The sequence below is a fragment of the Dactylosporangium sp. NPDC000244 genome, assembly GCF_040300725.1.
In the GTDB taxonomy this organism is placed as follows: Bacteria; Actinomycetota; Actinomycetes; order Mycobacteriales; family Micromonosporaceae; genus Dactylosporangium.
Map to the genome: position 1 here is coordinate 1 of NZ_JBEPEH010000016.1, position 114,308 is coordinate 114,308.

General features: G+C 72.9%; 102 protein-coding genes, 3 pseudogenes and 1 riboswitch (1 of these 106 running past the window's edge). Of the genes and pseudogenes, 32 read left to right on the top strand and 73 right to left on the bottom strand.

The features are described from left to right. On the top strand, positions 1 to 332 hold a 332-nt coding region (locus ABT369_RS23070; protein ID WP_350614782.1), incomplete at its 5' end, for a transposase. A 103-nt stretch (positions 333 to 435) separates the two neighbouring features. Here ABT369_RS23070 and hisB read toward each other — a convergent pair. From hisB to ABT369_RS23090, 4 genes are all read right to left on the bottom strand, one after another. Beyond that, positions 436 to 1,050, bottom strand: a complete 615-nt coding sequence (gene hisB, locus ABT369_RS23075; RefSeq protein WP_350614784.1) for an imidazoleglycerol-phosphate dehydratase HisB — start codon at positions 1,048 to 1,050, stop codon at positions 436 to 438. Between the two features lie 86 nt (positions 1,051 to 1,136). Further along, a complete protein-coding gene (locus ABT369_RS23080; RefSeq protein ID WP_350614786.1) occupies positions 1,137 to 2,213 on the bottom strand; it encodes a histidinol-phosphate transaminase in 1,077 nt (358 codons plus the stop codon). After that, positions 2,210 to 3,511, bottom strand: coding sequence for a histidinol dehydrogenase (gene hisD / locus ABT369_RS23085; RefSeq protein WP_350614788.1), 1,302 nt, complete (start codon positions 3,509 to 3,511; stop codon positions 2,210 to 2,212). Before hisD ends, ABT369_RS23080 begins: the two co-directional genes overlap by 4 nt. Positions 3,512 to 3,541: 30 nt before the next feature. Then, a complete protein-coding gene (locus ABT369_RS23090) occupies positions 3,542 to 4,183 on the bottom strand; it encodes a TetR/AcrR family transcriptional regulator (RefSeq protein ID WP_350614789.1) in 642 nt (213 codons plus the stop codon). A gap of 93 nt (positions 4,184 to 4,276) precedes the next feature. Between ABT369_RS23090 and ABT369_RS23095 the strand changes: the two genes are divergently transcribed. Further along, positions 4,277 to 4,975 carry an LON peptidase substrate-binding domain-containing protein gene (locus tag ABT369_RS23095; protein WP_350614790.1) on the top strand — a complete coding sequence of 233 codons (699 nt, stop codon included), beginning with the start codon at positions 4,277 to 4,279 and terminating at the stop codon, positions 4,973 to 4,975. 273 nt (positions 4,976 to 5,248) lie between these two features. Here the strand turns inward: ABT369_RS23095 and ABT369_RS23100 are convergent, their stop codons facing one another. Continuing rightward, complete coding sequence (locus ABT369_RS23100) at positions 5,249 to 6,352, bottom strand: hypothetical protein (protein WP_350614792.1); 1,104 nt, start codon at positions 6,350 to 6,352, stop codon at positions 5,249 to 5,251. A gap of 437 nt (positions 6,353 to 6,789) precedes the next feature. Continuing rightward, positions 6,790 to 10,032: pseudogene (dnaE, locus tag ABT369_RS23105) on the bottom strand (DNA polymerase III subunit alpha); the annotation flags it as partial. Between the two features lie 88 nt (positions 10,033 to 10,120). Here dnaE and ABT369_RS23110 point away from each other — a divergent pair. After that, the gene (locus tag ABT369_RS23110; protein ID WP_350614794.1) at positions 10,121 to 11,485 is read left to right on the top strand and encodes a transaminase; all 1,365 of its coding nucleotides are present in this window, start codon (positions 10,121 to 10,123) and stop codon (positions 11,483 to 11,485) included. On the opposite strand, the pseudogene ABT369_RS23115 reads toward ABT369_RS23110, so the two are convergent. Then, positions 11,460 to 12,221: pseudogene (locus ABT369_RS23115) on the bottom strand (MinD/ParA family ATP-binding protein); the annotation flags it as partial. The gene ABT369_RS23110 and the pseudogene ABT369_RS23115 overlap by 26 nt on opposite strands. A 434-nt stretch (positions 12,222 to 12,655) precedes the next feature. After that, positions 12,656 to 13,465, bottom strand: coding sequence for a hypothetical protein (locus ABT369_RS23120; RefSeq protein ID WP_350614796.1), 810 nt, complete (start codon positions 13,463 to 13,465; stop codon positions 12,656 to 12,658). A gap of 112 nt (positions 13,466 to 13,577) precedes the next feature. On the opposite strand from ABT369_RS23120, the gene ABT369_RS23125 reads away from it, so the two are divergent. Next, positions 13,578 to 15,104 (top strand): carbohydrate binding domain-containing protein, encoded by a 1,527-nt coding sequence (locus tag ABT369_RS23125; protein ID WP_350614797.1) that lies wholly within the window; start codon positions 13,578 to 13,580, stop codon positions 15,102 to 15,104. 24 nt (positions 15,105 to 15,128) lie between these two features. On the opposite strand, the gene ABT369_RS23130 is transcribed toward ABT369_RS23125, so the two are convergent. The 22 genes and pseudogenes from ABT369_RS23130 to mraZ form a co-directional block, all read right to left on the bottom strand. Then, a complete protein-coding gene (locus ABT369_RS23130) occupies positions 15,129 to 16,058 on the bottom strand; it encodes an RluA family pseudouridine synthase (RefSeq protein WP_350614799.1) in 930 nt (309 codons plus the stop codon). Next, a complete protein-coding gene (gene lspA, locus ABT369_RS23135; RefSeq protein ID WP_350614800.1) occupies positions 16,051 to 16,539 on the bottom strand; it encodes a signal peptidase II in 489 nt (162 codons plus the stop codon). Before lspA ends, ABT369_RS23130 begins: the two co-directional genes overlap by 8 nt. Positions 16,540 to 16,634: 95 nt before the next feature. Next, entirely contained in the window at positions 16,635 to 17,066 is a 432-nt protein-coding gene (locus tag ABT369_RS23140) for a TraR/DksA family transcriptional regulator (RefSeq protein WP_350614802.1), read from the bottom strand. A 442-nt stretch (positions 17,067 to 17,508) separates the two neighbouring features. Next, positions 17,509 to 19,026, bottom strand: a complete 1,518-nt coding sequence (locus tag ABT369_RS23145) for a potassium/proton antiporter (protein WP_350614803.1) — start codon at positions 19,024 to 19,026, stop codon at positions 17,509 to 17,511. Then, the gene (locus ABT369_RS23150) at positions 19,023 to 19,322 is read right to left on the bottom strand and encodes a DUF167 domain-containing protein (RefSeq protein ID WP_350614804.1); all 300 of its coding nucleotides are present in this window, start codon (positions 19,320 to 19,322) and stop codon (positions 19,023 to 19,025) included. The genes ABT369_RS23145 and ABT369_RS23150 overlap by 4 nt, the downstream gene beginning before the upstream one ends. 112 nt (positions 19,323 to 19,434) lie before the next feature. Further along, positions 19,435 to 20,232 carry a hypothetical protein gene (locus ABT369_RS23155; RefSeq protein ID WP_502891809.1) on the bottom strand — a complete coding sequence of 266 codons (798 nt, stop codon included), beginning with the start codon at positions 20,230 to 20,232 and terminating at the stop codon, positions 19,435 to 19,437. 262 nt (positions 20,233 to 20,494) lie between these two features. Beyond that, the gene (locus ABT369_RS23160; protein ID WP_350614805.1) at positions 20,495 to 21,292 is read right to left on the bottom strand and encodes a DivIVA domain-containing protein; all 798 of its coding nucleotides are present in this window, start codon (positions 21,290 to 21,292) and stop codon (positions 20,495 to 20,497) included. Between the two features lie 49 nt (positions 21,293 to 21,341). After that, a complete protein-coding gene (locus ABT369_RS23165; protein WP_344612605.1) occupies positions 21,342 to 21,647 on the bottom strand; it encodes a YggT family protein in 306 nt (101 codons plus the stop codon). Between the two features lie 17 nt (positions 21,648 to 21,664). Continuing rightward, positions 21,665 to 22,348 (bottom strand): cell division protein SepF, encoded by a 684-nt coding sequence (locus ABT369_RS23170; protein ID WP_350614807.1) that lies wholly within the window; start codon positions 22,346 to 22,348, stop codon positions 21,665 to 21,667. Positions 22,349 to 22,474: 126 nt separating this feature from the next. Continuing rightward, positions 22,475 to 23,182, bottom strand: coding sequence for a YggS family pyridoxal phosphate-dependent enzyme (locus tag ABT369_RS23175; RefSeq protein ID WP_350614809.1), 708 nt, complete (start codon positions 23,180 to 23,182; stop codon positions 22,475 to 22,477). 79 nt (positions 23,183 to 23,261) lie between these two features. Then, positions 23,262 to 24,374 (bottom strand): cell division protein FtsZ, encoded by a 1,113-nt coding sequence (ftsZ, locus tag ABT369_RS23180; protein ID WP_350614811.1) that lies wholly within the window; start codon positions 24,372 to 24,374, stop codon positions 23,262 to 23,264. A 335-nt stretch (positions 24,375 to 24,709) separates the two neighbouring features. Beyond that, entirely contained in the window at positions 24,710 to 25,471 is a 762-nt protein-coding gene (locus ABT369_RS23185; RefSeq protein ID WP_350614813.1) for a cell division protein FtsQ/DivIB, read from the bottom strand. Between the two features lie 19 nt (positions 25,472 to 25,490). Then, a complete protein-coding gene (gene murC / locus ABT369_RS23190) occupies positions 25,491 to 26,933 on the bottom strand; it encodes a UDP-N-acetylmuramate--L-alanine ligase (protein ID WP_350614814.1) in 1,443 nt (480 codons plus the stop codon). Between the two features lie 136 nt (positions 26,934 to 27,069). Beyond that, positions 27,070 to 28,176 carry an undecaprenyldiphospho-muramoylpentapeptide beta-N-acetylglucosaminyltransferase gene (gene murG / locus ABT369_RS23195; RefSeq protein ID WP_350614815.1) on the bottom strand — a complete coding sequence of 369 codons (1,107 nt, stop codon included), beginning with the start codon at positions 28,174 to 28,176 and terminating at the stop codon, positions 27,070 to 27,072. Further along, complete coding sequence (locus ABT369_RS23200; RefSeq protein WP_350614817.1) at positions 28,176 to 29,573, bottom strand: FtsW/RodA/SpoVE family cell cycle protein; 1,398 nt, start codon at positions 29,571 to 29,573, stop codon at positions 28,176 to 28,178. Before ABT369_RS23200 ends, murG begins: the two co-directional genes overlap by 1 nt. A 61-nt stretch (positions 29,574 to 29,634) precedes the next feature. Further along, a complete protein-coding gene (gene mraY, locus ABT369_RS23205; protein ID WP_350614819.1) occupies positions 29,635 to 30,756 on the bottom strand; it encodes a phospho-N-acetylmuramoyl-pentapeptide-transferase in 1,122 nt (373 codons plus the stop codon). Then, complete coding sequence (locus ABT369_RS23210; protein WP_350614821.1) at positions 30,753 to 32,153, bottom strand: UDP-N-acetylmuramoyl-tripeptide--D-alanyl-D-alanine ligase; 1,401 nt, start codon at positions 32,151 to 32,153, stop codon at positions 30,753 to 30,755. The genes mraY and ABT369_RS23210 overlap by 4 nt, the downstream gene beginning before the upstream one ends. Beyond that, on the bottom strand, positions 32,150 to 33,622 hold the full coding sequence (locus ABT369_RS23215) for a UDP-N-acetylmuramoyl-L-alanyl-D-glutamate--2,6-diaminopimelate ligase (protein ID WP_350614822.1): 1,473 nt from the start codon (positions 33,620 to 33,622) through the stop codon (positions 32,150 to 32,152). Before ABT369_RS23215 ends, ABT369_RS23210 begins: the two co-directional genes overlap by 4 nt. A gap of 45 nt (positions 33,623 to 33,667) precedes the next feature. Next, positions 33,668 to 35,800: a peptidoglycan D,D-transpeptidase FtsI family protein gene (locus ABT369_RS23220; protein WP_350614823.1), complete on the bottom strand. Its 2,133-nt coding sequence runs from the start codon at positions 35,798 to 35,800 to the stop codon at positions 33,668 to 33,670. A gap of 261 nt (positions 35,801 to 36,061) precedes the next feature. Then, positions 36,062 to 36,382 (bottom strand): cell division protein FtsL, encoded by a 321-nt coding sequence (gene ftsL / locus ABT369_RS23225; protein WP_350614825.1) that lies wholly within the window; start codon positions 36,380 to 36,382, stop codon positions 36,062 to 36,064. Positions 36,383 to 36,675: 293 nt separating this feature from the next. Further along, positions 36,676 to 37,605: pseudogene (gene rsmH / locus ABT369_RS23230) on the bottom strand (16S rRNA (cytosine(1402)-N(4))-methyltransferase RsmH); the annotation flags it as partial. Between the two features lie 203 nt (positions 37,606 to 37,808). Then, the gene (mraZ, locus tag ABT369_RS23235; RefSeq protein ID WP_350615145.1) at positions 37,809 to 38,240 is read right to left on the bottom strand and encodes a division/cell wall cluster transcriptional repressor MraZ; all 432 of its coding nucleotides are present in this window, start codon (positions 38,238 to 38,240) and stop codon (positions 37,809 to 37,811) included. A gap of 413 nt (positions 38,241 to 38,653) precedes the next feature. Between mraZ and ABT369_RS23240 the strand changes: the two genes are divergently transcribed. Together ABT369_RS23240 and ABT369_RS23245 are read left to right on the top strand one after the other, a co-directional pair. Next, positions 38,654 to 39,898: a Mur ligase family protein gene (locus tag ABT369_RS23240; RefSeq protein ID WP_350614827.1), complete on the top strand. Its 1,245-nt coding sequence runs from the start codon at positions 38,654 to 38,656 to the stop codon at positions 39,896 to 39,898. Then, positions 39,888 to 40,598, top strand: coding sequence for a type 1 glutamine amidotransferase (locus ABT369_RS23245; protein ID WP_350614829.1), 711 nt, complete (start codon positions 39,888 to 39,890; stop codon positions 40,596 to 40,598). Before ABT369_RS23240 ends, ABT369_RS23245 begins: the two co-directional genes overlap by 11 nt. 42 nt (positions 40,599 to 40,640) lie before the next feature. Here the strand turns inward: ABT369_RS23245 and leuS are convergent, their stop codons facing one another. Together leuS and ABT369_RS23255 are read right to left on the bottom strand one after the other, a co-directional pair. Continuing rightward, entirely contained in the window at positions 40,641 to 43,508 is a 2,868-nt protein-coding gene (gene leuS, locus ABT369_RS23250; protein WP_350614830.1) for a leucine--tRNA ligase, read from the bottom strand. A gap of 206 nt (positions 43,509 to 43,714) precedes the next feature. Then, complete coding sequence (locus tag ABT369_RS23255) at positions 43,715 to 45,067, bottom strand: serine/threonine-protein kinase (protein WP_350614832.1); 1,353 nt, start codon at positions 45,065 to 45,067, stop codon at positions 43,715 to 43,717. Positions 45,068 to 45,350: 283 nt separating this feature from the next. On the opposite strand from ABT369_RS23255, the gene ABT369_RS23260 reads away from it, so the two are divergent. The 3 genes from ABT369_RS23260 to ABT369_RS23270 are packed head-to-tail and all read left to right on the top strand — an operon-like array spanning position 45,351 to position 50,181. Then, positions 45,351 to 46,394 carry an AAA family ATPase gene (locus ABT369_RS23260; protein ID WP_350614834.1) on the top strand — a complete coding sequence of 348 codons (1,044 nt, stop codon included), beginning with the start codon at positions 45,351 to 45,353 and terminating at the stop codon, positions 46,392 to 46,394. Between the two features lie 2 nt (positions 46,395 to 46,396). Then, positions 46,397 to 47,695: a DUF58 domain-containing protein gene (locus ABT369_RS23265; protein ID WP_350614835.1), complete on the top strand. Its 1,299-nt coding sequence runs from the start codon at positions 46,397 to 46,399 to the stop codon at positions 47,693 to 47,695. Further along, a complete protein-coding gene (locus ABT369_RS23270) occupies positions 47,692 to 50,181 on the top strand; it encodes a transglutaminase TgpA family protein (RefSeq protein ID WP_350614837.1) in 2,490 nt (829 codons plus the stop codon). The genes ABT369_RS23265 and ABT369_RS23270 overlap by 4 nt, the downstream gene beginning before the upstream one ends. A gap of 1,012 nt (positions 50,182 to 51,193) precedes the next feature. On the opposite strand, the gene ABT369_RS23275 is transcribed toward ABT369_RS23270, so the two are convergent. Both ABT369_RS23275 and ABT369_RS23280 read right to left on the bottom strand, forming a co-directional pair. Next, positions 51,194 to 51,577: an SCO2097 family morphological protein gene (locus ABT369_RS23275; RefSeq protein ID WP_350614839.1), complete on the bottom strand. Its 384-nt coding sequence runs from the start codon at positions 51,575 to 51,577 to the stop codon at positions 51,194 to 51,196. A 163-nt stretch (positions 51,578 to 51,740) separates the two neighbouring features. After that, the gene (locus ABT369_RS23280) at positions 51,741 to 53,048 is read right to left on the bottom strand and encodes a DNA polymerase IV (protein ID WP_350614841.1); all 1,308 of its coding nucleotides are present in this window, start codon (positions 53,046 to 53,048) and stop codon (positions 51,741 to 51,743) included. 67 nt (positions 53,049 to 53,115) lie between these two features. Between ABT369_RS23280 and ABT369_RS23285 the strand changes: the two genes are divergently transcribed. Further along, the gene (locus tag ABT369_RS23285) at positions 53,116 to 53,574 is read left to right on the top strand and encodes a hypothetical protein (protein ID WP_350614843.1); all 459 of its coding nucleotides are present in this window, start codon (positions 53,116 to 53,118) and stop codon (positions 53,572 to 53,574) included. A gap of 525 nt (positions 53,575 to 54,099) precedes the next feature. On the opposite strand, the gene ABT369_RS23290 is transcribed toward ABT369_RS23285, so the two are convergent. The 9 genes from ABT369_RS23290 to thiE form a co-directional block, all read right to left on the bottom strand. After that, complete coding sequence (locus ABT369_RS23290) at positions 54,100 to 55,254, bottom strand: alkaline phosphatase family protein (RefSeq protein WP_350614844.1); 1,155 nt, start codon at positions 55,252 to 55,254, stop codon at positions 54,100 to 54,102. After that, positions 55,251 to 55,967, bottom strand: coding sequence for a class I SAM-dependent methyltransferase (locus ABT369_RS23295; protein WP_350614845.1), 717 nt, complete (start codon positions 55,965 to 55,967; stop codon positions 55,251 to 55,253). Before ABT369_RS23295 ends, ABT369_RS23290 begins: the two co-directional genes overlap by 4 nt. A 10-nt stretch (positions 55,968 to 55,977) precedes the next feature. Continuing rightward, positions 55,978 to 57,486 carry a phosphomethylpyrimidine synthase ThiC gene (thiC, locus tag ABT369_RS23300; RefSeq protein ID WP_350614847.1) on the bottom strand — a complete coding sequence of 503 codons (1,509 nt, stop codon included), beginning with the start codon at positions 57,484 to 57,486 and terminating at the stop codon, positions 55,978 to 55,980. A gap of 70 nt (positions 57,487 to 57,556) precedes the next feature. Then, on the bottom strand, positions 57,557 to 58,345 hold the full coding sequence (gene thiD / locus ABT369_RS23305; protein ID WP_350614849.1) for a bifunctional hydroxymethylpyrimidine kinase/phosphomethylpyrimidine kinase: 789 nt from the start codon (positions 58,343 to 58,345) through the stop codon (positions 57,557 to 57,559). Beyond that, the gene (locus ABT369_RS23310) at positions 58,342 to 58,857 is read right to left on the bottom strand and encodes a thiamine phosphate synthase (protein WP_350614851.1); all 516 of its coding nucleotides are present in this window, start codon (positions 58,855 to 58,857) and stop codon (positions 58,342 to 58,344) included. Before ABT369_RS23310 ends, thiD begins: the two co-directional genes overlap by 4 nt. Beyond that, positions 58,851 to 59,615 carry a thiazole synthase gene (locus tag ABT369_RS23315; RefSeq protein WP_350614853.1) on the bottom strand — a complete coding sequence of 255 codons (765 nt, stop codon included), beginning with the start codon at positions 59,613 to 59,615 and terminating at the stop codon, positions 58,851 to 58,853. Before ABT369_RS23315 ends, ABT369_RS23310 begins: the two co-directional genes overlap by 7 nt. Beyond that, complete coding sequence (gene thiS, locus ABT369_RS23320) at positions 59,608 to 59,811, bottom strand: sulfur carrier protein ThiS (protein ID WP_350615147.1); 204 nt, start codon at positions 59,809 to 59,811, stop codon at positions 59,608 to 59,610. The genes ABT369_RS23315 and thiS overlap by 8 nt, the downstream gene beginning before the upstream one ends. Further along, positions 59,811 to 59,921, bottom strand: a riboswitch (TPP riboswitch). Its footprint overlaps the gene before it by 1 nt. A 25-nt stretch (positions 59,922 to 59,946) precedes the next feature. Continuing rightward, on the bottom strand, positions 59,947 to 60,996 hold the full coding sequence (gene thiO / locus ABT369_RS23325) for a glycine oxidase ThiO (RefSeq protein ID WP_350614855.1): 1,050 nt from the start codon (positions 60,994 to 60,996) through the stop codon (positions 59,947 to 59,949). Continuing rightward, entirely contained in the window at positions 60,993 to 61,610 is a 618-nt protein-coding gene (gene thiE, locus ABT369_RS23330) for a thiamine phosphate synthase (RefSeq protein ID WP_350614857.1), read from the bottom strand. The genes thiO and thiE overlap by 4 nt, the downstream gene beginning before the upstream one ends. An 18-nt stretch (positions 61,611 to 61,628) precedes the next feature. On the opposite strand from thiE, the gene ABT369_RS23335 reads away from it, so the two are divergent. Beyond that, a complete protein-coding gene (locus tag ABT369_RS23335) occupies positions 61,629 to 62,609 on the top strand; it encodes an aldo/keto reductase (RefSeq protein ID WP_350614859.1) in 981 nt (326 codons plus the stop codon). A 92-nt stretch (positions 62,610 to 62,701) separates the two neighbouring features. Here the strand turns inward: ABT369_RS23335 and ABT369_RS23340 are convergent, their stop codons facing one another. After that, positions 62,702 to 63,121, bottom strand: coding sequence for a hypothetical protein (locus ABT369_RS23340; protein ID WP_350614861.1), 420 nt, complete (start codon positions 63,119 to 63,121; stop codon positions 62,702 to 62,704). Positions 63,122 to 63,336: 215 nt separating this feature from the next. Here ABT369_RS23340 and ABT369_RS23345 point away from each other — a divergent pair, with 215 nt between their 5' ends. From ABT369_RS23345 to ABT369_RS23355, 3 genes are read left to right on the top strand one after another with little or no spacing between them, the layout of a single operon-like run. Continuing rightward, entirely contained in the window at positions 63,337 to 63,699 is a 363-nt protein-coding gene (locus ABT369_RS23345) for a hypothetical protein (RefSeq protein WP_350614863.1), read from the top strand. Beyond that, positions 63,692 to 64,147: a hypothetical protein gene (locus ABT369_RS23350; RefSeq protein ID WP_350614864.1), complete on the top strand. Its 456-nt coding sequence runs from the start codon at positions 63,692 to 63,694 to the stop codon at positions 64,145 to 64,147. The genes ABT369_RS23345 and ABT369_RS23350 overlap by 8 nt, the downstream gene beginning before the upstream one ends. A gap of 19 nt (positions 64,148 to 64,166) precedes the next feature. Then, on the top strand, positions 64,167 to 64,973 hold the full coding sequence (locus ABT369_RS23355) for a hypothetical protein (RefSeq protein ID WP_350614866.1): 807 nt from the start codon (positions 64,167 to 64,169) through the stop codon (positions 64,971 to 64,973). A gap of 16 nt (positions 64,974 to 64,989) precedes the next feature. On the opposite strand, the gene ABT369_RS23360 is transcribed toward ABT369_RS23355, so the two are convergent. The 6 genes from ABT369_RS23360 to ABT369_RS23385 form a co-directional block, all read right to left on the bottom strand. Further along, positions 64,990 to 68,301 carry an error-prone DNA polymerase gene (locus ABT369_RS23360; protein WP_350614868.1) on the bottom strand — a complete coding sequence of 1,104 codons (3,312 nt, stop codon included), beginning with the start codon at positions 68,299 to 68,301 and terminating at the stop codon, positions 64,990 to 64,992. Continuing rightward, positions 68,301 to 69,824: a DNA polymerase Y family protein gene (locus ABT369_RS23365; protein WP_350614869.1), complete on the bottom strand. Its 1,524-nt coding sequence runs from the start codon at positions 69,822 to 69,824 to the stop codon at positions 68,301 to 68,303. The genes ABT369_RS23360 and ABT369_RS23365 overlap by 1 nt, the downstream gene beginning before the upstream one ends. 8 nt (positions 69,825 to 69,832) lie before the next feature. Continuing rightward, positions 69,833 to 70,543 carry a DnaE2-dependent mutagenesis accessory factor ImuA' gene (gene imuA' / locus ABT369_RS23370; RefSeq protein ID WP_350614871.1) on the bottom strand — a complete coding sequence of 237 codons (711 nt, stop codon included), beginning with the start codon at positions 70,541 to 70,543 and terminating at the stop codon, positions 69,833 to 69,835. A 659-nt stretch (positions 70,544 to 71,202) separates the two neighbouring features. Continuing rightward, the gene (locus ABT369_RS23375; protein ID WP_350614872.1) at positions 71,203 to 71,742 is read right to left on the bottom strand and encodes a hypothetical protein; all 540 of its coding nucleotides are present in this window, start codon (positions 71,740 to 71,742) and stop codon (positions 71,203 to 71,205) included. 578 nt (positions 71,743 to 72,320) lie between these two features. Further along, positions 72,321 to 72,845 (bottom strand): SAV_6107 family HEPN domain-containing protein, encoded by a 525-nt coding sequence (locus ABT369_RS23380; RefSeq protein WP_350614873.1) that lies wholly within the window; start codon positions 72,843 to 72,845, stop codon positions 72,321 to 72,323. Positions 72,846 to 73,551: 706 nt separating this feature from the next. Further along, on the bottom strand, positions 73,552 to 74,592 hold the full coding sequence (locus ABT369_RS23385; protein ID WP_350614875.1) for a winged helix DNA-binding domain-containing protein: 1,041 nt from the start codon (positions 74,590 to 74,592) through the stop codon (positions 73,552 to 73,554). A 183-nt stretch (positions 74,593 to 74,775) separates the two neighbouring features. Between ABT369_RS23385 and ABT369_RS23390 the strand changes: the two genes are divergently transcribed. The 6 genes from ABT369_RS23390 to ABT369_RS23415 are packed head-to-tail and all read left to right on the top strand — an operon-like array spanning position 74,776 to position 79,756. Continuing rightward, a complete protein-coding gene (locus tag ABT369_RS23390; RefSeq protein ID WP_350614877.1) occupies positions 74,776 to 75,264 on the top strand; it encodes a YbaK/EbsC family protein in 489 nt (162 codons plus the stop codon). A gap of 59 nt (positions 75,265 to 75,323) precedes the next feature. Then, the gene (locus ABT369_RS23395; RefSeq protein WP_350614879.1) at positions 75,324 to 75,980 is read left to right on the top strand and encodes a monooxygenase; all 657 of its coding nucleotides are present in this window, start codon (positions 75,324 to 75,326) and stop codon (positions 75,978 to 75,980) included. Next, complete coding sequence (locus tag ABT369_RS23400) at positions 75,977 to 76,513, top strand: GNAT family N-acetyltransferase (RefSeq protein WP_350614881.1); 537 nt, start codon at positions 75,977 to 75,979, stop codon at positions 76,511 to 76,513. Before ABT369_RS23395 ends, ABT369_RS23400 begins: the two co-directional genes overlap by 4 nt. Then, a complete protein-coding gene (locus ABT369_RS23405) occupies positions 76,510 to 77,241 on the top strand; it encodes a carotenoid biosynthesis protein (RefSeq protein WP_350614883.1) in 732 nt (243 codons plus the stop codon). The genes ABT369_RS23400 and ABT369_RS23405 overlap by 4 nt, the downstream gene beginning before the upstream one ends. After that, entirely contained in the window at positions 77,229 to 78,323 is a 1,095-nt protein-coding gene (locus tag ABT369_RS23410) for a glycosyltransferase family 2 protein (protein ID WP_502891810.1), read from the top strand. Before ABT369_RS23405 ends, ABT369_RS23410 begins: the two co-directional genes overlap by 13 nt. Beyond that, positions 78,311 to 79,756, top strand: coding sequence for a phytoene desaturase family protein (locus tag ABT369_RS23415; RefSeq protein ID WP_350614884.1), 1,446 nt, complete (start codon positions 78,311 to 78,313; stop codon positions 79,754 to 79,756). Before ABT369_RS23410 ends, ABT369_RS23415 begins: the two co-directional genes overlap by 13 nt. On the opposite strand, the gene ABT369_RS23420 is transcribed toward ABT369_RS23415, so the two are convergent. Then, a complete protein-coding gene (locus ABT369_RS23420; protein WP_350614886.1) occupies positions 79,743 to 80,102 on the bottom strand; it encodes a hemerythrin domain-containing protein in 360 nt (119 codons plus the stop codon). The genes ABT369_RS23415 and ABT369_RS23420 overlap by 14 nt on opposite strands. Before the next feature lie 67 nt (positions 80,103 to 80,169). Here ABT369_RS23420 and ABT369_RS23425 point away from each other — a divergent pair, with 67 nt between their 5' ends. Beyond that, positions 80,170 to 80,619 (top strand): MarR family transcriptional regulator, encoded by a 450-nt coding sequence (locus ABT369_RS23425; RefSeq protein ID WP_350614887.1) that lies wholly within the window; start codon positions 80,170 to 80,172, stop codon positions 80,617 to 80,619. Positions 80,620 to 80,887: 268 nt separating this feature from the next. Here ABT369_RS23425 and ABT369_RS23430 read toward each other — a convergent pair whose 3' ends face one another. Together ABT369_RS23430 and metF are read right to left on the bottom strand one after the other, a co-directional pair. Then, the gene (locus tag ABT369_RS23430) at positions 80,888 to 81,550 is read right to left on the bottom strand and encodes a CDP-alcohol phosphatidyltransferase family protein (RefSeq protein WP_350614889.1); all 663 of its coding nucleotides are present in this window, start codon (positions 81,548 to 81,550) and stop codon (positions 80,888 to 80,890) included. Then, positions 81,537 to 82,454 (bottom strand): methylenetetrahydrofolate reductase [NAD(P)H], encoded by a 918-nt coding sequence (gene metF, locus ABT369_RS23435; protein ID WP_350614890.1) that lies wholly within the window; start codon positions 82,452 to 82,454, stop codon positions 81,537 to 81,539. The genes ABT369_RS23430 and metF overlap by 14 nt, the downstream gene beginning before the upstream one ends. 154 nt (positions 82,455 to 82,608) lie before the next feature. Here metF and ABT369_RS23440 point away from each other — a divergent pair, with 154 nt between their 5' ends. Both ABT369_RS23440 and ABT369_RS23445 read left to right on the top strand, forming a co-directional pair. Continuing rightward, complete coding sequence (locus ABT369_RS23440) at positions 82,609 to 84,495, top strand: NsdA family TPR-like regulatory protein (RefSeq protein ID WP_350614892.1); 1,887 nt, start codon at positions 82,609 to 82,611, stop codon at positions 84,493 to 84,495. 10 nt (positions 84,496 to 84,505) lie between these two features. Further along, complete coding sequence (locus tag ABT369_RS23445) at positions 84,506 to 85,567, top strand: polyprenyl synthetase family protein (protein ID WP_350614893.1); 1,062 nt, start codon at positions 84,506 to 84,508, stop codon at positions 85,565 to 85,567. Here the strand turns inward: ABT369_RS23445 and ABT369_RS23450 are convergent. The 3 genes from ABT369_RS23450 to ABT369_RS23460 are packed head-to-tail and all read right to left on the bottom strand — an operon-like array spanning position 85,503 to position 86,511. Further along, on the bottom strand, positions 85,503 to 85,856 hold the full coding sequence (locus ABT369_RS23450) for a lycopene cyclase domain-containing protein (protein ID WP_350614894.1): 354 nt from the start codon (positions 85,854 to 85,856) through the stop codon (positions 85,503 to 85,505). The two genes, ABT369_RS23445 and ABT369_RS23450, sit on opposite strands and share 65 nt — an antisense overlap. Further along, entirely contained in the window at positions 85,841 to 86,161 is a 321-nt protein-coding gene (locus ABT369_RS23455; protein ID WP_350614895.1) for a lycopene cyclase domain-containing protein, read from the bottom strand. The genes ABT369_RS23450 and ABT369_RS23455 overlap by 16 nt, the downstream gene beginning before the upstream one ends. 2 nt (positions 86,162 to 86,163) lie before the next feature. Continuing rightward, positions 86,164 to 86,511: an Rv2175c family DNA-binding protein gene (locus tag ABT369_RS23460; protein WP_350614896.1), complete on the bottom strand. Its 348-nt coding sequence runs from the start codon at positions 86,509 to 86,511 to the stop codon at positions 86,164 to 86,166. Between the two features lie 44 nt (positions 86,512 to 86,555). Between ABT369_RS23460 and ABT369_RS23465 the strand changes: the two genes are divergently transcribed. The 4 genes from ABT369_RS23465 to ABT369_RS23480 all read left to right on the top strand — a co-directional run bounded on the left by ABT369_RS23465 (position 86,556) and on the right by ABT369_RS23480 (position 91,713). Next, on the top strand, positions 86,556 to 87,170 hold the full coding sequence (locus ABT369_RS23465; RefSeq protein ID WP_350614898.1) for a hypothetical protein: 615 nt from the start codon (positions 86,556 to 86,558) through the stop codon (positions 87,168 to 87,170). A 34-nt stretch (positions 87,171 to 87,204) separates the two neighbouring features. Beyond that, entirely contained in the window at positions 87,205 to 89,205 is a 2,001-nt protein-coding gene (locus ABT369_RS23470) for a Stk1 family PASTA domain-containing Ser/Thr kinase (RefSeq protein ID WP_350614899.1), read from the top strand. Then, a complete protein-coding gene (locus ABT369_RS23475; protein ID WP_350614901.1) occupies positions 89,206 to 90,078 on the top strand; it encodes a deoxyribonuclease IV in 873 nt (290 codons plus the stop codon). Between the two features lie 477 nt (positions 90,079 to 90,555). Beyond that, complete coding sequence (locus ABT369_RS23480; RefSeq protein ID WP_350614902.1) at positions 90,556 to 91,713, top strand: MFS transporter; 1,158 nt, start codon at positions 90,556 to 90,558, stop codon at positions 91,711 to 91,713. A gap of 210 nt (positions 91,714 to 91,923) precedes the next feature. Here ABT369_RS23480 and ABT369_RS23485 read toward each other — a convergent pair whose 3' ends face one another. The 4 genes from ABT369_RS23485 to ABT369_RS23500 all read right to left on the bottom strand — a co-directional run bounded on the left by ABT369_RS23485 (position 91,924) and on the right by ABT369_RS23500 (position 96,772). Next, positions 91,924 to 92,952, bottom strand: a complete 1,029-nt coding sequence (locus tag ABT369_RS23485) for a threonine aldolase family protein (RefSeq protein ID WP_350614904.1) — start codon at positions 92,950 to 92,952, stop codon at positions 91,924 to 91,926. Beyond that, the gene (locus ABT369_RS23490) at positions 92,945 to 94,339 is read right to left on the bottom strand and encodes a class II 3-deoxy-7-phosphoheptulonate synthase (RefSeq protein ID WP_350614905.1); all 1,395 of its coding nucleotides are present in this window, start codon (positions 94,337 to 94,339) and stop codon (positions 92,945 to 92,947) included. The genes ABT369_RS23485 and ABT369_RS23490 overlap by 8 nt, the downstream gene beginning before the upstream one ends. A gap of 88 nt (positions 94,340 to 94,427) precedes the next feature. Next, the gene (gene lpdA / locus ABT369_RS23495; protein WP_350614907.1) at positions 94,428 to 95,807 is read right to left on the bottom strand and encodes a dihydrolipoyl dehydrogenase; all 1,380 of its coding nucleotides are present in this window, start codon (positions 95,805 to 95,807) and stop codon (positions 94,428 to 94,430) included. Then, a complete protein-coding gene (locus ABT369_RS23500; RefSeq protein ID WP_350614909.1) occupies positions 95,804 to 96,772 on the bottom strand; it encodes a magnesium transporter CorA family protein in 969 nt (322 codons plus the stop codon). The genes lpdA and ABT369_RS23500 overlap by 4 nt, the downstream gene beginning before the upstream one ends. Before the next feature lie 29 nt (positions 96,773 to 96,801). Between ABT369_RS23500 and ABT369_RS23505 the strand changes: the two genes are divergently transcribed. After that, positions 96,802 to 97,554, top strand: a complete 753-nt coding sequence (locus ABT369_RS23505; RefSeq protein ID WP_350614910.1) for a thioesterase family protein — start codon at positions 96,802 to 96,804, stop codon at positions 97,552 to 97,554. Here the strand turns inward: ABT369_RS23505 and ABT369_RS23510 are convergent. Continuing rightward, complete coding sequence (locus tag ABT369_RS23510) at positions 97,539 to 97,802, bottom strand: hypothetical protein (protein WP_350614911.1); 264 nt, start codon at positions 97,800 to 97,802, stop codon at positions 97,539 to 97,541. The two genes, ABT369_RS23505 and ABT369_RS23510, sit on opposite strands and share 16 nt — an antisense overlap. 92 nt (positions 97,803 to 97,894) lie before the next feature. On the opposite strand from ABT369_RS23510, the gene ABT369_RS23515 reads away from it, so the two are divergent. From ABT369_RS23515 to ABT369_RS23530, 4 genes are all read left to right on the top strand, one after another. After that, positions 97,895 to 98,284: a hypothetical protein gene (locus tag ABT369_RS23515; protein ID WP_350614912.1), complete on the top strand. Its 390-nt coding sequence runs from the start codon at positions 97,895 to 97,897 to the stop codon at positions 98,282 to 98,284. A gap of 374 nt (positions 98,285 to 98,658) precedes the next feature. After that, the gene (locus ABT369_RS23520; protein WP_350614914.1) at positions 98,659 to 99,279 is read left to right on the top strand and encodes a winged helix-turn-helix domain-containing protein; all 621 of its coding nucleotides are present in this window, start codon (positions 98,659 to 98,661) and stop codon (positions 99,277 to 99,279) included. After that, positions 99,242 to 101,101 (top strand): endonuclease/exonuclease/phosphatase family protein, encoded by a 1,860-nt coding sequence (locus ABT369_RS23525; RefSeq protein WP_350614915.1) that lies wholly within the window; start codon positions 99,242 to 99,244, stop codon positions 101,099 to 101,101. The genes ABT369_RS23520 and ABT369_RS23525 overlap by 38 nt, the downstream gene beginning before the upstream one ends. Positions 101,102 to 101,202: 101 nt before the next feature. Next, entirely contained in the window at positions 101,203 to 101,502 is a 300-nt protein-coding gene (locus ABT369_RS23530) for a hypothetical protein (protein WP_350614917.1), read from the top strand. A 64-nt stretch (positions 101,503 to 101,566) separates the two neighbouring features. Here ABT369_RS23530 and ABT369_RS23535 read toward each other — a convergent pair whose 3' ends face one another. The 12 genes from ABT369_RS23535 to ABT369_RS23590 form a co-directional block, all read right to left on the bottom strand. Continuing rightward, complete coding sequence (locus tag ABT369_RS23535) at positions 101,567 to 102,856, bottom strand: AAA domain-containing protein (RefSeq protein WP_350614919.1); 1,290 nt, start codon at positions 102,854 to 102,856, stop codon at positions 101,567 to 101,569. Continuing rightward, complete coding sequence (locus tag ABT369_RS23540) at positions 102,853 to 104,328, bottom strand: hypothetical protein (RefSeq protein ID WP_350614920.1); 1,476 nt, start codon at positions 104,326 to 104,328, stop codon at positions 102,853 to 102,855. The genes ABT369_RS23535 and ABT369_RS23540 overlap by 4 nt, the downstream gene beginning before the upstream one ends. Beyond that, on the bottom strand, positions 104,325 to 105,452 hold the full coding sequence (locus ABT369_RS23545) for a hypothetical protein (RefSeq protein WP_350614922.1): 1,128 nt from the start codon (positions 105,450 to 105,452) through the stop codon (positions 104,325 to 104,327). Before ABT369_RS23545 ends, ABT369_RS23540 begins: the two co-directional genes overlap by 4 nt. A 12-nt stretch (positions 105,453 to 105,464) precedes the next feature. Further along, entirely contained in the window at positions 105,465 to 106,277 is an 813-nt protein-coding gene (locus ABT369_RS23550) for a hypothetical protein (RefSeq protein WP_350614924.1), read from the bottom strand. A 79-nt stretch (positions 106,278 to 106,356) separates the two neighbouring features. Beyond that, positions 106,357 to 107,394 carry an acyltransferase family protein gene (locus tag ABT369_RS23555; RefSeq protein ID WP_350614926.1) on the bottom strand — a complete coding sequence of 346 codons (1,038 nt, stop codon included), beginning with the start codon at positions 107,392 to 107,394 and terminating at the stop codon, positions 106,357 to 106,359. 125 nt (positions 107,395 to 107,519) lie between these two features. Further along, complete coding sequence (locus tag ABT369_RS23560) at positions 107,520 to 107,990, bottom strand: DsbA family protein (RefSeq protein ID WP_350614928.1); 471 nt, start codon at positions 107,988 to 107,990, stop codon at positions 107,520 to 107,522. 87 nt (positions 107,991 to 108,077) lie between these two features. Next, positions 108,078 to 109,265 (bottom strand): elongation factor Tu, encoded by a 1,188-nt coding sequence (gene tuf, locus ABT369_RS23565; RefSeq protein ID WP_350614930.1) that lies wholly within the window; start codon positions 109,263 to 109,265, stop codon positions 108,078 to 108,080. Positions 109,266 to 109,663: 398 nt separating this feature from the next. Further along, positions 109,664 to 110,755: an FHA domain-containing protein gene (locus tag ABT369_RS23570; RefSeq protein WP_350614932.1), complete on the bottom strand. Its 1,092-nt coding sequence runs from the start codon at positions 110,753 to 110,755 to the stop codon at positions 109,664 to 109,666. 280 nt (positions 110,756 to 111,035) lie between these two features. Beyond that, positions 111,036 to 111,536: a DUF2199 domain-containing protein gene (locus ABT369_RS23575; RefSeq protein WP_350614934.1), complete on the bottom strand. Its 501-nt coding sequence runs from the start codon at positions 111,534 to 111,536 to the stop codon at positions 111,036 to 111,038. A 450-nt stretch (positions 111,537 to 111,986) separates the two neighbouring features. Then, positions 111,987 to 112,790: a pyrroline-5-carboxylate reductase gene (gene proC, locus ABT369_RS23580; RefSeq protein WP_350614936.1), complete on the bottom strand. Its 804-nt coding sequence runs from the start codon at positions 112,788 to 112,790 to the stop codon at positions 111,987 to 111,989. An 88-nt stretch (positions 112,791 to 112,878) separates the two neighbouring features. Beyond that, positions 112,879 to 113,907 (bottom strand): 6-phosphofructokinase, encoded by a 1,029-nt coding sequence (locus ABT369_RS23585; protein ID WP_350614938.1) that lies wholly within the window; start codon positions 113,905 to 113,907, stop codon positions 112,879 to 112,881. A 120-nt stretch (positions 113,908 to 114,027) separates the two neighbouring features. Next, a protein-coding gene (locus ABT369_RS23590) for a MerR family transcriptional regulator (RefSeq protein ID WP_350614940.1) crosses the window boundary here: on the bottom strand, positions 114,028 to 114,308 show its final stretch. The gene runs 358 nt beyond the window's last position; 281 of the gene's 639 nt are visible here — the last part of the coding sequence; its start codon lies off the right edge, out of view; it ends in the stop codon at positions 114,028 to 114,030.

Genomic DNA, 114,308 nt, shown 5'->3' on the forward strand with positions numbered 1-114,308 from the left:
GCACACCCAACGCCCTGCAATGCTATGCCGGCACCGCCCCGGTCACGAGACGCTCCGGACGCAGCGAGTTCGTCATCGCCCGCCGCCTGGCCTACAACCGCTACCTCGGCAACGCCGTGCAGCAACGGGCCTTCTGCAGCCTGCAGTACTCCACCTGGGCCCGAACCTTCTACGACACCAAAACCGCGCAAGGCAAAACCCACCACGCCGTGCTGCGCGCCCTCGGCAACCGCTGGCTGGAAATCCTCTGGCACTGCCTGCGCCTCGGCGTGCGCTACGACGAAACCGTCCATACCACCCACCGCACCCAAGCCCACAAACAGGCCGCATGAGGTTGACAGAGGATGTCTCACGCCGTCGCCTCCGCAAGCTCCGGCGCCGACGCGGTCAAACTGAGCCTCTGGTGAGCGGCCCCTCCGCTCCGCTCCGGACCGCTCACAATGCGCCCTTGGTGCTCGGCACGACACCGGCGTTGCGGGGGTCGATCGCGCAGGCCTGGCGCAGGGCGCGGGCGACGGCCTTGAACTGGGCCTCGACGATGTGGTGGGCGTCGGGCTGGGCGCCGTGGCGACCGGCTCGCAGGATGCTCACGTGCAGCGTGACCTTGGCCGAGTGGCCGAAGGACTCCCAGATGTGCCGGGTGAGGCTCGTCGGGTAGTTGCCGCCGATGTGCGGGGCGATGTTCGCCGGCTCCTCGTGGACCACGTACGGACGGCCGGACAGGTCGACGACGGCGGAGGCGAGCACCTCGTCGAGCGGGACCTGGGCGTGGCCGTAGCGGGTGACGCCGGCCTTGTCCCCGAGCGCCTCCGCGAACGCGGCGCCGAGGGCGAGCGCGGTGTCCTCGACGGTGTGGTGGGCGTCGATCTCCAGGTCGCCGACGGTGTTGACCCGCAGGTCGAAGCCGCCGTGCTTGGCGATCTGGTTGAGCATGTGGTCGTAGAAGCCGACGCCGGTCGAGATCTCGCCGGCCCCGGTGCCGTCGAGATCGAGCTCGACGAGGACCTTGGTCTCCTTGGTGACCCGCTCGATCCGGGCAGTACGACGCACGTCGGCACCTCCGCTTCGCTCCGGTGACGCCGCGGCACCACCCTGAATTTCCTGGTGAGCGGCCTCTCCGCTCCGCTGCGAACCGCTCACAACAACTCCTCGAGTGCGTTCAGGAAGGCGGAGGTCTCCTCGGGCGTGCCGGCGGTGACGCGCAGCCAGCCGGGGAGCCCGACGTCGCGGATGAGCACGCCGCGGTCGAGCAGGGCCTGCCAGACCCCCTTGCTGTCGCCGCCCGGGGCGCCGAACAGCACGAAGTTGGCGTCGCTGTCGGCGACCGGCAGGTTCCAGCCCCGCAGGGTGGCCACGATGCGGTCGCGCTGCTCCTTGACCGCGTCCACGGTCGACAGCAGGGCGTCGGTGTGCGCGAGGGCGGCCCGGGCCACGGCCTGGGTCATGGCGCTGAGGTGGTACGGCAGGCGCACGAGCTGCACGGCGTCAACGACGGCGGCGTCGGCGGCCAGGTAGCCGACCCGCCCGCCGGCGAGCGCGAACGCCTTGCTCATCGTGCGCGTGACGACCAGCCGCGGGTACCGCTGGATCAGGCTCAGCGCGAAGACCGTGCCGGTGCGCGCGAACTCGGCGTAGGCCTCGTCGACGATGACCATCCCGCGGGCCGCCCCGGCCGCGGCCTCGACGACCTCGAGGGGCAGCGCGGTGCCGGTCGGGTTGTTGGGCGAGCAGAGGAACACCAGGTCCGGGTCGTACTCGCGGATCTTCGCCACCACGTGCTCGGCGTCGAGCGTGTAGTCGTCGGCGCGGCGGCCGTCGACCCACGCGGTGCCGGTGCCCGCGGCGAGCAGGGGGTGCATGGAGTACGACGGCGTGAACCCCAGCGCGGTGCGCCCGGGGCCGGCGAAGGTCTGCAGCAGCTCCTGCTGGATCTCGTTGGAGCCGTTCGCCGCCCAGACGTTGTGCGAGGTCAGGCCGTGGCCGAGGTAGGCGGCGAGGTCGGTGCGCAGGGCGACGGCGTCGCGGTCGGGATACCGGTTCAGGTCCCGCAGCACCGAGGAGAGCGCCTTCTCCATCTCCGCGACGGCCGCCTCGGGCACGGGGTAGGAGTTCTCGTTGGTGTTGAGGCGCACGGCCACGTCGAGCTGGGGCGCGCCGTACGGCGACATCCCCCGCAGCTCGTCGCGCAGTGGCAGGTCGTCCAGCGTGGTCATGCGTCGAACCTGACGGTGACGGCGGCGCCGTGGGCGGGCAGGTCCTCGGCGGTGGACAGGGCCACCACGTGCCCGGCGACCTCCCGCAGGGCGTCGCGGCTGTACTCGATCAGCTGCACGCCGCGCAGGAACGTCTGCGTCGACAGCCCGGACTGGTGGCGCGCGCAGCCGCCGGTCGGCAGCACGTGGTTGGAGCCGGCGCAGTAGTCGCCGAGCGAGACCGGCGACCACGCCCCGACGAAGATCGCCCCGGCGTTGCGCACCCGCTCCGCCACGGTGCGCGCGTCGCGGGTCTGGATCTCGAGGTGCTCGGCGCCGTACGCGTCGACGACCCGCAGCCCCTGCTCGAGGTCGTCGACGAGGACGGTCGCGGACTGCGACCCGCGCAGCGCCTCGGTGACGCGCTCGAGGTGCTTGGTCGCGGCCACCTGGCGGGCGACCTCGGCGTCGACCGTGTCGGCGAGCTCGGGGCTGGTGGTGACGAGCACGCTGGCCGCGAGCGGGTCGTGCTCGGCCTGGCTGATCAGGTCGGCGGCGACGTGGCGCGGGTCGGCGGTGTCGTCGGCGAGGATGGCGATCTCGGTCGGGCCGGCCTCGGCGTCGATGCCGACGGTGCCGCGCAGCATGCGCTTCGCGGCGGTCACCCAGATGTTGCCCGGCCCGGTGATCATGTCGACCGGGGCGCACCCGGGCTCTTCGTCGCTGAAGCCGAAGCCGAGCATGGCGATCGCCTGCGCGCCGCCGACCGCGTACACCTCGTCGACCCCGAGCAGCGCGCACGCCGCCAGGATGTTCACGTTGGGCAGGCCGGTGTCCTTCTGCGGCGGGCTCGTCACGGCGATCGAGGCCACCCCGGCGGCCTGGGCCGGCACGACGTTCATCACGACGCTGGACGGGTAGACGGCCAGGCCGCCGGGCACGTAGAGCCCGACCCGGCCGACCGGCAGCCAGCGCTGGGTGACGGTGCCGCCCTCGGCGAGGACGGTCGTGGTCTCGGCGCGGCGCTGGTCCTCGTGCACCTTGCGGGCCCGGGCGATCGACTCCAGCAGCGCGGCGCGCACGTCCGGCTCGAGCTCGGCCTCGGCCCGCTCGATCTCCTCGCGCGGCACGCGCAGCTGCTTGACGTCGACGCCGTCGAAGCGACGTGCCGCCTCGCGGATCGCCGACGCGCCATGCTCACGGACCGCTTCGACGGTCGGGCGCACCTGCTCGGTGGCGACGGATACGTCAATGGCGGCTCGGGGCAGCAGACGGCGCGGGTCCTCGGCGGAGCCGCGCAGGTCGATCCGGTTCAACACCCTTGCGAGTCTATTCGGCGTCGCCAGCGGTTATGCGCCGCCGTCCCGCCCTGCGGGCTGTCGGGATTGTGCCCAGCGCCAGTTGAGCTCGCCCGGCGCCGGGGCCGGTCCGGGGAGGTCCCCGCGCTCGCCGGCGCGCAGGCCGTCCAGGATGAGGGTGAGGTACCGCCGGCGAAGCTCCGCCGTCCGTTCCCGGTCCGGCACGCGGATCGCCGCGCACCCCTCCAGCACGAGCGTGATGTCCGTCGCCCCGGCGTCGGGGCGCAGCCACCCGCCCGCGTGGGCGCGCTCGACCAGCCCCTCGACCAGCCCGCCGGCCCGCACCGCGTCGGCGATCATCTCCGGCGTCGAGGTGAACGTCCCGGCGAGGTGCACGGTGAGCGAGTGCACGTCGGCGTCGACCACCGCGCGGAGGAAGCCGGTCAGCGCCTCCCACCCGTCCTCGAGCGCGGCGGCCGCCTCGGCCTCGGCGATGAAGCGCGTGAGCCCGTCGTGGCAGAGGGTTCGCAGCAGCGCTTCCTTGCCGTTGTACCGCCGGTAGAGCGCGCTGATGCCGACACCGGCCCGCTCGGCCACCGCGGCGATCGGCGCCTTGGGGTCCTCGATGAACACGTCCCGCGCGGCGGCGAGGATGACCCCGTCGTTGCGCTCGGCCTCACGCTGGCGTCCCATGACCCGACCTTACCGGAACGGACCATTCCGGTCTCATTCGCCGCCGCGCGTCCTGAGCGACGGTGCCGCCCGTGCTCCGCTACGCTTCGGCACGTGGAGCTGCTGCCGCTCTTTCCGCTGGGCACCGTGCTGTTTCCCGGGCTGGTGCTGCCGCTGCACGTGTTCGAGCCGCGGTACCGGACGCTCGTGCAGCATCTCACCGAGCTGCCGGCGAGCCTGCCACGCGAGTTCGGCGTGATCGCGATCCGGCGCGGCTGGGAGGTCGGCCGCCAGTCGGAGGCCGCGGACGCGTCGATCACGGCCGGGGAGTCGCTGTCGCTGTACGAGATCGGCTGCGCGGCCGAGATCCGGCAGATCACCGAGCTGCCCGACGGCCGCTTCGACCTCATGACGCTGGGCCGGCGCCGGTTCCGCCTGCTCGGGCTGGCACGCAACGACGCGCCGTACCTGACCGGCGAGGTGGAGTGGCTGCCCGAGCCGAAGGGCGAGCCGGACCGCGAGGGCGAGCTGGCCGCGGGCGTGCTGGCGGCCTACCAGGACTACCTGCGCGCGGTCCGCGCCGACGACGACGGCGAGCAGCTGCCGGACGACCCGACGGTCCTGTCGCACCTCGTCGCGGCGACGGCATCGCTGACGCTGGAGGATCGCCAGGCCCTGCTGTCCGAGCCGGACACGGCGAGCCGCCTGAAGGCCGAACGCGCCCTGCTCCGCCGCGAGACGGCCCTGCTCGGACAGGTCCGCGCGGTCCCGGTCTCCCTCGGCGACCTCGCGGTCCCCTCAAGCCCGAACTGATCCGCGCCCGCCCGCGCTCGGCAACTCGTCCACGCCGAGGGCGACCCCGCGTCCACGCCCGCGCTCGGCGACTCCGCCACCAAGACCACAGCGGACTCGTCCCCGCGAGACAGCAGGCCCACGGCACCGAGGCCACCGCGGGGCCGACCGGTCCACGCGCCCTCAAGCCCGAACCGATCCCCGCCGAGCTCGACGACTCCGGCGCCGGGCGGTCCTGGGCGAGCCGAGCCGCCGCCAACGCTGGACGGCCGCGCCGGCGGCTCGGTTCCGGCGTCAGGAGCGCGGAGGCTCCGCGTTCGGCGACTGCGGCCACAGCGGCGACTCCGACGACGGAGCCGGAGGCGGCGGCGGGGCGCCGGGGGCTGTCCAGTTCGCCGACCCGGCGGACGTTTCGGACTCGGCCGGCGTCGACGGCGAGGGGGCGCCGGGGTGCTGCGCAGCGTGGTCGAATCGCGCCGCGCCCGAACCCGCCTGAGCCGAACCCGGGGCGCTCGGGAACTGCGGTGCCTGGTCGTACGCCGCCGCGAGCGGACCGGGGGCCGCCGGGTGCGGGCCAGGTGCTGCCGGGTGCGCGCCGGGCGAAGCTGCGAACGGGCCGGGCGCTGCCGGATGCGGGCCGGGCGCTGCGGGTGCCGGTGCGCCGGGGAACTGGGCGGCCTGGCCGTACGGGGCCGGCGGGTAGGGCGACGCCGAGCCCGGGTGCGGACCCGTGGCCGGGTAAGGCGCCGGGTACGGGGCACCGGGCGGCGGGGGCGGCGGCGAGAGGTACTCGGGCGGGATGTTGTCGTAGCGCAGCGTCGGCGACACGTGGAAGCCGGCGAGGCCCGTGTAGACCGCGGCGGCGGCCAGGCTCTGGATGAGCATGGTGCCGCGCACCCAGGGGATGAAGCCGAACAGCAGCGACGAGATGCCCGTGCGCAGCTTCACCGGGCGGAAGATGTGCGTGTCGACCGGGGCGTGCTCGGCCAGGTCCAGGTAGTGCGCCCAGCCGATCTTGTTGCCGAGCCAGGCGCCGAGCACCGAGGCGCCCGCGGAGCCGATGACCAGGCCGAGGAGCATGATCGGGCCCCGGTATCGCCGCAGCAGGAACCACGCCGCGAGGGCGACCAGGATGCCCATGCCGATCGCCATGAGGACGAACCAGCCGTCGTCGGCCCAGTAGCCCTCGGGCTCCGGATCGATCGGATACGGCCCGTACTGCGTCTGCACGAGCTCCACGTGCGGCGCCAGCTTCGACCACAGCAGGCCGAAGGGCGCGCCCAGGCCCGCGACCACCACGGCGGCGAGCAGGGCGACGAGCACCTCCCGAAGGATCGGTACGCGCGCCGGACGAACGGCCTCGGCCTGCTCGGCGGGCGAAATCGGGGCGATGCTCACGATCCCATCCTGCCAGGCCGACGCCTCGACCCGGCAAGCGAGTCGACATCACCTTTCGAACCCGGCGAAACCCCCGCATCCCGCCCCGATGCCGCCGAATCCCCCGAAGTTGCCGGCTCAGCCGCGGTCGAGAAGGGGTCGTGCAGGTGGGCGGCCCGCGACCGTGAGGAGTCCGGGAGACCGCCGTCCGGACGAGCGCCCGGCGAGCGTCCGGCCTCCGAGAAGGGGTCGCGGGAGACAGGAGGCCGCGAGCGGGACGAGTCCGGCTGAGAGCCGTGGGTGGAGTCGGACCGAGCGCGCGAAGCGTCCGAGAACGGGTCGTGCGAGACAGGAGGACGCGAGCTGCCGGGTTGCGGGAAAGAGTCGTGCGAGGAAGGGCCGCGCGAGGAGGCGGTGGCCGGCGAAGCGGTGGCGGGCGTTGACGTGGGCCAGGGTGGGAGGGGCGTCGAGGGGGGCGGGGTGGTCAGGTCCGGCAGGGTCAGGTCCATGGCCATCAGGCGCGGGGCCTCCTCCCGGCGGTCCACGCGGCCCTTGACCGCCACGACCGCATCCTCGGCCACCCACTGGTCGACCAGCTCGTAGGTGTCCGGGAAGAACATGACCTCGATGCTGCCGTCCAGGTCCTCCAGCACCGCCTGGGCCCACGGGCGGCCCTGGCGTGTCACGCGGCGCTGCACGCCCGACAGGATGCCGGCCAGGCGGACCACGGCGCCGTCGGCGACGGTGCCCTCCTCGGCCAGGGCGGCGATCGGGCGGTCGGCGGCGGCGCGCAGGACGTGCTCCAGGCCGCGCAAAGGGTGGTCGGAGACGTAGAGGCCGAGCATCTCGCGCTCGAAGGCGAGGCGCTCGGGCTTGTCCCACTCCATCGCGGGGACGGGCGGGGCGCTCAGCAGCGGGGCGCCGAAGAGGTCGAACTGGCCCATGGCCTCGTTGCGCTTGACGCTCGAGACGGCGTCAAGGGCGTCGGCGTGCACGCTGAGCAGGCCGCGGCGGGAGTGGCCCAGGGAGTCGAAGGCGCCGGCCTTGATGAGCGACTCGATGGTCTTGCGGTTGCACACGACCTGGTCGACCTTGGCCAGGAAGTCGTAGAAGTCCTCGAACGCGCCCCGCTCGCGGCGGGCCCGCAGGATGGCCTCGACGGCGGTGGCGCCGACGTTGCGCACGGCGCCGAGGCCGAAGCGGATGTCGGTGCCGGCGGCGGCGAAGCGGCCCTGGGAGGCGTTGACGTCGGGCGGCAGGACGCGGATGCCCATGTGCCGGCACTCGGCGAGGTAGAGGGCGGAGCGGTCCTTGTCGCCGCCGATGGAGGTGAGCAGGGCGGCCATGTATTCGGCGGGGAAGTTGGCCTTCAGGTAGGCCGTCCAGTAGGCGACGAGCCCGTAGGCCACGCTGTGCGCCTTGTTGAACGCGTAGTCGGAGAACGGGACCAGGATGTCCCACAGCGTGCGGATCGCGGCCTCGGAGTAGCCGCGCTCGCGCATCGCCGGGGCGAACAGCGTGAACTCCTCGTCGAGGATCTCCTTCTTCTTCTTGCCCATGGCCCGGCGGAGCCGGTCGGCGGCGCCGAGGGTGTAGCCGGCGACGCGCTGGGCGATCGCCATCACCTGCTCCTGGTAGACGATCAGCCCGTAGGTGTCGCCGAGGATGTCCGCGAGCGGCGCGGCGAGCTCCGGGTGGATCGGCGTGACCGGGCGGCGGCCGTTCTTGCGGTCGGCGTATTCGTTGTGGGCGTTGGCCGCGATCGGCCCGGGCCGGTAGAGCGCCCCGACGGCGGAGACGTCGGCGAAGCCGTCGGGGGCCATCGAGCGCAGCAGCTGGCGGACCGGCGTCGCCTCGAACTGGAACACGCCGAGGGTGTCGCCGCGCGACAGCAGCGCGTAGGTCGGCCCGTCGTCGAGCGGGGCGTCCTCGATGACCACGTCGATGCCGCGGTTGTGCCGGATGGCGTCGAGAGCGTCGTCGATGATGGTGAGGTTGCGCAGGCCGAGGAAGTCCATCTTGAGCAGGCCCATGGCCTCGCAGGCGCCCATGTCCCACTGGGTGATGATCGCGCCGTCCTGCTCGCGCTTCTGGATCGGCAGCACGTCGATGAGCGGCTCCCGGGACAGGATGACGCCGGCGGCGTGCACGCCCCACTGCCGCTTGAGGCCCTCCAGGCCGCGGGCGGTGTCGACGACGGTGCGCACCTCCGGCTCCGTCTCGTAGAGCCGGCGCAGCTCGCCGCCCTCCTTGTAGCGGGGGTGGGCCTGGTCGAAGACGCCGTGCAGGGGCATGTCGCGGCCGAGCACCGGCGGCGGCACCGCCTTGCTGATCCGCTCGCCGAGGGAGAACGGGAAGCCCAGCACCCGGGCGGCGTCCTTGATCGCGGCCTTGGCCTTGATGGTGCCGTAGGTGATGATCTGCGACACCCGGTCCTCGCCGTATTGCTCCGTGGCGTAGCGGATCATCTCGCCGCGCCGGCGCTCGTCGAAGTCCATGTCGATGTCGGGCATGCTGGGCCGCTCGGGGTTGAGGAAGCGCTCGAAGAGCAGCCCGTGCGCGAGCGGGTCGAGCTCGGTGATGCCCAGCGCGTAGGCGACCAGCGAGCCGGCGGCGGAGCCGCGGCCGGGGCCGACGCGGATGCCCTCCCGGTGGGCGTGGGCGACGAGGTCGGCAACGACGAGGAAGTAGCCGGCGAGGTCGGCCCCGGCGATCACGCCGAGCTCGTAGCCGGCCTGCTCGGTGTGCGGCTGCGGGACGCCGCCGGGGAAGCGGCGGGCCAGGCCGCGGTCGACGGCGGCCCGCAGCTGGGCCTCCTCGGTGGTGCCGGGCGGGACGGGGAAGGCGGGCATCAGGCTGCGGTGGGCGAAAACCTCCGCGTAGTCGCCGACGCGCTCGGCCACGGCGAGGGTGTTGTCGCACGCGCCGGGGACCTCGGCGTCCCAGATGCGGCGCATCTCGGCGGCGGACTTGAGGTAGAAGTCGCGGGCGTCGAACTTGAAGCGCTTCGGGTCGGCCAGGGTGGTCGCGGACTGCACGGCCAGCAGCGCCTCGTGGGCATCGGCGTCGCCGGCGAAGGTGTAGTGCAGGTCGTTGGTCGCGACCGGCGGCAGGCCGAGGCGGCGGCCGAGGCGCAGCAGGTCGGCGCGGACCCGCTGCTCGATGCCCAGGCCGTGGTCCATCAGCTCCAGGTAGAGGTTGCCGGGGCCGAAGATGTCGCGCAGCTCGGCGGCGGCCGTGCAGGCCCGCTCGAAGTCGCCGATGCGCAGCCAGGTCTGGATCTCCCCGGACGGGCAGCCGGTGGTGGCGATGACGCCGGGGGCGTATTCGGCGAGCAGCTCCCGGTCGGCGCGGGGCTTGTAGAAATACCCCTCCGTGCTGGCCCGCGACGAGAGGCGGAACAGGTTGCGCAGGCCGGTCGCGGTCTCGGCCAGCAGCGTGAGGTGGGTGTAGGCGCCGCCGCCGGAGACGTCGTTCTCGCCGCCGTCGGCCCAGCGCACGCGGGTGCGGTCGCCGCGGCGGGTGCCGGGGGTCAGGTAGGCCTCGACGCCGATGATCGGCTTGATCCCGGCCTTCGCGGCCGAGTGGTAGAAGTCGTGGGCGCCGAACATGTTGCCGTGGTCGGTCATGGCCAGGGCGGGCTGGCCGAGCCGGGCCGCCTCGGCGAAGAGCGGCCCGAGGCGCGCTGCCCCGTCGAGCATCGAATACTCGGTGTGCACGTGCAGATGGACGAAACCCACGGCCTGAACCTATCGCGGGGGTACGACATTTTCGGCGACACTGCTCGGCATGATCGACCGTGACCGGCTCGGCGCGCTGCTGCGCCGCGAGCGAGCCGCCTTCGCCGACCGCAACCCCCGCTCGGCGGCCGAGTACGCGCGGGCCGGGAACCTGTTCGGCCGGGTCCCGATGACGTGGATGAACAAGACCGCGGCCGGATTTCCGCTGTACCTGGCCGAGGCCCGCGGCGCCACGGTCACCGATATCGACGGGCACGAGTACATCGACTTCTGCCTCGGCGACACCGCCGCGATGGCCGGGCACTCCCCCGCGCCCGTGGTGGCCGCGGTCCGGGAGCGCTTCGAGACCCTCGGCGGGGCGTGCGCGATGCTGCCGACGGCGGACGCGGCGTGGGTCGGGGCCGAGCTGACCCGCCGGTTCGGGGTCACCCGGTGGAGCTTCGCGCTGACCGCCACCGACGCGAACCGGTGGGCGATCCGGCTGCTGCGCGCGGTCACGGGCCGGCCGAAGATCCTGTTCAACAGCTACTGCTACCACGGCTCGGTCGACGAGTCGCTGATCGTGAACACCCCGGACGGGCCGCGCCCCCGGGCCGGGAACGTGGGCGCGCCGGTCGACGTGACCGTGACCAGCCGCGTCGCCGAGTACAACGACCTGGCCGCCCTGGAGCGGGAGCTGGCCCACGGTGACGTGGCCGCGGTGGTGATGGAGCCGGCGCTGACCAACATCGGCATCGTCCTGCCCGAGCCGGGCTACCTGGCCGGGGTGCGCGCGCTGACCCGGCGGTACGGCACCTACCTGGTCAACGACGAGACGCACACGTTCTCGGCGGGCCCGGGCGGGGCGACGGGCCTGTGGGGCCTGGAGCCGGACGTGGTGACGATCGGCAAGGCGATCGGCGGGGGCATCCCGGCCGCGGCCTACGGGCTGTCGGACGAGATCGCCGAACGCCTCGGCCGGATGCGCGATCTCGACCTGGTCGACATGGGCGGCGTCGGCGGCACCCTGGCCGGCAACGCCCTGTCGATCGCCGCGACCAGGGCCACGCTGGAACAAGTGCTGACAGACGCCGCACATGCCGAAATGTCCGAAAAATCGGAAACGTTCGCGGCGCAGACCCGGGCAACCATCGCCGAGCACCAGCTCCCGTGGTCAGTGAGCAGACTCGGAGCGCGGGTCGAGTACCGCTTCGCCGACCCGGCACCCAGGAACGGGACGGAGTCGAACGAGGCCGCGGACCCGGACCTGGAGGACTATCTCCACGTCTACCTGGCCAACCGCGGCATCCTGCTCACGCCGTTCCACAACATGGCCCTGATGAGCCCGGCCACCACCGGCGAGCAGGTCGCCGAGCACCAGAGGGTGTTCCGCGGCGCGGTCGGGGAGCTTACCGGGCGTACGGGTCCATCATGACCGCCGCCGCCCGCAGCCACGCGCGCTTGGTCGCCGGCGCCAGCATCGGGTATTCGATGTTGGAGCCGCTCTCCAGCGCCGGGTCGTAGGGCACGACCACGACGGCCCGGGTCCGGGTGCGGAAGTGCCCGGCCAGGTCGTCGATGAGCGGGGTCGGGTTGGGCGTCGGGCAGGACAGCAGCGTGACCGCGTTGGCGACCAGCTCCTCCATCCCGGCCTCGTCGAGCAGGTCGAGCATCCAGTCGGCGGTGAACGCGGCGTCCTCGCGGGGCACGCTGGTGACCACGAGCTGGTCGGCGGTTTGCAGGACCGTCTGCCAGTTGGGGCTCTCCACGTTGTTGCCGGTGTCGACGCAGATCACGTCGTGGGTGCGGCGCAGCAGCTCCAGCACCCGGCGCACGGTGTGCGGGTCGAGGCGCTGGGCGAAGCGCGGGTTCTCCTCGCCGGCGAGCACGTCGTAGGAGCCGTCGGAGGCGTGGCGCAGATAGTCGTCGAGCATGTCGTACAGGTCGTAGCCGGTCGCGTGCTCGACGCGCACGAGGTCGGCGATGAGGTGCCGGATCGTGCGCGCGTGCCGGGCGCTGCCGGCCCGCAGGCCCAGCGTGCCCCGCAGCTCGTTGTCGTCCCAGGCGATGACGCCCTTGCCGCGCACACTGCCGATCGTGGCGGCGGTCAGCACCGTCGCGGTCGTCTTGTGCACCCCGCCCTTGGGGTTGGCGAAGGCCAGCACCTTCGGGGTGGGGATGTCGCGGCGCAGGATCTGCACCATCTGCTCGTTGGGGTCGGCCGGACGGGGCTCCTGGTATTCGACCATGGGCTCACGGCGCGCGGGCCCTGCGGTGCGGAGCGGCGCGTCATCGTACGGGCGGGTGCCGTTGGTGGGAGGCATTGGTTCGTCATCGTATTGGGGCGAGCCCGGATATGGGGCCGAGGGGCTCCCGAACCTTCCGTCGTAATCCAGATCACCCGGGCTCGATCGCCCCAGCAGCGCCCGGTCCAGCAGCGAGCGCCAGCGGGGAGCCGGATCCGCCGACCTGTCCTCCACCCCGGCCCCTCCTCACACGCGCACGTGTCAACCCGACCCCCAGGCTACGGACCGAAGACTATTCGGACCACTCCTGCGAGCCCATCCCCTGCATCAACTGCACGACAGGCCGAAGGGATATCGCCTCAGGACGGACCAGGGGACGCGACGACGGTTCCGGCGCCCTCGCTGACCGGTTCCGCGACCGTAGTCTGCTCCGGCAGCGGGGGCATGAACACGGTGCGATCGAGCCGTTGCAGTTCGGTGATGGGGTCGACGACGCGGGTCTCGGGCCGGGCGGCGACGGCGCGCAGGGCGGCGGGCGGGGCGTAGACGACGGCCGCGTACACGCACGAGCAGTGCTCGCGATAGGCGGTCGCCTCCTGGTCGGCGACGATCGCGCCGGAGAGGTACAGCTGCCGGTTCTCCTCGGGGATGTCGCCGGGCCGGGCGAGCAGGTCGCGGTAGTGCCGCGCCTCCTCCGTCTTGCGCCGCGCGGTCTCGTCCATGGCCGACACCACGTCGTCGGGCAGCTTGTACGCGTCCAGGCGGACGAGCTCGGTCTGGGTGCCCGGCAGCGGTACCCGGGCGAAGACGCTCGACACCGGGGCGTCCGCGAGCACGGGTGTGAGCCGCTCGGGGGCCAGGTAGGCGGTGAACGTGACGAGCGCGTAGACCGGCGCGTCGCCCGGCAGCGCGGCCAGCTCGTCCCGGCCCGCCTGCACGTAGCCCGGGATCGAGCCCCCCTCGGCGACCCCGACACGCAGGACGTCGCCGAGGGACGGGTCGCTGCGGGGCCGCTCGCCGCGGTGCACGGCGAGCAGGGTCGCGGTCACCGCGACGATCCCGACCACGACCGTGAACGCGCGCAGCCGCTGGGCGCCCCGGAACACCCGGGCGAGGACATTGCCGACCGGTGGCAGGAGCCGCTGGTCGAGTTGCTGGAGCCGCTTCATCGCCCCACGAGGGTCGCACAGTGCCGCCTTAAGGGTGACTCATGGGGTCTTGACATCGATGCAGTGAAGGATTTCTATCAGGAAGGTTTACTAACAATCGAGGTGAGGTCTCATGCGCAGATCGACCAGAGTCCGCGGCATCGCGGCCGCCGCGGTGGCGCTCGCCGCCACCGGGGTCGTCCTCGCGGTCACGCCGTCCGCCCAGGCCGCGACCGCCATCCCCGCCCACGTGTTCGCCCCGTACTTCGAGGCGTACAACGGCGACAGCCTCAACGGGCTGTCCCAGCAGTCCGGCGACAAGTACCTGACCATGGCCTTCATCCAGACCGCGAGCCGCGGCTCGTGCACGGTGTACTGGAACGGCGACACCGGCATGCCGATCGCGAACTCGACGTTCGGCAGCGACATCGCCGCGATCCGGGCCCGCGGCGGCGACGTGATCCCCTCCTTCGGCGGCTACGCGGCCGACAACGGCGGCACCGAGATCGCCGACAGCTGCACCGACGTCAACCAGATCGCGGCGCAGTTCGAGAAGGTCATCACCACCTACGACGTCACCCGCATCGACCTCGACGTCGAGGACAACTCGCTGACCAACGCGGCCGGCATCGACCGGCGCAACAAGGCGGTCAAGCTCGTCGAGGACTGGGCCGCGGCCAACGGGCGGACCATCCAGTTCGTCTACACGCTGCCGACGACCACGAGCGGCCTGGCCGACAACGGGCTCGCGGTGCTGCGCAACGCGGTCGCGAACAACGCGCGGATCGACATCGTCAACCAGATGACCTTCGACTACTACGACAACCAGCCGCATCAGATGGCCGACGACACCAAGACGGCGTCCAACGGGCTGCACTCACAACTGCAGCAGCTGTACCCCGGCAAGACCAGCCAGCAGCTGTGGTCCATGATCGGCGTCACCGAGATGATCGGCGTCGACGACTTCGGGCCGGCGGAGACGTTCACCATCGCCGACGCGAACGCGGTCGCCTCCTGGGCCACCCAGCAGGGCATCGCCGAGCTGTCGTTCTGGGCGCTGCAACGCGACAACGGCGGCTGCCCCGGCGGCGCGGCCTCGGACACCTGCTCCGGCATCGCCCAGAGCACCTGGCAGTTCTCGCACATCTTCGCGCCGTTCACCAGCGGCGGCGGCACCCCGGGCTCGCCCAGCCCGACGCGCAGCAGCGCGTCACCCTCGACGAGCCCGAGCCCGAGCCGCAGCACGTCGCCGAGCCCGAGCCAGAGCACCGGCACCGGGCTGGCCAACGGCACCTTCGAGACCGGCTCGCTCGCGCCGTGGACCGGGAGCCTCTGCAGCGTCGTGAGCACGCCCGTGCACGGCGGGAGCAAGGCGCTCAAGGCCGCCGCGTCCGCGTCCGACAACGCCCAGTGCAGCCAGACGGTGGCCGTCCAGCCCAACCGGACGTACACGCTGACGGCCTGGGTCCAGGGCAGCTACGCGTTTCTCGGCGCCACCACGGGGGCGGGCGACGTGAGCGCGTGGTCGCCCGGGTCCGGCTCGGCCTGGACGAAGCTGACCGTCTCCGTCAGCACCGGCAGCGCCACCTCGATCAAGGTGTGGGTGCACGGCTGGTACGGCACGGGCACGATCTACGCCGACGACGTGACCCTGGCCTGAGGCCGGTGATCCCGGCCTGAGGCGTTACGCGGCGGCGCTCAGCACCTCGAGCGCCGCCGCCAGGTCGGCCGGGTACTCGCTGACGAACGAGACGTATTCGCCGTCGCGCGGGTGGATGAACCCGAGCTCGCGGGCGTGCAGCCACTGCCGCGACAGCCCGAGCCGGGCGGCCAGGGTCGGGTCGGCGCCGTAGGTCAGGTCCCCCACGCACGGGTGCCGCAGCGCCGAGAAGTGCACCCGGATCTGGTGCGTGCGCCCGGTCTCCAGCTTCACGTCGAGCAGGCTCGCGGCCGGGAACGCCTCGATCGTGTCGTAGTGCGTGACGCTCGGCCGGCCGCCGGAGACCACCGCGAACTTGTAGTCGTGGCTCGGATGCCGGTCGATGGGCGCGTCGATCGTGCCGCGCAGCGGGTCCGGGTGGCCCTGCACCACGGCGTGGTAGCGCTTCTCGACCTCGCGGGCCTTGAAGGCGCGCTTCAGGGCGCTGTACGCCGGCTCGCTCTTCGCCACGACCATGAGCCCGGTGGTGCCCACGTCCAGCCGGTGCACCACGCCCTGACGCTCGGCCGCGCCGCTGGTGGCGACCGTCTGGCCCATCGCCGCCAGCCCGCCGATCACCGTCGGGCCGGTCCAGCCCGGGCTCGGGTGCGCGGCCACGCCGACCGGCTTGTCGACCACGACGATGTCGTCGTCGCTGTAGACGATGCCGAGCCCGTCGACGGGGACCGCCTCGACCGCGACCACCCCGGCCGGGGCCGGCAGCGTCACCTCGAGCCAGGCGCCGGCGCGGACCTTGTCGGCCTTGGCCCGCACCTCGCCGTCGACCGAGACGTCCCCCGCCTCGACCAGGTCCGCGGCCGCGGTGCGGCTGAACCCGAAGAGCCGGGTGAGCGCCTGGTCGAGGCGGGTGCCGTCGAGGCCGTCGGGCACCGGCAGCGAGCGGACCTCACGCATCTTTCTTGGCCCGGGTGCCGTCCCGCCGCCGCCCCATGAACTCCAGCAGGATCGCCAGGGCCACGCCGACGGTCAGCGCCGAGTCGGCGATGTTGAACACCGGGAAGTGCCCGGCGTGGTCGTCCAGGAAGCTGAACATGTCGACCACGTGCCCGCGGAACGGCCCCGGCGCCCGGAAGAGCCGGTCGCCGAGGTTGCCCGCGGCGCCGCCCAGCACCAGCCCGAGCGCGATCGCCCAGGCGGTCGAGACCGTGCCCTTGATCATCCAGAACAGCCAGCACACGACGCCGAGCGCGATGATCGGGAAGATCCACGTGTGCTCTTGCAGCATGCTGAACGCGGCCCCGCTGTTGCGGGTGTAGATCACGTAGATCAGGCCGCCGAACAGCTTCAGCGGCTCGCCGTGGGCGATGGTCGAGGTCGTCCACTGCTTCACGGCCAGGTCGATCGCGATGATCGCGACCGCGACCAGGCCGAACACGGACCAGGCCCGAGTCCGCGACCCGGACGGCGCGGCCTCGGGGGTCGCTGTGTCCGGGGCCGGCTCGGCCCGGTCCTGGGTGGGCTCCTGAGTGGTCAGCGCCGCTCCTCCAACTGCTTGCAGGTGACGCAGAGCGTAGCGGACGGGAACGCGGCCAGGCGCTCCACGGGGATGGCGTTGCCGCACTTCTCACACCAGCCGTAGCCGCCCTCGTCGAGCCGCTCCAGCGCCCGCTCGACCTGCAGGATGCGGTCGGCCAGGTTGTTGGCGATGGTGATCTCCTGCTCGCGCTCGCCCGTCTTGGTGCCGGTGTCGGCCTGGTCGTCGCCCGCGGAGTCGGTCAGGCGGTGCTGCTGCAGCTCGTGGATCTCCAGGAGCGTCTGGTCGTGCTCGGCCTTGAGCTCGTCGCGGCGCTCGATCAGCGCCACGCGGATCTTCTCCGTCTCGGCTGCCGTGCGCGTGCCACGGGCGGGCTTCGCCCCAGCGGTCTTGGCCGCGGTGGTCTTCGGTTCTGCGGTCTTGGCCATGGTGGCTCCCTCGGCCGCACGGGCGGCGGTTGACGTGGTCGGCGCTGTCGTCGTGCTGGTGGTGCGGGCGGATCCTGCCGTCACCGACCTGCGGGCCGAGGCCCCTTCGGCCGGCACGGCCTTGCTCGCCGTGGCGGCGGGGGCGGCCTTCTTCACCGGGGTGGCGGCCGTCTTCGTCGCCCGGGACGGCGTCCCGGCTTGCCGAGAGGTGGCTTGCTGTGCTCTTGTCACAGTGGTACCTCCCGTCACATCGGCGGCATTGCCCCGCCCGGCACCGCTCGCTGACCGCCTCATCGGCACGGCATCAGCCCGCTCGGCCATGGCTCCCCCAGATGCAAAATGGGCGCGCGACGCGCGGTCGCGCACTCCAGTGGCTGGCAAGAATACGGAATGTGCACGCGTCCGACAAACACGCCACACGTATTCGGACCAATTTGATCAGTTATTGGCGCCGATCATCGCCATGTTCGGCAAACCAGCGAGCCAGTCTTCCGCGCCTGCTCACGGCCCGCAGCCGTTGCTCCGCGGCGTCGCGCACCTGCTCGGTGGTGACGATCAGGAGGCTGTCGCGGGTCTTCAGACGGGTCTCCGGCGCCGGCACGAACGCACCGCCGTCGCGCAACACCAGCGTCACGACCGCGCCGAGAGGCAATCGTAACTCGTCCACGTGCACGCCGTTGAGCTTCGAGCCGTCCGGCACCTCGACCTGCAACAGATCGGCCCGCATCCGCTCCAGCGGCGCCGCCTCGACCTCCAGGTCGGTGGGCTCGGCGGGCGCGGTGACGCCGAGGCGGCGCGCCACCGGGGGCAGCGTGACGCCCTGGGCCGCCGTGTAGATCACCACGAGCACGAAGACGACGTTGAACAGGTCCTGCGCGCCGGGCAGCCCGGCCGAGAGCGGGATCGTCGCGAGCACGACCGGCACCGCCCCGCGCAGCCCGGCCCAGGACAGGAACGCCTGGTCGCGCCAGCCCGGACCGGCGCGGGTGAGCAGGAACGGGGCGCTGCTGACCAGCACCGACAGCGGGCGGGCGAGCAGCACCAGGACCAGGCCGACGACCAGCGCGGTGACCACGGCGCCGCCCAGCTGGCTCGGCGAGGCGAGCAGGCCCAGCAGCACGAACAGGCCGATCTGGGCGAGCCAGGCCAGGCCGTCGGCGAAGCCGAGCATGGCGCGCCGGTGCGGCAGGCGGGCGTTGCCGAGCACCACGCCGGTGACGTAGACGGCCAGGAAGCCGGAGGCGTGCGCGACGGAGCCGGCCGCGTAGGCGAGCACGGTCAGGCCGATCGCGGCGAGCGGGTAGAGGCCCGCCGAGGGCAGCGCGGCCCGGCGCAGCGCCCAGGCGCCGCCGAACCCCACCAGCAGGCCGATCGCGCCGCCGGCGACGAGCTCGTAGGCGACGAGGGCCAGCTCCTGGTACCAGGACGCCTGGTTGCCGAGGGGCGTCGAGAGCAGCACGACGAGGATGACCACGGGGGCGTCGTTGATGCCCGACTCCGCCTCCAGCAGCGCGGCGAGGCGCGGCCGGACCGGGACCCGGCGCAGCGTGGAGAAGACGGCGGCGGCGTCGGTGCTGGAGAGCACGGCGCCGTACAGCAGCGCCTGCTGCCACCCGACCCCCAGCGCGAAGTGCACGACCGCCCCGACGACGGCGACGCTGACGACGACCCCGACGGTCGAGAGCACCACGGCCGGGCCGAGCACCGGGCGCAGATGGGACCAGCGCGCGGTGAGGCCGCCCTCGGCGATGATCACCACCAGCGCGCAGATGCCCAGCGTCCGGGTCAGCTCGGCGTCGGCGAAATGGATGCCGAAACCGGCCTCGCCGATCGCGACGCCGAGTAGCAGGTAGACCAGAAGGCTGGGCAGGCCGAGGCGCACCGAGAAGCGGACCGCTCCCACACACACCAGCAGGACCGCCGCGCCGACCAGGAGCGCGACGTTGAGCTCGTGACTCAACGGCGGCCCGCCAGCAGGCCGGCGACCCGGTCGGCAAGCTCCGCGGGTGACACGGTGGACGGATCGGCGAGCTCGACGAGCTTGTCCCGGCTCGCCGCCCCGGCTTTGAGGCGCAGGGCGGACGGGCGCACCCCGATCGCGGCGGCGAGGGCCTTCAGCGCGGCCTCGGTCGCCTGTCCGTCGACGGGGCGGGCGTGCACCGCGACGACCACGGCGGGACCGAACGGCCCGGGGTGGCTGCCGCCGACCGCGGTGCGAGAGGCACCGGGCCGGACGCGGATCGCGATGGTGGGCATGCCTCATTGTGAAGGTTCACCCGATCGAGGTCGATCCTCCGGCCGGGCGGTATCGAAGCCCGCAAGCAGAAGGCCGTGACGGCAGGAGCGTCACGGCCTTCTGAACGTCGTCCTACCGCCGGGCGGCGAGCATCACGTCGTTCGGCGCGCACATCGCGCACGGGGTGAACCCGAGCTCGACCGCCTCGTGGGCCGGCAGCGGCTCGTGCTCGCGGCCCAGCAGGTGCGGGCAGCTCGGCACGTGGTAGCGCGGGCGGCCGTCGATGACGAGCACGTCGTCGTGCAGCGCTGCGACGCGGGCGAGGTCGGCCGCCGTGGAGAGCTCGATCGCGGGCTCGTCCGCCGGGTCCTCGTCGTCGTAGTCGTCATCGTCGTCATCGTCGGCGGCCGCGGCGGGCTCCTGGTAGGCGCTCTCGTAGGCGCCGGCCGGCGGGTCCTGGTCGTACTGCGGCGGGTACTCGTCGTAGCGGCCGCCGCTGTCGCCCTGCTGCGGGATGGCGGACTCGGGCTCGTCCCGCAGCGGGGCCATCATCGCCGTCTCGTCCGCGACCGCGGGCCGCCCGCCCGTGGAGCTTCCGTAGGTGGTACCCGCGCGCGCCCCGGCCCCGACCGCCTGGCGCTCGACGCGCCGGCCGTACTCCCCCGCGTGCTCCTCGTCCTCGCCGCCGAGCTCGTCCGAGCCGAGGTGGGAGGCGAACGGGTCGTAGCGCTCCGAGGGCACCTGCCGCCCGGTGCGGGTGGTGCGGGCCGAGCGCGCCGCCGCGGCCTGGCGACCGCCCACGATCAGCGCTACCGCGGCCAGCAGGCTTGCCCCGATGGACGCCACCAGCAGGGCGTCCGAGCCCTGCAGCAGGCCCAGCACGAGCAGGCCGACGGCCACCACGATCAGCAGCAGGCTTCCGACGATCACGGCCCTGTCCCTCCGCACAGCGAATCCCGGGGCGAGTACCGAAAGGCCTCTCCGGGCGAGTGTCTCTCAGCCGGTACAACGAACGAGCCTGTCGGAAGTCTCCCAGAATGACCGGCGCCCCAGTCGAATTTCGACTGGGGCGCCGCGTGTCGCATTGACCGGCCGCGTGTCGGCCGCTGCCGGTCAGCCGCTCTGTGCCGTCACTTCACTCGTGTGGGTGCCGTGCTGGTTCGTGCTCGGCCACGCTCGGGGGACCAGCGGGTCAGCGACCCGCACCCTCGTAGCCGCCCGCGAGGCCGGCCGTGGCCAGGCCGCCGCCGACCGCCGGGCGCGCCGCGCCCTCGCCGCGCTGCGCCATCTCGGCCTCGAGGCTCTGCTCGCGACCGGTGAGGTCGCGCAGCTGGCTCTCCAGGTAGGCCTTGAGGCGGGTGCGGTACTCGCGCTCGAACTGCTTGAGCTCCTCGATGTGCTTCTGCAGAGCGGTGCGCTTGGCGTCCAGGCCGCCCATGGCCTCCTGGTGGCGCTGGCGGGCGTCACGCTCGAGCGCGTCGGCCTTCGCGCGCGCGTCGCGGGTGACCTCCTCGGCCTTGGTGCGGGCCTCGGACAGAAGCTTGTCGGCCTCGCGGCGCGCGTCGGACACGTGGTCGTCCGCGGTGCGCTGGGCCATCATGAGCACGCGCAGCGCCTGCTGCTCGCCGTCGCCGGTTGCACCGGCGCCGCCCGGACCGCCCTGGGCCCGGATCTGGTCGAGCTCCTGCTGCATCCCGCGGGCGGCCTGCTCCGCGGAGGACTTCTCGCGCTGGACGCGCTCGAACTGCGTCTTGAGGTCGGCGAGCTCCGCGGCCAGGCGGGGGTCGCCGCCGGCGCCGGGCGCCACGCGGGCGGGGCCACCGCCGCGCTCGAGCTGCGCGCGCAGCTCGTTGTTCTCTTCGATCAACCGGGCGAGCTCACGCTCGACCTCGTCGAGGAAGGCGTCGACCTCCTCCTCGTCGTAGCCCCGCTTGCCGATTGGGGGCTTCTTGAAGGCGACGTTGTGAACGTCGGCCGGGGTCAGCGGCATCGAAACTCCTCGGGTCAGTTGCGGCCGCGTGGCCGCCGAGCGGTGCGTGTCACGAGAACGCCGCGATCAGCCGCCCTAACACGACGTACATCAGCACGAACAGGATAACCAGCAGCACAAGCGAAGACAGGTCCACGGCCACGGTACCAATACGCAGCGGACGAATCACCCGCCTCAACGCTTTGAGCGGCGGATCGGTGACGCTCCACACCACTTCCAGCGCCGCCGCCGCGCCCCGGCCGGGTTGCCAGCGGCGTCCGAACTGCATGACGTAGCCCATCACGAAGCGTGCGAGGAGCGCCACCAGGAAGAGGTAGAGCAGCAGATGCACGATCTGCAAGGTGATGGACACCACGGTCGTTGAGTCCTCGCTCAGCTCTGGTTGAAGAACCCGCCCTCGGCGATCTTAGCTTTGTCCTCTGCGGTGACCTGGACATTTGCCGGTGAGAGCAGGAAGACTCGGTTGGTCACCCGCTCGAAGTTACCACGCAGGCCGAATACGAGTCCGGCCGCGAAGTCGACCAAACGTTTGGCGTCCGCCTCGTCCATTTCGGTGAGGTTCATGATCACCGGCACGCCGTCGCGGAAGTGCTCACCGATCGTGCGGGCCTCGTTGTAGGTGGTCGGGTGCAGCGTGGTGATCGCGTAACGGCGGTCGTCGCTGTCCTCGTCCACCTGGGCGCGCTCACGGACGGAGCTGGTCGGGGCGAGTGCGAGATTGTCGCGCGTCGGGTAGCTGACCGACGTGTTCGGGCGCGTGATCGAGCGCACGGTGCTGGTCCGGCTCGAGGAGCCGGTCTCCAGGCGCTCGGCGGCCGACAGGCGCTCCGAGGCGGACAGCCGCTCGGACGACGAGAGCCGGTCGGAGGCCGAGATGCGCTCCGAGGCCGACAGCCGCTCCGAGGTCGTGCGGGAACGCGGCGCCGGGACCTCGTCGACGTCGTCCTCGTCGTCGAGAAGGTCGTCGCCGTACCGGTAATGACGATCGTCGTACCCACGATCGTCCTCGTCCTCGACGAGACCGAGCCAGACGCCCGCCCTGCGCAGAGCACCCATCCGCGCTCCTCCGTCCACCGCCATGCGGCACTTCCCCCCGTTGTCGGTGCCACCGATCACGTTGTGCGACACCGCCCCGCCGGCGCAGAACCACACCCGTGTAGTTTTCCGTTCCCGCGGGCCAGGCTACCCCAGCGGGGTGCGTTTTCCGAGCAATGCGCTGCCGACACGAACGTGTGTCGAGCCGTGCAGAATCGCGGATTCGAGATCGTCGCTCATACCCGCCGAAATCCAGTCCGCCGCACCGTCCGGACCGGAAAAACGCTGACGAATGCGCGCCGCGATCGCCTCGAGCCGGGCGAATGCCTCGTCCGGCTCCCAGCCCAGCGGCGCGACCGCCATGACCCCGCGCAGGGCGAGGCCGGGGCTGGCCGCGATCGCCTCGGCGACCTTCTCGACCTGTCCCGTGAGCGCACCGCCGCGGTGCTCGTCGTCGTCCAGGCTGACCTGCACCAGCGCCCCCAGCGGGGTCTCCCGCCCGGCCTTGAGCACGGCGTCGGCCAGGGCGTCCACCAGGCGCAGGCTGTCCACGGAGTGCACGACATCGGCGTAGCCGGCCACCGAGCGCGCCTTGTTGCGTTGCAGCTGCCCGACGAAGTGCCAGCGCAGGCCGGGCACGGCGGCGGCCTTGGGGGCCGCCTCCTGGTCCCGATTCTCGCCGACGTCACGCACGCCCAGCTCGGCCAGCCGGGCCACGTCCTGCGCCGGGTAGGTCTTCGTGATGGCCACCAGGGTGACCGATTCCGGCTCGCGTCCGGCGGCGTGGCAGGCCGCGGCGATCCGCTCCCGCACCGAGGCGAGATTGGCCGCGATCTGCTCGGTCCGCACGTCCACGAAAACCTCCTGAAAACGGCGATTGGGCAGGCCGCTCTTGCGGCCTACCCAATTCAAGCAGAGGTTACGCCGTGATCAATCACGCACCGTTCTTCAGAAAGTCGGGCACGTCGACGTCGTCGAACAGGACCCGCCGGGGCGGCGGCGGGGCCTGGCGCTCCTGCGGGGCCGGCTCCTTGGGCTGGCTGTGCTGCGGGCCGTGCGGCGTGCGCGGGGCCCGCGCCTCGATCGGGCGGTACGCCGGGGCGCCCCCGTCGAAGCCGGCCGCGATGACCGTGACGCGCACCTCGTCGCCGAGCGCGTCGTCGATGACCGCGCCGAAGATGATGTTCGCGTCCGGGTGGGCGGCGTCGGTGACCAGCTGCGCCGCGTCGTTGATCTCGAACAGGCCCAGGTCGGAACCGCCGGCGATGGACAGCAGCACGCCGCGCGCGCCGTCCATGCTCTGCTCCAGCAGCGGGCTGGAGATGGCCGACTCGGCGGCCTCGACCGCGCGGTTGTCGCCGCGGGCGCTGCCGATGCCCATGAGCGCGCTCCCGGCTCCGCTCATGACGCTCTTGACGTCGGCGAAGTCGAGGTTGATGAGGCCGGGCGTGGTGATCAGATCGGTGATGCCCTGCACACCGGAGAGCAGCACCTGGTCGGCCTGGCGGAACGCGTCCATCATGCTGATGCCGCGGTCACCGAGCGCCAGGAGCCGGTCGTTGGGGATCACGATGAGCGTGTCGCACTGGTTGCGCAGCTCCTCGATGCCCGCCTCGGCCTGCACCTGCCGGCGCTTGCCCTCGAACGAGAACGGCCGGGTGACCACGCCGATGGTCAGCGCGCCGAGCTTCCGCGCGATGTTGGCCACGACGGGCGCGCCGCCGGTGCCAGTCCCGCCGCCCTCGCCACAGGTGACGAAGACCATGTCGGCGCCCTTGAGCACCTCTTCGATCTCGTCGCGGTGGTCTTCGGCCGCATTCTTGCCGACATCGGGATTGGCGCCCGCACCCAGCCCGCGGGTCAGTTCCCGGCCGACGTCGAGCTTGACGTCGGCGTCGCTCATCAGCAGTGCCTGGGCGTCGGTGTTGATCGCGATGAACTCGACGCCCTTGAGGCCAACCTCGATCATGCGATTGACGGCATTGACCCCGCCGCCGCCGATGCCGACGACCTTGATGACCGCGAGATAGTTGTGCGGATGTGTCATCGGACCACCTTTCCTTTCGAGGTTGGCGAGCGCCGATCCTGTCCGGTGCCGAGCGATGAATCCCGGTCCGATCCCTGAGGGACCTGTCCCGAGCCCGACCCCGTGACGGGCGGCGTCCGCCAATGCGAACGCAGCGGATGGGGGTCCCGCAAACCCTCACCCTTTACTAGAGGCTTATAGTTATGTCAACTAATGCCTTATCGCAAGGTAAGGGCCCGACTGTCGTGATCCAAGGACCGTGCCCCGGCGTGTCGGGCGATTCGCCTGCGACGCCGTCGAATTCCTAACGGCCGCGGCGAGCCCGGTGTGACGGGCAGGTGCCCACTTGTCCGGGCTCACTTCTCCAGTACGACGCCGGGCGCGCTCACGTCGAGGGTGCGCCCCGGCTCGATCGTCGTGCGCTCCAGGACCCGCACCTTGGCCGCGTTCTGGGTGGCGTCGCCCCACAGCACGACCCGATCTCCGGTCAGCTCCAGCTTGATCCGGGTCGGCGACTCGGCGACCAGCGCCGTCATCTGCGCGAGCACCGGCGGGGAGAGCGCGGCCAGCACGGTCAGGGCACTCTCGGTGGTGGCGTCGCCGGGCTCGGGCTGGGCGACACGGACCATCGGCAGGCCCGGCGGCGCGGCGTCGACCGGCAGGAACGCCACCCCCTCGGCGTCGAGCAGCGTGAAGCCGCCGACCTTGGGCACGGCCGCGACCGCGGTGCGCTCGGTCACCGCGATCGCGAGGGTGTGCGGGTAGTGCGTCTGGACCTGCACGGTGCGCACCGGCTTGAGCGCCTCGCGCACGCGGCGCTCGACCGCGCGCACGTCCACCCGCGGCATCGGGGTGCCGTCGCGCACGGCGGCGGCCGCGCGCACCGACGCCGGGTCGAGCACGCCGGCGCCGGCGACCTCGATGCGCTCGACGCCGAGGGCCGGGGTGAGGTACACCACCGCCGCCGCCCCGCCGAGCAGCGCCACGAGCCCCAGCGCCACGAGCCAGGGCAGCGCCGCGCGGAGGCGGTGCCGCCGGGCCCGGGCCGCGAAGAGCCGCACCGACGGCGGCGCATCGCGGGGGGCCAGGACGAGCCGCCATCCGCGCGTCTGGCTCACCGGCGATCAGTCCTTACCGTCAGTCGTCGGCCCGCGAGTGCCGGCCCACGTACTCGTCCGGCTCGTCCCCGCCCTTGAGCGCGGCGAGCAGCTCGTCGCCCATGAGCGAGATCGGCGGTGCGCCCATCGTGACGACCACGTCGCCCTCGCGGACGCGGGCCACCACCTCGCCGGGCACGTCCTCCCACGACGGCACGAACACCTTCTGCGCGTCGGGCAGGCTCACCGCCGCGGTCAGCGCGACGCCGCCCTCGCCGGGCTCGCGCACCTCGCCGGGGCCGAAGACCTCCATGATCACGGCCTCGTCGGCGAGCGAGAGGCCCTCCGCGATCTCGGCCTGGAAGTCGCGGGTGCGGTACACCCGGTACGGCTGGAACACCACCACGAGCCGCCCGTCGCCGGCCACCTCGCGCAGCGTGCGCAGGGCCGCCGCGATCGGCACCGGGTGGTACGCGTACTCGTCGTAGACCCGCACCCCACCCTCGGTGCCCTTGAACTCGAAGCGGCGGCGCACGCCCGGGAACGTCGCCAGGCTCTCGATCGCCGTCTCGGCCGGCACGCCCAGCCGCAGCGCGGTGAGGATCGCCCCGGCCGAGTTGAGGCCCAGGTGCGCGCCCGGCACCGGCAGGAACACCTCGCCCAGCGGCACCCCGTCGTGGTGGGCCATGTAGCGCACCCCGTGCACGGACGAGCGGACCTCGCTGATGCGCAGGTCGGCGTCGGGCGCGGTGCCGTAGGTGACGATGTCGGCGCCGGCCGCCCGGGCCCGCACCGCCATCCGCATCGCGCCCGGGTCGTCGGCGCACGTGACCACGAACCCGCCCGGCTCGACCCGGCCGCAGAACTCGACGAACGCGTCCTCGAGGCCCTGCAGGTCGCCGTACGTGTTGAGGTGGTCGGCGTCGATGTTGGTGACGAGCGCGACGTGCGGGGAGTAGAGCAGGAACGAGCGGTCGCTCTCGTCGGCCTCGGCCACGAACAGCTCGCCGCTGCCGTGGTGGGCGCTGGAGCCGATCGCGGAGATCTCCCCGCCGATCACGAACGACGGGTCGAGCCCGGCGTGCTGGAGGATCAGCGTGATCATCGAGGTGGTGGTCGTCTTGCCGTGCGTGCCGGCCACGGCCACGGCGCGCCGGCCGTTCATGGTCGCGGCCAGGGCCTCGGAGCGGTGCAGCAGGCGCAGGCCCCGCTCGCGGGCGGTGACGAGCTCGATGTGGTCCTTGGGGATGGCGGTGGAGTAGACGACCGTGTCCACGCCGTCGAGGTTGGACGGCTCGTGGGTGCGGTAGATCGTGCCGCCGAGGGCCTTGAGGGCGGCCAGGTGGGGCCACTCCTTGAGCTCGCTGCCCGAGGTCGGGATGCCGCGGGTGAGCAGCAGGCGGGCGAGCCCGCTCATGCCGACCCCGCCGACCCCGACGAGATGCACCTTGCCGAGCTCTTCCGCGGTAATCCCCGTGCTCATGCCGTCACCTCCGCAAGCTCCGGCGCCGGCCTGAGCTCCGCCCTGCGCTCCTGATGAGCGGCCACAACACCCGATCTGGCTCGATGGTGCTTCGCGACGATCGACCCAGACCGGGCGCCGCTTCGCTCCGTACCGCTCATGCTCCGACCACCTTCAGGAGGTACCGACGAAGGGCCTCGTCGCCGTCGCGGCGCCCGTATCCGGCGGCCGCGCGGCTCATCGCCTCGAGCCGGGCGCCGTCGCGCACCAGCGGGACGATCTGCTGGGCCACGTATTCGGGCGACAGGTCGCCGTCCTCGACGATCAGGCCGCCGCCGGCCTCGACCACCGGCAGGGCGTTGCGCCGCTGCTCGCCGTTGCCCCAGGGCAGCGGCACGTAGACCGCCGGGATGCCGATCGCCGCGGTCTCGGCGCAGGTGATCGCGCCGCCGCGGCAGATCGCCAGGTCACCGGCGGCGTAGCCGAGCTCCATCTCGGAGAGGAACTTGATCCGCACGTACGGCGCGGGCAGGCCGGCCGGGATGTCGAAGTCCTCGTTTCGGGCCCCGACGATGTGCAGCACCTGCACGCCGGCCGAGGTGATCGCCTTGGCCGCGCCGGCCACCGCGTTGTTGATCGAGCGGGCGCCCGAAGATGCACCGAAGACGAACAGCGTCGGAAGATTGGGGTCGAGGCCGAAATAGCGGCGGGCCTCGGCGCGGCGGGCAGCCCGGTCCAGGGTGGTGATGCTCTGCCGCAGCGGCACCCCGACCACTGGCGCGTCCGCCACGGCCGGCATCTGCCGGGCCTGGTGGGGGAAGCCGAGCACGACGTTCTTGGTGAACCGCATGGCCATCTTGTTGGCCACGCCCATCGGGACGTTGACCTCGTGGATCACGCTGGGCGTCTTGCGCCGCCAGGCGGCCAGGTAGGCCGGGACGGACACGTACCCCCCGAAGCCGACCACGGCGTCGGCGTTGACCTCGTCCAGGATCGCGCGGGCCGCCTTCGCCGCCCTCCACATCCGGTCCGGGGTGCGCACCAGGTTCATGTTCACCGAGCGCGGCAGTTGGTAGGCCGGGACGTGCCGCAGGTCGTAGCCGGCGCGCGGGATGAGGTCGTTCTCCATGCCGCTCGCCGAGCCCAGACACGTGATGCGGACGTCGGGGTCGTGCCTGCGCAGGCAGTCGGCGAAGGCCAGCAGCGGATAGATGTGCCCGCCGGTGCCTCCGCCGGCCAGCACCACCGAGCGCAGCGCTGCCATCAGGTGCTCCTTCCGCGGGGCGACCCCGCGAAGGTGGGCCGGCCCGTCGTGCGTGTCGAAGGGTCCGTGCCGTCGTCGTCCTCGCGAGCGCGCGGAAGCGGCGGCAACGGCGCCCAGAGTAGTCGCACCCATTTCCGCGGCGGACGGGCGTGCATGGCTCGCGCGCAGTCCGGCTCGGCGCGGGCCGCCGACGTGAGGATGCCGGCCGCGCCGAGCGCGACGACCAGGGCGCTGCCGCCGTCGGAGATGAACGGCAGCGGCAGGCCGGTGATCGGCATCAGGCCGACGACGCCGCCGATGTTGATGATCGCCTGGCCGACGAACCAGATCGTGATCGCCGCGGCGACCAGGCGGCGGAACGGGTCCTCGACGCGGCGGGCGATGCGCAGGCCGGTGTAGGTGAGCATGCCGAACAGCAGCAGCACGACCATGCAGCCGACCACGCCGAGCTCCTCGGCGACGATGGCGAAGATGAAGTCGTTGTGCGCGTTGGGCAGCCGGCCCCACTTGAGCTGGCCCTGGCCGAGGCCGACGCCGAACCAGCCGCCGTCGGAGACCGCCCACAGGCCGCGCAGGTACTGGTACCGCCCCGCCTTCGCGTCCGGGTCGATGCTCGGGTCGAAGAAGACCTTGAGCCGGTCCAGCCGGTAGTCCTTCTTGGCCGGCAGCAGGATGAGCGCGACCACGCCCGCGAGGAAGAACCCGCCGAGCCAGCCGAAGACCGGCAGCCGGGCCCCGGCCGCCCACAGCAGCCCGGTGAACAGCACCACCATGCAGATCATCGAGCCGAGGTCGTTGTAGCCCACGAGGAGCAGCAGCAGGATGGTCACCGGGAACAGCGGCATGGCCAGCTCGCGCCAGGTCATGATGGTGCGGCCCTTGCGCACGAGCAGGTCGGCGCCCCAGACCACGAGCGCGATCTTGGCCAGCTCGGCCGGCTGGATCTGGAAGCCGCCGACGTGCAGCCACAGGTCCTCGACCCAGATCGGCCCGAGATGGATCGCCGACGCGCTCTGCCCGTCGGGGGCGCGGCGGCCCGACAGCCAGCCCATCAGGTCCACGAAGCACATGAGCACGATCGAGGCGATCAGCATCGGGATGGCCACGGCGCGGAACGTGCGCACCGGCAGCCGCTGGCACACCCAGAACGCCAGCAGGCCGACCACGGCCGAGAGCGCCTGCTTGGCGATCGAGGTGAACGGACTGCCCGTGGTCGCGTAGCTGTTGACGCTGGTCACCGAGAACACCATGACCAGGCCGATGAACACGAGCAGGCCGACGCTGGACAGCAGCAGGTAGTAGGAGGCGAGCGGACGGTCCAGCAGACCCCGCAGCGACCCGACCAGGTTGGCGAGCCAGCCGCCCTCGTTCGGAACTTCCTCCCCGTCGCTCCTCATGCCGCCCATCATTCCGGCTGCGCCGCGGCCGGGCGGCCGCGACGCGCCGTCGGGATGTGCCTTAGGAGGCGCCGCTCATCACACGCAGGAAGTCGGCGGCGAAGAGCCCGAGGGCCGCCGCGACGCCGAGGCCGGAGATGATCCAGAACCGGACCACGATGTTGACCTCGCTCCATCCGGCCAGCTCGAAGTGGTGCTGGAGCGGGACCATCCGGAAGATGCGTTTGCCGGTGGTGCGGTACGACCCGATCTGCATGACCCAGGTCACCACGATGATCACGAAGAGCAGGCCCAGCAGCGGCAGCAGCAGGATGGTCTTCGTGGCCACCGCGAGCCCGGCGATGAGCGAGCCCAGCGCCATGGAGCCGGTGTCGCCCATGAAGATGCGGGCCGGGGACGTGTTCCACCACAGGAAACCGACGAGCGCGCCGACGGCGGCCCCGGCGATCAGGGCCATCTCCAGCGGGTCGCGCACGTCGTAGCAGTAGGGGGCCTGGTACGACGGGTCGGCGCACCAGTGCCGGTACTGCCAGAAGGCGATCGCCATGTAGCTGATCAGCACCAGGATCGACGTGCCGGTCGCGAGGCCGTCGAGGCCGTCGGTCAGGTTGACCGCGTTGGACATCGACATGACCACGAACACGAAGAAGATCACCGCGGCGATCTTGCCGATGTTCAGCCAGTCGATGTCGTGCACCCACGACAGCTTCGGGCTGGCCACGGTGGTGACGTCCTGGCGGCCGGTCTTGTCGGCGGAGACGTAGAGCGCGATCGCGCCGAAGATGGCGCCGATGAGCGCCTGGCCGATGAGCTTGCCCCGCTTGTTCAGGCCGTCGCTGTTGCGCTTGGCGACCTTGAGGTAGTCGTCGAGGAAGCCCAGCAGGCCGGTGAAGACGAACAGGCCCAGCAGCACGACGGCGGTGGCCGTCGGGCCGGCCGGGCGCAGCTGGGCGTCGGGCAGCGTGGTGAGCGCGATGTGCCCGCCGGTGTAGGCGACCAGCGTGGCGAAGATGAACACCACGCCGCCCATGGTCGGCGTGCCCTTCTTGCCGAGGTGGGTCTGCGGGCCCTCGGAGCGGATGGGCTGGTCGGCCTTCAGGCGGGTGAAGTACTTGATCGCGATCGGCGTGCCGAACAGCGAGATGAGAAACGCGACGAAGGCCGCGACGAAGACGGCCCTCACTTGCGGAAATCTTCCGTGCGCAGGGCGTCGGCGACGTCCCAGGTCCGGTAGCGCGATCCCTTGACCAGGACCACGTCGCGTGGAAGCAGCTCGGCGCGCAGCAGCGCCACGGCGGCCTCCTGATCGGTCACGAGCACCGAGTCTCCTCCCCAACTCGCCACGGCGGCCGCTCCGGTCAGGATCGGCGCGGCCTGCTCGCTGACGGCCACGAGACGGTCGACGCCGAGCTCCGCGGCGAGACGACCGACCTCCTCGTGTCCGGCTCGCTCGTACCCGCCGAGCTCCGCCATGAAGCCGAGCACGGCGATCTTGCGCCGCCCGCCGGCCACCGCGACGAGCGCGCGCAGCGCGGCCGCCATGGACGCCGGGTTGGCGTTGAACGAGTCGTCGATGACCGTGACATCGTCGGCACGGTCGAAGACATCCATCCTTCGGGTCGACAAACCCTCGAGATCGCCGAGTCCCGCCGCGATCGCGGCCGGCTCGAGGCCCGCCAGCGTCGCGACGGCCGCGGCGAGTAACGCGTTGCCGACGCTGTGGCGTCCCGCGACGCCGAGGCGGACCGGGACGGGCGCCGCGCCGGGGACGGTGAGGGTGAAGCCGAACCGGCCGCGGTCCAGGGCCACGACGTCGGTCGCGCGCACCTGCGCGTCGGCGGCCTCGCCGGCCAGCACGACGCGGCCCGTGGTGCGCCCGGCCATGGCCCGGACCCGCTCGTCGTCGGCGTTGAGCACCGCGACGCCGCCGGGGCCGAGCGCCTCGACCAGCTCGCCCTTGGCCTGCGCGATGCCGTCGACCGAGCCGAACTCGGCGATGTGCGCGACGCCCACGTTGAGCTCGACGACGACGTCCGGCGGGGCGATCTCGCAGAGGTACTTGAGGTGCCCGATCCCCCGCGCGCCCATCTCGAGCACGAGGAAGCGGGTGTGCTCGTCGGCCTTGAGCACCGTGTACGGCGTGCCGAGCTCGTTGTTCTCCGAGCCGGCGGTGGCCACGGTCGGGCCCTGCGTGGCGAGCAGCCGGGCGACGAGGTCCTTGGTGCTGGTCTTGCCCGAGGAGCCGGTGAGCGCGACGACGGTGATGTCCGCCTCGGCGTGCAGCCGGTCGAGCACCGCGCGGGCCAGCAGCCCGAGCGCGTGGCGGGGGTCGTCCACGACGACGACGGGCACCCCGGGCACGGGCCGGCTGCCGAGGACTCCGGCGGCGCCGTCGGCCATCGCCTTGGCGGCGAACTCGTGGGCGTCGACCTTCGCGCCCGCGAAGGCCACGAAGAGGCTCCCGGGACCGATCTTGCGGGAGTCGTACTCCACGCTGCCGTCGACCACCGCGTCCCCGCCGCCGCCGTGCAGCTCGCCACCGACGATCGCGGCGATCCCGGCCAGCGTCAGCGCGATCATGAGGCCGCCTCCGCCAGCGCGGCGGCCAGCTCCACCCGGTCGTCGAACGGGAGCACCTCGCCGCCCACCTCCTGGCCCGTCTCGTGCCCCTTGCCCAGCAGCGCGACCACGTCGCCGGGCTTGGCCTGCGCGACCGCGTGGGCGATGGCGTCGCGCCGCCCGCCGATCTCCACCACCTCGGCCGGGCCGCCCGCGGCCCCGGCGAGCACCTCGGCACGGATCGCGGCCGGGTCCTCGGTGCGCGGGTTGTCGTCGGTGACGATCACGAGGTCGGCCCCGTCGGCGGCGGCCCGGCCCATGAGCGGGCGCTTGCCGCGGTCCCGGTCGCCACCGGCCCCGACGACACAGAGCACCCGGCCGCCGCGCGAGGCCGCGAGGGTGCGCAGGGCCTTGAGGACCTCGACCATGGCGTCGGGCTTGTGCGCGTAGTCCACGACGCCGACGACCTCGCCGGGGGCCTCGACGCGCTCCATGCGCCCGGGCGAGCCCGGCGCCTCGGCCACGGCCCGGGCCGCGACGTCGAGGTCGACGCCGACGGCGACGAGGGAGGCGACGGCGAGCAGCGCGTTGGCCACGTTGTGCCGCCCGGGCAGCTGCACGCCCGAACGCGCCGTCCGTCCGCGCCAATGCACGTCGAACGCCTGGCCGTAGCCGGCGGTGGTCACGCCGGAGACACTGAAGTCGGCTTCGTCACCAGCAATGGAGTAGGTCCACGACCCGGGCTTGCGCAGTCGCATTACCGACACATCGTCGAAGTTGAGGATCTCCACGGCGGCGCGGCCGTCGAACAGGCGCGCCTTGGCCGCGAAGTAGGCGTCCACCGACGGGTGGAAGTCGAGGTGGTCCATGCCGAAGTTGGTGAAGCCGGCGGCGGCGAAGCGGACCCCGCCGACCCGGCCGACCTCGAGGGCGTGGCTGGAGACCTCCATGGCCACCGACTGCACGCCGCGCTCGAGCGCCGCGGCGAAGAGGGCGTGCAGGTCGGTCGCCTCGGGGGTGGTGCGGATGCTCTTGACGGTCAGGTCGCCCAGCCGGGTCTCGACGGTGCCGATGAGGCCCGTGACCTGGCCGGCGGCGCGCAGCCCGGCCTCGATGAGGTAGGTGGTCGAGGTCTTGCCCGCGGTGCCGGTGACGCCGATGGTGGTCAGCCGGCGGGTCGGCTCGCCGTACACCTTGGAGGCGACGTCGCCGAGCACGTCCCGGGGCCTGTCCACGACGATGAACGGGACCCCGGCGTCGGGGCGCACCCCGGCGGGGTCGGTGAGCACCGCGACCGCGCCGCGCTCGAGCGCCTCGGGGATGAACTGCGCCCCGTGCACCCTGGCTCCCGGCAATGCGGCATAAAGATCACCCGGCAGTACCGCGGAGCTACTGTGCGTCACCCCCGTGACCGCAACATCTTCCGAGCCGCCGCCCAGCTCACCGATGAGCGTGGGGCGGACATTCCGCGGACGGGGATAGCCGGGCACGGGGTCAGACCCTACCCGCCCGTCCGCGAAGCCCCGGAGCCGGTGTCACGGGTAGATCGTCAGCTTCGGCGGCTCGGTGCCGGTCGGGGTGACCCCGAACGTGGACAGGGTGAGCGCCATCATCTCCTTGAACGCCGGCGCGGCCACCGAGCCGCCGGCGCCGCCGGGCACGTGGGCGTTCACCGCGATCACGTAGCGCGGTGCCTCGGCCGGGGCCATGCCGATGAACGACACGACGTCGCCGGGGGCGTAGCCGCCGTTCTGGGGCAGCTTCGAGGTGCCGGTCTTGCCGGCGATGCGGTACCCCGGGATCGCCGCCTGCTTGCCGGTGGCGTCGTCGAGCGTGGTCACGCCCTCGAGCATCACCCGCAGCTCCTGCGCGACCTTGGGGTCGAGCACCCGGCGGGTCTGCTGGGCCGGCGGCTTCGTCACGGTGCCGTCGGGCCCGATGATCTTCTTCACCAGGGTCGGCTGGACGTAGAGGCCGTCGTTGGCGATCGTGCCGTACACCGCCGCCATCTGCAGGGCCGTCGTGGCCACACCGTTGCCGATCGGGATCGAGCCCGGGCTGGAGCCGGTCCACTGGTTCGGCGGCAGGAGCTGGCCGGGCGACTCGTTGGGCAGCCCGACGCCGGTGCGCTGACCGAGGCCGAACTTCTGCTGGTACTCGTACAGCTTGTCCTTGCCCAGCTGGTCCGCGACCGCGATGGTGCCGACGTTGGACGACAGCGCCAGGATGCCCGGGATGGTCATCTGCGTACCGTCGCGCTGCGGCGGGTGATCGGTGTAGGTGGTGTCGCCCTTCTTCACCTTCGAGTTCACCGTGACCGCCGTGCCCGGGGTGATGATCCCCTCCTGGAGCGCGGCGCCCATGACGATCGCCTTGTGGATCGAACCGGGGTCGAAGACCGTCGCGGTGCACTGGTCCTTGAGCAGGTTCGGGTCGCTGCGGCCCGGGTCGGCGGCGGCGAAGGACGGGTAGCTGGCCATCGCCATCACCTCCATCGTGCGCGCGTCGAGCACGACGGCCGTGGCAAAGTCGGCCTTCAGCGGCTCCATCCGCTCGGCGAGGGCGCTCTGCACCGAGAACTGCAGGTCCTGGTCGATGGTGAGCTCCACGTTGCTGCCCGGGCGGGCCGGCTTGAGCTCCTCGTAGCCGTAGGGCAGCGGCTTGTCGAGGTCGCCCTCGCCGTGCTCGTACACGTGCAGCCCGTCGACGCCGCGCAGCACCGAGTCGTACTGCTTCTCGATGCCCATCTGCCCGTTCAGGTCGGGCTTGGACGTGAAGCCGATGATGTTCGAGGCCAGGTCGTAGCCGGGGATCTCGCGGCGCTCGTCGCGGTCGACCTTGAGCGCGCCGACGTGCAGCCCCTCGATGCGGTCGCCGTCGGCCGGCTCGATCTGGTGCACGAGGTATTCGAAGCGCACGTTGGTCCGGCCGTCGGCGGCCTTGTGCGGGGTCATCTTGCGCACGAGGTCGGAGCGCAGGACGCCGTACTTGTCCAGGATCGTGAAGAGCTTGTCGGCCAGCGCCTCGGGGTCCTTCACCGCCATCGGGTCGACGGCGACGTAGCGGGTCTCGACCGAGTGCACCAGGATCTTGCCGTTGCGGTCCAGGATGGCGCCGCGCGAGGCCGGCAGCACGGCGCGCACGAGGCGGTCCTTGAGCCCCTCGGCGGCGTAGGCGCTCGCGTCCGTCAGCTGCAGCTGCACCAGGCGCACGCCGATCGCGGCGAACAGCACCAGCGCGAGCACGGTGGCCAGGCGCAGGCGGCGGCGCGGTTCGGCGAGCTTGGGCAGGCCGGGGCGGCGCTTGAGCCGGGGCACGCTCACCCGGCTCTGCTTCTTGCGCACCGGGATGCGCTTGGCGGGGGCCTTGCGCGGGTTCGCCACCCTGCGCAGCGGCGGGTTCGCGGCCTTGCGGCCGGCCGGGTTCGCGGGCTTGCGGGCGGGCGGGGTGCGCCGCTGCCGCGGCGCCGGCTCCTCCCGGTCCAGGTCGATCGGGTCGGGCTCGGGTTCGGGCGCCGCGGGGCGGCGGCTCGCGCGCCGCGGCTGCTCGCTGCGCCCGCCCTGGATCACCTCCAGGGCGGGGCGGAACGGGTCCCCGCGCCCGCCCGCGTCGACCGAGGCGTCGCGCACGGAGCGCCCGCGCGGCGTGTACCGCTTCGCCTCGGACATCGTCCCGCGCAGCGGCGGCTCGTCGGCCGCCCCGCCCGAACGGGAACGGGCGGAGGCACCGGTACCCCCCGCACCGGCGCGACCGCCCGTTCGCTGCCGGCCGGCGCCGCTCCCGCGCTCGGTGGTCTCCCGGCGCCCGGCGCCCCCGCGCCGCTCGCCGCCCCGCCGATCAGGAGTGTCGCCAGCCATGGTCCTGACTTCCGTTCGCGTCCACAGTGGATCCACAGTGGATCCCGCTCTGGACTTGGTGGAATCGCTTGGTTACTTGCTCGGCCCGGGCATCTCCAGCTTGGTGCCGTCGGGCAGCACCAGGAACGCCGGCGTGCGCGAGGGCACGAGCCCCAGCTGCTTCGCCCGCGACGCGAGCGTCACCGGCGACTCCTTGTTGGCCAGATCGCTGCGCAGCCGCTCCTCGTCGCGGTCGAGGCCCGCCTGCTTGGTCTTCAGCGCGTCGAGCTTGAACGCGTTCTCGGCGATCCGGGTGTTGAGCACCAGGATGCCCACGACGCCCGAGAGCACCAGCACCAGCACCAGCGCCACGAAGGGCGCCCGCGGCGCACTGACCGGTGCCGGTGGTGCCACCCGCAGACGGCCCTCCCGCCCCGGTCGGGCGGGCTGGGTCGACGGCTGGGCGGACCTGGTTGCGTGCTCGGTCTCGGGCTCCGGCTCGTACTGCGGCTGCAGTGCCGTCGCACCGTCGATCTGTGGGTCCCGTCGCGCCTCGAACTGCTCAGCGTCGCGCCCCGTGGTCCGGCCCCCCGACCGCGGTGCACTGCGCTGACTCCTTCCCTGCCGGTCAGCCGGCAGTGTCGTCACGTTCATCACACCTCCCCCAGTGTGTCTGCCCGAACTCCAGACGGATTCGGGCCTGGCTTGCGTTCCACCGCGCGGAGCCGAACCGACGCCGCGCGCGGGTTGGCCGCTGTTTCGGCCGCGCCGGAGAGCTCGGCCCCCCGGGTGAGCGCCCGCAGCTCCGGTTCGCTGCCGGGCGGCTCGAACGGCAGCTCGACCGGGACGGTCGAGCGGGTCCGTTCCGTGATCGCCTGTTTGACGAGGCGGTCCTCGAGTGAGTGGTACGACAGCACGACCAGCCGCCCCCCGGGCCGCAGCGCGTCGAGCGCCGCGGGGATCGCCGACTCGAGGACCGCGAGCTCGCGGTTGACCTCGATGCGCAGCGCCTGGAAGGTGCGTTTGGCCGGGTGACCGCCGGTGCGCCGGGCGGGCGCGGGGATGGCGTCACGGACGAGTTCGGCAAGGCGGGCCGAGCTCGTCAGCGGCGTCTTCTCACGCTCCCGGACGATGGACGCGGCGATGCGGGAGGCGAACTTCTCCTCCCCGTAGACGCGCAGGACCCGGGCCAGCTCGCCGTGGCTGTAGGTGTTGAGCACCTCGGCCGCGGTCGTGCCGCGCGTCTGGTCCATGCGCATGTCCAGCGGTGCGTCCTGGGCGTAGGCGAACCCCCGCCCGGCGTCGTCGAGCTGCATCGACGACACGCCCAGGTCGAACAGTCCGGCGTCGATCCGCTCGCCGCCGAGGACCTCGGGCAGCTCGTCGTAGACGGCGTGCACGAGGCGGATCCGGTCGGCGAACGGTGCCAGCCGCTTCGCCGCGAGGCCGAGGGCCTGCGGGTCGCGGTCCAGGCCCAGCAGCCGGGCCTGCGGGTGCGCGCGGAGCACGGCCTCGGCGTGGCCGCCGAGGCCGAGGGTGGCGTCGAGGTACAACGCTCCCGGCCGGGCCAGCGCGGGGGCGAGCAGCTCGAGGCAGCGCTCGAGCAGCACGGGCACGTGAACGTCCCGCTCCCCCATCGTCGCCCCCCTGCCGGCGGCGGGATTCGCGGTCCCGCCGTGGTACTCCCCAAAACGTGCTCACGTGCGCGAGCGCCGTACCGCCAGCTCCCCATCCGCCCCTCCGCCCTGGCGCCGGGGAAGTGGCGTCAGGACTTCGAGAAACTCTGAGCGGCTGGAGAGCTGCCGGTACGGCGGCCTCAAAGTCGGTTGCTGCAGGGATCTCACAGCCCTCCCGGCAGCACCCCCTCCTCGATGCCCGCGAAGTCCTCTTCGCTCTCGGCGAGGTAGGTGTCCCACGCCTGGCGGTCCCAGATCTCCACCCGGGTGCTCGCCCCGATCACCACGAGGTCGCGGTCCAGCCCGGCATACTCGCGCAGATGCTGCGGGATGGTGACCCGGCCCTGGCGGTCGGGAACCTCGTCGTGGGCGCTGGCGAAGAACACCCGGCCGTAGGCGCGGGCCGCCTTGTTCGTCATCGGTGTGGCGCGAAGCTGTTCGGCGATCCGGGCGAATTCGGCGCCGGGGAACACGTAGAGGCAGCGCTCCTGTCCCTTGGTGATCACGACACCTCCCGCCAGCTCGTCCCGAAACTTGGCCGGCAGGATCAACCGGCCCTTTTCGTCCAGGCGAGGAGTGTGGGTGCCCAGAAACACGGACAACCACCCCTTCCCACCGCGAACGGTCCCCCCGGGGCCGGCCGAGCCCCCCGGCTCCGCCATCGCGCTCCACTGTACTCCACTTCCCTCCACCGTCAACGGAAAACCGCCCGATCCAGGCGCGCGTCGTGTGAAGAAATCCCACGTCAAACGGGGTGGAGCCTGGTGGAGGAGCCCGGGCGTGCCCGATCGGGGGAGGCGGTTCCACCGACTCCAGGATTCGGACATATCGCCCTCTTGGCCGGACATCTCCACACACTCGGCGCGTCCGGGGTTTCGGGTGGAGGAAAGTGGGGGAACCCGTGGAGCGGTGTGGAGCGCGCGGGTCCGGGCGGTTCGCCGGTGGACCCGTTGGGGGTGTCGCGCGGGCCGGGTAGGGTCAGCGCATCGCCGGACACCGTGGAAGCGAGATGACGGACAACAAGCTGCCGATGCGGGCCAAGCTCGCCACCTCACTGTCGCGCGGCGCCGCCGCGCTGTCACGCGCCACCGGACGGGGCGACGGCTCGGTCATCGGCGGCCGGATCGGCCTCATGGTCGACCCGAACCTGCTCGCCGAGCTCGCCGCGGGCCGGGAGATCGCGCTGATCTCCGGCACCAACGGCAAGACGACCACCACGCGCCTGACCGCGGCCGCGATGGGCGTGCTGGGCGACGTGGCCACCAACAGCCTCGGCGCCAACATGCCGACCGGGCACACCTCGGCGCTGGCCAAGGCGGGCGCGACGCCGTATGCGGTGCTGGAGGTCGACGAGCACTACCTCAAGCAGGTGCTCGACCAGACCAAGCCGCGGGTCGTCGCGCTGCTGAACCTGAGCCGCGACCAGCTGGACCGGGCCAAGGAGGTCGCCATGATGGCGGCCCTGTGGCGCGACGCGCTGCCCGGCCGCGGGCTGCACCTCGTCGCCAACGCCGACGACCCGATGGTCGTGTGGGCCGCGGGCAAGGCCGTGGCCCAGGGCACCGCGGTGACGTGGGTCGCCGCGGGCCAGCGCTTCCACGACGACTCCTGGGTGTGCCCGGAGTGCGGCGGGTCCATCGAGCGCAACGGCGAGCAGTGGGCCTGCGCCGAGGGCAACCTGAGCCGGCCGGTCCCCCACTGGACGGTGTCCGGGGACGGCGTGGTCGACAACACCGGGACGTACCACCAGATCACGCTGCAACTGCCGGGCCGGGTGAACCGCGCGAACGCCGCGACCGCCCTGGCCGTCGCCGCGCAGTTCGGGGTGCCGCCGGCCAAGGCGGTGCCGGAGCTGGCCAAGGTCGCCTCGGTGGCCGGTCGCTACGCCACGGTGCACCGCGACGGGCGCGTCATCCGGCTGCTGCTGGCCAAGAACCCGGCCGGCTGGCTGGAGTCGTTCGACATGGCCGAGGACGTCCCCACGCTGCTCGGCATCAACGCCCGGGACCCCGACGGGGCCGACACGTCCTGGCTGTACGACGTCGACTTCTCCCCGCTGCGCGGGCGCCGGGTGCTCATCACCGGCGACCGGGCCATGGACCTGGCGGTGCGGCTGGAGGTCAACGAGGTGCCGTTCGAGCACGTGCGCTCGTTCGGGCAGGCGCTCTCGCTCGTGCCGCCGGGGCGGCTCGAGGTCATCGCCAACTACACCGCCTTCCAGGACATCCGAGCGGAGCTGGACCGTGTCAACTGAGTCGCACCTGCGCCTGATCTGGCTGTACCCGGACCTGCTGTCCACCTACGGCGACCGGGGCAACCTGCTCATCCTGGCCCGCCGCGCCGACCTGCGCGGGCTGCCGGTGGAGTGCGCCGAGGTGCGCGCGGACCAGCCGGTGCCGGCCGACGGGGACGTCTACCTCATCGGCGGCGGCGAGGACGGCCCGCAGGCCCTGGCCGCCCAGCGCCTGGCCGCCGACGGCAACCTGCACCGGGCCGTGGAGCGGGGCGCGACGGTGTTCTCGGTGTGCGCGGGCTACCAGCTCATGGGGCACTCGTTCTTCGCGAAGGGGGCGAAGTACCCGGGCCTGAGCCTGCTGGACATCGACTCCGACCGGGGCGAGACCCGCGCGGTGGGCGAGCTGGCCGGGGAGATGCACCCGGCGCTGGGCCTGCCGACGCTGACCGGCTTCGAGAACCACGGCGGGCGCACCCACCTCGGCCCGGGCGTGAAGCCGCTGGCCAAGGTGACCACCGGCATCGGCAACGACGGGCAGTCCGAGGGCGCCTGGAACGGCCGGATCCTGGGCACGTATTCGCACGGCCCGGCCCTGGCCCGCAACCCCGCGATCGCGGACCTGCTGCTGCGCTGGGCGACCGGGATGACCATGGAGCCGATCGACGACCGCTGGCCGACGGCCCTGCGCAACGAGCGCCTGGCCGCCGTCGCCAAGTAGGTCCCGCGCCGGGGCCCCGTCGCCGGGGCCCCGACCGCGTTTTCAGATCACGACCGAGACCATGCGGCCCTTGACCACGATGACCTTCTTCGGGGTCTTGCCGGCCAGCTGCTCGGCCACCGCGTCCAGGGCGGCCGCGCGGACCGTCTCCTCGTCGGCGTCCGCGGCGATGTCGACCTTGCCGCGCACCTTGCCGTTGACCTGCACCGGGATCGTCACCGACTCGGCCACCAGGTAGGCCGGGTCGGCGGCCGGGAAGTCCGCGTAGGCGACCGAGGTCTCGTTGCCCAGCCGCTGCCACAGCTCCTCGGCCAGGTGCGGGGCGAACGGCGCGATCAGGCGGACCAGCGGGTCGGCGACCTCGCGCGGGGTGCCCGCGGCGGAGACCTGGGTGACCCGGTTGGTCAGCTCGATCATCTTGGCGATGGCCGTGTTGAAGCGCATCTCCTCGATGTCGCCCCGCACGCCGTCGATGACCCGGTGCAGCAGCCGGCGCGTCTCGTCGTCCAGTGCTTCCTGGCCGGCGCCGTCGATCACGCGGGTGGCGTCGTTCTGCTCGTCCACGACCAGCCGCCAGACGCGCTGCAGGAAGCGCTGGGCGCCGACGACCGCGCGGGTCTCCCAGGGGCGGGAGACGTCCAGCGGCCCCATCGACATCTCGTACACCCGGAAGGTGTCCGCGCCGTAGCGCTCGCACATCTCGTCGGGCGTCACGACGTTCTTCAGGGACTTGCCCATCTTGCCGTACTCCCGGGTGACCTCCTGCTCACCGTAGTAGTACTTGCCGCCGGCGCCCTCCCGGACCCGCTCGGCCTCGACGTACACGCCGCGGGCGTCCTTGAACGCGTACGCCTGGATGTAGCCCTGGTTGAACAGCTTGCGGAACGGCTCCTGCGAGCTCACGTAGCCGCGGTCGAACAGCACCTTGTGCCAGAAGCGCGCGTACAGCAGGTGCAGCACCGCGTGCTCGACGCCGCCCACGTACAGGTCGGCGCCGCCGACGTCGCCGGGCTGCTGCGGGCCCATCCAGTACCGCTCGTTGGCCGGGTCGACCATCTTCGTGGCGTTGGCCGGGTCCAGGTAGCGCAGCTCGTACCAGCTCGAGCCCGCCCACTGCGGCATGACGTTGGTCTCGCGGGTGTACGTCTTCGGCCCGTCGCCCAGGTCCAGGGTCACCTCGACCCACTCCTTGGCCCGCGACAGCGGCGTCTCCGGCATGCTGTCGGCGTCGTCGATGTCGAACGTGCGCGGCGAGAAGTCCTCGACCTCGGGCAGCACGACGGGCAGCATCGAGTCGGGCAGCGCGACGGGCATCCCGTTCTCGTCCCACACGATCGGGAACGGCTCGCCCCAGTACCGCTGCCGGCTGAACAGCCAGTCGCGCAGCCGGTAGGTGATGGCGCCGACTCCGTGGCCGTTCTCCTCCAGCCAGTCGATGATCGAGGCCTTGGCCTCCGTGACGCCCATGCCGTTCAGGAACGACGAGTTGATCGCGGGGCCGTCGCCGGTGTATGCCTTGCCGTCGGCCGGGAAGTCGGCGGACGGCTGGACCGTGCGGATGATCGGCAGCCCGAAGACCTCAGCGAACTCCCAGTCGCGCTCGTCCTGCCCGGGCACCGCCATGATGGCGCCGGTGCCGTAGCCGGCCAGCACGTAGTCGGCGATGAACACCGGGACGTCCCGGCCGTCGACCGGGTTCGTCGCGTAGGCCCCGGTGAAGACGCCGGTCTTCTCCTTGGCGTCGGCCTGGCGCTCGACGTCGGACTTCGACGCGGCGAACGCGCGGTAGGCGGCGACGGCCTCGGCCGGGGTCGCGGCCCCGCCGGTCCACTTCTCGTTCACGCCCTCGGGCCAGGCCGCGGGCACCAGCTCGTCGACCATGGCGTGCTCGGGGGCCAGCACCATGTACGTCGCGCCGAACAGGGTGTCGGGGCGCGTGGTGAAGACCCGGATCGGGGTGCCCGCCGCGGTGGCGAAGTCCACGTGGGCGCCGCGCGACCGGCCGATCCAGTTGCGCTGCATGGACTTGACCTTCTCGGGCCAGTCCAGCCGGTCCAGGTCGTCCAGCAGCCGGTCGCCGTAGGCGGTGATCCGCATCATCCACTGGCGCAGGTTGCGCTTGAAGACCGGGAAGTTGCCGCGCTCGCTGCGCCCGTCCGGGGTGACCTCCTCGTTGGCCAGCACCGTGCCCAGGCCCGGGCACCAGTTGACGGGGGCCTCGGTGATGTAGGCCAGCCGATGCTCGTCGACGATCCGGCGCCGCTCGGCCACGCTCAGCGAGTCCCAGTCGCGGGCGCCCTCGTCCGAGTCGGGCACCGGCCGGGTGCCGGCCGCGAACTCCTCGATCAGCTCCTCGATCGGGCGGGCCTTGGCCTGCTCGGGGTCGAACCACGAGTTGAAGATCTGCAGGAAGATCCACTGGGTCCAGTGGTAGAACTCGGTGTCCGTGGTGGCGACGCTGCGCCGGTCGTCGTAGGCCAGACCCAGGCGGCGCAGCTGGCTGCGGTACCGCTCGATGTTCGCCTCGGTCGTGGTGCGCGGGTGGGTGCCCGTCTGCACCGCGTACTGCTCCGCGGGCAGGCCGAACGAGTCGAAGCCCATCGGGTGCAGCACGTTGTAGCCGGCCATGCGGAAGTACCGCGTGTAGCAGTCGGTGCCGATGTACCCCAGCGGGTGCCCGACGTGCAGGCCGGCGCCCGACGGATAGGGGAACATGTCCATCACGTACAGCTTCGGCGCCCCGGCCCGCGGGTGGTTCGGGTCGCTGAGCGGGCCGGTCGGGTTCGGCGCGTGGAAGGTGCCGTGCTCGGACCAGTAGTCCTGCCAGCACGCCTCGATGTCCGCCGCCATCGCCGCGGTGTACCGGTACGGCGGGATGTCGACCGCTCCGTCGGTCACTGCCTCGCTCATGACTTCGTCGCCACCTCAGGTCTCGGAATTCCCTAGCATTGTCCGGGCATGAAAAAACCCCTCACGCAGGAGGGGTCGCCGTGCCGTCGCGAGGTGTGTTCGCGTCAGCACGGCTCGCTAAGAAGCCGGACTACCCGGGTCATATCCGCAGTGTACCGCAGCTCCCAACCCGAATTCGGGCCCGCCCATCGAGCGGTCACGCTCTGTCAGTGCACGCTTGCCATCGGTGATCCGCCCTCGCAGGCCACGTCGTAGCGCAGCCGCTGCCCCTGCTTGCGGAACTCGACCCGGGCCTTCATGTGCAGGCCGAGGTCGGCCTGCACGAGCTCGACCCCGGCCGCGGGCATCACCCGCAGCACGGTGACCTTCTTCCCCGCGCACGCCGCGACCACCACACCCCCGCGGGTCGCCACGTCGATGCTCGGCACCGCCCGCTCCCCGGGCGTGGTCACGGGCAGGCCTGTCGAGGGCGGGGGCGTCTGCGGCTCCTGCGAGGGGGCGTCGGCATCGGGGGCAGAGGAATAAGGAACGGCCGGGGCCGGGCGGGCCGGGTCCGCGCTGGCGGCCGGGTCGTCGTCCGAGCCGCGCAGGGCCACGCCGGTCAGCAGCGCGGCGATCGCGACCAGGGCACCGACGCCGAGCAGCGCGCGCTGGCGCGCGCCCGCGGGCTCGACCAGCTCGGTGGGGCCGTCGAACGGGGCGACACGGGTGACCGGCTCCCGCGGTAGCGCCGAACCGCGCGGCACGATCCCGGCCGCCAGGGCCAGCCGGGTCGCGACGGCCGCGGCGTCCGGGCGCTCCCGCGGCTCCTTGGCCAGGCACTGCGCGTACAGCTCGCGCACGTCCGCGGGCAGGCCGGGCAGCTCCGGCAGCGGCGCCGGGGCGACGGTCATGTGGGCCCGCACCATCTGGGTGGTGGTCTCGAAGTCCCACGGCAGGCGGCCGGTCAGGCAGCGGAAGAGCAGCAGCCCGAACGCGTAGACGTCGCTGGCCGGCGTGATCTCCCCGCCCGTGAGCCGCTCGGGGGCCAGGTAGGCCGGGGTGCCGAGGACCTGCTCGGAGCCCTCGTCCAGGTCCGGCCCGCCGACGAACCCGACGATGCCGAAGTCGAGGATCTTGGCCGCGTCGGGCGTGAGGACGACGTTGGCCGGCTTGACGTCGCGGTGCACCAGGCCTTCGGCGTGCGCGGCGGCCAGCCCGGCCGCGACCTCGGCGCAGATGCGCAGCGCGGCGGCGGGCGGCAGCGGCCCGTCCTGGAGGCGCTGGCCGAGGGTCAGGCCGCGCAGCAGTTCCATCACGACGAAAGGCACCTGATCCGAAGTCTCGCCATAGTCGTACACATTGGTGATGTTCGGATGCGTCAGCCGTGCGGCCGCGCGCGCCTCCAGCCGGATGCGCCGGCGCCACTCCGCGTCCGGGACCAGGCGGGCATTGAGCACCTTGACCGCGACCTCGCGGTCGAGGACCTCGTCGCGGGCGCGCCACACGACGGACATGCCGCCCGCCCCCAGCCGCTCGACGAGGAGGTACCGCCCGTTGAGAAGCTGCCCGGTGTCCACGCCGTCAGTCTGCCCCCACAAGACGCACCACGGCACTCCAGCCGCCCGTTTGCCAGGGTTTTGCAGGGGTACGTCCGGGCGTCCAAAAAAGTACCGCCGACCAGGCGGGCAGGATGTCCGTTATCGACGTATTTCCGTCCGGCGACATGTCAATTCCCCGGCTAGCCTGAGGGGATAACAACGGCTCGGTTGCAATCTGATGACAACGTTTTCCTGCAACCGAGCGGTTCACCTGTGGGTCTTACACCTAACGGTGGCCACGGCACGACCATGAGGAGGCCAGTTGACCAGGCACCGCACATTCGAGGAACTCGGCGCCCCGCTACCACCGCCGGAGTTCCGTGCCGCGACTGATGCGATCGTCGCCAACATCGAGCAGGTCATCGAGGGCAAGACCGCCACGGTGCGGCTCGCCCTGGCGGTACTGCTCGCTGAGGGCCATCTCCTCATCGAAGATGTTCCCGGCGTCGGCAAGACCAAACTGGCCAAGGCGCTCGCGCGCTCGATCGACTGCTCGGTCCGGCGCATCCAGTTCACGCCCGACCTGCTGCCGAGCGACGTCACCGGCGTGAGCGTCTACAACCAGGAGACGCGCGACTTCGAGTTCAAGCCGGGTGCGGTGTTCGCGAACATCGTCGTCGGCGACGAGATCAACCGCGCCTCGCCGAAGACGCAGTCGGCGCTGCTGGAGAGCATGGAGGAGCGGCAGGTCACCGTCGACGGCGCGACCTACCCGCTGCAGGTGCCCTTCATGGTCGTCGCGACGCAGAACCCGATCGAGATGGAGGGCACCTACCCGCTGCCCGAGGCCCAGCGCGACCGGTTCACCGCCCGCATCGCGATGGGCTACCCCGACATGAACGCCGAGCTGGCCATGCTCGACGTGCACGGCCGTCACGACGCGCTCGACGACCTCGCGCCCGTCTCCGACGCGAGCATGATGCGCCGGATGATCGCCACGGTGCGCGATGTGCACGTCGCCGACGCGGTGAAGCAGTACGCGGTCAACATCGTCACCGCCACCCGCGAGTCCGGCGAGCTGCGCCTCGGCGCCTCCCCGCGCTCCACGCTGCAGCTGCTGCGCACCGCCCGGGCCGTCGCCGCCATCGAGGGCCGCGAGTTCGTGCTCCCCGACGACCTGCAGGCGCTGGCCGTGCCGGTGCTCGCCCACCGCGTGATCCCGACGGCCGAGGCCCAGCTGTCCCGGCGGACCACCGACGCGATCATCGCCGAGCTGGTGCACCGGCTGCCCCTGCCGTCCGACCGGCCGCAGCGCAATCCCTACGACACGCGGCCGCAGCGGCCCCAGCAGTACGGGGGCCGCTGAGCATGCGAGAGGCGCTGCGGGGGCTCACCACCCGGGGTCGTAGTTTCCTGGCCGCCGCCGCAGCGGCCCTCATCGCCGCGCTCATCCTCGGCGAACGCGACCTGTTGCGCGTGGCGCTGCTGCTGGCCGCGCTGCCGCTGCTGTCCGCGGCGTACGTCGGGCGGACCCGCTACCGCCTGTCGTGCAGCCGCACGCTCGACCCGCACCGCGTCCAGGTCGGCGCGAGCGCGCGGGTCATCCTGCGCCTGCAGAACCTCTCCCGGATGCCCACCGGCACGATGCTGCTGGAGGACCGGCTGCCCTACGCGCTGGGCTCCCGGCCGCGGCTGGTGCTGGAGCGGCTCGGCGCGCATCAGGCCAGCTCCGTGGCCTACACCGTGCGCGCCGACGTGCGCGGCCGCTACGAGGTCGGGCCGCTGGTGGTGCGCCTGACCGACCCGTTCGGCCTGTGCGAGCTGACCCGGGCCTTCCCATCCGTGGACCGCCTCACCGTCATCCCGCAGGTGGTGCCGCTGCCGTCGGTGCGCCTGGCCGGCGAGTTCGCCGGGTCCGGCGAGAGCCGCGCCCGGTCCGTCGCCGTGCACGGCGAGGACGACGCGGCGACGCGGGAGTACCGCTACGGCGACGACCTGCGCCGGGTGCACTGGCGCTCCACCGCCCGCACCGGCGAGCTCATGGTGCGCCGCGAGGAGCAGCCGTGGGAGAGCCGCGCCACGGTCGTGCTCGACACGCGCTCCACCGCCCACCGCGGCGAGGGCCCGACGGCGAGCTTCGAGTGGGCGGTCTCGGCGGCCGCGAGCATCGCGGTGCACCTGCGGCATGCGGGGTACAAGATGCGGCTCGTCACCGACGCCGGCGTGGACGTCGACGCGACCGAGATCGACGGCGACGGCCCGCTGCTCGACCAGCTCGCCGACGTGCGGCTGGCCCAGCGCGGCGACATCGCGGCCCTGATCGAGCGCGTCCGGCGGCGCAGCGACGGCGGCCTGATCATCGGCATCTTCGGGCTGCTGTCCTCGGCCGAGGCGGAGCTGCTGGCCTCGTTCCGCTCCAACAACGCGACCTGCGTCGCGCTGTTCATCGACTCCTCGACCTGGCTGAACCTGCCGACGACGGCGCGCGAGGAGGCCGACCGCGCACACGGCGTCGCGTCGCTCGCGCTGCTGCGCAGCGGGTGGCGGGTCGTCGAGGTGCCGCACGGGGCGAAACTGTCCGCGCTGTGGCCGCAGACCGGGCGGGGGTCGCAGGGCTTCGCCTGGCGGGCCGCGTCCGCTGAAAGCGTGGCTGGAGGAGTCCGGTGAACCAGCGCAAGCATCTGACGCTGATCGCGGCCGGCGCCGCGTTCCTCGCGTCGCTGCCGCTGATCAACGTCTTCGATCACTACACGTGGGCGATCCGCTCGTTCCTGGTGGTCGCGGTCATGTGCGGGGTCGGGCTGCTGGTGCGCAGCCTGCGGGCCCCGGCCTGGGCACCGACGGCGGCGATGGCCGTCGCCGCGCTGCTGTCGCTGACCTGGCTGTACCGCAGCCACGAGGAGTTCCTCGGGATCATCCCGTCGCCGGGCACGATCGTCCACTTCGGGCAGCTGCTGCGCACGGCGTCGGAGGAGATGAGCGAGTACGCCATCCCCGTCGGCGACCGCGAGAGCTTCCTGTTCCTGGCCACGCTCGGCGTCGCCGCGGTCGCGCTGATCGTCGACCTCTTCGCGGTGGTCCTGCGCCGGCCCGCGCTGGCCGGCCTGCCGATGCTCGCGATCTACTCGGTGCCGGTCACCGTCGACACCGAGACGACCGCGTGGTTCCCCTTCGCGCTCGGCGCCGTGGGCTTCCTCTGGCTGCTGGTCACCGACAACGTCGACCGGGTGCGTCGCTTCGGCCGCCGCTTTACCGGCGACGGGCGCGACGTGGACCTGTGGGAGCCCTCACCGCTCGCCGCGGCCGGCCAGCGCCTCGGCGCGGTCAGTGTCGCCGCCGCCCTGCTCATCCCGCTGGTGCCGTTCGCGATGCCGGCCGGGGTGCTCGACAGCCTCGGCAACGGCGCGGGCTCCGGGGGCAGCGGGATCGGCAACGGCCGCAACGGCAAGCAGGTCAGCATGTTCGCGCTGCTGTCCGGCCAGCTCAACCGCAACCAGTCCGTCGACATGGTCAAGGTGACCAACGTCGACGACGACCACCCGTTCTACCTGCGCTTCAGCGTGCTCGAGGACCTGAACTCGAAGGGCTTCGCGCTGCGCCCGATCAGCGGCGGCGCGCCGGTGAGCAACGGCTTCGGCAAGCCGGAGTGGGGCTCGTCGGTGAAGACCGAGACGCACACGGCGAAGATCGAGGTCAGCAACGAGCTCGCGATCTCGTACATGCCGATCTACACCTGGCCGACCAAGATCGACCGGCTCAGCAACCAGTGGGCCTTCGACCCGAAGACGGCCGTCGTGTACTCCGGCAAGGACACGACCGCCAAGAAGACCTACTCGGTCACGTACCAGCGCCCGGACATCACCCCGGACCAGCTGCGCCAGGCCGGGCCGATCAACGCGAACGACCCGCTGCTCAAGGACCTGATGACGGCCCCGAGCAACCCGTACGTCAAGAGCAAGGTCGACGAGACGATCAAGGGCAAGACGAACGAGTACGACAAGGTCAAGGCGCTCTTCGACTTCTTCTCGACCGCGAACGGGTTCCAGTACGACATCACGACCGGCCCGGACACCAGCGGCACCAAGATCGCGGACTTCCTGCAGAACAAGCGCGGGTACTGCGCCCAGTACGCGGCCGCCTTCGGCTGGATGCTGCGCGAGGCGAAGATCCCGTCCCGGGTCGCGTTCGGCTTCGCCCGCGGCGGCAAGACCACCGACCGGACGATGACGCTGACCAACTTCAACCTGCACGCCTGGACCGAGGTGTACTTCCCCGGCTACGGCTGGCTGCCGTTCGACGCCACGCCGTCGACGTGGATCAACGGCAGCGTCACGGCCTCGTACCTGCCCGCCCCCGGCGCCGTGACGGGCAACGACGACGTCGACCGGCCCGGCAACGACCGCGGCGGCCCGCAGGCCGACGCCTCCGCGCCGGCCGCGCAGAACGACACCCACGACAACCCGGGCGACACCAACGCCGACGCCAAGTCCACCGACGTGGCGGCCCTGGTCCGCGTGGCGAACTTCCTGACCAGCATGGCGGGCATCGTGCTCCTCGCCGTGGTCCTGCTGGCCCTGCTGCTGGCGACGCCGGCCCTGGCCCGCTCCCGCACCCGCCAGCGCCGGCTCGCCTTCGCCGCGGCGATGCCGGCCGCGACGCCGATCCCCAACGGCGACGGCCCGGCCATGACCGTCATCCCGGACGAACGCGTGCTCGGCGCGGCCCGGGAGGACGCCCACCGGGCGTGGGACGAGCTCATCGACACGATGGTCGACTACCGCGTGCCGATCGACGAGGCCGAGACGCCCCGCGCGACGGTCGACCGCCTGGTCAAGAAGGAGCGCCTGCGCGACGCGGCCGAGTCGGGGGCTCGGCTCATCTCTACCGCGGAGGAGCACGCGCGCTATGCCCGGCAGCCGCTCACCGGGCGCGAGTTGCGCTCGGCGATCACGTCGGTGGAGTCGGCCTTCGCCTCGAACGCGTCCCGCAAGGTCCGGCTCCTCGCCCGGTTCCTGCCGCCTTCGGTCCTGCGGCGGTGGCGTACTCGGTTCTCCTCCAGCACTGGCGGGGCGGCTGTCGCCGTCGGGCGTGGATGGGACGCGTTGATGCGGACCTTGAGCGTGCGGCGGATTGTGGCTCGGCGCGGGGAGTAGCCCTTGCCGTTCTTCGGGCCGCTCCCCCGTTCGCGGGGGGCGGCCCTTTTTGCTCGATGAGCTGGGCGCTGGCCGTCGTTGGCTGCCCGGACCGGGCTTACTTCGCCGGAGGCACAGCCGGAGCGGGCCGCCCAGCGAGTAAGCGTGGTTCAGCGGCGTCGTTGCTCACTGGGCATTCCTCTAGGCCGTTGTGAATGTGCCTGCTCCCGTGCGGGTCATCATTCGGTGGTCCCGGTTCCAATATGTTCGCCATTTGTGCCTCGGCGTGGTCCGGGATCATGGTTTCGATCGTATTCTGGGATAATTCTTGGCATGGGGCAGATGCAGTTGTTCAGTTCTCGGGAATTGGCTGCTATGCGGGATCGGACGAAGGCCAGGAATTGGTGGCCGGGAAAGGATGAATTCCGCCAGGAAGCGCAACGGCGGCGTGGTTGGGGCTTGGCGCGGCGGCATGCCGAGAAGCTGCGACGCATCCACGGAACTGCGGAAATCGCTCCGGAACAGCCGCCGTCCGACCCACCTCAACCCGCCGGGGAAGATCGCGCCGGCGTCTGCTCCGAGCCCCCGAAGCAACTGCCTCAAAAGCCGCAGCCGCGCAATTTCACCATCGCCGATTCAACGGCACCGCCGCTAGTGGTGGCGCGGCAGCCGCACACCTCAAGCCAACGGGACCACTGTTGCCTTGGATTTGGAAGTGTGATGTCGCGGCGTCCGGCCTTGAGCGCGGTTTCTGCGGTCGGCCGTCACGGTGGCCGCGCCGCGGAGGACGGAGCCGGCCCCGGGACGTCACGGACGGTCGGCTTGGAGCGCCGCCACGCGGTGATCGCGGCTCGCCGGGAGGAGCGGTACAGAGGCGCGGCGGAAGAACGGAGGCGCGGCGAAGCGGATCACCCTCGACACCGGGCCGCGTGCCAGGCGGTGTCAGGGCATGGTGCAGCCAGGCGGGCCATCCACGGCGGTGGTGGGCGACCGCAAGCGGTCGCCCTCAGGCCCGTGCCCGCTCAGGCGACCGTCAGAGGTCGCCCTCGGGGCGGCGGCGCCAGCGCTCCTCGAGACGGTCCACCAGCCCGCCGCGGCGCTGGCGGGTGCGGCGCGTGGCCGTCCCGCCTACCGCGTGCAGGTCCGTGGACTGGCCCCGGCGGTAGGCCTGGACGCCGAACGCCAAGGCGCACAGCATCACCAGGAAGCCGCCGACGCCGAGGAGTGGAATGGAAATGGCGACACCGTAGACAAGCAGCGCCATGCCGGCCAGCAGCAGGATCCCTGCGGCAATCATCCGGCGCTTGGCATGGAACCGCGGGTCGGTGGCGCGCACCGCCGAAGCGAACTTGGGATCCTCGGCTAGCGACCGCTCGATCTGATCGAACAGCCGCTGCTCGTGCTCCGAGAGCGGCACGGCACTCCTCCCCGGTCGCGAAGGCCGGCCCTGGGCGGGCCGGCGGTCCGGCACAGCCGGACGGCTGCGTACTGGCAAGTTTACGAGGGGGTCAACGCGTCGGAAAGCGGGACGATGGTCCGGCCGTGCCGATTTTCCGACCAACTTCCCGAAGAGGTGGCCCCTATGTCCTTCCATTGTGGCCTCCCGGGGACCCGGTTGCCCCCTCCCCGCGCGGTGCGGCTCCGTTTCCGTCGGTACGCATTCCGTCACCGCGGAGCAGGCTGGCGGGCTTGACGAGGCCCCGGCCGAAGCGCGCGGCGACCGCGTCGGCGGCGCGTTCGGCTTCTCGCCAGCCGTGGTCGCGCTCACCCAGCGTCATCTGCCGGGGCGCCCCGTCGGCGTGGACGAGGCCCTCGACGCGCACGCCGATGAGCCGGATTCGCTCGCCGGGGCGTGCGGCCTGGAACAACGCCCAGCCGAGCTCGAAGATCTCGCGGGCGACGTCGGTGGGGACGTCTACTGTGCGTGATCGGCTCAGGGTCTGGAAATCGGCGAGCCTGATCTTGACCGAGACCGTCCGGCCGGCCTGCCCGGCGTGGCGGAGGCGCTCGGCGACCTTGCCGGACAGGGCGAGCATCGCGCGTCGGATGGTCGACAGGTCGCTGACGTCGACGTCGAAGGTCGTCTCGGCGCCGATGGACTTTTCCACATGGTCGGGAATCACCCGTCGGGGGTCACGGGCCCAGGACAACTCGTGCAGATGGCGGGCCGCGGCCTCGCCGACGGCGGAGCGCAGGAGGCCGACCGGGGCGGCCGAGAGGTCGCCGATGGTCTTGAGCCCGAGCCGCTGGAGATGCTCGGCCGTGCGCTCGCCGACGCCCCACAGCGCCTCGACGGGCAGCGGGTGCAGGTATTCGAGCTCGCGCGACCGCGGGACCACCACCATCCCGTCGGGCTTGGCGCGGGTGGAGCCGAGCTTGGCCAGGAACTTGGTGCCGGCCACCCCGACGGAGCACGTGAGCCGCTGCTCCTGCGCGACCCGGCGGCGGATCAGCGCGGCGATCCCGGCCGGGCGCCCGAGCAGCTTGAGCGCCCCGGCGACGTCGAGGAACGCCTCGTCGAGGGAGAGCGGCTCGACCAGCGGCGTGACGTCGCGGAAGATCGCCATCACGGCGCGGGAGGCCTCCGTGTAGGCCGCGAAGTCCGGCGGCAGGAACACCGCGTGCGGGCACAGGCGCTGGGCCCGGCTGCCCGGCATCGCGCTGTGCACGCCGTATTTGCGCGCCTCGTAGCTCGCCGCGGACACGACCCCGCGCGGCCCCGCCCCGCCGACGACGACGGGCTTGCCGCGCAGGTCGGGCCGCCGCCGGATCTCCACCGACGCGTAGAACGCGTCCATGTCGACGTGCAGCACGGTGCAGCCCGTGTCGTCGGCGTGCGGCCCGAACTCGCCGGCGCCTCCGCGTGGTACCACCTGACTTCGCCCCACATCGCGAACCTTAGCGGCACCCTCTGACAATATTGACGAGAACTTAGGTTTGCCTTACCTTCCGGGTATGGCTCACGTCGCGATGACCTCGCCCCTGGCGCCGGTCGTCGCGGCCGTCGAGGGGCTGCGCCGCCGGCACCCGGCACTGACCGGCTGCGTCTTCCCCGGTCTGGTGATCACCCCGACGGCCGGCTGGGCAGAAGCCATGAACCAACAAGCCGCCGCCGTACTGGTCGTCGCCGGCTGGACCCGAGCCCGCCGCGTGCCGCTGCTCATCCCGGGCGAGACGTTCGTCAACCGCGCGGGGCAGCTGGGCGTGCGCCGGGCCGACGTCGCCGTGCTGGCCGGCGATCCCGCGGCGGGCGCGCCGGGCGTGATCGTCGCCGCGGACCGTGACGAGCTGCTGGCCCTGGTCGCGCGGCACACGGAGGCGCCGGGCGCGGAGCTGGCGCGGCACGTACGCCACCTGACCGCGCTACTGGCCCCAGCGGCACAATCGCCTGCTAAAAACCCCGTCGGGGTATAAATCCGAAATGTCGGGCTGAGGGACGAAGCCCGACATTTCGGCGCGGAAACCGGCTCACCCGCGCACGCCCAGCAGCGCGAGAACCAAGACTCGGCGACGCCCGACCAGCAGCGCAAGCCGCGCTCAGCGGCATTCGACAAGCATCGGAACGCCGCGCTCAACGGCGCACGTCCCGCAAGGGAGTCTCCCGGCGCGAAACCGCACTCAGCCGCGCAGGCCCAGCAGCGCAACGCCGCGCTCAACGGCCCACGTCCCGCAAGGGAGTCTCCCGGCGCGAAACCGCACTCAGCCACGCACGCCCAGCAGCGCAACGCCGCGCTCAACGGCCCACGTCCCGCAAGGGAGTCTCCCGGCGCGAAACCGCACCCAGCCACGCACGCCCAGCAGCGCACGTCCCGCGAGGGAATCTCCCCCGCGAAACCGCCCTCAGCGGCGCAGGTAGCCCGGCCGCGCCTGCCCAGACTCGCGCGGAGCGCGGCAGCGGGCCGGCGGTGTGCTGCGGTTGCGGAAGCCGGCCATCTCCGCTCAGCGGCGCACGACCAGCAGGGGGATCTCCATCTCCGCCGTCGTGTTCGCGCCGTGGAAGGCGACCATCTCCGCCAGCCGCGCCGGCTCGTGTGCGCTCGCCATCACGACCCAGCGCTCGCGGCACACCACCACCACGTCGCCGATGCGCTGCAGGTGGGACTCGGGCACGGGGCCGAACCAGCCCGACGCCACGGCCTCGTCGCGCTCGGCCACCCAGGCGCGGTCGCCCAGGACGTCGCGCCACGTGCTCAGCACGTCCGGCTGGGCGCCCGGCAGGGTGTGCAGGTATCGGACCCGCGCCTCGCCGGCCACGTGGGCCACGCCCGCGCTCAGGCGCTGATCGCGGTCGAGGTCCAGGCGGCGGTCGGCCGGGATGTCGAGCTGGCCGTGGTCCGCGGTCACGATCAGGGCCGTGTCCGGGGGCAGGCCGTCCACGAGGCGGGTGATGAGGCGGTCGGCGTCGGCGGCCGCGCGGTGCCAGTCGGGCGAGGCGATGCCCGAGTCGTGGCCGGCCTTGTCGACGTCGTTGAGGTAGCCGTAGACGAGCCGGGACTCGGCCAGCGCGGACAGCATCTCGTCGGCGATCGCGTCCGGGCGCACGCCGGGGCCGAGGCGCGCGCCGCGGTACGCCGACAGGGACAGCCCGGTGCCCTCGAACTTCGGGTCGGTCACGACGGTCGGGGCCAGGCCGGCCTCGCTCGCCCGGGTGAACGCGGTCGGCACGGGCTGCCAGGTGGCCGGGTCGGGCTCGTTCGTCCAGTGCAGGTGGTTGACGACCTGGTCGGTGCCGGGGCGGTGCAGGTTGAAGCCGACGATGCCGTGGCGGCCGGGTGCGGTGCCGGTGCCGAGGGTGACCAGGCTGACCGGGGTCGTGGACGGGAAGCCGGACGTGATGGGGCGGGCGAGGCCGAGGCGGCCCTCGGCGATGTCGGTCATGGTCGGCGCGTCGGGCGCGGCCAGGGGCAGCTGGTGCCAGCCCAGGCCGTCGAGCAGTACGACCGCGATGCGCCGCACTCCCTCCAGCGCCCCGGCGAGGTGCAGCGCGTCCGGTTCCCCCGGGACGCCGAGCGCGTGCAGGGCCGTGGGCATGACGTCGGCCAGGCTGTCGTGGCCGTAGCGCGGCTCGATCGGGTCGAGCAGGCCCGGGGTCATGTGCGGCGGGCGAGCAGGTGGAGCTGGGTCGCGATGTCGCGGTACGGCGGCGTCCCCGCCAGGGCCAGCTCGAACGCGGCGAGCGCCTCGGGCTCGCTCTCGGCCACGGTGCCCGGCACCAGGTCGGCCACGACGCGCACCCCGTGCACCTGCTCGACGGCCAGGCCGCATGCGTCCAGCAGCGCGGTGGCGCTCTGCGCGTCGTAGCGGCGGCGGAGCCGGTCGCGGGCGTCGCCCCGGCCGTCAGAGCTGGCCACGAGCAGCGAGGCGGCGGCGAGGTGGCCGCCGATCGCGCGGGCCAGCACCGCGGCGGCCCGGTTGGCGACCACGACGCTGGCCGCGCCGCCGGGGCGCAGGGTCCCGGCGAGCGCGGCGACGACCTTGTGCGGATCGTCCACGACCTCGAGCAGGCTGTGGCAGAGCACCAGGTCCACGCTCTGCGGCGCGATCAGGTCGGCCAGGCCGTCGCCGTCGCCCTGCACGGCGGTGACCCGCTCCCCCACCCCGGCCTCGGCCGCGCGGCGGGTGAGCGCGGCGAGCGAGTCGGGGCTGGCGTCGACGACGGTGACGGTGTGGCCGGCCTGCGCGAGCGGGACGGCGAAGCCGCCGGTGCCGCCGCCGACGTCGAGGGCGTTCAGCGGCCGGGCGGCCCGGGCCAGCTCGTCACGCAGCACCCGCCAGACCACGGCGGTGCGAGGCGCAGAAGACTCCACCCAGACGACCTTAGTGGAGCAGCGGCAGGTACACCTGACCGCCCGTCTCGGCGAACTCCTCGGACTTCTGCCGCATGCCCAGCTCGGCGTACTCACGCAGGTCCTGGCTGATCTTCATGGAGCAGAACTTGGGTCCGCACATGGAGCAGAAGTGCGCGGTCTTGGCCGGCTCGGCCGGGAGGGTCTCGTCGTGGTACGCGCGGGCCGTGTCCGGGTCCAGCGCCAGGTTGAACTGGTCCTCCCAGCGGAACTCGAAGCGGGCCTTGGACAGCGCGTCGTCCCACGCCTGGGCGCCGGGGTGGCCCTTGGCGAGGTCGGCGGCGTGCGCGGCGATCTTGTAGGCGATGACCCCGGCCTTGACGTCGTCGCGGTCGGGCAGCCCCAGATGCTCCTTGGGGGTGACGTAGCAGAGCATCGCGGTGCCGTACATCGCGATCATCGCCGCGCCGATCGCCGAGGTGATGTGGTCGTAGGCGGGCGCGATGTCGGTCGTCAGCGGGCCGAGCGTGTAGAAGGGCGCCTCGTGGCACCACTCCATCTGCAGGTCCACGTTCTCCTTGATCTTGTGCATGGGCACGTGGCCGGGCCCCTCGATCATGACCTGCACGTCGTGCGCCCACGCGATCTTCGTGAGCTCGCCCAGGGTCTTGAGCTCGGCGAGCTGGGCCTCGTCGTTGGCGTCGGCGATGGAGCCGGGGCGCAGCCCGTCGCCGAGGGAGAACGCGACGTCGTACCGCGCCAGGATCTCGCACAGCTCCGCGAAGTGGGTGTAGAGGAAGTTCTCCTCGTGATGGGCCAGGCACCAGGCGGCCATGATCGAGCCGCCGCGGGACACGATGCCGGTGACCCGCCGGACGGTCATGGGCACGTAGCGCAGCAGCACCCCCGCGTGCACGGTCATGTAGTCGACGCCCTGCTCGGCCTGCTCGATGACGGTGTCGCGGTACGCCTCCCACGTCAGCCGGATCGGGTCGCCGCCGACCTTCTCGAGGGCCTGGTAGATGGGCACGGTCCCGATGGGCACCGGGGAGTTGCGCACGATCGCCTCGCGGGTGGCGTGGATGTGCCGGCCCGTGGACAGGTCCATGACGGTGTCCGCGCCCCAGCGGGTGGCCCAGGTCAGCTTGGCGACCTCCTCCTCGACGCCGGAGGAGACGGCGCTGGTGCCGATGTTGGCGTTGACCTTCACGAGGAACCGGGAGCCGATGACCATCGGCTCGCTCTCGGGGTGGTTGACGTTGTTGGGCAGGATGGCCCGGCCGGCGGCGATCTCGGAGCGCACCAGCTCCGGCTCGACGCCCTCCCGGATCGCCGCGAACCGCATCTCGCGGGTGATCACGCCCTGGCGCGCGTAGTGCAGCTGCGTGCGCTCGACCGGGCCGCGCTCGGCGATCCACGCGGCGCGCAGCGGCGGGTCGCTGACCGGGCCGGAGGTGTCGTACAGCCGGACGGGCGGGTTGTCGCCGGAGAGCTGGACCTCGGCGAACGGGACTCCCTCGACGAAAACCTTGCGTTTCATGACAAACCTCCCGTAAAAGGGCATGGATGACCTGAGGAAACGGCGAACATGGCGCCTGGAAGAAGTGGTGCTAGAAGGGGCCCCAGGCCAGCGGGCCGTGGCCGGCGCCCAAGGTCCAGGACGCCGAGCGGGTGAGGGCCGAGTGGACGTAGGACTTCGCGCGCGCGAGGGCGACGGGCAGCTCGTCGCCGGCCGCGAGCCGGGCGGCGGTCGCGGCCGCGAAGGTGCAGCCGGTCCCGTGGTTGTTGGTCGTGTCGATCCAGGGGGCGCTCAGCAGCGAGGTGTGGCCGTCGTACCAGACCGCGTCCACGGCCTCGGCGCTCCCCCGCAGGTGGCCGCCCTTGACCACGACGCACCGGGGCCCGTACGCGGCCAGGTCCCCGGCGGCCTTGGCGGCGTCGTCGGCGTCGAGCACCTCGCGGCCGAGCAGCACCGAGGCCTCGCGCAGGTTCGGCGTGACCACGGCGGCGTGCGGGAAGAGCAGCTCGAGGTACGCGCGCTCGGCGTCGGCGGTGAAGAGCCGGTCGCCGGAGGAGGCCACGAGCACCGGGTCGACCACCAGGTTCGGCAGCCGCGGGGCGAGCCGGGCCACGAGCGCGACGGTGTCCGGGTTGGCCAGCATGCCGGTCTTCACCCCGGCGACGGGCAGGTCGTCGAGGACGGCCTCGAGCTGGGCCTCGACGAACCCCGGGTCGACCGCGGAGATGGCCCGCACGCCCGCCGTGTTCTGCGCGGTGAGCGCGGTGATGACGCTGGTGCCGAAGACCTCGTGCGCGGCGAAGGTCTTGAGGTCGGCCTGGATCCCGGCCCCGCCCCCGGAGTCGGAGCCGGCGATGGTGAGCGCCACGGGAGGGTTCATGCCGCCAGCAGCTCCTTGACCAGGCGGGCCGGGTCCTCGGCGCGCATGACGACACCCATCACGGCCACACCCGCGGCGCCCTCGTCGAGGCAGTCGCGGACCCGGCCGGGGGTGTCGACGCCGCCGAGCGCGAAGACCGGCACGGGCGCGGCCATCGCCATCCGGCCCAGGGCGGCCAGGCCGAGCGGCGGGCCGTAGCCGGGCTTGCTGCGCGTGGCGAAGATCGGCGAGAGGGTCACGTAGTCGGCGGGGTCGTCCGCGGCCGCCACCAGCTCCTCGAGGCCGTGGCACTTGCGCAGGGCCCCGTCCTCCTCCAGCAGCAGCCGGCCGCCGGCCTGGTCGAGGAGGCTGCGCAGGGTGGACGCGAGCTTGAGCCGGCGCCGCGGCGGGAGGTCGTGCTCGCGCAGGACCACCACCCGGGCCCCGCCGTCGACGGCGCCCGCGATCACCTCGTCCAGCGGGCGCTCGCTCTGCCGGCGGTCGGTGAAGACGATGAGGCCGGGCTCTACCACGGCATACCTCCGGTCGGGCTGGATGCGGTCGCGTGCAGGCGCCGGGGGATGCGCCCGGCCAGGTGGGCCAGCCGCCCGGCCCGCACCGCGAGGCGCATCGCCTCGGCCATGCGCGCCGGGTGCTCGGCCCGGGTGACGGCGGAGGCGAGCAGCACACCGTCGCAGCCCAGCTCCATCGCCAGGGCCGCGTCGGAGGCGGTGCCGATCCCGGCGTCGAGGATGACGGGGACGGTGACGAGCCGCCGGATGAGCGCGATGTTGTGCGGGTTGCGGATGCCCAGGCCGGAGCCGATGGGGGCGCCGAGCGGCATGACGGCCGCGCAGCCCACGTCGGCGAGGCGCTGGGCGAGGATGGGGTCGTCGCTGGTGTACGGCAGGACGGTGAACCCGTCCCCGACGAGCCGCGCGGCCGCGTCGACCAGCTCGACCCCGTCGGGCAGCAGGGTCTCCTCGTCGCCGATCACCTCGAGTTTCACCCAGGCGGTGCCGAAGGCCTCGCGGGCGAGGTGGGCGAGCTTGACCGCCTCGGTGGCCGTGTAGCAGCCGGCCGTGTTGGGCAGGACGCGCACCCCGCAGCGCTCGACGACGTCGAGCAGCGAGGGCGCGGCCGGGTCGAGCCGGCGCAGGGCGACGGTGACGAGCGCGGTCTCGCTGGCCCGGATGGCCGCCTCCAGGGCCGCGTGGCTGGTCGCCCCGCCGGTGCCCAGGATGAGCCGGGACGGCAGCTCGACGCCGTCCAGCACCAGTGCGTCAGCCACCCTGCACCGCCGTCAGCACCTCGACCTGGTCGCCCTCGGCCGGGCGGGTCTGCGCCCAGCGCGAACGGGGCACCACGTCACCGTTGAGGGCGACGGCGATCCCGCGCGGATCCTCTCCGGCGAGCATCCGCACCACGTCGGCGACGGTGATGCCCTCATCGACGGTCGATGCGACGGCGTTGACCACGAGCTGCATGGAACTCACTCCTGCCTCCCTGCGCCGGCATGATCCGGATCAGGTTCTACGGTCGGGGGCTCACAGCCCCCCTCTCAGCCCGGTCGCACCGGACTCCCGTGGGGTACGTGTCCGACGATAACGCCGCCGGAGCCGTCAGGTAAAGCGCCCGGCCCCGAAGGCTCGAACGTCGACCCCGGTCGCGCCGAGCAGCGCCAGGTCGGCGACGGCGGCGGCGGTCGCCGGGGCCAGCAGCACCCCGTTGCGGTGATGGCCGGTGGCGACGATCGCCCCGGACGCGAGCCGGTCGATGACCGGGGCGTTGTCGGGCGTGCCCGGGCGCAGGCCGGCGAGGGTCTCGGCCAGGACCAGCTCCGCGACCCCGGGCAGCAGGTCGGCGGCCGGGTGGAGCAGGTCCAGCACGCCGCCGGCGGTGACCGTGGTGTCGGCCCCGCGCTCCTCCTCGGTGGCGCCGACGACCAGCTCGCCGTCGCGGCGCGGCACGAGGTACACGTCCCGGCCCCGGGCCACGCCCCGCACGACGTGGCGCAGCAGCGGCTCGGCGCCCCGCAGCCGCAGCAGCTGGCCCTTCACCGGGCGCACCGGCAGCCCGGTCAGCGCGGCCGAAGCGGCGCCGGCCGCGACGATGATCACATCGTCCCGCAGGGTGGACGGGTCGGCGACGTCCCGCGCCTCGAACCGCACCGGCAGGGTGCGCAGGGCCCGCAGCAGCAGCCGCGGGTCGACCTGGTGATCGCCGGAGGCGAGGGCGCCGCCGCGGACCCGCGGGGCGAGCAGCGGCTCGCGCTCGCGCAGCTCGCGGCCGGTGAGCGGCTCGATCGGGGTGCCGGCGCGGCGGTAGAAGCCGATGAGCCGGTCGATCTCGGCCTGGTCGTCGGCGGTGAGCGCGACGAGGAGGGTGCCGTCGGTGCGGTACGAGATCGGCAGTCCGGTCCGCGCCTCGACCCGCTCGGCGAACGACGGCCAGCGGCGCATCGACTCGAGCATCAGCGCCTGCAGATCCTCCTCGCCGAAGACGGCCTCGGCCGTGGGCGCGAGCATCCCGGCCGCGACCAGCCCGGCGCCTCGTGCGGGGTCGCCGTCGTACACCGTGATGCCCCCGGCACCCCGCTCGACGAGCTCGAAGGCGATGCTGAGCCCGATGATCCCGCCGCCCACGATGCCGATGCTCATGCTCATGCTCATGCCGGGCACTCCAGGAACTCCCGGGCCGCCGCGTACGGGTCCGCCGCGCCGCTGACCGCGCCCACCACGGCGACGGCGTGCGCGCCGGCCGCGAACAGCTCGCCGGCCCGGGCCGCGGTCACCCCGCCGATCGCCACCACGGGCACGGGCACCGCCTCGGCCACCGCGCGCACCCCGGCCGGGCCGATCGCGTCGGGCAGCCCGCTCTTCGTGGTGGTCGCGAACGCGGGCCCGACGCCGAGGTAGGAGGCCCCGTCGGCGACCGCCCGGCGCGCCGTGTGCGGGTCGCGGGCGGTCGCGCCGAGGATCGCGTGCGGGCCGAGGATGCGCCGGGCCGCGGCCACCGGCAGGTCGTCGGCGCCGACGTGCCCGCCGTCGGCCCCGGCCGCGAGCGCGAGGTGCAGCCGGTCGTTGACCAGGCACGTGCGGCCCAGCTCGCGGCACATGGCCAGCACGCGCACGGTCAGCTCGAAGGCCTCGCGGTCGGTCAGGGCGTCCTCGGGGCGCACCTGCACCGTGTCGAAGCCGGCGCGCAGGGCCGCCGCGACGACCTCGAGCGCGTTGCGGCCGGGCCGGGTGTCGGTCACGAGATGCAGTCGTCCGAGGATGGGCACCACGATAGTTTTTCAGACATGAAGCAAGTGCGACTCGGCCGGACCGGCCTGCAGGTCTCCGAAATCTGTCTCGGCATGATGAGCTACGGCGATCCGGCCCAGCGCCCCTGGGCGCTGGGCGAGGAGGGTGCCGACCCGTTCGTGCGCCGCGCCGCCGAGGCCGGGATCACGTTCTTCGACACGGCCGACGTCTACTCCCTCGGCGCCAGCGAGGTGATCACGGGCCGGCTGCTGGCGAAGTACTTCCAGCGCCGCGACGACTACGTCCTGGCCACGAAGGTCCACGGCCGGATGAGCGACGCCCCCAACGACGGCGGCCTGTCCCGCAAGCACATCCTCGCGGGCATCGACGACTCGCTGCGCCGCCTCGGCACCGACCACGTCGACCTGTACCAGATCCACCGCTGGGACCCCGCCACCCCGATCGAGGAGACGATGCAGGCCCTGCACGACGTCGTCCGCGCCGGCAAGGCCCGCTACATCGGGGCGTCCAGCATGTACGCCTGGCAGTTCTCCAAGGCCCAGTACCTCGCCCGCGAGAACGGCTGGACCCCGTTCGTGTCGATGCAGAACCACTACAACCTGGTGTACCGCGAGGAGGAGCGCGAGATGCTCCCGCTCTGCGCGGACCAGGGCGTCGGCGTGATCCCCTGGAGCCCGCTGGCCCGCGGCCTGCTGGCCGGCAACCGGGGCCGCGGCGGCGAGCGGCGCACGACCCGGGCGAACAACGACCCGTACGGCGACCAGCTGTACTCCGAGGACGACTTCAACGTCGTGGACGCCAACGCCGCCCTGGCCGCCGGGCGCGGCGTCTCCCCGGCCCAGACGGCCCTGGCCTGGCTGCTGTCGAAGCCCGCGGTGACGGCCCCGATCGTCGGCGCAACGAAGCTGCACCACCTGGAGGACGCCATCGCGGCGACGGAGCTGTCGCTGGACGAGCGGGAGGTCGAACGCCTCGAGTCCCCGTACGTCCCCCACCGCATTCTCGGCCACGCCTGAGGGACCCCGCCGGACGCACGAATGCCCGGCCGGGGCGAGCCGGCCGGGCACTCTCTGTGCTGATGCTTGGTGCTGGGTGGTGCGGGCTGGGACTAGTTGCCCGCGACGCCGAACTGGCCCTCGCCACTGTGGAACTCCGTGCCGTCGACGAACGACTTGCCGAAGCTGTTCTCCAGCTGGTCGAGCTCGTTGAAGTTGGCCTGGTGGGCGTTCTCGCTGCCCTCGGCGGCGAAGACGTGGTCGTCCGAGGTCGCGTCGTGCGAGTAGTTCGTGAAGTCGTCCGACTCGTAGTGCACGGCCGCCGGCGCGTCGTACTCGACGTGGTGGCCCTGCGAGAAGTCCGTCGACTCGGCGGTGTGGTGGTCCTGCTCGAACACGCCGAACTGGTTGTTGTAGTCGGCCTCCGAGCCCGCCGCGTGGTGCAGCTGGTCCATCTGGCCGTGCTCCTGACCGGCCTCGAAGTGGCCGTAGTCCACGTCGTGACCAGTGTCGCCGGCGTCGAAGTCGCTCATTGTCGTTCCCCTTGGTCGTCGTGTTTCGCTGCGATGAACGGTACGGCCACGGTGGCGCGGAACAATCCCGGAAATGTGCCAGTGGCGGGTAGCCGACAGAAGTGAACCATGCTCGCGGAGCAGGGCGTGTCCTACCTCCGGCCGAGACATCCGGCCGAGACATCCGGCCGGCACCTCCAGCCAGGGCATCCGGCGCGGCCCGATACGCTTCGGCCGTGATCGGGCCGCTGGCTGTCGCCACCCACGTGCTGTCGCTCGCGCTCGCCGCCTGGGCGTTCGTGGAGTTCTTCCGGCAGCGTGAGCCGTCCCGGCCGCTGTTCGCGGGCCTCTGGCTGGTCGAGGCGCTGGTGCTCGTGCAGGTCGTGGCGCTGGTGGTGCGGCTGGCGGGCGGTGGCGAGCCGCACGGCGGGGACCTCGTCACGCTCATCGGATACCTGCTCACCGCGGTCCTGCTCCCCCCGGCCGGCATCGTGCTGGCCCGCATGGAGCCGACCCGCTGGGGATCGCTGCTCATCGGCGCGGCGGCGGTCATCGTGCCCGTGCTCATCCTGCGACTCGGACAGATCTGGAATGGCTGACACACCCAAACCCACCGGCTCGACCGGCAAACCGCTGAACCGCGGCTTCGGGCGCGTGCTCGTGTTCGTCTACGGCGTCTTCGCGCTGTCGGCGAGCGCCCGGGCCGGCGTGCAGATCGGCACCAAGTTCTCCGAGGCCCCGCTGGCCTACTCGCTGTCCGCGCTGGCCGCGCTCGTCTACATCGTGGCCACCGTCGCCCTGGCCCGCTCCAGCGCCACCTCGCGCCGGGTCGCCTGGTTCGCGGTCGGGTTCGAGCTGCTCGGGGTGCTCGCCGTGGGCACCGCGAGCCTCGTGGACGGCAAGGCGTTCCCGGACGCGACGGTCTGGTCGGACTACGGACAGGGGTACGGGTACGTCCCCCTGATCCTGCCGTTCATCGGACTCTTCTGGCTGTGGCGCACGAAGCGACACGAACCCGTCGCGGAGACGACAGCGGCGAAGGGCTGACTGTCCCACCATTCGCGGCATGACCACTCTGCGCGGGCCGGCCATCATCATGTATCTGATTGCCGTCTTCGAGTTTCTCCTCGGCGTCGCCTTCATCGTGGTCGGGAGCTTCGTGCCCGTGGTGAGGACCACGTTCCTGCTGGTCGGCGTCGCGCTCGCGGCCACCGCCGTGATCCTGTTCGTGTTCGGGATGCGCTTGCACCGGCGGTTCCGCGAGGCCCGGGCGCTGCTCGAGCGCGAGGTACCGGGCACCGGGGAGGCCCCGGCGCTGCTCGAGCGCGGGGTACGCGGCACCGCGCAGGTGCTCGGCGCGCGCCAGACCGGGGTGTACGTGAACGAGCAGCCGCAGGTCGCCCTCCAGCTGCGCATCACCGCGCCCGGGCACGGCACCTACGACACGACGGTGAAGGAGTTCGTGCCGCTCATCGCGACCGGCATGCTCGCCGCCGGCCGCCCGCTCACGGTGCTCGTGGACCCGCTGGACCCGGCCAAGGTCTTGATCGAGTGGTCCTTCGCGGCGGCGCCGGCGCCCTTGGCCGTATCCGCGTTCACGAGGGAGCAGATCCTCGCCACGGGGCTTCCCGGCACCATCCGGGTGCTCGCCGCCGAGTTCGCGGGCAGCCTGGACGAGCAGGGGCGGCCGGTGTACTCGGCCCAGCTGCACGTCGCCGTCGAGGGCCGCGCCCCCGTCGCCGGGCCGGCCGTGTTCGCGGTGCCGCTCGATCGCGTCTCGGTGATGCAGCCCGGCGGCGTGATCCCGATCAAGGCGGACCCGTCCGACCCGATGAAGTTCGCGGCCGACTGGGACCGGCTCGCGACCGGGTGAGCGGGACCCGCGGGGCTCAGCGGAAGTCGCGGCTCGGGGAGCGGATCGGCAGGCTCAGCACCGCCAGGTGATCGGCCCGCAGGTTGAGCACGCCCTCGGCCTTCTCGAGCACCCCGCGGATCACCATCGCGTTCGCCGTCCGCGCGACCTTGCGGTACCGCTGCCAGAGCCCCGGCGTGCAGGTCACGTTCAGCATCCCGGTCTCGTCCTCGAGGTTGATGAACGTGACCCCGCCCGCCGTGGCCGGGCGCTGGCGGTGGGTGACGATCCCGCCGACCGACACCCGGCGCCCGGCCGAGACCCCGTGCAGGGCCTCGACCGAGACGGCGCCGATGGTGTCGAGGTAGGGGCGGGCGAACTGGGCCGGGTGCGCGTCCGGGGCCAGGCCGGTCGCCCACACGTCGGCGACCATCCGCTCGACCGCGTCCATCCCGGGCAGCATCGGGGCGTGCTGGCCGCCGACCGTGCCGGGCAGCCGGTTCGCCGTCTCGCGGGCCGCGGCGCCGGCCGCCCACAGCGCCTCGCGCCGGGTGAGCCCGAGGCTCGCGAAGGCGTCCGCGGTCGCCAGTGCCTCCAGGTGTACCGCCGACAGGCCGGCCCGCCGCGCGACGTCGGTCAGCGAGGTGTAGGGGCCGCCTTCCGCCCGTACCGCCGCGATGCGCTCGGCCACCGCGTCGCCCAGCGTGCGCACGGACGTGAAGCCGAGCCGTACGGCGGGGCCGCCGCGGCCCCAGTCGCGCGGGGCGTCCGCGATCTCGTCGAGGTGCTCCCCCTCCAGCGTCGCCGCCGCGGCGCTCGCGTTGATGTCGGGCCGGCGCACCTCCACCCCGTGCCGGCGGGCGTCGTCGACCAGGGACTGCGGCGAGTAGAAGCCCATCGGCTGGGCGTTGAGCAGCGCGGCGCAGAACGCGGCCGGGTGGTACCGCTTGAGCCAGGCGCTCGCGTAGACCAGGTAGGCGAAGCTCATCGCGTGGCTCTCCGGGAAGCCGTAGTTGGCGAACGCGGCCAGCTTGTCGAACAGCTCCGCGGCCAGCGGGCCGGTGATGCCGTTGCGGGCCATGCCGGCGAAGAGCCGGTCGCGGATCGCGCCCATCCGCTCCATCGAGCGCTTCGAGCCCATGGCCCGGCGCAGTTCGTCGGACTCGGCGGGGGTGAACCCGGCGACGTCGATGGCCATCTGCATGAGCTGCTCCTGGAACAGCGGCACGCCGAGGGTCTTCTCCAGCGAGGGCTTGAGCAGCTCGTGCGGATACGTGATCTCCTCCTGGCCGTTCTTGCGGCGGATGTACGGGTGCACGGAGCCGCCCTGGATCGGACCCGGTCTGATCAGGGCGACCTCGACGACCAGGTCGTAGAACTCGCGGGGCTTGAGCCGCGGCAGGGTCGCCATCTGGGCCCGGCTCTCCACCTGGAACACGCCCACGGAGTCGGCGCGGCAGAGCATGTCGTACACCTCGGGGTCGTCCAGGGGCATGTGCGCGATGTCCAGCTCGGAGTCGATCATCTCGAAGGCGTACCGCAGCGCCGAGAGCATGCCCAGGCCCAGCAGGTCGAACTTGACCAGCCCGACGGCCGCGCAGTCGTCCTTGTCCCACTGCAGGACGGTCCGGTTCTCCATGCGGGCGTGCTCGACCGGGCACACCTCGATCACGGGCCGGTCGCAGATGACCATGCCGCCGGAGTGGATGCCGAGGTGCCGCGGGAAGGTCAGCAGCTCGTTGGCGAAGTCCACGACGGGCTTGGGAATCTCCTCCACCTCGCTCACGGCTATGGCACCCCAGCGCTCGACCTGTTTGCTCCACGCGTCCTGCTGGCCCGGTGAGTGGCCGAACGCCTTGGCCATGTCGCGGACGGCGGACTTCGGGCGGTACGAGATGACGTTGGCGACCTGGGCCGTGAAGGTGCGCCCGTACTTGCCGTAGACGTGCTGGATGACCTCCTCGCGCCGGTCGGACTCGATGTCGATGTCGATGTCCGGCGGCCCGTCGCGCTCCGGGGACAGGAACCGCTCGAACAGCAGCCCCCACCGCACCGCGTCGACATTGGTGATCTTGAGCGCGTAGCAGACCGCGGAGTTGGCCGCCGAGCCCCGGCCCTGGCAGTAGATGCCGTTGTCGCGGCAGAAGGTGACGATGTCGTGGACCACCAGGAAGTACCCCGGAAAATCCAGCTCCTCGATCAGCGCCAGCTCGTGTTCGAGCTGCTCGTGGGCCTTCTGGTTGCCGGGGTACCGCTCCTTCGCGCCCTGCGCCGTGAGGTGGCGCAGCCACTCCATCTCGCTCACGCCGGGCCGGGGCACCGGGTAGGCGGGCAGGTTCGGGGCCACCAGCTGCAGGTCGAAGGCGAGCTCGCGGCCGAGTCTCGCCGCGTTCGGTACGGCATCCGGGAAGGCGGCGAACCGCCGGGCCATCTCCTCGCCGGAGCGCAGGTAGGCCGAGCCGGCGGCCGGGAGCCAGCCGTCGATCTCGTCGAGGCTGCGGCGGGCCCGGACCGCGGCCAGGGCGGTGGCGAGCCTGCGCTGCCGGGGCTGGGCGTAGTGGACGTTGTTGGTGGCCATGGTCGTGAGGCCGGGGTTCAGGCCGGCCAGGGCGTCGTTGCGCTCGTCGTCCAGGGGGTCGCCGTGTGAGGTCAGCTCGACGACCACCGACTCGGGGCCGAAGAGCGCGGTGAGCCGGTCGAGCTCCTTGCGGGCCGCGGCCGGGCCGTGTTCGAGCAGGGCCGCGGGCACCAGGCCCTTGCGGCAGCCGGTGAGCAGCACGACGTGGTCGCGCAGGGCGGCGGCCGTCTGCTCCAGGTCGTACACCGGGCGGCCCTTCTCGCCGCCGCGCAGGTGCGCCTCGCTGAGCACGCGGGAGAGCCGGGCGTAGCCCTCGGGGCCGCGGGCGAGCAGCAGCAGGTGCCGGCCGAGCGGGTCGGGCTCGCCGTTCTGCGGGCCGGGCAGGCCGAGGGAGAGCTCCGCGCCGAACACCGTGCGCAGCTCGAGCGCCCGGGCGGCCTCGGCGAAGCGCACGACGCCGTAGAAGCCGTCGTGGTCGGTGATCGCGAGCGTCTCCAGCCCCAGGCGCGCGGCGGTCTCGGCCAGGTCCTCGGGGTGGCTCGCGCCGTCGAGGAAGCTGAAGTTGCTGTGGCAGTGCAGCTCGGCGTACGGGACGGTCGATTTTTGATAGTGTATGTCTGGTTTCTGATACTCCGGGCGCTTGCGGGACCACGCCGGGCCGTCGCCGCCGTCGGCCGACAGGACGTCGGGGTGGTAGTCCGGGCCGGGCGGCTCCCAGCTCATCTGCTGCTGCAGCCGCTTCCACGGGATGTCGGGATTGGTGAAGCCCATCAGTCGTACATCGCTTCCATGAACCAGGATCCGTTCCGCAGTACCGCCAGGTAGGCGCGCTCGTCCTCGAGCTGGATCTGGAAGCGGGCCGCCCGTGTGGCCTCCTCCTCGTCCCACCAGCGCTCGTCGATCGGCCAGGGGCCGGCCCAGGCCTTGATCTCGACTGCCGGCTCGTCGGCGATCTGTGCGTATCTGGGGGGACTGCCCAGTTCCAGGCGGCCGCTGACCTGGACCCTCTGGTGGTGCTCGTCGAGGACCTCGGCGGGGAGGGGCTCGGGGTAGACGGTGGCGGGGCTCGGGCCCGGGACGCGGCCCGGCCACGGGGCCTCGGTGCCCCGCGCGACCCGCTCGTCGCCCCAGGCCACGAGGCGGATGCGGCTCTTGTCGGCGCGGCCGCCGTCGAGCACGGCGGTGAGCACGGCGTCGGGGCCGAGGAGTCCCTGGACGCGGCTCATCGCCCGGTGCGCCCGGTCGCGCTCCTCGCCGGCCTCGCCCCAGAGCCCGGGTTGCAGCCCAAGGTGCTCGACCACCCCTTCGGGAACAAGTCTGATTCTTACGATTCTTTTCTCTTGTCCGTTTTGCGCGAGCCGAACCCACCCCTCCAGCTGCCAGCGCAGGCGGTCGGCGACGGCGTTCACGCTCAGCAGGCCGTCGTGGCGCCAGGTGCGGACCAGCTCCTCGCCGGTCTCCGTGGTCGCCTCGATCGCCAGGCGGGTGCAGGCCAGCCCGTGCGAGGCGAGCCGGTCGTGCAGCCGCTCGGCGAGCCCCCGGGCGGCGAACGCGGCCGCGTCGACGCGCTCGATCGGCTCGTCGAACGTCTCGCTCACGTCGAGGTCGGGCGGCGTGCGGCGCGGGGCGAGGGGCCGCTCGTCGCGCCCGCCGGCCAGCCGGTGCGCGAGCGCCGCGTCGAACCCGAACCGGTCCAGCACGTCGGCCCCCGGCAGCGCCGCGAACTCCCCGAGCGTGTGGATGCCGAGCCGCCGCAGCAGGTCGACGAGGTTGGGCCGCCCGATCGCCGCGATGCTCAGCCCCGCCAGGAAGTCCGCGGTCTCGCCGTCCGGCACCAGGACGCCCGCCCGCGCGGCCAGCCCCGCCGCGAACGTGCCCTCGGCGATGCCGGCCTGCGCCTCGACGCCGCACTGCTGCGCGATCTGCTCGACGATCCGCTCGGCCGCGGCCGCCTCGCCGCCGTAGTACCGCGCGGGCCCGCGAGCGGCCAGCGCGCACGCCCCCGGCCGCAGCGCCTCGACCCCGGCCGCGATGCCCTCGACGGCCGCGAGGACCGGCTCGAACGCGAGCATGTCGCGGCCGGGGTCGTGCTCCAGCACGATCAGGTGGGGGCAGCGCCCCTGGGCCTCGCGCTTGCGCAGCCCGCGTTTCACGCCCTCCTCCCGCGCGGCCGGGGACGCGACGAGCACCCGGTTCGCGTGCAGGACGGCGACGGGCTCCTGCGCCGGGTAGCCGTCCACGATCTCGGCCGCCACGATCGGCCAGTCGGGACACCAGATCACAATCGTCCGCACGGCCCTCGTCACCCCACCCTGCGCAGCGGGCTGTTCTGCACCGCGTCGTTCCCGGCCCCGGCCACCGCCGGCCTGCTCTCCGCCGACCCGGCCACCGCCGGCAGCACGCCCGAGACCTCGGGAAGCCGCAGCGTGACCTCGCGCGGCGCGGCGGCGGACCCGCGCCCCCGGGCCTGAATGGTGAGCTCCCGGGCCCGCAGGCGCCCACGCCCAGCCCCGAGCCCGGCCCAGGCCCGGCGAATCGGCGCGAGGACCAGATCGGCCCCCGCCCACGACCCGGCGGGCATGAGCACACTCCCCCGCTGCCGGGCCCGGGCCGCCAGCCGCGACGCCACGACGGGCGCGATCGGCCCCGGCGGCGCCGCGACGACGATGTCGAACCCGTCGAGCAGCGCGGCCACGATGGTGGTCCATTCGGTACCGGGATGCGGCACCAGCGCGAGCCGCTCGAGCGCGATCCCCATCTCGGCGGCCGCGACCGGGCTGAGCGCCGGCAGCCCGACGACCGCGCACCAGGACCCGCTCCTCGATGCCGCCGCGAGCAGGGCGAGCAGCACGGAGGAGGTGTGCACGGCCACGGTCGCTCCGCGGCGCAGCCCGCCGCCTGGGAGGAGGTCCCGCAGCCCGGCGAGCACGGGCAAGGTCTTCGCGCCGGCGAGGATCTCGGCATCGCGCTCGCCGGCCGTACGCACCACGCCGCCCAGCCCTGCGGCCTGCACGACCTGCCGCCCCGCGGCCCGCCGTCTCCCAGTGCTCTCTGCGCTCTCGGCGCTTCGGCGCTCCCCGACGATCTCCGCGCTTTCCCGGCTTGTGAGGCTCTCGGGGCTTCGGCGCTCCCCGACGGTCTCCGCGTTGCTCTGTTTTGCGGGGATTTGGGCGCTTCGGCGCTCTCCGACAGCCTCCGCGTTGCCCCGTTTTGCAGGGCTTTGGACGCTTCGGCGCTCTCCGGCGGTCTCCGCGCCGCCGCGTCTTGCCGGGCCTGCCAGTCCGGCGGACGTCGCCGCGCCGATGGCCGTGACTGTGGCCCCGCCCTTGTCCCGGCCGGCCAGCTGGCGCACGAAGGCCCGGGCCTCCCCCAGCGCCCCACCGGGTTCCGCCCGCCCGCCCCCGGACTCCGCGGCCGCCGAACGATCGAGGCGCCGGGCGGCCCGGCCCCCGACGACGCTGATCGTGGACCAGTCGTCATCCTCGGGGCGCACGTCGTCGTACGCCCCGCCCTCGAACTCGGCGCCCACCGAAGCCGATGTGCCAGCCACGGCTCCTTGCTCCCCCACATGTTGTGCTACCCGGCCTCCCGGCGAATCCCCGGAAGATAAGTCTGCATAAATACGGGCAAATCGCCCTCAGCTCGCCGCGCTACCTGGCGACGAGCGACCGCTCAGTCCTCGCGCTCGCCGCCGGCGGATTCGCCCGGCGGCGCGGTGAGGAATCCGGGCCACGCGGCCCCGGGCGGAACGAACCACACAGAGACCGAGCCCTCGGGCGGGGCCACGACCGGCGCGTACACGACGGTGGGGGCCATCGGCACAAACGCAGGAACGGACACGCCAACATCAAGCACCGAGACCCCGGCCACGGCAACACCACGCCCGCCCGCAGCGACCGACCGCACCCCGGACACGTCGGCAACGCGCTCGGCCGCGCCGACCGACCGCACCACGGATGCGTCAGCAACGCGCTCGGACGCAGCAACGTCGAACGGCCGGACCCTGGCCACCGGCTGCACTCCAGACACGGGGGCGCCGAACGGTTGCACTGCCCCGAGAATTCCGGACGCAACCACGCGATCGTCACATTCGGAGCCGGACTCGAACTCGATCGGCGGCTTGAACTCGACCGCGGGAACAGCCCGAGGCGCGACGACGGATGCTTCACCGCCCGCGACGGACTCGGACAGCGACACGAACGCGGCGAGCACCGGCACAGCCGAATGCGGCGCGACGAAGACCGGCCGCGTCGCAGCATCAGAGGCCACTGCCCCGACGGGCCGGGCCGCAAGAACGCCGCCCGCGACTCGACCGGCAGCCAAGGCGACCTGCTCCTGACCCGGCACTGCTGCAGGAGCCACGGACACGGGGGCCGGGCGCGCCGCAGGCTCGGAGGGCGAGGAGGCGATCACGCTCGGGCCCGGCACCGAGCCGGAGCGCGAGAAGACGGCCGAAACCGATCGCGCGGCCCGTCCAGACGCCGACGAGCCCGGCGCGCTCCTCGCACTTGAGCGCGGCCCGGCACTGGTCACCGAACGGCGCGGCGCCAGATCGGTGCACTCCGGCGCGACGGGCGTCGAGGATCGGGCGGACGCCGCGGAATGAGCGGGAGCCGGGGAGCTGACGGGCGTGCGGGCCGAAGAGCTTGACGCGCTCCTCGTGCCCGGGCGTGGGCCAGCGCCGGCCGCGGTGTGATCCGGGGCCGGGGCGCTGGGTGGGGCCGGGGGCTCGGGTGGCGACGAGCGCGGGCGGCTGGTGGTGGCGGGCACGGGCTTGGCGGGACGGCGGGTCAGCTGGCCAGGCCTTCGAGCCTCGGCTGGTATGAGTAGCCGAGGGCGACCTCGATGACGGCGATGAACTGCTCCGCGGAGCGCATCAGGTCGTCGGCCTCACGGGCGGTGACCACGCGCGGGATGCCGGCCTCGGCCGCGGAGCGCTTGCTCGCGGTCGAGGCGAAGAAGGCGGACCACTCGCTCAGCTCCGGGGCGACCAGGACCAGCAGGGACCAGACGCTGGTCACTCGGCTGCGGCGGCCGGGGGCGGCGGGGACGGCTCGGGCGGCCAGGACCGCGGCGGCCGCGCGCAGGGCGGCCAGGTGGGCGGTCGCGTAGCGCATGCCGTCGGCGCGGATCTCGGCGGCCTCTTCCAGGCCGTGGCGGGCCATGGTGAGCAGCTCGCGCGGGGTGCGGTGGGGAAGCGCGTGCGCGGGGATCGGGAGCTGCCGGCGGGACGCACCGCCGTCCGGCCCGGCGGTCGAGGCGGGGGCCGGGAAACGACTGATGTTGGACGAGCTGGTCGATCGGTTCGTCGGCATCGGTGCTCTCCCTCGGTGGTGCGTCGGCAGGGTCGTGCCTGCGCCTGTGGGTTGCGCGTGGTGCGCATGCCGGGCCGTCGCGGGGGGAGTCGCGACCGCCTGGCGGTGTGGATCAGTCCTCGCCGGTCGGGCGAAGCTGCGGAGCCTCGGCCGCGGGTGCGCGGGAGTCGGCCGGAGCCGTCTTCCAGTCACGCCGCGGGATCGGGATGGAGCGGTGGAGCCCGGGGAACGGATGAAGTTGTAGGTCGAGCGAGTGCCGGTCCGCGACTGCGACGGCGTGCCGGTCGGGTGTGGAGCTTCCCCACACCACACCCGACCGGCTGGGTCGCCGTTCGCCGCCCGGGGGTCGTGGACGGCGAACGGCGGCCCCGCCTGAGGCCAGACCCGCGAAAATCCGGCCTCCGCGGTGTCGCGGACCGCGCTCGGGATCAGCGCCGCGAATCGCTTTCCCGAAGCAGTTCGAACATTCGTTCGATGGATTAAGAGTACACCGCGGGGTTCGTGCGCGGCAGTGTTTGGGGCAGGTTTTTCGAACATCCGTTCGGGTGATCATCCCTGCGGCCGAGCGGCAGCACGGGAGCCGAGGTCAGAACCCGAGCGCGACGACGGCCGGACGAGGTCAGAGCCCTGGCGCGATGACGGCTGGACGAGGTCATGCAGGTCAAGGCCAAGGTCAGGGCCGGGGCGCGACGACTACTGAGCGAGGTCATGCGTCCTCCCAGGCCGGGGTCAGGCGCTCGCCCAGGAAGCGGGCCATGTCCGCGACCTCGGCCTCGATGGCGCCCCGCACCTTGCCCGGCAGGCGGCCGGCGGTGAACGGCCGGAGCACGACCCGCCGGCCCGAGCGGCGCCACACGCCGGCGACCTGGCCGTCGACCAGGAAGGTGGGGGCGATCAGGCCGCCGCCCGCGTTGACGCGGCGGACGTGTTCGGGAGGCAGGACGAAGGCGCGGTCGTGGTACCCCAGCAGGACCGCGTCGAACTGGCCCAGCAGCCGCGCGGGCGGGACAGCCGCGGCCAGGCCGGCGGGGTCCGAGCACAGGGTCAGGGCGCGCCGGGCGGTGGGCAGCGGCAGGCCTGACCAGGTGGCGAGGTCGGCCTCGTTCGCGGGGCCGTAGCCGAGCAGGTAGCGCCGGGCCAGCTCGGCCAGGGCCGCGTCGCCGGGGAAGCGGCGCGGGCCGCCCGTCGCCGGCGCGGCGCGGATCTCGCCGGCGAGGAGCACCGTCGGGCGGCCGCGCACGTCGGGGCCGCGGCAGACCAGGCCCTCGGAGGCGGCGCAGGCCACCAGGTGGGCGGGCGCCTGGCCGGACTCCTCGACGCGCACGCCGCGGCGCACCAGGCGGGTGATCAGCTCGGCGCGGTCCATCGGGCCCGCGCCGGCCAGGATGCCGGGCAGCTCGGCCAGGGCCTGCTCGACAACCTCGTCGACGACACCGAGCTCCTCGCGCCGGCGCTGCCCCGCGGCCCGGTTGAGCGGGCCGAAGAGGTCGGTCAGCCAGCCGAGGTCGGCGGCGGCGACCAGGTGCAGGGTGCCGCGCATCAGCCAGGTGCGGGCCAGCTCGCCGCGGGCCAGGGCGCCGTCGACGTCGGCGGCGGTCACGTCCCGGGTGCGGGCCCGCACGGCGAGGCGGGCCGCGGGCCAGGACTGCGCCTGCACGCCCACCAGCCGCTCGACCGCGGCCAGCGCGCCGTCCGCGGGTGGCCCGGACAGCAGCTGGGCCCGCATCCGCCGCGCCCCCACCGTCATATCCGCACCATAGCGGCGGGGTACGACAAAAATACGAGGCCGCGGTAATGGACATATCGCCCAGCGCCGTATAAATCCGATATGTCGGCCGGTTCGGCCGCGAAGCGGCCGACATATCGGCACCAAGCGAGCGACGACCAAGGCCCGGAGGCCGGCCGAAGCAGGGAAGGCAAGATAGAAGGCATGCAGCCTCATCCCAACGTCCAGGCGATCCAGGACGCGCTCGACGCGGCCGGGGCCCGCGACGAATCCGGCCGCCCGTGCCAGGTCAAGGTGCTCACCGAGCCGGTCCACACCGCCGCCGCGGCCGCCGCCGCGCTCGGCATCGAGGTGGGCCAGATCGCCAACTCGCTGATCTTCAACGCCGACGGGGAGCCGCTGCTCGTGCTCACGTCCGGCGCGCACCGGGTCGACACGGCCAAGGTCGCCGCGCTGCTCGGCATCGCCAAGCTCAAGCGCGCCGAGCCGGACTTCGTGCGCGTCAACACGGGACAGGTCATCGGCGGGGTGTCGCCGCTGGGGCACCCGAAGCCGCTGCGCACGCTGGTGGACGTGGATCTCGGGCAGTACGGCGAGGTCTGGGCCGCGGGCGGCATCCCCCAGGCGGTCTTCCCGATCACGTACGCGGAGCTGGTGCGCATCACCAGCGGTACCGCCGCCGAAGTGGCGTGACCGTCCGGCTGCACGTGTGGCGGGTGCCGAAGCGCGCGATCCCGGCGATGTTCTGGTCCATGGCGTTCGACCGGCGGCGGGTCCGGCGCACGGCCGAGTTCGCGAAGCTGCTCGGCACCGGCAGGGGCAGCGAGTTCGGGGTGGGCTCGGCCGACCTGACCCGATGGGCCGCTCTGGTGGCCGGGGACGCGGCCACGGTACCGCCGATGCGTGGCGCGATCTCGAGCTGCACCCTGACGCTGGAGCCGATCGCCGCCCGCGGGACGTGGTCCGGAAGGTCGCCGTTCACGCCAGTGCAAGCCGGAAAGCCGGTGCAAGCCGGAAAGCCGGTGCAAGCCGGAAAGCCGGTGCAAGCCGGAAAGCCGGTGCAAGCCGTTAAGGACGACGGGCCGGTCGCGGTGCTCACACGAGCGCGACTGCGGCCGCGGCTCGCGAGAGCGTTCTGGAAGTCCATCGAAGGGATCGCCGTCGACGGGGCCGAAGGGCTCCACTGCGCCTTCGGCTTCGGCGAGGCCCCCGTAGGATTCCAGGGCACGATGAGCGTCTGGCGCTCCGCGGCGGACGTCGTGCGGTTCGCGTACCGTCGGCCCGAGCACGCCGCGGTCGTGACGCGCACGGCGGAGCTGGGATGGTATGCGGAGGAGCTGTTCGCCCGCTTCCGTGTGCTCGGCATCGACGGCGACCGACAGGTGATCGGGTGGAGGGACGGCCAGTGAGGCTCGTGCGGTGGCGAGGCGAGGACCTGCTCGAGCGGCTCGATGACGTCATCGCCGTCTACGGGGAGGCGATGGGGTACTCCGTGCAGCTGCTGCAGACCCGTCGCGGCTACGTCGCCGGGCACACCCGCCGGGACTCGTTCGAGGCGGTCGCCACGCTCGACGACGACGGCAACCTGCTCGGCTTCGGCTACGGCTACCGCGGCACCAGCGGCCAGTGGTGGCACGACCAGGTGCGCAACGCGCTGCGCCGCGACGCGCGCAAGCTCTGGCTGACCGACTGCTTCGAGCTGGTCGAGCTGCACGTCCGCCCGCACGCGCAGGGCAACGGCATCGGGGCCCGCCAGCTGCACGACCTGCTCCAGCGCGCGGCGCACCAGACCGTGCTGCTGTCCACCCCGGAGGCGCCCGAGGACACCTCGCGGGCGTGGCGGCTGTACCGCCGCTTCGGCTTCGTCGACGTCCTGCGCCACTTCAACTTCCCGGGCGACGACCGCCCCTTCGCCGTGCTGGGCCGCCGGCTGCCGCTGTGAGACCGATCTGGGCGCTGTTCGGCGCCCTCGTGCTCGCGGAGATCGCGTACCCGCTGACCGGCGGCCCCGCCCGCACCGCGCTCGTGGTCGCCACCGTCGGCCTCGGGTACGTCGTGTCGGTCGCGCACGCGTGGGTGACCCGCGGCCCGCGCACCGCCGGCGCCCTGGTGCTCGTGACGACCGGCGGCGGGTTCCTCGTCGAGGCGATCGGGCGCTCGACCGGCTACCCGTTCGGCGACTACGACTACACCGGCGCGCTCGGCCCGCGACTGCTCGGCGTGCCGCTGGTCATCCCGCTGGCGTGGACGTGGATGGCGTGGCCCGCGTGGGTCGCCGCGGGGCGGTTGACCGCGCGAACCGGTGCCCGCATCGCCGTGGCCGGCGTCGGGCTCGCGGCCTGGGACCTGTTCCTCGATCCCCAGATGGTCCGGCAACGGTACTGGCTGTGGCACACGGACTCGCCCGCCCTCCCCGGCGTGGCGGGCATCCCGCTCACCAACTACCTCGGCTGGCTGGTCGTGGCCGTCGCGCTCATGGCCCTGCTGCACGCCGCGGCGGGAGCGAAGCCCGGCAACGACGCGCCCATGTACGCGATGTACCTGTGGACGTACGCCTCGAGCATCCTGGCCCATGCGGTCCTTCTCGGGCTCCCCGCGTCGGCGGCCTGGGGAGCCCTGGGCATGGGGCTCGTCGCGATCCCGCTGGCGGTGCGGCTGTGGCGCTCCTGATCGCCTGCGCGGCCCTGCTCGCGCTGCTGGTCCACACGCTCGTGAACGCCCGCCTCCTACGGCGCCCGATTTCCACAGCGGACTCCCCAGTGGACTCCGCGGCCGACTCCGTGGCGGTGCTCCTGCCGCTGCGCGACGAGGCCGGGCGGGTGGAGCCGTGCCTGCGCGCGCTGCTGGAGCTGCCGCCCGCCGTACGCCTGCTGATTCTTGACGACGGCTCGTCCGACGGCACCGCGGAGCTGGTGCGGCGCGTGGCCGGGGACCGGGTGACGCTGCTGGCCGGGCGCCCGCTGCCGCCGGGCTGGCTGGGCAAGCCGCACGCGTGCCAGCAGCTCGCCGACGCCGCCGGTGACGCGACGGTCCTGGTCTTCCTCGACGCCGACGTCGTGCTCGCCCCGGACGCCGTCGACCGCGCGACCGTCCTGCTGCGACGGTCCGATGTGGACCTGCTCAGCCCGTACCCGCGGATCGAGACCGGCACCGCGGGCGAGCGCCTCGTCCAGCCGCTGCTGCAGTGGTCCTGGCTGACGTTCCTGCCGCTGCGGGCCATGGAGCGCTCGCCCCGCCCGTCGCTGGCCGCGGCCGGCGGGCAGTTCCTCGTCGTGCGCCGGGACGCGTACGTGCGCGCGGGCGGCCACGCGGCGGTGCGGGACAAGGTGCTGGAGGACATCGAGCTCGCGCGGGCGGTCAAGCGGGCCGGCGGGAAAATCGCGCTCGCGGACGGCTCGGGGCTGGCGCGCTGCCGGATGTACGACTCCTGGAGCGAGCTCGCCGAGGGCTACTCGAAGTCGCTGTGGGCCTCGTTCGGCTCGCCCGCGGGCGCGGCGGCGGTGCTGGGGCTGCTGCTGGCGCTCTACGTCGTGGCGCCCGCGTCCGTCCTGTTCGGACAGTGGTGGGGGCTGCTGGCGTACGGCCTGGGCGTGGCTGGCCGCGTCGTGAGCGCCCGGGCGACCGGCGGCCGCGTGCTGCCCGACGCCCTCGCCCACCCGGTGTCGGTGCTGCTGTTCGCCTGGCTGGTGGTGCGCTCGTTCGCGCGCCGCGGCCGCACGACGTGGAAGGGCCGTCCGACGTGGCAACTGTAGTCGTGGTGGGGGCCGGGGTCGGCGGGCTGGCCGTCGCGGCGCGGCTGGGCGCGGCCGGGCACCGGGTGACCGTGTTCGAGCAGGCGGAGACGGTCGGCGGCAAGCTGGGGCGGCACGTGCGCGAGACCGATGCCGGGACGTTCCGCTTCGACACCGGGCCGAGCCTGTTCACGCTGCCCCAGGTCGCGGCCGAGCTCTTCGCCTCGACGGGCGGCGGCGGGCTGGACCTGGTGCCGCTCGACCCCATCGTGCGCCACCACTTCCCGGACGGCTCCACCCTCGACTCGGCCGCCGGGGACGCGTTCGCCGAGCGGATCGCCGCGGCGTTCGGGGCCGGCGCGGCGGCGGACTGGCGGCGGCTGTGGCGGCGGGCCGGGCGGGTGTGGGCGACGTCCTGGCGGCACGTGCTGACCGCGCCCGTGGATTCCCCGCTGCGGATGGCCGGCCTCGCGTGGCGCCTGCGCGACCTCGCCGCGATCGCGCCCGGGCGCACGCTGCGCGGGCTGGGCCGCACGCACCTGCGCGACCCGCGGCTGCGGATGCTGCTGGACCGCTACGCGACGTACACGGGCGCCGACCCCCGCCGCGCCCCGGCCGCGCTGCTGGCGATCCCGTTCGCGGAGCTGGAGTTCGGCGGGTGGTACCTGCGCGGCGGCCTCGGCACCCTCGCCGACGCGCTGCTCGAGCGCTGCCTGGAGCGGGGCGTGCGCGTGGTCACCGGGGCCGCGGTGCGCTCGATCGCCGTGGCCGGCTCCCGCGCGGCCGGCGTGGTCCTGGCCGACGGCACCGAGGTCCCCGCCGACGTCGTGGTGGCCAACGCCGACGCGCTGCACGTGTACCGCGACCTGCTCCCCCGCCCGCGCCTGGCCCGCCGCCTGGAGACGCGCAGCCTGGGCGGCTTCGTGCTGCTGCTCGGCCTGCGCGGGCGCACCCCGGGCCTGGCCCACCACACGGTCTTCTTCCCGCGCGACTACGACGCCGAGTTCGACGCCATCTTCGGCAGCCCGCCCCGCCCCGTCGAGGACCCGACGGTCTTCGTCACCGCCGCCGACGACCCGCTCGTGCGCCCGGACGGCCACGAGGGTTGGTTCGTGCTGGTGAACGCGGCCCCGCAGGGCGCCGTCGACTGGACCGCCGCCGGGGACGACTACGCGGAGCGGGTGCTCGGGGTGCTGGCCGCGCGGGGGTACGACGTGCGCGACCGCCTGCTCTTCCGCGACGTGCTCACCCCGGCCGACCTGGAGCGGGCGACGCGCTCCCCCGGCGGCGCGATCTACGGCACGGCGAGCCACGGCCTGGGCGGCCTCCTGCGCCCGCCGAACCGTGCCCCAGTGCCGGGCCTGTTCCTGGTGGGCGGGTCCGTGCACCCCGGCGGCGGGCTGCCCCTCGTCATGCTCTCGGCGAAGATCGTGGCCGGGCTCATAGGCGGCTGATCAGCGGTACCAACTCCGCTTCCTCGACCGCGAAGTGCTCCTCGAGCTCGGCCGCCATGCGCTCCAGCGTGTCGGTGTCCGGCTCCGCGGCGATCTGGCTCGCGATGCGCCGGTGGTCGTCGCGCAGCCGCGCGATGAGCGGGGCGGCCTGCGGGAACGCGCGCTCGATGCGCGGGAACACGGCGTCCTCGTTGCCGTGGTGCCCGCTGAGCGCGGCGCAGAACGCGAGGCAGTGCGCCCGGGGATCGCGCCGGGCCGCGGCGAGGTCCCGGCGGAGCATGTCGTGGATCGCGGCGAGCTGCTCGCGGGCGGCCCGGACCCGGTCCGGCTCCGGCTCGTCGGTCATGATGGGTTCGCCTTCGCTTTGTTGATGAATTTGCTTTGATTGCAAAGCTACTTTGAGGAGCAAGACAGTGTCAACGTCGGTCGATGACGCCGTCCGCACCCTGCTGCTGCTCATGCCGCGCATGGTCGGCCGGGCCAAGCGCACGCCGCCCCCGCCCGAGCTGGCATCGTTCAACCTGGCGCCGCGGCACTTGTCGCTGCTGTCGTACCTGCTGCTGGAGGGCGCGCTGGGCGTCGGCGAGCTGGCGGCGCGGCTCGAGGTGGCGCCGGCGACGGTGAGCCTGATGGTGGGCGACCTCAGCCGGAAGGGGGTGCTGCGGCGGCGGGAGGACGACGCGGACCGGCGGCGGACGATCGTGAGCATCGCGCCGGAGCATCATGCGGCGATCGACGGCTGGCTGGGGCGGGGCGCCGCGGCGTGGCGTGTGGCGCTGGGGCCGCTGAGCGACGAGCAGCGCGCGCTGGTCGTGTCGACGCTGCTGGCCTTCGAGCGCGCACTGGGCGCCGACGCGGACTGAGCCCGCCGCGGCTCGTCCCGCTGAGCGACGGACCGCGCGCTGGTCGCGTGGATGCCGCTGGCCGTCGAGCGTGGGCACTGACGCTCGCCCCGCTCGACGGCCGGCTGGGCGAGGACGGACCCGCCGAGCGACGAGCGGCTCGCCCTCGCCGCGTGGATGCTGCCGAGCCCTGGACGCGCTCCGATTCCGCGGAATCGGATTTATGGGCCGACGGGGTATAAGTCAGATAAGTCGCGGCACGAAGTGCCCGACTTATCGTCTCCGCACCTCACCGCAGGGCCCGGCGGACCGCTCGCAGGAGCTGTGCGAAGCCGACCACAGTGATCAGCAGCGCCGCGGCCATCGTGACCGTCGACGCCCGCGGCTCCACGAGGGTCGCCAGCAGGCCGAAGATCGTGAGCAGGACTCTCGTCGGGCGCTCGGCGACGGTCACGGTGCCGATGTCCGTCATGCCGGCGATCGAGGCGCGGGCCCGGACGTACTCGTGCAGCCACATCGCGCCGCCCGCCGCGACGGTCAGCCAGACCGGGGCGCCCAGCAGGGCGAAGGCCAGGAGCCAGGCGGCCTCCGACACGCGGTCGGCGGCGGAGTCGTAGACCTGGCCCAGACGGCTCGCGCGGCCGGCCAGCACCGCCAGCACGCCGTCGATGGTGTCGGCGAACGCGGAGAGCAGGACCAGTACGGCCGCCCAGAACGGGCCGCCGGGGAGAAAGGCGGCCACAGGCGGTACCGCGGCCGAGAGCAGCAGGCCGAGGGACGTCACGGCGTTGGGGCTGCGCACGCCCGCCCGCAGCAGGGCCGTGCCCAGGGCGTGGCTCAGCCGCAGCCAGCCCCGGACCAGGGACGGGGCCGTGCGCGGGTCGTAGCTGCCGTGGGCGGCGGACCAGCGCTCGCAGTATCCGTCCCAGTCGAGGGGTTCAGGCCCGCGCACCGACGCCGAGCTGCTGCCAGACCTCGCGGGTCGCGGTCGAGCGGTTGAAGGTGATGAAGTGGATGCCGGGCACGCCCTCGTCGAGCAGGCGCTGGCTCATCTCGGTGCAGTGGTCGATGCCCAGGCGGCGCACGGCCTCCGGGTCCTCGGCGACGCGCTCGAAGCGCTCGAACAGGGCCGCCGGGAACGGGGCGCCGGTCAGCTGCTGAGAGCGGGCGATGGTGCCGATCTTGGTGACCGGCATGATCCCGGCGACGATCGGCGTGGCGCACCCGGCCGCGGCGACCCGGTCGCGCAGCCGCAGGTAGTCGTCGACGTCGAAGAACATCTGGGTGATCGCGAAGTCGGCGCCGGCCCGGCATTTGCGCACGAAGTTGGCGGTGTCGGACTCGACGTCGGCCGAGCGGGGGTGCTTGTAGGGGAACGCGGCCACGCCGATGCTGAAGTCCCCGGCCTCGCGCACGAGCCGGACCAGGTCCTCGGCGTAGAGCACGCCCTCGGGGTGGCGCACCCACTCCGCCGTCGGGTCGCCGGGCGGGTCGCCGCGCACGAGCAGGAAGTTGCGGATGCCGGCCCCGGCGAGCTGGCCGATGACGTTGCGCAGCTCGGCGATGGAGTGGTTCACGGCGGTCAGGTGCGCCATGGGCAGCAGCGTGGTCTCGGTCGCGACCCGCTCGGTGACGGCGACCGTCGTGTCGCGGGTGGAGCCGCCGGCACCGTAGGTGATCGACACGAACGACGGCTGCAGCGACTCGAGCTCACGGATCGCCTGCCACAGCTGCCGCTCCCCCTCGGGCGTCTTCGGCGGGGAGAACTCGAACGAGAAGGTCGGGCCCTGGTTCGCGATCAGTTCACCGATCGCGGCGGGTCCGCCGGCCATGACAGAGGGAAGTCCGAGAGCCACACTCCAGACTGTAGTGCCCCGAGCCCGTCGATGAGCACTCCCGTTCTCGCGGGGAACCTGTCGTACCCCTGGGGTATAAGGAGGGTGGACATTGCTTCGGGTGGGGCCGCCGTGGTGGACGCCGGCCCGGGGCGGCGTTCCCGGGAGGTGGATCATGCCAGCTCGACCCGACCCCGTCCCGGGCGACGACGAGACGTTCGGCGCCCTGCTCACCCGCCTGCGCCTCGCGCGCGGACGCTCCCAGCTGCGGCTGGCCGAGATGCTGTGCGCGGCCGCCGACGTGCCCACGATCACACGGCACGAGGTGTCGCGGTGGGAGCGCGGCGACCGGGTGCCGGGGGCGCCGTGGCTGGCCTGGCTCGCGTTCGTGCTGCAGGCGCCGCTCGAGGACCTCGAGCGCGCGGCCGCCCTCTCGCGCCGGCGCCGGCTCGCCGGATGGGCCGATCGGGCGGCAGATACCGCCGAGCCTGAGCCTCCCGCCGCGACCGTCGCGCAAACCGGCGGGGCGACCGGACGCCCGACCGCCAGGTGGGCCGATCGGACAGCAGATACCGCCGCGACCGTCGCGCAAGGCCGCGCGGCGACCGGACGCCCGACCGCCAGGTGGGCCGATCGGGCGGCAGATACCGCCGAGCCTGAGCCTCCCGCCGCGGCCGCTGCGCGAGCCGGCGGGGCGATCGGGCGCCGGTCCGGCGCCGGGCGGGAAGGACAGGACGGGCGCGAGCCGGGGCTGGACGCGGGGCGGCTGGCCGAGCTGCGGCGGATGGACGACCTCCTCTCGGGGCCCGAGGTCGTGCGGGTCGTGCGGGACGCCTACGCGGAGGCGGCGCGGCGGGCCGGGGCCTCCGGCGGGCGGGCCGAGTTCGGGCTCGTCGCGGAGCTGGCGCAGCTCGCGGTGTGGGCCGGGGTGGACGCGGGCGCCGCGAGCGACGGGCGGGCGGTGGCCGGGCTGGGGCGCGACGGCGTCCGGGCGGCCGTGCGGGCCGGGCAGCGCGGGCTGGCCGGGCACCTGCTCGGATGCCTGGCCCAGCTGCGGGCCGAGATCGGCGACGGCGCCGGGGCGTCGCGGCTGGCCCGGGCGGCGCGGCAGATCGCGGAGCCGTCCGATGCCGGGACGCTCGCGGTCCTGTGGCTGCGGGAGGCGGCGGCCGCGGCGGCCCTCGGCGAGCGGGCCCGGTGCGATGCGGCGCTCGCCGCGGCCGAGAAGGCGCACGGGATGCGGGGTGTGCACGATCCCGCCTGGCTGTACTGGCTCGACGACGCCCACCTCGCGGCCGCGGCCGGGCGCTGTCAGGCGGTGCTCGGGCGGCACCGGCTCGCGCTGCGGCTGCTCGACGCCGCCCTGCGGCCTCCCGGCGAGGGGGCCGCGGCGGCGGGCGGCGAACCGGGCCGCGCGCGGGACGAACGGGGTCCCGGCGGCCATCCCGGGGCTGGCGGACAGGGCGGCGGGAGCAGCCGCGACGGCCGAGCCGGCCGAGCCCCGCGCGCGAGAGCCGGCGACGGGCCGGGTGGCCGGCGACGGGCGGGCGGCGGCGGGAGCCCGATCGCGCGCAACGGCAGCGGCGGCGGGGCGCGGCCCGGCGGCGGCAGTGGCGCAGTCCGCCCGGGCGGCGGCAATGGGGCAGGCAGCCCCGGCGGCGGCAGCGGCGCAAGCGCCCAAGGCGGCAGTTGGGCAGGCGGCCGGGGTGACGGCAGGGGCGCAGGCGCCCAAGGCGGCAATTGGGCAGGCGGCCGGGGCGGTGGCAGTGGGCCCGGCGGCGGTTCCGTGCGGTTGCGGGGGCTCGGGCTCGTGCAGCTCGCGCGGGCTCGGGCGCTGGTCGCGGCCGGGGAGCTCGACGCGGCCTGCTCGGCGGCGGGGCTCGGTGTCGCGGCGGGGGCGGCCTGCGGATCCGTTCGCGTCGCGCGGGAGGTGGCGGCCGTGCGGCCGGGGCTGCGGCGTGCTTGGGGATATCGCGAATTCGCCGAAATGTACGAGTCTGTGCGCTGGATCGCGCGAGACGGGCACGACACCCGCTCGTCGGGACGGCTGGTTTCGGACTAGCGTCTCTGCCGTGACACACCCCTTCCTCGACCGGGCCGGGCTTCGCGAGCGGGTCCAGGAGGCCCTCGCCGGGTTCCTCCGGCGGCGGCGCGACCGGCTCGACGAGATCGAGGCCGACGCCCTCGCGCCCGTCGCCGGCGCGATCGACGCGCTCGTGCTGGGTGGGGGGAAGCGGCTGCGGCCGGCGTTCGCGTACTGGGGGTATCGCGGGGCCGGCGGCGAGGACCGTGACGAGATCGTGGCGGCCGCCGCCTCGCTCGAGCTCGTCCAGGCCAGCGCGCTCATCCACGACGACGTCATGGACGGCTCGGAGACGCGGCGCGGGGAGCCGGCCGTGCACCGGCGGTTCGCGCGGCTGCACGCGGCCGGCGGGTGGCGGGGCGACGGCGACTGGTTCGGCACCTCGGCGGCGATCCTGCTCGGCGACCTGTGCCTGGTCTGGTCCGACGAGATGCTGCACGCCAGCGGGGTCGACCCGGCGACGCTGGCCCGCGCGCGGCCCGTGTTCGACCAGATGCGGACCGAGGTGACCATCGGGCAGTACCTCGACGTGCAGACCCAGGCCACCGGCGACACGTCCACGGCCCGGGCGAGCCTGGTGGCGCGGTACAAGTCGGCGAAGTACACCATCGAACAGCCGCTGGTGTTCGGCGCGGCACTGGCGGACGGGGGGCGGCTCGCCAAGGCGTACTCGGCGTTCGGGCTGCCGCTCGGCGAGGCGTTCCAGCTGCGCGACGACGTGCTCGGCGTGTTCGGCGACCCCGCGGTCACCGGCAAGCCGGCCGGGGACGACCTGCGCGAGGGGAAGCGGACCTACCTCGTCGCGGCCGCGATCGAGGGCGTCGGGCCGGCCGTGTTCGAGGACCACCTCGGCGACCCGTGCCTCGACGAGCGGGGCGTGGCGCTGCTGCGCAAGACGATCGTCGAGAGCGGGGCGCTGCGGCGCACCGAGGAGCGGATCGAGCAGCTGACCGCCACCGCGCTCGAGGCGCTGGCCGAGGCCGAGATCACGGACGAGGCTCGCGAGGTTCTGACGGGCCTGGCCGGGGCGGCGACGCAGCGCGCGGTCTGAAGAAGACCCACAGGGCCAGGGTGGCGAGCACGAGCGCGAAGCCGAACAGCAGGTCCTCGACTGGCGCGTAGGCCAGCCGTACGCCCATGATCGCCGACGGGTTGTAGAGGACCACCCCGCGGCCGGTCAGGATGCCGTTGGACAGCAGCTGGAAGGCGACCACGATCGGGTACGAGCACCAGAACACGCGCCCGAGCACGACTCTGGTGCGCAGCACGGCCACATCCAGTACCAATGCCGCCAGAACGCCGGCGAGGGCCGCCGCGGTGTAGGTCACCGCCGCGACCACCGCTCGAGCGTCTGGCGGGTCGCCTCGAAGCCGAGGATCGCGCACACCGGGACGACGAGGAAGAACAGCAGCTCCTCGAGCGGCAGGCCACCCGGAAGGATGACGCCGGCGATCTGGCGCGGATCGAACGTCCAGTGCCCGGCGTGGATGGCCAGCAGGTCCCAGACCACGAACACGGCGGCGACCGGCGCGATGGTGAGCACGAGCCGCCGGACCTGCCGCAGGACACCGACCTTGAGCAGCGGCTCGAGCCACAGGGCGCCGAACAGGCAGCCGGCCAGCACCAGCAGGTAGGTCCAGCGCACCGTCAGAAGCCCAGCGCCTGCGCGCGCCGCTTGACCTCGGTCGCCCGGTTGCCGCGCAGTGCCTCGGCGGGGGTGCCCGGCAGCGACTCGTCCGGCGTGTAGAGCCACCGGAGGGCCTCCGCCTCGTTGTACCCAGCGTCGTACAACAAATTGAGCACGCCCGGGAGGTGCTTGACCACCCCGTCGTCCGTGATGAAGTCCGCCGGGACGCGCAGCACGCCGCTCTCCCGGACCGCGATCAGGGACTGGTCGCGGACGAGCTGGTGCACCCGGTTGACCGGGATGCCGAGGCGCTCCGCGACGTCGGGCATGGTCAGCCACTCGGTGGGGCCGGCAAGTTGTTCGCTCACACCAAGACAGTAATCCGTGCACCGCGATCGGGAAGGAACGGGCAGTGGGGCTCTGGCTCAAGGTTCACCGAGAGGTCGCCGGTGCCTGGCGCTCCGCGTGCTACGACATGTACCGGCACGCGAACCGCCGCCGCGACGTGCGCCTGCGGATGGCGGAGACGGCCGAGTACGGCCCCCGAAACCACCGTGGCCAGCACGTCATGAAGGCCTCCAACCGGCACCGGGCCGCGGCCACGACCGGCGTCGCGCTGCTGGTCGCGGGCGGGGCCGCGGGCACGTACCTCGCGGTCGCGGGCAGCCTCGCCGCCCTGGCCCCCGAGCCCTACGAGGCCCCGGTCGCCGCGCCGGCCGCGCCCGCGACGAGCCCCGGCAGCGCGGCGAGCCAGATCCGCCCGCCGGCGCCGCAGCCGACCCAGGTCCGGCCCCAGGTGCGCCGGACCACGCCCCCGCAGGTGCTGGCGCTGCCCGACGTCACAGGCCCGGCGGTCGTACCGCCACAGCAGACGACGGATCCGGAGAGCACCCCGACGTCGTCGCCGAGCACGAGCCCCAGCCCGTCCGCAAGTCCGTCACCCTCGGTGAGCAGTCTGTCGCCCTCACCCTCCTGGACAAAGCGCTCGAAATGGGGACGTTCCGCGGATGGAAGCGAAGGGCACTGAGGATTTAGGGGTCCCAGCCGTACACTCGCAGCCAATGGATACCACGGTCGCCGATCCTCTTCTCGGTGCGCTTGTCGACGGGCGCTACCGCGTTCGCTCGCGTGTCGCCAAGGGCGGCATGGCGACGGTCTACACGGCACTCGACGAGCGGCTCGAACGCATCGTCGCGCTGAAGATCATCCATCCCGCGCAGTCCCGCGATCCGCTGTTCGTGGACCGGTTCACCGACGAGGCCAAGACGATCGCGCGGCTCACCCACCCGAACGTGGTGGCCGTCTACGACCAGGGCACCCACCAGGGGCTGCCGTATCTGATCATGGAGTACGTCCGCGGGCACACCCTGCGCGAGCTGCTCGCCGAGCGGCGCCGCCTGCAGCCGCAGGAAGCGCTCGCGATCATGGAGCAGATGCTCGCCGCGATCGCCGCCGCGCACCGCGCCGGGCTCGTGCACCGCGACGTCAAGCCCGAGAACGTGCTCGTCGCCGAGTCGCCGGGCGATCAGCACAACCTCATCGACGGCGTGGTGAAGGTGGCCGACTTCGGCCTCGCGCGCGCGGTCGAGGCGAGCGCCGACGAGACCGGCTCGCACCTCATGGCCACCGTCGCCTACGTGGCCCCCGAGCTGGTCACCGACGGGCACGCGGACCCGCGCACCGACGTGTACTCGGCCGGCATCGTGCTCTTCGAGATGCTCACCGGGCGAGTGCCGTACGAGGCCGACCGGCCCGTCGAGGTGGCCTGGCAGCACGTGGACCGCGACGTGCCCTTCCCGTCGCGCTACGTGCCGGGCCTGCCCGCCCCCGTCGACGACCTCGTGGCCCGGGCGACCCGCCGCGACCCGGGCGGCCGCCCGACCGACGCCGGCGCGATGCTCGCCGAGGTGCAGGCCGTCCGCGATGACATCGGCGCCACGCCCACCAGCCGCGGCCGGCAGATCGCCCCGCCCACGGTCATGGTGCCGCGGGTCGAGTCGGTGCCCCAGTCGCACGCCCTGACCCAGGCGCACCCGGTGACGCAGACCTATCAGGCCAGCCGCCGCCCGTCCTGGGCCCGGCTGCCCGCCTCCGCTCCCCCGCAGGCGGTCGCCCGCCGGCACCGGACCGAGGTCGCGCACCGCGACGACGAGGGCGGCGGCCTGCAGGGGCTGCTCGCGCAGATCAACGCCAACCCGCGCACCCGCCTCGCGGTGATCGCCGGGATGCTCGCCTTCGGGCTGCTCGTGGCCATCGGCGGCTACTGGTTCGGCGTCGGCCGCTACACCGACACCCCCGACCTGCGGGCCAAGACCCGCGAGCAGGCCACGCACCTGGCCACCACGGCCGGATTCAAGGTCAAGTTCGCCGACCCGAAGTTCGACGCCTCCGTGCCCAAGGACCAGGTCCTCGCCCAGGACCCGGCGGCCGGCGGGCGCATCCTCGACGGCGGGACGATCACGCTCACCCTGTCGCTCGGGCCCGAGGTCTACAAGGTGCCCGACATCGCCGGCAAGGAGTGGGAACTCGCGCAGGTCGACCTGCAGGCCATGAAGATCACCGGCAACAAGGCCGACCGGTTCGACGACGCCGTGCCCCCGGGCTACGTCGTGGACACCGACCCGAAGATCGGCACCCAGGTCAAGCCCGGCCAGACGATCACCGTGTTCGTCAGCAAGGGCCCCAACCCGGTCAAGGTGCCGCTGGTCGTGGGCAAGAACGTCGACCAGGCCAAGAACGACCTCGCCAAGGTGAAGATCGCCGTGGGCAAGGTCGAGGAGGTCGAGAGCGACAAGCCCAAGGGCCAGGTCGTCTCGCAGAGCATCGGCGACGGCAACAGCGTGACCGACGGCATGGTCATGGACCTGCAGATCTCCAAGGGCCCGGCCCAGGTCCCGATGCCCGAGGTGCGCAACATGCCGCTCGACCAGGCCAAGGCCCAGCTGGAGCAGCTCGGCCTGGTGGTCGACTCGCAGGGCTTCGGCACCGTGCGCCAGCAGAACCCGGCGCCCGGCACGCCGGTCACGCCCGGGCAGCACGTTTCTCTCTTCGCGTTCTTCTAAGTGGACGCCACCATCGCGCCGGTCGGCGGGCACGCGCCCGCCGCCGGAGGACTCGCCAAGGCCGCCATGCGCTACGTCGAGCTCACGACGGCGTCGGCGGTCCAGGTGTACGTCTCCAACCCCCGCGGCTGGGCCCTCGCGGCCGGCGACGCGAAGCAGGACGACGCGTTCCTCAGGGGCTGCGCCGACCGCGGGGTGATCGCCTACGTGCACGCGGCCCTGCTCGTGAACCTCGGTTCGCCGACCGAGGCCACCGTGGAGCGCTCGGTCGCGACGCTGGAGCACGCACTGCGGCGCGGGCAGGCGATCGGGGCGCGGGGCGTCGTCTTCCACGCCGGGTCCGCGGTGGATGCGGAGCACGCGGAAAAGGCCTTCGCGACGGTACGGCGGGTGCTCCTCCCCCTCCTCGACCAGGCCGGCCGTGAGGGCTGGCCGCCACTGCTCGTGGAGCCGAGCGCGGGGGGCGGGCGGTCGCTCGCGTCGCGGGTGGAGCACCTGGCCGAGTACCTCGACGCGGTCGACCGGCACCCACTCCTCGGCGTCTGCTTCGACACCTGCCACGCGTGGGCGGCCGGGCACGACCTGGCCACGCCGGGCGGGATGACGCAGACGCTGGACGCGCTGGTGGCCGCGGCCGGGCCGGACCGGCTCAAGCTGATCCACGCCAACGACTCGAAGGACGCGTGCGGCTCGCTGCGGGACCGGCACGAGTCGCTGGGCAAGGGGCTGATCGGCTCGCCCGCGTTTGCCGAGCTGCTCGCGCATCCGGCGGCGCGGGATGTGCCGCTCATCGTGGAGACGCCCAGCGGGGACGATCACGCCGATCACGCGGCCGACATCGCGTTGCTGCGGTCCAGCGCTCCTCGGTCCTGAGGTCGTTTGGCTCCGGATATGTCGGGCGCTTCGCGCCGCGACATATCCGACATTTCGGTTATGCGGCTTTCTGTGCGCGGTGGTTCGGCGTCGTCGTCCGGACGCCATGCGATGAGCTCGCACGGACCGCCGCTTGCCGCGGGCTCGCACGGACCGCCGCTTGCCGCGGGCTCGCACGGACCGCCGCTTGCCGCGGGCTCGCATCGCGGCGGCGGACGCCGCCGCGATGCGAAACAGGCGCCGCGCGAAACAGGCGCCGCGCGAAACAGGCGCCGCGCGAAACAGCCGCCGCGCGAAACAGGCGCCGCGCGAGGCGCGGCTCCGAACAGGCGCGGTGGCGGTGGGCGGATCGAGCGTGACGGTCTCGGTGCAGGCGGCGGGTGTGGCAGCGGGTTGCGGACGAGGCGCGACCGGGGCCGCGGCCGCTATGGTGGCCGTCGATGCGACGGGACGGGGGCCTGAACCGTGAGCGATCGAGTGGCAAGGCGCGATCTCAACCTGCTCGCCGCCGGGCTCGCGCTGTCCACCGCCGGCGACGCGGCCGCGCTCGTCGCGCTGCTGCTGCGCCTCCAGCCCCACGGGAGCGGCTGGGTGGCGGGGTTGCTGGCGGCTGAGCTGATCCCGTACGTGGTGCTGGCGCCGCTCACCGGGCGCGTCGTGGACCGCCTCGAGACGCGGTCCGTGCTGCTCGTCGCGCTGGCCGGGCAGGCGGTGCTGTGCGTGCCGCTCGCCCTCGCCGGCGCACTGTGGGCCACGGTCCTGCTCTTCGCCGGGGTCACCGCGCTCTCGGCGTTCGTGCGCCCGGCGACCTCGGCGCTGGTGCCGGCGATCACGGGCGAGGGGGGTGCGCAGCGCGGGTACTCCCGGCTGGCCACCGGCACCGGGCTGGGCTGGATCGCCGGCCCGGCCTCGGGCGGCCTGCTCACCGGCGCCTTCGGGGCGACGACGGCGATCCTGGCCGACGCGGTCACGTTCGCGCTGCTGACGCTGGCCTGCTCGGCGGTGCGGGCCCGTCGCCATCCGGCCGCCGCGACCACGGACGGCGAGACGGCCCGCGGCGGGCTGCGGCTGGTCCTCGGCGACCCGCTGCTGCGCACCGCCCTGCTCGGCAGCGCCGTCGCGGTCAGCAGCGGCGTGATCGACAACGTGGCGGCGCCGTTCCGGTTCGTCGGGCAGCTCGGCGCGAGCGACTCCGGCTACGGGCTGTACCTCACGCTGTGGGGCGTCGGCGCCCTGGCCGGGGCCCAGCTCGTCACCCGTATCCGGCTCTCCAGCGGCGCCCTGCTGGCGCTGGGCAACCTGCTCACGGGCGCCGGGATCGCGGGGATCGGGCTCGCGCCGGGGCTCGTGCTCGCGTACGTCGCGTCCACGGCCGGCGGCGTCGGCAACGGGATCGCGAACGTGTCGCAGTCGGCGCTGATCAGCACCCGTACCCCGGCCGCGCAGCACGGCCGGGCGTTCGCGGCTTCGGGTGCGGTGCTGCAGACGGCGATCGGCGTGGGCACGGCGGCCGGGGCGCCGCTGGTCGCCCTGCTGCAGGCGGACGGCGCCATGCTCTGGGCGGGCCTGCTGACCTGTGCGAGCTCGCTGGTCGCGCTCCTGCTCACCGGGCGCGCACGGCCGTCGGCGCAGTGATCGCGACGGGAGCGGTCAGAGCGATCAGAGCGATCAGAGCGAAAGCGACATAACCGATAAATCCGATATGTCGTGGCGCGCCAGCGCCCGACATATCGGCCGAGCAGCGGACGCGGAAACGGGCCGCCGGAGCTGGGCACCGGGCACGAGCTGGCGACAGGGCAGCGCCCGACAAAATCAGCCGAACGCGAGCCGGTCGGTGCAGCAGCCTCACAGCAGCGTCGGCAGCACCTTCACCGCGTGGTCGATGCCGTCAGCAGTCTGGTCGAGATGCGTCACCAGGCGAACCAGCCGCCGGCCCAGCACCGACACCAGCACCCCCTGCTCCCGCGCCGCCGCCGCGAAGGCCGGCCCGTCCACCGCCGCGCCCGTGAGGTCGAGCGGCACGATGTTGGTGCGGATGCGGGCCGGGTCCACGACGCCGTGCGGGGCGAGCGCCTCGGCCAGGCGGTGAGCCCGGGCGTGGTCCTCGGCGAGGCGCGGGATGTTGTGCCGCAGCGCGTAGAGGCCCGCCGCGGCCAGGATGCCCGCCTGGCGCATGCCGCCGCCGAGGCGCTTGCGCAGCTTGCGGGCCGCGGCGATGCGCTCGGCCGAGCCCACGATCAGCGAGCCGACCGGGGCGCCGAGGCCCTTGGAGAGGCAGACCGAGAGCGAGTCGAAGAGCCGGCCGTAGGTGTCCAGCGGCACGCCGTCGGCTACGTGGGCGTGCCAGATGCGGGCGCCGTCGCAGTGCAGGTGGACGCCGGCCTCGGTGGTGATCGCGCGCAGGGACTCCAGGACGCCGAGCGGGATCACCGCGCCGCCGAGGCGGTTGTGGGTCTGCTCGACCGCGATCGCGCGGGTCGGGACGGCCACGAAGCCGTCGGGGCGGATCATGTCCGCGACGGTGGCGGGATCGAGGTCGGCGGCCGCGGACGGCCACGTGCGGGTCGACACGCCGCCGAGGGCCGCGGCCGCGCCGATCTCGTCCGTCACCACGTGCGCGGCGGCGTCGCACAGCAGCTCCTCGCCGCGCGGGACGGCGAGCTGCAGGGCGATCTGGTTGGCCATGGTGCCGCTCGGGGCGAACAGGGCCGCCTCGTGGCCGAAGAGGGCGGCGACCTCGGCCTGCAGCTCGTGCAGGGTCGGGTCCTCGTCGAACACGTCGTCGCCGACCTCGGCCGTCGCCATCGCCTCACGCATGGCGGGCGACGGCCGGGTCAGCGTGTCCGAGCGGAAGTCGATGACGACCTCAGCCACGCAGCATCTCCGCGACGAGGAAGGCGAGCTCGAGCGACTGCTGGGTGTTGAGGCGCGGGTCGCAGGCAGTCTCGTAGCGGTCGGGCAGGTCCTCGTCCACGATCGCCTGGGCGCCGCCGAGGCACTCGGTGACGTCCTCGCCGGTGAGTTCCACGTGCAGGCCGCCGGGGTGGGTGCCGAGCTCGCGGTGGACCTCGAAGTAGCCGAGCACCTCGTCGACGATCCGGTCGAAGTGGCGCGTCTTGTAGCCGTTGGACGACTCGTGCGTGTTGCCGTGCATCGGGTCGCACTGCCACACGACGCGGCAGCCGGCCGCGGTGACCTTCTCCACGATCGGCGGGAGGGCGTCGCGGACCTTGGTGCTGCCCATGCGGGCCACGAACGTGAGCCGGCCGGGGACGTTCTGCGGGTTGAGCTTCTCGAACAGCTCGATCGCCTGCTCCGGCGTGGTGGTCGGGCCGAGCTTGACGCCGATCGGGTTGGCCAGGCGGGACATGAAGTCGACGTGGGCGCCGTCGAGCTGGCGGGTGCGCTCGCCGATCCACAGGAAGTGCCCGGACAGGCCGTAGGGCTGGCCGCCGGCGATGCGGACCAGGGGGCGCTCGTACTCCAGGGCGAGGGCCTCGTGCGAGCAGTACAGCGTGACGGTGCGCAGCGCCTCGTCGTCGTTGACGCCGCACGCCTGCATGAAGCGCAGGGCCCGGTCGATCTCGCGCGCGATGGCCTCATAGCGCTGACCGGCGGGCGAGGTCACGACAAAACCCTTGTTCCAGTCGTGTACCGCATGCAGGTCGGCCATGCCGCCCCCGAGATACGCCCGCAGCATGTTCATCGCGCTGGACGAGTTCGCGTAGGCCCGGACCATGCGCTGCGGGTCCGCGATGCGGGCCTCGGGGTCCTGGTCCAGCGAGTTGATCATGTCGCCGCGGTAGGCCGGCAGGCCCAGCGAGTCAAGCGCGGACGAGCGCGGCTTGGTGAACTGGCCGGCGACGCGGCCGATCTTGATGACCGGCAGCGAGGCACCGTAGGTCAGCACGACCGCCATCTGCAACAGCGTGCGGGCGTTGCCCAGCACGTGCGCCTCGGTGTTGTCGGCGAACGTCTCGGCACAGTCGCCGCCCTGGAGCATGAAGGCCTTGCCGTCGGCGACGAGGGCGAGGCGCTCGCGGAGCTGGTCGACCTCGTAGGGCGCGACGATCGGCGGGACGGAGGACAGCAGGCCGGCGACCTCGTCGACCGCGACCGGGTCCGGCCACGGCGGCGTCTGCGCCCGGGGCAGCGACCGCCACCGGTCGAGGCCGAACACGTCGTCGTCGGAGTTGCCCGGGACGGCGACGCGGGAGATCTCCGGGCCGGGGTACGTGAAGTGGTGCCACTCCTGGCGCATGACCAAAAGCCTACCGAGCGCGATCGGCGGGTGAAGGGCGCCACCCGCCGATCCCGCAGGCTGGACCGGGGAGATGCCCGATGTCGCACTACATGTTGATCATGTGTCCGGCCAGGCCGTGGATGGCCTCCTTGACCGCCTCGCCCAGGGTCGGGTGGGCGTGGACGTTGCGCGCGACCTCGTGCACGGTGAGGTCCCACTGCTGGGCCAGGGTCAGCTCGGGCAGCAGCTCGGTGACCTCGGGGCCGATCAGGTGGGCGCCGAGCAGCTCGCCGTACTTCCCGTCGCTGATGATCTTCACGAACCCGGTCGGGTCGCCGAGCCCGTGCGCCTTGCCGTTGGCTGTGAACGGGAACTTCGCGACCTTGACGTCGAAGCCCTTCTCCCGGGCCTGCTCCTCGGTCCAGCCGAAGCTGGCGATCTGCGGCTGGCAGTACGTCGCCCGGGGGATCATGACGTAGTCGAGCTCCATCGTCTCGGCCCCGGCGATCGTCTCGGCGGCGACGATGCCCATGGACTCGGCCGCGTGGGCGAGCATGAGCTTGGCGGTGACGTCGCCGATGGCGAAGATGTGCGGCACGTTGGTGCGCAGCCGGCCGTCGACCGCGATGGCGCCCCGCTCGGTGAGCCGCACGCCCGTCTTCTCCAGCCCGTAGCCCTCGACCCGCGGCGCGAAGCCGATGGCCTGCAGGAGCTTGCCGGCCTCGAGCGTCTGGCTCTTGCCGCCGGAGCTCACGGTGACCTTCACGCCCGAGCCGGTGTCCTCGACCGTCTCGACCCGCGTGGAGGTCAGCACCTGGATGCCGAGGCGCTTGTACCGCTTGAAGAGCTCGGCCGACACCTCGGCGTCCTCGAGCGGCACCATCCGGTCGAGGAACTCGACGATGGTGACCTTCACGCCGTAGTTGTGCAGCACGTAGGCGAACTCGACGCCGATGGCGCCCGCGCCCGCGATGATGATCGACTCGGGCAGGTCCTCGCTGAGGATCTGCTCCTCGTAGGTCACGACCCGCTCCGACAGCGAGGTGCCGGGCAGCAGCCGCGTCGTGGCACCGGTGGCGATGATGCAGTTGGCGAAGGTGATGGTCTCGTCGCCGACCCGCAGCGTGTGGTCGTCGACGAACGAGCCCTTGGCCTGGTACTGCCGGATCTCGTTCTTCTTCATCAGGTAGTGCACGCCCTTGACGCGGCCGTCGGCCACCTTGCGGCTGCGCTGGAACGCCGCGCCGTAGTCGAACGTGACCTCGCCCGAGATGCCGAACGTCTTCGCCTCGTGGTTGAAGATGTGCGCGAGCTCGGCGTTGCGCAGCAGCGCCTTCGAGGGGATGCACCCGACGTTCAGGCAGACGCCGCCCCAGTACTTGTCCTCCACGATGGCGGTGCGCAGGCCGAGCTGCGCGGACCGCACCGCGGCGGTGTACCCACCCGGGCCGGCGCCCAGGACAACGACGTCGAAGTGCTCAGTCATAGCCAATCCTTGCGTTTGAAGGTGACGTACAGCACCACGGACAGCACCACGATCAGCGCGGCCGAGGTGATGAACCCCGACAGCTTGTCAGAACCCGGATAGGGCACATTCTGCCCGTAGTAACCAGTAACCGCGGTCGGCACGGCGATGATGGCGGCCCAGCTCGTGACCTTCTTCATCACCGTGTTCTGGCGGTTGCCCTGCACCGCCAGGTTGGACTCCAGGATCGTGGCGGTGAAGTCGCGGAGGTTCTCGGTGAACTCGGTCACGCGCAGCACGTGGTCGTAGAGGTCCTGGTAGTACGGCACCATCTCGTCGTCGACGAGGTACTCGCGGGAGTGCATGAGGCTGCCGACCACCTCGCGCATGGGCAGGATGACCTTGCGGATGCGCCCGAGCGTCTTGCGGAGCCGGAAGCTGCGCTGCTGCACGTCGCGGATCGCCTGCGCGGTCTCCTGGAACAGCTGGTCCTCGAGCTCCTCGAGCTCGTCGTCGAGGGCCTGCGCCGCGTCGAACTGCCCGTCGACGATCACGTCGAGCAGGCCGTGGGCGAGGTAGGGCACCCCTTGGCCGGCCAGCTCGCCGGTGGCGTCCCAGCGCTCGACCACGGCGTCCATGTCGAAGCCGGACCCGTGCGCGGTGATGAGCGCCTGGCGGGTCAGGAACGCGGAGACCTCGTGCAGTTCGGCGCCGTCGCCGCCGTGGAAGGTGACCTGGTACGCGTTGAAGAACAGATGCCCCGGATAGTGCAGGAGCTTGGGCCGCTCGTGCGGCGACGACGCGTCCTCGATGGCCAGCCGGTGCAGCCCGAACTCCTCCTGGACCCGGTCGTAGTCGTCCTGCCCGGGGTCGGTCAGGTCGAGCCACACGACCGCGGCGGAGTCCTTGAGATGCTCGGAGATATCGTCGAGCGGAAAGTCCTCGGCTTCCAGCCGACCGCCCCGGTAGAGCCGCGTGCGCGCCATAGGCTTCATCAAAGCAGAAGGAGGCCCCGGTGGCCGGTTTCGCGGAGGCGACCGCGGTCGAGGACGGCACGGCCCGGCTGGATCCACAGTGGACTGTCGGCGGGCGGCCGAACGGCGGATATCTGCTGGCGGTGCTCGCCCGGGCCGCGGTGACGGCCGCACACCCGCATCCGCTGAGCGCGAGCGCGGTGTACATGGCCCCGCCCGAGCCCGGCCCGGCCACGGTCGCGGTGGAGCCGCTGCGCGACGGGCGCTCGGTGAGCCAGGCCCGGGTCCGGCTCACCCAGGGGGACCGGATCTGCGTGGAGGCGCTGTTCACGCTCGGGGACGTGGCCACGGCCGGCGAGGCCCGGTTCAGCGCGGCCGAGCCGCCCGACGTCAAGCCGCGCGACGAGCTGCGGCGCACGCCGGTCGAGCCGCCGGGCGCCGGGGTGCGCATCACCATGCTGGAGCAGGTCGACCAGCGGGTGGACCTGAGCCGCCCGGGCGACCTGCGCGGCTGGCTCAGCTTCGACGACGGGACCCCGTTCGACGCGTTTTCGCTGCTCTACGCCGTCGACGCGTTCCCGCCGGCCACGTTCACGCTCGGCGGCAGCGGGTGGACGCCGACGCTGGAGCTGACCGCGTACGTGCGGGGGCTGCCCGCGCCGGGGCCGCTGCGGGTGCGGCAGTACGCCCGGATGGTCACCGACGGCCAGCTCGACCAGGTGTGCGAGGTCTGGGACGCGGCCGGGCACCCGGTCGCCCAGGCCACCCAGCTCGCGATCTACCGCAGGGCCTGACTCACCACCGCGACCGCGCCCACGTGCAGCCCGATGGACTCGTCGCCCAGCACCTTGGCCGCGGCCGCGAACACGTTGATCTTCGTCTCGTACGACCACCACCGGCGCGGGTCGTCGTAGGCCTCGGCCGGCTCCGTCTCCCCGGCCAGGCCGAGCACGAGCGGCACGGCGCCGTCGCCACCCCGGGCGCGCACGTACCGCAGGAAGGCGCGCAGGGTGAGGCCCGCCGTCTCCCGCATCGTCTCCATGGCGCCCTCCGAGGCCAGACATCGGCCCGCCGGGGCGCGGGCTGAGGGGAACCGCGTGGCCACCGCGCAGCGCACGGGGTAACACTGGCCACATGGACCCGCTCATCATCGTCGACGGAGCCAACGTGGTCGGCTCGGTGCCCGACGGCTGGTGGCGCGATCGGGCGGGAGCGGCGGCCCGGCTGCGCGACGCCCTCGCGGCCCGCGACACCGCGGCCCTGCCGGGTCAGATCACGCTCGTCGTGGAGGGCGCGGCCCGCGGCGTGGCGCCGATCGACGGGGTGGCGGTCGAGGCGGCGCCGCAATCCGGCGACGACCACATTGTGGCGCTCGTGCGCGACAATGTGTCACATCGGCCCGTCGTCGTGGTGACGTCCGACCGGGGGCTGCGGCAGCGTGTGACGGAACTGGGTGCGGGTATTGTCAGCCCCGGTCGACTGCGGGCCACCATCTCATATGGTGGACGGCCGGACTATACCTAGCCGATATGATTTAGGGGAACCATCGCCACTGCATGAGTGCATGGCAATACGAGAACATCAGCCGATCTTCCACTATGTGAGAAGCGGTTGACCGCAACCGGCGACTCACGCAAAGTTATCCGGGTACCGGTGTCGTGAATTGCCGGTGAATACCTCCCCAAAACGTCAGACGAATTACTGTCGATCTATTCTGTGCGGCACGTAACACGGCTGTCGCTTCATGTGACGTACCTGGTAAGGTCGGTGCCATGTGCCCTGAGGTGCAGCTTGATCCAATGTGGATATCCCGCCGCGAGCACCATTTCGACGGCCTTTGTCGAGTGACCCCCGGTTGAAATCGGCGTTCATTCAGAAGGTTTTCGAGAGGATTGAAAATGGCCGTTTCGGTCGTGGGCGCGCCCGACGTCGCGCCCTCCGTGGTCACCATCACCGTCCACATCACGCTCAACGGCGAGGAGCTCCCACCGGAGGCCTCCCGCCTGCTGAGTGACCTCGAGGCCCTGGCCGCCAGCCAGGCCGGCCCGCAGATCCAGCGCACCGCGCCCCTGCCGCGCACCGCGTCCTCCGCTCCCGCCGCCGCTCCGGCGCGCAACCTGCGCCTGGTCGAGCAGCCGGCCCCCGAGCTCGCCGCGGCCGCCGAGCTCGACCCCAAGGTCAAGCGCATCGGCCGGGCCACGCCCGACGCGCCCTCCCTCTACCTGTGCACCGGCTCGCGCCTGGTGCTGCAGGACGGCACCCCGGTGCCGCTGACCCGCCGCGAGTACGACCTCTTCCTCTTCCTCTGCGAGCACCCGCGCCGCGTCTTCAGCCGCGCGCAGCTGCTGCGCCAGGTGTGGGGCTACGACATGGTCGGCACCGAGCGCACGGTCGACGTCCACGTCCGCCGGCTGCGCGTCAAGCTGGGCGACGCCGCCCGGATCATCGCCACCGTGCGCGGCGTCGGCTATCGTCTCGACGATGACGCCGCCGTCCAGGTCGTGGTCCGCGAAGACTGACGTCGCGACCGCCGCGGGCATCCTGCTGCTGCTCGATGTCCTGCGGGTTTGGCTCCCGTCGATCATCACGATCTTCGGGCAGGCGGCCTCGACCCCGGCCGAGCTCATGGGCGCCTTCGCGCTCGCGTGGTTCGTCGCCGGCGTCGCGGCCGCACCCCTGGCGAACCGCCTCGGCCCCCGCCGCCTCGCGCTGACCGCCGGGGTGATCCTGGCCCTGGCCCGGCTCGCGCTGGTGTTCGTCCACGGTGGACAGCCGCAGCTCTACGTCGCCTCGGCCGGCCTGCTCGCCGGCCTCGCCTTCCTGGCCGCCTCCGCCGCGGGGGGCGCCCGCGCCGCGGCCGGCGTCCCGGCCGGCCTCGCCACCGCGGCCCTGGAGCACGCCGCGCTCGGCACCGTCGACGCGACCTGGCGGGCCTGGTGGGTGGCGGTCCCGCTGAGCCTGGTGTTCGGCGTCGCGCTGGTCTACGGCACCACCGGGCTGGAGCACACCGCGGCCCGGCCCGCGGCCGGCGGCTGGTTCCTGGCCGGCCCGGTGATGCTGCTGACCGGGATGTACGCCCTCTCCCCCGCCGTCGCCGCCGTGGCCGCTTCCTACGGCACGGACGGCTTCGCCACGACGCCGCCCGCCCTGCTGCCGCCGCTGGGCATCGGGCTGGCCGTGCTCGCGTTCCTCGCCGTCGCCTTCGCGCCCCGGGTGCCCTCCGGCCGCGTCGCGTGCGTGATCGCCGCGGTGCTGCTCGTCGCCTCGGCCGCCTGCTTCGCCTACGACTTCGCCGCCCCCGCCCCGCTGTGGCTCGCGCTGCTGCTCGGCGCGCCCAGCCTCGGCCTCGCGCTGCGGCTGGCCGGCGGGCGCTCGGCCCCGCGGGCCGGCTACGCCGCGACCCTGGGCCTGCTCGTGTTCGGCGTCGCCGCGATCGCGTACTACGCCGCCTACGACATCGGCTACCCGAACCAGTGGGTGCCGGTCGCGGTCGCGCTCATCCCGGCCGGCGCGCTGCTGCGCGGGGCCGGGCCGGTGACCGTCCGGCTGCCGCGGCGCGCCCTCGCCACGGCCGGGGCCGCGTGCCTGGTCCTGCCGCTCGCCGGGCTCTGGGTCCCGCCCTCGCCCCGGGCCGGCGGGGACCCGCGGGAGATCGGCATCGCGGCGTACAACATCCGGATGGGCTTCGGGCTCGACGGCACCTTCCACCCCGACGACCTGGTGGCCGCGATCCGCGCGACCCCGGCCGACATCGTCCTGCTCTCCGAGGTCGACCGGGCCTGGCTGCTCAACGGCGGCCACGACACCCTGGCCGTGCTCGCGCGCAGGCTCGGGATGCGGTACTGGTTCGGCCCCGCCGCCGACGCGGTGTGGGGCGACGCGATCCTGACCCGCCTGCCCGTCTCCGCCGTCGAGTCCGTGCCGCTGACCGCCGTCGGCGCCCCGACGGGCGCGCAGGCCCTCGGCGCGATCGTCACGGTCGGCGGCCGCGAGCTCGCCGTGGTGGCCACGCACATCCAGCCGCCGCCCGGTGCCGAGCCGCTGCGGCAGGCGGGCGAGATCGCCGCCTTCGCCACCCGGTTCGCCGGCGACCGCCCGGTCCTCATCGCCGGCGACCTCAACATCACGCCCGGCAGCGCCCCGTTCACCGCGATCACCGCGGCCGGCTTCACCGATCCGCTCGCCCCCTTCCGCCCGGTGCGCACGTTCCCGGCCGACCACCCCGCCGAGGAGATCGACCACGTGCTCGTGCGCGGCCTGGACCTGCGCGGCCACTCGGTCGGCGCTGGGATCATCGCGTCCGACCACGCCGCCCTGCACGTCACGCTGGCTTTCGCCTGATTTCGGGGTATTCGTCACCATTCTGGGCGACGGATCGGCCTGATCGTGATTGGCCGGCGGGCCGATTGGGCATCCCCGAGACAAGAGAGAAAGGGGCAGCGATGAGCGTGACACATGCGAACGGGAGCATGACCGAGACCCGCAAGGACTTCGGCCAGGCGGTCGGTGACCTGTCCACCAAGGCCAAGGAGAGCGCGGCCGAGCTGGCCGAGCAGACCAAGGACGTGGCACGTCGTCGTCCCGTTCCGCTGGTGACCGCCGCCGCGGCCGGACTCGCCACCGTCGTCGTGGCGGTGGTGGCGGTCGTACGGCGCCGCAAGGCGAGTCAGACCCCGCAGCAGCGGGCGATGCGGGCCCTGCGAAGCACCGGCAAGAGCGTGAAGAAACGAATCAAGCGGTAACCTCCTCTCCCCTACGGCCGCGGCCCCCGCACCGATCCGACCGGTGCGGGGGCCGCGGTCGTCCCTAGGCGTCCACAGTGGACAAATGGGCGAGCATCGCCTGGTTCGCCTCCCAGCCGTCGGGGAAGCGCACGGGCACGTTGAGGTGGACGGGCTCGGCCGAGGGGTGGGTGTCGAGCAGCTCCGCGATGCCGGCCCGGGCCACGACGATGCACGCGTGCCGGTGCCGCGAGGCGAGCACGCACAGCCGCCCCGCCTCGAGGTGGAACGCGCTCGCGTCGCGGCGGCCCGAGAGCGGGTGCAGGATCACGGTCACGTCGTACTCCCGGCCCTGCAGCCGGTTCGCGGTGTCGACGGTCACGTCGGCGGCGACGGTGTCGGCGAGGGCCAGCCGGATCGCGGCCACCTGGTCGCGGTGGGCGGCCCCGACGGCGACCCGGTCCGCGGTCACCGGGCGGCCCTCGGGGGCGTGCTCGGAGTACGCGATCGGCCCCCGCCGAAGCAGGTTCACGACGAGGTCGGCGATGGCGGCGACGGCCTCGCGGTCGGTACGCACGGTGTGCCGGGGCGGCAGCTCGTGCAGGGCCCAGCCGGTGCGCCGGGCGGTCTCCAGGGACGCCTCGACGCGCGCGTCGCCGCCGATGGCCCGCACCGAGAACTCGAGGCTGCGGTCGGCGGGTCTGGTGCCGGCCTCGAACGGCGTGAACGGGTAGAACGCCGCCGAGACGACCTCCGCCGCCGACGGGGGCAGCCGCCACGACACGGGCAGGCGGTGCACGGGCAGGTCCGGGTTGTGCCGCAGGAGCACGGCGACGGCACTCTGCATCGGGTCCCAGGACAGCCCGGCCCAGCGCTCGACGGCGACGACGGAGAACGGGTCGAGCTGGCCGGGATCGCCGACGAACAGGCCCCGGGAGAACCGGCCGGCCACGCGCAGGAGCATGTCGGAGCGCATCTGGTACGCCTCGTCGACGATCGCCCGCTCCCAGGTGCCCTCGGTGACCGTGGCCCACTTCGCGGCCGTGCCGATGACGACGGCGCTGGTCTGCACGTCGGAGACGGCGCCGCTGACGGTGACCGAGCCGTGCTTGGCCACGCGCTGGGCCGGCACGTACGTGGACGCGGACAGCCGCCCGATCTCGATGGCGGGCGCGGCCGAGGCGAGCCGGTCGATGAGGTCGTCGACCTGCTCGTTGGTCTGGGCCACGACCATGAGCCGCTCCCCCGCCTCGGCCATGGTGCGGGCGGCGCGAACGACCAGTGTGGACTTTCCGGCGCCCGGCGGGGAGTCCACGACCACCCCGCGCCCGACCGCCTGGCCGAAGTCCGTGAGGATGTCGTCGATCACCGTCACGACCAGTCCTCCGCGGCGTCGATGTCGTTGGGCTGGTAGTCCGGGGGCGGGCCGCCGTGCGTCCACGGGGTGTCCTCGCGGGACGGGAACCGGCCGGGCGGCTGGTAGGCGTCGCTGACGGGGCCGTACGTGACGACCTCCCCGACCTCGGGCACCGACCCGGGCGGGGCCTGCTTGGTGGAGCGCCCCATGCCCTTCGACAGCTCCAGCACGACGTCCACGGAGGACACCGAGACGACCATCGCCTGCTGCGACAGGCGCGCGGGCGACACGAGCAGCGCGCCGGGCTCCAGCCGCACCGGGTCCTCGGTCTGCACGGTGATGTGCGGGCGCAGGGCCGCCTTCTTGCCGGACGTGTCGACGCGGTTGGGCGAGGCGGACACGACGGTGCCGGTGAACGCCTCCCCCGACAGCCGGAACTCGGCCATGACGAGCGGGTCGTCGAGCGCGCGCTGGGCCTCGTAGCGGGCCTGCTCGCGCTCCAGGCGGTCGAGGCGCCCGGCCGCGGCGACGGCGCTGTCCCGCCTCGGCTGCGGCAGCGCGGTGCCCTCGGCCAGGGACATGTGGTACACCGTGAACACGTCGCGGTCGATCGCCCACCGGGCCTCGACGGAGCCGCCCGCCGGCCGGGCCCGCAGCAGGTCCACGGCCCGCCACATGAGCCCCCAGGTCGGCTCCAGCTGCTCGCGGATCGCGCCGCCGAGCGCGGACTCGGCCCGGCTCTGCGCCTGCGGGTCGGCGGCGCGGGCGTAGGCGCTCAGGGCCGGGGCCAGGATCTCGTTGTCGAAGGTGGGGTCGGTGCTCGGCCCGGCCGGCGGCCAGCGCAGCGGATCCTCGGCCAGCTCCGCGGCGGCGGCGCCGTCGAGGCCGTCCGGCGGGTCGATCCAGCCCAGCAGCGCGGCCAGGTTGGCGTCCTCGAGGCCGCTCTGGCCGGTCGCCCAGTGCTCGCCGAGCACCTCGGTCATCGCCAGCAGCATCGCCGAGCCCGGGTGGTCGGCCCGCTCGCGCAGGAACGTGAACCACTGGCCGAGCAGCGGGACGGTGCGGTGCACCGGGTGCGGGCCGTACGTGCGCCGGAAGCGGGTCGAGCGGCCCAGCAGCCGGATGAACTCCACGCCGCCGCGGTTGGGCACGAGCACCTGGGGCGCCTCGGCGTAGCGCAGCTTCGCGGTGTGCGTGGCGTCGACGGCGCGGGAGCAGCCCTCGACGTACGTCAGGAAGATCTTCGCCAGCTGCGCGACGAACTGGAAGCGCTGGGTGCGGTCGCGGGGGTTGGCCACGGCGAGCAGCCGCCCGTCGCCGCGGTCGGTGCCGACCATGGCGGCCAGGGGCGCGGCGGCCTCGCCGGCCAGGGCCAGCGGCACGAGCACCAGCGGGCGCTCGGCGACGTGCGTGTGCCGGACCGTGGTCAGCGGCTGGGCGCGCCCGGACTCGACGGCCTCGGCCCGCGCCAGCGCGGTGAGGACGCTCACACAGCTCCTTCCAGGCACTCGCGCCGGAGCCGGTGGGCCACCCGCAGCAGCCCGGCGATCTCCTCCTGCCCCGCGCCCGGGGTGAGCGTGCCGCGGGCCAGGCCGAGCACGGTCGAGACGCTCTCGACGCCGCCGAGGTCGTCGCGGATCGAGCGGCCCAGCGCCGTGGTCGAGCCGGCCGCCTCGTCGCGGCAGAAGAACGCCATCTCGCAGGAGCCGAGGCAGTCGGGGCTGTAGCGCGCGTCGATCTCGCTGACCGCCTTGTGCAGCTCGTCCGGCGGGCGGGTGGCGTTCTGGTCGCTGTCGTAGGCGAGGTCGAAGGAGAGCCCGGACGGCAGCGCGTCGAGGATCTTGTCCAGCCGGGTGAGCCGGGACAGCTGCCGCCGCAGGACGGTGAGCTGCTTGCGCACGTCGACGAGGGTGGCCGTCGGCCGGTTGGCGAAGTTCTCCGGGCAGACCAGCACCACGTTGTGCGACACGGACTCCGGCGGGTAGCCCAGCTCGCCGAGCAGCTCGCGCATGGCCAGCACGTAGACCGCCGACTGCTTGGCCGCGGCCGCCGCCTTGCCGGGGTCGGCCTGCCCGTCGATGACCGCGAACGACTTGATCTCCACGACGTGGAAGCGCCCGCCGGCGCGGAAGGCGATGAGGTCCGGCTCGAGGTACGCGTAGTAGCCCGCGATGTCCAGCCGCAGCATCGGGTGGTCGAAGAGCGTGCCGGCGTCGTCGCGCTCGGCCGCCGCGCGGGCCAGCAGGCTGCGGGTGCGGGCGTAGCGCACCTCGCGGCTGGCGTTGCCGCCGACGTTGGACAGGTCGTCGTAGGCCACCTCGGGGATGGCCAGCCCGAGCCGCTCCCGCAGCAGCTGCAGCAGCTCCGCCGCGCCGTCGGCCTTCACCTGGGCCTCGAACGCGTTGCCGCGGGCGATCGCGAAGCGCGACTGGCCGAAGGCGGCCGGGAAGCCGAGCTGCCCGGCGACGGCGCCCTTGTTCACCCCGGCCGCGTCCATCAGCCCCCGCCGGCCGCAGCCCGGGTTGGTGGTGAGCGCGGCGATGGTGCGGGCGTTGTGGTTGCGCGGCGCCACGGTGCCGCGGATGCGGTCCAACCGGTCTACCAGTGCGTCCATGCGGGTCTCATCTCACTTCGCGGTTTTGCGCAGGCGCTGGAGACGGGCGCCGAAGAGGGCCTCGGCGCCGTCGAGGCGGTCCTGCGCGCGGGAGGCCGCCGCGGCGCGGTCCGCGGAGTCGGCCTCGAGGTGCACGTCGAGCTCGGCCTCGGCCTGCTTGGCGACCAGGCCGGGGTCGGCGCCGCCCGCGACCGAGGCCGCGCCCGGGATGCCGGCGGCGAAGCGCCACAGCAGCCGGCGCGCGTCGTGGGCGTCGTCGGGGAGCTGGGCCACGCGCTGCGCGACCTTGACGGCGGCCACGAGGAAGTCGACCCGGGCGCTGAGCGGCCCGACGACGCGGTTCGCGAGCGGCCAGGTGGAGATGGCCAGCAGGCCGCGCGCCGGGGCGAGCAGGTCGGCGGTCAGGGCGGGGCAGAGGTAGTACGGGCGGCCGTAGGGGGCCACCTTGAACGAGCGCTCCTCGTCGCGGCGCAGGCTCGTCAGGCGCGCGGCCACGAGCTCGCCCGGGAAGAAGGCGTCGTGGACGGCGATGATGAGCTTCGGCGCGGCGGGGACCGTCAGCAGCGTGAGCGCGTGATGCACCTGCTCCCGGATCGAGAGCATGGGCGGCGCGGCGGGCTGGCGCGGTACGACCGGCGCCCGCTCCTCCAGACGGGCGAGCGCCTCGTCCCACTCCTGTTCGACCCGGCGCAGCTCCGCGCGCAGGGTGCGGGCGTGGGCACGATCCCCTGTGGTGGCCGCGCGGCGCAGGTCTCCGCGCAGCCGGTCGATCCGGCGCTCGAGCAGCTCGATCCGCTCGCCCGGGGCCGAGATCGATTCGGACACGAACGGCACGGTAACCGGTTCCAGCAAGTTCCAGCAAAGACCAGTGTCGGCGTGTCGCGCTTGCTTTTTCCCGACTCTTCTACGCCGGTACGGGCTGTGGTTGCTCGACCCCTCTGGGTGCCGGCGTCCGCTTCGGCAGCGGCCACAGCTGCGGCCGGCGCTTCGCCGCGAGGTCCTCGACCCAGCCGAGGCCCAGCACGAGCGCCGCCGTCAGCACCGCGACCAGCGTCAGCTGCACGGCGCTGTGGTAGCCGCCCACCAGCGTGATGCCGAGCCACACCCCCACCATGCGCACGAAGGTGATCACGGCCTCGTGCCACAGGTAGATGGTCAGCGCACGGCGGTTGATCGCCTCGACCGCCGGCTCCGCGGCGCCGAGCGAGAGCGCGGCCGGCGCGGCGTGGAGCATGACGAGCAGGAAGGCCGTCGACCACAGGGTGTCCGCGATCGGGGCGTCGTTGAGGTCGTACCCGCGCGGGCCGGGCGTGTGGAAGAGCAGCGCGAGGCCGATGCCGCCCATCACCAGGCACGCGGGCCAGAGGATCTTCTTCGAGATGCGCTGCAGCGTGCCGTCGTGGTGTGCGAAACCGAGCATCCAGGCCGGCGCGTACATGAAGAAGTCGCGCACGATGCCGCCGGAGCCGTGGCCGGTCTCCCACAGCACCACCAGCACCGCGAACGGCACCAGGACGCTCGGGATCGGCCAGCGGCGGAACACCCACAGCAGCACCGGCGAGGCGATGATGAACCAGAGGTACGAGCGCACGTACCAGATCTGGCTGAACCAGAGCCCGCCGTTCTCGGTGGTCGGCGGGTCGTTGAGCGGAAGGAACCACAGCAGCGTCCGCCAGCTGTGCCCCATGCCGCCCCACAGCGACATGAGCGTGACGGCGAACACACCGAGGACCCAGAACGGGATGATGATGCGGCGCATCCGCCGTCCTATCGCCTTCGCGCCCGAACGATCGAGCGAGGCGGCCATGAGCGAGCCGCCGAGCGCGAACATCAGGCCCATGGCAGGGAAGACGACGGTCAGCCACGCGAATCCGAGGGTGTGGTACGTGACCACGCGGATGATCGCGACGGCTCGCAGGAGGTCTACGTACCGGTTCCGCATCCCCTACAGGTTGCCCTGTGCCCCTTAGGGGCAACCTTCTTTCAGCTCAAAATTGGCTGTGTTTCTTCTCAAAGATCCTAGAGTGCCGGTCCCGTAACCGATTGGGCAATCGAACCAGTTCACCCTCATGTCACCCCGAGTGCCCCGGTGAGCGTGGGGAAGTCGTTCGGCCCCGCGTGCATCGTCCCGTTCACGAAGAACGCCGGGCAGTCGCGCACGCCCCGCTCGCGGCCGCCGGCCATGTCCCGCAACACCCGTTCGTGGTGCTCCCGCGTGCCACCCGCGTCGGGCAGGCCGAACCGTTCGGCGTAGCGGGCCAGGTCCTCGTCCTCGAGAGCGTCCTGGTGGGTGAGCAGCAGCGCGTGCATGCCCCAGAACGCGTCGGCGTCCGCGGCCGCCTCGGCCAGCAGCGCCGCGGGCATGGCGCGCGGGTGCGCGTCGACCATCGGGAAGTGCCGGAACTCGAACCGCAGCGCCTCGCCGTAGTGCAGCTGGATCCGTTCCACGACGCCGAAGGCGCGGCCGGTCTCCGGGCACGCGTAGTCGCCGTACTCGACCAGTCGCAGTGGCGCACCGGCTCGACCCTGAACATGCATGAGGTACCTGTGCCCCGTTTTTGGACGTGAATGCCCCTCAGGGAGCTTCCCTAAGGGGCATTCGCCGTATCGAGGGGCATTCGCGTTCTAGTCGAGCAGTTCGGTGACGGTGCCGGCACCGACCGTGCGGCCGCCCTCACGGATCGCGAAGCCGAGGCCGGCGTCCATCGCGACCGGCTTGCCGAGCTCGACGGTCAGGTCGACCGTGTCGCCGGGCATCACCATCGTGACGTCACCCAGGTCCACCGAGCCCATCACGTCCGTGGTGCGGAAGTAGAACTGGGGCCGGTAGTTGGCGAAGAACGGCGTGTGCCGGCCGCCCTCCTTCGTCGTCAGCGCGTACACGTGCGCCTTGAACCGCCGGTGCGGCGCGACCGAGCCGGGCAGCGCGACCACCTGACCTCGCTGCACGTCACCCCGGCGCACGCCGCGCAGCAGCAGCGCCGCGTTGTCGCCGGCCTCGGCCGAGTCCAGCTGCCGGCCGAACATCTCCATCCCGGTGACCACGCTGGACTGGGTGGGGCCCAGCCCGACCACCTCGACGGGCGTGTTGAGCACGAGCGTGCCGCGCTCGACGGAGCCGGTGACGACGGTGCCGCGGCCGGTGATGGTGAGCACGTTCTCGATGGGCATCAGGAACGGCTCGCCGGTGACGCGCTCGGGCAGCGGCACGTACTCGTCCACCGCGTCGAGCAGGTCGGCGACCGACTGCACCCACTCGGGCTCGCCGGCGAGGGCCCTGAGCGCGGACACCCGCACGACCGGAATGTCGTCCCCGGGGAATCCGTACTCGCTCAGCAGCTCCCGCACCTCGAGCTCGACGAGGTCGAGCAGCTCGGTGTCGTCGACCGCGTCGGCCTTGTTCATGGCCACGACGAGGTACGGCACCCCGATCCGCCGCGCGAGCAGCACGTGCTCGCGGGTCTGCGGCATGACCCCGTCGACGGCGCTGACGACGAGGATGGCCCCGTCCACCTGCGCCGCCCCCGTGATCATGTTCTTCACGTAGTCCGCGTGCCCCGGCATGTCGACGTGGGCGTAGTGCCGCTTGCCGGTCTCGTACTCGACGTGCGCGATGTTGATGGTGATGCCGCGGGTGATCTCCTCGGGCGCCCGGTCGATGCCCTCGAAGCTCGTGTAGCGGTTGACGCCCGGGTACCGCTCGGCGAGCACCTTGGTGATGGCGGCGGTCAGGGTCGTCTTGCCGTGGTCGACGTGACCCATCGTGCCGATGTTGAGATGAGGCTTGTTCCTCGTGAACGTCTGCTTGGCCATCTGACTCTCCACAGTGGATTTGTGGCGTGGATGCGCAGAACCATGTGGCCGTGTGCCGGTGTGCTCTGAGGGGCGGACCGGCTCGGCCGGCTCACCCTCCTCCGTCGGTTCCGCATGATGTCTGCGGGAGGAGGGTCAGCGTCGCAGGCCGGCCTCTAGCGCCGCGGCTAGCGCTTCGGGCGCCCAGGCGACCGCCGAGCCGGCCAGGTGGCCGTGCTCCAGAAGGGCGGTCGTCGCGATCATGTCCGGAAAGGTAGCCCGGGTACTCGTCCCCGGCAACGCATTTACGAGTGGCCAGGTCGCTAGGCGCGCGTCGGCGCGTCGGCCATCACCGAGTTCGGGGCGCCACCGGTCGGGGCGTCCACCGGCGGACGGTCCGCGCGCCAGTGGCCAGGTCGCTAGGAGCGCGGCGGCGGGGGCAGGCGCAGGGCGATCGTCGGCGCGTCGGCCATCACCGAGTTCGGGGCGCCGCCGGTCGGGGCGTCCGCCGGCGGACGGTCCGCGCGGCCGACGGTGATCTCCGGGTAGATCTCGACCTCGTCCCACTCCCCCATGGCCTTGGGCTCGCCGCGGGTCAGCTCGATCTCGCGCGGCGCGGTCGTCGGGCCGGTGCGGGCCAGCACCGCGGCGCCGTTCGTGCTCACGTCGGTGACCAGGAGCATGCCGTCGCGCAGCTCGAAGCGCAGGTGGTTGCGGCTCACCCGGCGGCTCGACTCGTCGTCGAGCCAGTTGCCGATGGTGATGCCGCCCTGCTCCTCGGGCGCGCGGCCGACGACGACGGACCGGGCGGCCGAGACCGGGAAGCGGGTGCGCACGGTGCCGTTGATCCGCACCGCGAGCGGGGTCGCCGGCGGGCGGGGGCCGGCGTCGAGGAGCCGGTCGCCGTGCCGCGGGCAGATGGGAGCGCCGCTCGGCAGGGCCGGCGGGGCCTGGCCGGCGCCCTGGGCCGGCGGGCGGCCGAAGACCGGGCAGTCGGTCGCTGGACAGCGCCAGTAGCGCTGCAGCACCGGGTGGGGCCGCGGGGTCGAGCCGGTCGACGGCGCGAGGGTCAGCTCCATGCCGCCCTGGGCGCCGGTCGTCAGGTAGACGGGGCCGGGGTGGCCGGGCAGCGGGTGGCGGCTGATCACCGGCACGCCGGTCAGGTGCGCGACCTCCCGCACGCGCGCGTTGACGCGGGCGCCCGGGGGCAGCATCTCGAGGAGGCCGTCGTCCGACCACCGGCGCAGGACCATGCGCTCGTTGGACGTGAAGTCGGTGTCCGACATCGCGCCGCGCTCGGTGATCGCGTAGAGACCGGTGTTGCCGTCGCCGAGGCGCCGGCTCAGCGCGTCGATGAACATCCCGAGGCGCAGCAGCGCGGCCGGGCGTCCGCCGTCGAGGTCGACGCTGCGCGCGGCCTCCACCAGGTCGATGACGCCGCCCGCCGCGAGGGGGTCGACGGTCAGGCGGCGCTCGATCGCGTCAAGCGCTCGGCTCGTTTCGAATCGCACCGGAACATTCTGCCTCAGGCGCCGCCACGTGGCGCAGACCCGCCACAGCCGGGCCGCAAAGCCGCCGCCGACCACCTCTGCGGTCGACGGCGGGCTTTACGCCGCGCTCTCGGCGAACCCTCGGGGGGAGGATGGGAAGGCGCCGGGCGCGGTACTCACGACGGGGGCATGGGGGGAGTGCCGGGTTCGTCGTGGGTAGGCGGTGCATGACTGTTGGTAATGAAAAGATAGATCACCATTGAAGAGGTCAACAGCGGTGAATGCCTGAATGAACGAGATCTCACCCGCCGCAGGTCTCGGCGACCTCGACGAGGCGGTGCGCATCGATGCCGTCGCGCTGCTCGACGGCCAGCGGGTGGTCGGTCGGCTCGAGCTCGACCAGCGGCCGGCGGCCCGGTTCCCGAGTATGCACGCGGGTCTTGAGCCGGATGGTGTCGGGGTACCCCGGGATGTTGTTCGACAACCATCCGAAGTACGGCTTCTCGGTGACCCGCTCGGGGTCGTCCCAGCGCTCGACCGCGCGCTCGAAGTTGACCGGGCTCAGGCTGACCCAGACGTTGTACGTCAGCGGCTCCTCACGGCCGCGCACCGGGATCTCGATCAGTCCCCGGATGAAGAAGTGCAGCTCGTCGAGGTCGGGCGCGTCGATGCAGCAGAGCTCGTCCTCGAGGAAGGACTCGCCGCCGGCATCGGGGGCGCCCCAGTAGTCCGGCGCGGAGAACGCCCACACGGCCGGCGCGTCGCCCAGCTCCGTGCCGCAGCACTCGCAGACAGAAGTCACCGCGGCATGGTAGACCCGCGCGCTTGAGCCCTGTCCCCGCCCGCTCGGCCCGCGGTGCGCCGCCGCGGTCGACCTCGCCGCGTGCGCCATCGGGCACCACCACGTGGCCGGCACAGCCGCGACCGGCGCGGCCACCACTGCGGCGCCCGCAGAGCCGCAGCCGGCATGCCGGACCGCCGTACGGCGGCACGACCAACCCAGTCACGCCCACCAACGGGCACCACCACGGCACCCGCACAGCCCCCACCGGCCCACCGGCCCACCGGACCGCCGGACCGCCGGACCGCCGTGCGGCAGCGCGGCCAACCCAGCCGCGCCCGCCACCGCAGGGCCGGCACAGCCGCGATCGGTGTGCCGCCGGGCGCGGAATCCGACAAATCTCCCGACAGGCGAAAAATCCGATAAGTCGCGGCGCGGAGCGCCCGACTTATCGGGCCAAACCCGGCCGCGTCAGCCCTGAGCCGCGATCTCCCGAGCCCGGTCGCGAGCCGCCTCCAGCGCCGCGAGCAACGCCGCCCGCACCCCGTGGTTCTCCAGCTCACGGATCGCGTTGATCGTGGTACCGGCCGGCGACGTGACCGCCTCGCGGAGCTTCACCGGGTGCTCGCCCGACTCGCGCAGCATGACCGCCGAGCCGATCGCCGTCTGCACGATCAGGTCGTGGGCCACCTGGCGGGGCAGGCCGAGCAGGATGCCCGCGTCGGTCATGGCCTCGACCAGGTAGTAGAAGTAGGCCGGGCCCGAGCCGGACAGGGCCGTGACCGCGTCCTGCTGGGACTCGGGAACGCGGATGGTGCGCCCGAGCGGGCGGAACATCTCCTCGGCGACGGCCAGGTGCTCGGCGGTCGCGAAGGAGCCGGCCGAGATCGCGGTCATCGCCTCGTCGACGAGGGCCGGGGTGTTGGTCATGACCCGCACCACCGGGGTGCCCTCCGGCAGGTGCTTGGCGAAGAAGGCCGTAGGCAGGCCGGCGCACAGGGACACGACCAGCTTGCCGGCGGGCATCTTCGGGCCCAGGTCGGCCAGCAGCGCGCCGGCGTCCTGGGGCTTCACGGCGATGGTGACGACGTCCGCCTCGCGCAGGGCGGTCTCGTTGTCCACGACGCGGATGCCGTACCGCTCCGCCAGCTCGCGAGCGCGTTCCGGCCGGCGGGCCGTGGCGATGAGCCGGTCCGCGGGCCACCCCGCGCGCTGCAGGCCCGACAGCAGGACCTCACCGAGCTTTCCGGCACCGAAGACGGCGATGACGCGCACGACACAACCCCCAGAGACAAGGACGCGCCTGGGGCCGAACGGGCGGCCCCAGGCGTCACCAAACACAACCCAGGCAGTACCAGGGAAATCAGGAGCCGAAGAAGACCTCGGCCTCGGTGTAACGCTCCACCGGCACGGTCTTGAGCTCGCGCGTCGCGTCCGCGAGCGGGACCCGCACGATGTCGGTGCCGCGCAGCGCGACCATCTTGCCGAAGTCGCCGTCGTGCACCGCGTCGATCGCCTGCAGGCCGAAGCGGGTCGCGAGCACGCGGTCGAACGCGCTCGGGGTGCCGCCGCGCTGGATGTGGCCGAGCACGACCGTGCGGGCCTCCTTGCCGGTCTTCGACTCCAGCTGCTCGGCGAGCCACTGGCCGATGCCGCCGAGGCGGACGTGGCCGAACGCGTCGAGCTCCTGGTTGAGCAGCGTCATCTGGCCGTCGAGCGGCTGGGCGCCCTCGGCGACGACGACGATCGGGGCGTACTGCGTCTGGAAGCGCTTCTCGACGTAGCCCGCAACCTGCTCGACATCGAACTGCCGCTCCGGCAGCAGGATCACGTTCGCGCCGCCGGCGAGGCCCGCGTGCAGGGCGATCCAGCCCGCGTGGCGGCCCATGACCTCGACCACGAGGGTGCGGTGGTGCGACTCGGCGGTGGTGTGCAGCCGGTCGATCGCCTCCATGGCGATGTTCACCGCGGTGTCGAAGCCGAACGTGTAGTCGGTCGCGCCGAGGTCGTTGTCGATCGTCTTCGGCACGCCGACGACGTTCACGCCGAGGTCGGTGAGCTTGCTGGCCACGCCGAGGGTGTCCTCGCCGCCGATCGCGACGAGCGCGTCGACGCCCAGCTCGGCCAGGTTGGTCTTGATCTTCTCGACGCCGCCGTCGATCTTGAACGGGTTCGTGCGGGACGAGCCGAGGATGGTGCCGCCGCGCGGAAGGATGCCGCGGACCTGGGCGATGCCCAGCTCGCGGGTGATGCCCTCGAGGGGACCGCGCCAACCGTCACGGAAGCCCACGAACTCGTGGCCGTAGGTGGAGATCCCCTTGCGGACCACGGCACGGATGACCGCGTTGAGGCCGGGGCAGTCGCCGCCCCCGGTCAGTACGCCGATACGCATGCTTGATCTAGCCTTCCTGGTTGCGTGCCCGACCCCGAGAAGGGCGCGGTCGAGCCGGAGGTACCGCATCATGGCGACGCTGCCGATTCACAGCGCACTGTAGTCGCTCCGGCTGAACCCTCAGCAGTCGTCCCCGCGGATCCCGAACTTCTTCGCCGACTCGTGCTCCTGGGTCAGCCGGCGCAGCGCGGCCAGCAGCGAGTCGCCGAGGATCGAGCCGACGACGGCGGCGTAGAGCATTCCCTCGGGGCCGGTGGCCCGCCCGACGAAGGCCAGGTCGTGCACCGCGATCGTCTCGGCGACGTCGGCGTACTGCTCCAAAAGTACCCCCACGTCCGCCCCCACCTGCTCGAACGCGGCAAGCACCTCGGCCGCGGCCTGCCGGGCGGGCGCCCGCGGGC

Excerpts from the sequence above, each read along its gene's own strand:
- ABT369_RS23080 (WP_350614786.1), bottom strand. The coding sequence starts at position 2,213 with ATGACCACGCTGGACGACCTGCCACTGCGCGACGAGCTGCGGGGGATG.
- ABT369_RS23090 (WP_350614789.1), bottom strand. The coding sequence starts at position 4,183 with ATGGGACGCCAGCGTGAGGCCGAGCGCAACGACGGGGTCATCCTCGCC.
- ABT369_RS23110 (WP_350614794.1), top strand. The coding sequence starts at position 10,121 with ATGATCGACCGTGACCGGCTCGGCGCGCTGCTGCGCCGCGAGCGAGCC.
- ABT369_RS23120 (WP_350614796.1), bottom strand. The coding sequence starts at position 13,465 with ATGAAGCGGCTCCAGCAACTCGACCAGCGGCTCCTGCCACCGGTCGGC.
- ABT369_RS23125 (WP_350614797.1), top strand. The coding sequence starts at position 13,578 with ATGCGCAGATCGACCAGAGTCCGCGGCATCGCGGCCGCCGCGGTGGCG.
- ABT369_RS23130 (WP_350614799.1), bottom strand. The coding sequence starts at position 16,058 with ATGCGTGAGGTCCGCTCGCTGCCGGTGCCCGACGGCCTCGACGGCACC.
- ABT369_RS23140 (WP_350614802.1), bottom strand. The coding sequence starts at position 17,066 with ATGGCCAAGACCGCAGAACCGAAGACCACCGCGGCCAAGACCGCTGGG.
- ABT369_RS23150 (WP_350614804.1), bottom strand. The coding sequence starts at position 19,322 with ATGCCCACCATCGCGATCCGCGTCCGGCCCGGTGCCTCTCGCACCGCG.
- ABT369_RS23160 (WP_350614805.1), bottom strand. The coding sequence starts at position 21,292 with ATGCCGCTGACCCCGGCCGACGTTCACAACGTCGCCTTCAAGAAGCCC.
- ABT369_RS23170 (WP_350614807.1), bottom strand. The coding sequence starts at position 22,348 with ATGGGTGCTCTGCGCAGGGCGGGCGTCTGGCTCGGTCTCGTCGAGGAC.
- ftsZ (WP_350614811.1), bottom strand. The coding sequence starts at position 24,374 with ATGACACATCCGCACAACTATCTCGCGGTCATCAAGGTCGTCGGCATC.
- murC (WP_350614814.1), bottom strand. The coding sequence starts at position 26,933 with ATGAGCACGGGGATTACCGCGGAAGAGCTCGGCAAGGTGCATCTCGTC.
- murG (WP_350614815.1), bottom strand. The coding sequence starts at position 28,176 with ATGGCAGCGCTGCGCTCGGTGGTGCTGGCCGGCGGAGGCACCGGCGGG.
- ABT369_RS23200 (WP_350614817.1), bottom strand. The coding sequence starts at position 29,573 with ATGAGGAGCGACGGGGAGGAAGTTCCGAACGAGGGCGGCTGGCTCGCC.
- ABT369_RS23210 (WP_350614821.1), bottom strand. The coding sequence starts at position 32,153 with ATGATCGCGCTGACGCTGGCCGGGATCGCCGCGATCGTCGGTGGCGAG.
- ABT369_RS23220 (WP_350614823.1), bottom strand. The coding sequence starts at position 35,800 with ATGTCCGAGGCGAAGCGGTACACGCCGCGCGGGCGCTCCGTGCGCGAC.
- ABT369_RS23240 (WP_350614827.1), top strand. The coding sequence starts at position 38,654 with ATGACGGACAACAAGCTGCCGATGCGGGCCAAGCTCGCCACCTCACTG.
- leuS (WP_350614830.1), bottom strand. The coding sequence starts at position 43,508 with ATGAGCGAGGCAGTGACCGACGGAGCGGTCGACATCCCGCCGTACCGG.
- ABT369_RS23265 (WP_350614835.1), top strand. The coding sequence starts at position 46,397 with ATGCGAGAGGCGCTGCGGGGGCTCACCACCCGGGGTCGTAGTTTCCTG.
- ABT369_RS23285 (WP_350614843.1), top strand. The coding sequence starts at position 53,116 with ATGGCTCACGTCGCGATGACCTCGCCCCTGGCGCCGGTCGTCGCGGCC.
- ABT369_RS23290 (WP_350614844.1), bottom strand. The coding sequence starts at position 55,254 with ATGACCCCGGGCCTGCTCGACCCGATCGAGCCGCGCTACGGCCACGAC.
- thiC (WP_350614847.1), bottom strand. The coding sequence starts at position 57,486 with ATGAAACGCAAGGTTTTCGTCGAGGGAGTCCCGTTCGCCGAGGTCCAG.
- thiD (WP_350614849.1), bottom strand. The coding sequence starts at position 58,345 with ATGAACCCTCCCGTGGCGCTCACCATCGCCGGCTCCGACTCCGGGGGC.
- thiS (WP_350615147.1), bottom strand. The coding sequence starts at position 59,811 with ATGCAGCTCGTGGTCAACGCCGTCGCATCGACCGTCGATGAGGGCATC.
- thiO (WP_350614855.1), bottom strand. The coding sequence starts at position 60,996 with ATGAGCATGAGCATGAGCATCGGCATCGTGGGCGGCGGGATCATCGGG.
- ABT369_RS23335 (WP_350614859.1), top strand. The coding sequence starts at position 61,629 with ATGAAGCAAGTGCGACTCGGCCGGACCGGCCTGCAGGTCTCCGAAATC.
- ABT369_RS23340 (WP_350614861.1), bottom strand. The coding sequence starts at position 63,121 with ATGAGCGACTTCGACGCCGGCGACACTGGTCACGACGTGGACTACGGC.
- ABT369_RS23350 (WP_350614864.1), top strand. The coding sequence starts at position 63,692 with ATGGCTGACACACCCAAACCCACCGGCTCGACCGGCAAACCGCTGAAC.
- ABT369_RS23355 (WP_350614866.1), top strand. The coding sequence starts at position 64,167 with ATGACCACTCTGCGCGGGCCGGCCATCATCATGTATCTGATTGCCGTC.
- ABT369_RS23360 (WP_350614868.1), bottom strand. The coding sequence starts at position 68,301 with ATGGGCTTCACCAATCCCGACATCCCGTGGAAGCGGCTGCAGCAGCAG.
- ABT369_RS23380 (WP_350614873.1), bottom strand. The coding sequence starts at position 72,845 with ATGCCGACGAACCGATCGACCAGCTCGTCCAACATCAGTCGTTTCCCG.
- ABT369_RS23385 (WP_350614875.1), bottom strand. The coding sequence starts at position 74,592 with ATGACGGTGGGGGCGCGGCGGATGCGGGCCCAGCTGCTGTCCGGGCCA.
- ABT369_RS23390 (WP_350614877.1), top strand. The coding sequence starts at position 74,776 with ATGCAGCCTCATCCCAACGTCCAGGCGATCCAGGACGCGCTCGACGCG.
- ABT369_RS23395 (WP_350614879.1), top strand. The coding sequence starts at position 75,324 with ATGGCGTTCGACCGGCGGCGGGTCCGGCGCACGGCCGAGTTCGCGAAG.
- ABT369_RS23420 (WP_350614886.1), bottom strand. The coding sequence starts at position 80,102 with ATGACCGACGAGCCGGAGCCGGACCGGGTCCGGGCCGCCCGCGAGCAG.
- ABT369_RS23440 (WP_350614892.1), top strand. The coding sequence starts at position 82,609 with ATGCCAGCTCGACCCGACCCCGTCCCGGGCGACGACGAGACGTTCGGC.
- ABT369_RS23470 (WP_350614899.1), top strand. The coding sequence starts at position 87,205 with ATGGATACCACGGTCGCCGATCCTCTTCTCGGTGCGCTTGTCGACGGG.
- ABT369_RS23490 (WP_350614905.1), bottom strand. The coding sequence starts at position 94,339 with ATGCGCCAGGAGTGGCACCACTTCACGTACCCCGGCCCGGAGATCTCC.
- lpdA (WP_350614907.1), bottom strand. The coding sequence starts at position 95,807 with ATGACTGAGCACTTCGACGTCGTTGTCCTGGGCGCCGGCCCGGGTGGG.
- ABT369_RS23500 (WP_350614909.1), bottom strand. The coding sequence starts at position 96,772 with ATGGCGCGCACGCGGCTCTACCGGGGCGGTCGGCTGGAAGCCGAGGAC.
- ABT369_RS23510 (WP_350614911.1), bottom strand. The coding sequence starts at position 97,802 with ATGGAGACGATGCGGGAGACGGCGGGCCTCACCCTGCGCGCCTTCCTG.
- ABT369_RS23515 (WP_350614912.1), top strand. The coding sequence starts at position 97,895 with ATGGACCCGCTCATCATCGTCGACGGAGCCAACGTGGTCGGCTCGGTG.
- ABT369_RS23520 (WP_350614914.1), top strand. The coding sequence starts at position 98,659 with ATGGCCGTTTCGGTCGTGGGCGCGCCCGACGTCGCGCCCTCCGTGGTC.
- ABT369_RS23525 (WP_350614915.1), top strand. The coding sequence starts at position 99,242 with ATGACGCCGCCGTCCAGGTCGTGGTCCGCGAAGACTGACGTCGCGACC.
- ABT369_RS23530 (WP_350614917.1), top strand. The coding sequence starts at position 101,203 with ATGAGCGTGACACATGCGAACGGGAGCATGACCGAGACCCGCAAGGAC.
- ABT369_RS23545 (WP_350614922.1), bottom strand. The coding sequence starts at position 105,452 with ATGGACGCACTGGTAGACCGGTTGGACCGCATCCGCGGCACCGTGGCG.
- ABT369_RS23555 (WP_350614926.1), bottom strand. The coding sequence starts at position 107,394 with ATGCGGAACCGGTACGTAGACCTCCTGCGAGCCGTCGCGATCATCCGC.
- ABT369_RS23560 (WP_350614928.1), bottom strand. The coding sequence starts at position 107,990 with ATGCATGTTCAGGGTCGAGCCGGTGCGCCACTGCGACTGGTCGAGTAC.
- tuf (WP_350614930.1), bottom strand. The coding sequence starts at position 109,265 with ATGGCCAAGCAGACGTTCACGAGGAACAAGCCTCATCTCAACATCGGC.
- ABT369_RS23585 (WP_350614938.1), bottom strand. The coding sequence starts at position 113,907 with ATGCGTATCGGCGTACTGACCGGGGGCGGCGACTGCCCCGGCCTCAAC.